This is a genomic window from Roseburia sp. AF20-18LB (genome assembly GCF_003461185.1).
GTDB classification, from domain to species: domain Bacteria; phylum Bacillota; class Clostridia; order Lachnospirales; family Lachnospiraceae; genus Roseburia_C; species Roseburia_C amylophila.
Genome location: NZ_QTWP01000001.1, coordinates 343,081 through 458,423, shown reverse-complemented (window position 1 = coordinate 458,423; position 115,343 = coordinate 343,081). Strand labels below are relative to the sequence as shown.

Below are 115,343 nucleotides of genomic sequence, written 5' to 3'. Positions count from 1 at the left end.
CAGCAAAGGAGAAAGCAATGGTTGAGCATTTGCTGGACAAATCACAGGGTAAATGCTAGAATGTGTCTAGCAGTAATAGGAATGGAAGAGATTCCGCAGGAGGAAGACGGTAGTGAAAAGCTTTTTTGATGTGCTGAAAACGATGTTTTACCGTAAAAATGCGAAGAGTTATGGGACGCCGGACCGGAGCAGAAAAGAGCCGGTGACACAACAGAAGGTACAGATAAGAAATACGGAGACCAGAAAGGCAGCCCCTTCGTTAAAAGAAAACGAACAGCATAACAGGTCAGAGAGGACAAACAGTAAGGTGGATAAAGGAATGGATAAGGAAGATTTCTTATTAAAGCAGATTGATGAATTCCGTGAGAAAGCAAAACAGCTTCAGGCTTTGCTTGTTACAAAAGAAGACAAAGTGCAGGAATTACAGAATATCGTAGATGAAAGAGAAGAAAAAGCAAAAGAACTGCAGCATGTTTTAAATGCACGTAAATCAGAAGCAGATGTTCTTCTTACCGGAGTACACGGTCAGATGGAAGAAATGATTAACCGTGTAGAAGAAAAATTGAATGCACTGTCTGAAAAGATTGCAGCAGACGTAAGTGATTCCACCGGAAGAACCGCAGAACAGACTGCACAGATGCAGGCATCTTTACAGGAAATTTCCCAGCAGTTAGACAGCATGAAACTGGAACTGGCTGAGAAAATACATACCGAAGATGTAAAGTGCTACCGCAATATGCAGGACTTAATCAAAGAGCTTACCGTTAAGTTAGAGGAAAATGATACTTTAGAGAAGAGCTTGAATACCGTAAAAGGTTATGCAAAATGCTTAACCTGGTTTTCTGTTATCAATTTTGTAGTATTGGTGGCATTTATTCTTTATTCTCTTGGAGTATTTAATTTTTAAGCAGTAGTTAAAACGAGGAATTATATGACACAGGGAAAGAGAAAGACATGGGTAATTGGACATAAGAATCCGGACACAGATTCTATTTGTGCGGCGATTGCCTATGCAGATTTAAAAAATCAAACAGAGGACGGTATTTTTATACCGAAAAGAGCAGGACATATGAACGAAGAGACGAAGTATGTCCTAAAATTTTTTGATGTACCGGAACCGGAACTGGTAACAGATGTCGGTGCACAGATTAAGGATATTGAATATCGAAGAACGGAGGGTGTCAGCAGTCACATTTCCATTAAACGGGCATGGGAGCTGATGAAGAATTTAGATGTCGTGTCATTGCCGATTACTGACAATGAGAACAATCTGCAGGGAATGGTTGTTACCAGTGATATTGCAAAATCCTATATGGATGTATTGGACAACCGGATTCTTGCAACTGCCCGGACGCAGTATAAGAATATTGTTGAAACTTTAAATGGAACTCTTGTAACAGGAAATGAGCATGGTTACTTCATAAAAGGTAAGGTTGTTGTTGCGGCTACCACACCGGATATGATGGAGCAGTATATAGAAGATGACGATATGGTTATCTTAGGAGACCGTTATGAATCACAGTTCTGTGCATTGGAAATGAATGCAAGCTGTGTAATTGTCTGTTCCGGAGCGAAGATTACAAAGACCATTGTGCAGCTTGCAGAAGAGAAAGACTGTATGCTTATCAGCACACCATATGACACATTTACCGTGGCACGTTTGATTAATCAGAGTATGCCGATTAAATATATTATGAAAAAGGAGCATCTGATTACATTTGAATTAGAGGATTATGTGGATGATGTGAAAGAGACTATGTCTAAAGTGCGTCATCGTGATTTTCCGGTACTGGATGAGAATGGAAAATATGTCGGTATGTTTTCCAGACGAAATCTTTTGAATTTACAGAAAAAACAGGTGATCCTTGTTGATCATAATGAAAAATCCCAGGCAGTAGATGGAATCGAAGATGCAGAAATCTTAGAAATTATTGACCATCACCGACTGGGCAGCCTTGAGACGATTGCTCCGGTATTTTTCCGGAACCAGCCATTGGGCTGTACTTCAACGATTATTTATCAGATGTATCAGGAAAAGGGAGCAATCATTGATAAAAAGACAGCCGGAATTCTTTTGGCAGCAATTATTTCAGATACCTTGATGTTCCGTTCACCGACCTGTACACAGATGGACCGGGCAGCAGCAGAAGCACTGGCGAAGATTGCAGAAGTAGATATTGAAGAGCTGGCCAAGAAGATGTTTGAAGCCGGCAGTGATTTTAAGAAAAAGACAACAGAAGAACTGTTTTATCAGGATTTTAAAACCTTCCATACCGATGAATTTGATTTTGGTGTAGCACAGCTTAGTGCCATGAGTGACGTGCAGCTTGGCATGGCGAAGAAGAAGCTGCAGCCATATCTGGAAATTGCATTGGGAGAGCAGAAACTGGATGCCGTATTTGTGATGCTGACGGACATTCTGGATGAGAATTCGGAAGTAATCTATGCCGGAGCACAGGCAGGCAGCCTTTTAAAGGAGTGCTTTGGAGAGCCGGATGAATCAGGCAGCTTTTACTTAAAGGGAGTAGTATCCCGTAAGAAACAGATGATTCCGACATTAATGGCAGGATTGCAGCAAGCGTAAATGCTTACGGCAGGATGACAGCAGGTTTAAATGCCCATATCAGAGACAGAAATAAGATAACAACTTATACAGGAGAATTGAAATGGCGAAAGAAACATGGAAGCCGGGTAATATGTTATATCCGGTTCCAGCAGTGATGGTAAGCTGCCAGAGACCGACAGAAAAACCGAATATTATTACGGTAGCGTGGGCAGGGACGGTATGTACGAATCCGCCAATGCTTTCCATATCTGTCCGTCCGGAACGATATTCCCATGGAATAATCGCGGAAACCGGCGAATTTGTTGTAAATCTTGTGACGAAGGATCTGGTCTGTGCCACGGATTATTGTGGCGTAAAATCCGGCCGTGACGTTGACAAGTTTGATGCCATGCATCTGACACCACTGAACCTTCCGCAGGTATCGGCACCGGGAATTGCAGAAAGTCCGGTAAACATTGCCTGCAAGGTAAGCCAGATATTACATCTTGGAAGCCATGATATGTTTCTGGCAGATGTAGTAGGCGTTACCGTTGATGATTCCTATATGAATGAAAAAGGTAAATTCGAACTGAATCAGAGCGGGCTGGTGACTTATTCCCATGGAGAATATTTTCTGCTGGGTAAGAAGCTTGGAAGCTTTGGTTACAGCGTAAAGAAGCAGAAGCCTTCAAAGAATGGCAGAAAGAAGAAAGCGAAGTAAAAGAGCAAAATAAAAAAGAATAAAATAAAAAGGACAAAATAACTGAAAATATAAGAAATTATAGAAAGCGGAACAGAGAGAAAAATCTTCTCGTTGTTCCGCTTTTTGAATAACGTTTATTTTAAAAGTAAATCCATCAGACAGGCAAATACATCATCTGCCTGATTCTGCCAGTTGGTGCAGATGGCTTCCGCCTGTTCCTTTGTCTGGACAGTTAAAGTAAAATCAAGGCGGGTACGGCCTTTTTCCCGGAGCTGGCATCGCACACCGTATTCCTGTTCCGGTGTTTTGTAATAATCGGATAGATATGCATTTTCTGTTTTAATGGCAAGCTTATTTGCCTGAAAATAAGCAGCAATATCTTCTTCAATAGAAGGGGATATTTTGTCATGGAAAAAATGCAGTGTTTCTTTTCCGGCAGGAGTAATAATATACCGTGTACTGTTGTGGGTATTTTCCGTACGGACAAGCCCGGAATCCATCAGGTCATGAATGACCTGCTGAATCGTAAAGTAGTCGGTATATTCCCTGTCTAAAAAGAAATCTGAAATCTGCGCATTGGACAATGGAAAATCAATATGTTCAAGCATATGCAGAATAATTAATTTATATAAAGTAGCTGGTTCAGCCATAAAATCACCTCTTAGTTGCTAAGCGTCCCTGATAAGTATTCCGGTCTTTTAAGCGGCGGTGAATCTGATTTAAAACAGTCCGTTTTCCGGTGCTCCACATCGGCGCAATCAGTAAATCCTTCGGACCATCGCCGGTAATCCGGTGAATCACCATTTCCGGCGGCAGAAGCTCCAGACAGTCAATAATCATTTCACAGTATTCATCCATGGAAAATACCGGAAAATGCGTCTTTTCGTAATAAGCGGCTAAATCGGTGCCGGATAATACATGAAGTAGCTGCAGTTTGATTCCCCAGACCGGGAGATTTGCAATTGCCTGAACGGATGCAGACATCATTTCTCTTGTTTCGTGGGGCAGTCCTAAAATCAGATGAACAATCACCTTGATAGAGAGGGCGTGAAGGGCGAAGAGACTCTTTTGAAAAGTCTCATAAGTAAAGCCGCTTCGTGTAAACACTCTGGTGTCATCATGGATTGTCTGTAAACCAAGTTCCACCCAGACGGTTTTCTTTTCATTGATTTCGGCAAGCAGTGAAAGAATCTCAGGCTGCAGACAGTCAGGTCTTGTGGCAATGGAAATAATAACCACATCCGGGTCATTTACTGCCTGCATATAAAGATCCCGCAGGTGTTCCACAGAACCATAAGTATTCGTGAATGCCTGAAAATATGCAATGAATTTGTTGCAGTTTCTTTTTGCTCTCAGAATCCTTTTTTCAGTTTCTAACTGCTCTGTGATAGAAAGTGTGGGAGAGGCGGCAAAATCTCCGGAACCACCGGCAGAGCAGAAAATACAGCCTCTGGTATCTAAGCGTCCGTCACGGTTGGGACAACTGAGTCCGGCATTTAATGCAATCCGGTATACCTTTTCGTGATAGGTATTTTTTAAATAGTAGTCCAGAGAGTGGTAGCGCTTCTCCCCCCACAGTGAAATCGTGTCGTTTTTCATTAGCGGATGTGTGATTTGACTGCCTGGCTTACCACTTCGGCAACACGCGGGTCAAATGCTTCCGGCATAATAAAGTCTTCATTTAATTCTTCATCAGATACTAACCCTGCAATTGCTTTTGCAGCAGCAAGCTTCATTTCTTCTGTAATCTGGGAAGCGTGTCCTTCTAAAGCACCTTTGAAGATTCCCGGAAAAGCAACGACGTTGTTTACCTGATTCGGGAAATCACTTCTTCCGGTTCCGACCACTTTAGCACCTGCAGCTTTGGCAAGGTCTGGCATGATTTCCGGAGTAGGATTTGCCATGGCAAAAAGAATGGCATCTTTATTCATGGATGCAACCATTTCCTGAGTCACGATATTCGGTGCGGAAACACCAACGAAGATATCAGCACCCTTTAATGCATCGGCAAGGGTACCCGATTCATTGGAAAGGTTGGTAACTTCGGTCATTTTCTTCTGCATCCAGTTTAAGTCAGGATAATCTTTGCCGATGATTCCCATGCGGTCACACATAATAACATTTTTAAAGCCGTAAGTCAGTAACAGTTTGGTGATGGCAACACCGGCAGAACCGGCACCATTTACAACAACGCGGCAGTTTTCTTTTTCTTTTCCGGTTACTTTTAATGCGTTGATGATTCCGGCAAGAACAACAATAGCAGTACCATGCTGGTCGTCATGGAAGACTGGAATATCAAGCATTTCCTTTAAACGCTCTTCAATTTCAAAACAACGTGGAGCGGAAATATCCTCTAAGTTGATGCCGCCGAATCCCGGAGCAATATTTTTAACAGTTTTTATAATTTCTTCGGTATCCTGTGTGTCAAGGCAGATTGGAACAGCGTTGACATTTCCGAATTCTTTAAACAGTACACATTTTCCTTCCATAACCGGCATGGCTGCGTACGGTCCGATGTTTCCAAGACCAAGAACAGCACTTCCGTCTGATACAACGGCAACGGTGTTGGCTTTCATGGTATAAGTATAAGCTTCTTCTTTATTTTCTGCGATGATACGGCAAGGTGCCGCAACACCAGGTGTGTATGCGATAGATAAATCTTCCCGGGTCTTTACCGGTGTCTTGGAGATGGTTTCTAATTTTCCATTCCATTTTTTATGCATTTCAATTGCTTTTTCGTTGGTATCCATAGTTCGTCTCCTTTTCTTAGCCATTGATTACTTCCGTCTAGTATCATATCATTAAAAAATTTTTAAAGCAAGAAAAAGGACTTCCTATTTGAAAGAAACTGTTGTATAATACGAAAAGACGAATCTTACGTTCCAATTATTTTTATTTCAAAAAGAAATCCCAATTATTTAGCAGATAATCAAATAAGCAAGAGGTAAGGAGAATAGAATGAGAGAGAAGTATGAAAGTCTTTCTGCAGCAGTGTTGCGTGAACTGGCGAAAGCAAGGGGAATGAAAGGAATTTCTACCTTAAAGAAAGCTGAATTAGTAGAAGCTATGCTGGCGGAAGATGAAAAGGAAGCAAAGAAAGAAGCAGAAGGTACAACAGAAACTACGGAGCAGGTAGCAGAAACCAGAACCTATCGCGCAGAACGTCCGCACCGGGAAAATGCAGCGAGGGGACATGAGGGCGAGATGCGTCGAAGCACAGTAAGACATACACCGGATGAGCATATTTCGGAAAAAGATGAAACGGAGCGTGTGGCAGAAGAAAACAAGGACTTAGACAGTGGTGTGAAGGCACATGGAATTCTTGAAGTTATGCCGGATGGATTCGGATTTATCCGTTGTGAAAATTATCTGCCGGGAGAGCATGATGTCTATGTTTCTCCGTCCCAGATTCGTAAGTTCAATCTGAAAACCGGAGATATTGTGACCGGAAATACCAGAATTAAGACACAGGCTGAGAAATTCTCTGCATTATTATACATTACTTCCATTAATGACCTGCATCCGTCGGAGGCTGTAAAGCGGAAGAATTTTGAAGATTTAACTCCGATTTTCCCGGATGAGAGAATCCGGCTTGAGACAAGCCATAGTGCAATGGCAATGCGAATTGTAGATTTAGTATCTCCGATTGGTAAGGGACAGCGTGGAATGATTGTTTCCCCACCAAAAGCAGGTAAGACTACATTATTAAAAGGTGTGGCACAGGCAGTAAAGCAGAATAACCCGGAGATGCATCTGATTATCTTATTAATTGATGAGCGGCCGGAGGAAGTTACCGATATTAAGGAAGCAATTGAAGGACCGAATGTAGAAGTTATTTATTCTACCTTTGACGAATTGCCGGAGCATCATAAGAGAGTATCCGAGATGGTAATTGAGAGAGCAAAACGTCTGGTAGAACATAAGAAGGATGTTATGATTCTCTTAGACAGTATTACAAGACTTGCAAGAGCATATAACCTTACAGTTCCGCCAAGTGGAAGAACCTTATCCGGTGGTCTTGATCCGGCAGCCCTCCATATGCCGAAGCGTTTCTTTGGTGCAGCCCGTAATATGCGTGAGGGCGGAAGCCTTACGATTCTTGCAACAGCACTGGTAGATACCGGAAGTAAGATGGATGATGTTGTTTACGAGGAATTTAAGGGAACCGGTAACATGGAACTGGTGCTTGACCGTAAGTTATCTGAGAAACGTGTATTCCCTGCAATTGACATTGTAAAATCCGGTACAAGAAGAGAAGACCTCTTACTGACACAGGAAGAGCAGGAGGCCGTATTTATTATGCGTAAGGCAATTAATGGCATGCGTACCGATGAAGCGGTTGAGAGCATCTTGAATATGTTTGTCCGGACGAAAAACAACCGGGAATATATCCAGACTGTAAAAAAGACAAAATTTGTTTAAAAACACTTGCATAACAGCTTTTCCTATGCTACAATGAATAAGCTGTTTATTCGGAAACTAAACAGTATCGCACTTAAATTAGACAAATGTCGTAATTGCGAAGCAATTCATATATGAGAGGTGAGAGACATGAGAGAAGGAATCCATCCAGATTATTATCAGGCAACAGTTACATGTAACTGTGGTAACACATTCGTAACTGGTTCAACCAAAGAGGATATTCACGTTGAAATTTGTTCCAAATGCCATCCATTCTATACTGGACAGCAGAAAGCTAACCAGGCTCGTGGACGTATTGAGCAGTTCAATAAGAAATACGGCATGAAATAGAAATTGCACAATGTGACTGAAAGATAAGGTTGAGGTTTCTAATCTCAACCTTTTTTTAGAAACAGGAAGAGAGGTCACACATGAAATATTCGGGAATCGGTGGACAGGCAGTTTTAGAAGGCGTAATGATGAAAAATAAGGAAAAGTACGCCGTGGCAGTCCGGAAGCCGGATGGAGAGATTACCGTTGATACCAAAGAGTATTATGGACTGATTAAAAACAAGACATTGCGGAACATTCCAATTTTACGCGGAGTGTTAAGTTTTGTGGAGTCTTTGACACTTGGAATATCAACGCTTACATATTCCGCATCTTTCTTTGAAGAGGATGAGGAAGATACCAAAGCAAAAAAGAAAGAATTATCAAAAGAGGCAGCAGCAAAAAAAGAAAAAGCAGAAATGGGTATTACTGTTGCATTTTCCTTTGTACTTGCCATTGGAATCTTTATGATTCTGCCATATTATCTTTCTTTGATTTTTCAGAAATTTATTACATCCCATGTGGCACTGGCGCTGATTGAAGGTATCATCCGAATGATGATTTTTTTGGCATATATTGCTTCAATTTCCTTAATGAAGGATATCCAGCGTGTATTCATGTATCATGGAGCAGAGCACAAATGCATTAACTGCATTGAACATGGAATGGAACTGAATGTAGAAAACGTGAGAAAGAGTTCCAGACTGCATAAGCGGTGTGGTACAAGTTTTCTCCTGTTTGTAATGATTATCAGTATTATTTTCTTTGCATTTATTGATGTAAAGAGCCGGGTTTTAAAGGTAGTGCTTCGTTTGCTGCTGATACCGGTGATTGCTGGTGTGTCATATGAGTTTATCCGGCTTGCCGGAAAAAGTGATAATCCGGTAGTGAATTTCTTAAGTAAACCGGGATTATGGCTGCAGAGGCTTACAACAAGAGAACCGGATGATTCTATGATTGAGGTTGGTATTGCTTCCGTGGAAGCAGTATTTGACTGGAAAAAATATTTGAGCGAAATGTAAAAGAAAAGGGCGTAATATATGACTTATAGAGAGGCAGTGGAATTTGGTACAAAGTGTCTTACAGATGCAGGAGTGCCGGATGCCGCACTGGATGCATGGTATCTTTTACAGATGGTATGCAGGATTGAACGCAGTTACTACTACGTTCACGGGGAAGAAGATATTACACAGGATGCTCAGAAAGAATATGAGATTGCAGTACAGAAACGAGCTGAACATATTCCGTTACAATATATTATTGGAGAACAGGAATTTATGGGGCTTCGATTCAAAGTAAATTCCAATGTTCTGATACCGCGGCAGGATACCGAGACTTTAGTGGAGCAGGTATTGAAGATTGTAAAGCCGGGGATGAAAGTATTAGACCTTTGTACAGGGTCTGGTTGTGTATTAATCAGTGTGTTGAAAAATGCACCGGAACTTACCGGTGTTGGAAGTGATATTTCGAAAACTGCATTGCTGGTAGCGAAAGAAAATGCAAAGATGCATGAAGTGGATGCGGACTGGATACGCAGTGATTTATTTGATAATATTACCGAGACTTTTGATGTAATCATGGCGAATCCGCCTTATATACCGACAGGAGAGATTCTGTCACTGATGCCGGAGGTGCGGGATTTTGAGCCGGAAAACGCATTGGATGGCGGAGCGGATGGTCTTGATTTTTATCGGAAGATTGCCGGACAGGTAAAGGATTATTTGAATCCTGGCGGATATGTTTACATGGAAATTGGTTATGACCAGGGAGAAGCAGTCTCTGAGCTGATGCGTAACTCTGGATTTACAGAAGTTGAAGTAATCAAAGACCTTGCACAAAATGACCGTGTGGTAAAAGGGAAAGGAAATTAAAATGTTTGATCGTTTAGAGGATTTATTGATTCGTTATGAAGAGTTGATGAGTGAGTTAAGTGAACCGGATGTGGCAAATAATCCGGAACGTTTTCGTAAGCTGATGAAGGAGCAGAGTGATCTGACACCTATCGTGGAAGCTTATAAAGAATATAAACAGTGCAAGCAGAATATTGAAGATTCTCTTGCAATGCTGGACGAAGAGACAGATGAAGAGATGAAAGAACTTGCCAAAGAGGAATTAAATGATTCCAAGGCAAGAGTAGAAGAATTAGAGCAGAAACTGAAAATTCTTCTTCTTCCAAAGGATCCGAATGATGATAAGAATGTCATTGTGGAAATCCGTGCCGGTGCCGGCGGAGATGAGGCAGCTTTGTTTGCAGCTGAGATTTACCGTATGTATGTCCATTATGCAGAGAGCAGACGCTGGAAAGTTGAGACGATGGAATGCGAAGAAATCGGAATCGGTGGAATGAAGAGTGTTACTTTCATGATTACTGGACAGGGCGCTTACTCTGTTATGAAATATGAATCTGGTGTACATCGTGTACAGCGTGTACCTGAGACAGAGTCCGGCGGACGTATCCATACGTCTACCATTACAGTAGCAGTAATGCCGGAGGCAGAAGAAGTTGATGTCCAGATTGATGAAAAGGATATCCGAATCGACGTTATGCGTGCATCCGGAAACGGTGGACAGTGTGTCAATACTACAGACTCTGCGGTTCGTCTGACTCATTATCCAACCGGAATTGTAATCTACAGCCAGACAGAGAAATCACAGCTTCAGAATAAAGAGAAAGCATTTGCCCTTTTGCGTGCTAAATTATACGACATAGAATGCCAGAAGGCGCATGATGCAGAAGCAGAAGCCAGAAGAAGCCAGATTGGTACTGGTGACCGTTCGGAGAAGATTCGTACTTATAACTTCCCACAGGGACGTGTAACCGACCACAGAATCAATCTTACCCTTTATAAACTGGATAAAATCATGAATGGTGACATCCAGGAAATCTTAGATGCTCTGATTGCAGCAGACCAGGCAGCAAAATTGGCGAAGATGAATGAGAATTAATATGAATTAGTAAGAATCAAGAAAAGCGGTCTTTTGGTTAGGTCAAAGGATTGCTTTTTTCTTGCTTTACAGGAAATTGCTTTCCTGTAACGTAAAAAACGCTTCGCGAGGATGCGCACTGCGGCGTATAAGGTAGATGTCGCAAGCGACCGCCGCAGGTGCGAGAATGTGCCAAGGTACATTCTTTGTTGTGGGTATTAGGATACTTTGGAGAGTCAAGTATTAGAGTCTATAAGAAAAACAAGAATGGAAGAGTAAATAGAAATCTCCCTTTTTACAAAAGTGTGTCTGATGCATACTAACTCATAATTATACGAAACACCACTCTTTTATTCATTTTTCTATTCACTTCTTACTAATGGGTATTCATTTTTACTTTAAGTTGTCGTGCAATTTATTAGAATGGAATTTTTGAAAGAGCCAGCATCTTGAATGGGCTGACTCTTTCAATGTCACCTGTAATTGACAAACTGGAAGTTATAAACATCTTTGCAAATATACCATATCTATTAACTGTACACCACACTCATAAATTGGGTGGTCATAATTGTCCGTAAAGAAATTCGGAATATTGTGAGATCGGACAAATCCGCATTTTTCATAAAACGGTACGGTCAACGGGCTGTCACCTGTTCCAACCTGCAAAATAGAATATTCATCTGAATATTTACTTACAAGGAAGTCAATCAATGCTTTCCCATAGCCCTGTCCTTGATTCTGAGGATCAACTGCAATATTTTTAATTTCAAGTATTCCATTATCTTCATCAGTAACGACACATTCAGCTTTTACATTACCATCTTCAAGTACATACATAGTACCTTTTTCAAGATAGTGATCAATCATATTTTCCTGCTCATCAGCTAATAACAATAATGCTATAAATTGCTTTTTATTCTCATTCACTTCTCGGATTTTCATATCTATTACTCCGTCAAACTAGAATTTTACGGTCTATCAGACTTTTTATTTACAGTTGTACTATCGTTTCATTTTTCGTCTTGCCTTAATCTTTCCTAAAAGTCCAGAAAGATACATTGCAAGGACTATTAACATACCACAATCTAACCCAAGACCTGCACTTGCTACTCTTTCATAGACACTTCCAGGTGTATCTAGTCCTGTAAATTCAATAATCACAAACGCAATCATTCCTATTATTGCAATAACCGTAAGTACAAATAACTTTCCTTTAATTTTTTGATTAATTGTCTCTGTATAATCAGATAATTTCAATACTGTTTCTTTTATTTCTTCATTCATATTCTCGCTTTTCCTTTCTCCACCAATGATTTCAGGTATACTAACATCATAAAAATCAGCCAATTCAGCCAACAAACTAATATCAGGCATATTAGAACCTGTTTCCCATCTAGAAACCGTTCGGCCTGAAACTTTTATCTTTTCAGCAAGCTGTTCCTGTGTAATATTCTTTTCTTTCCTAAGTTCTTTTAAGAAACGTCCAATCTTTTTCTGATCCATACTGTTTCCTCCTTTCATTGACAGAGTAATATTATTCTACTAAACATAACACGACACAAAGCGAGAAAATGCCGTATTTACGCTATTGGACAAATCTGTCTAGTATTATTTATATTGGCTTTAGCCCCAGGAACTTCAAGTTATCTTTTTCTTCCTAAATATCGGCATACTTTTGATTTGTATTGCAGGTACTCATTTCCGAATGCTTCTATCAAAAAATCTTCCTCTACATTGACTATCTGCAAATGAAAAAATACCACTGCAAAACCTGTGGCAAAGCAAAGGAACCAATTAAAGAACGAAAACAATATTCCTATATACATTAAATCAAAACCCAAAAATGCAGGATTTCTGCTAATAGAATAGATGCCCGCTGTTACCAAAATGGTCCTTTCTTCTTTTTGCACACCTGCTCTCCAATTCTCCTTCATCTGTGTAACAGAAACAATAAAAGCAAGTACACCGAACATTGTTATTACAACTCCTGTAAATTGCAACACAATATGTGCTGTTCCCGAATAAAACACAATACTGATAATCTGTATTACAGGAAGCAAATATGTGATTATTTTAAGAGCCACTTCTATAAATTTGACAAATCCCTCTTTTCCTTTTCCTAATTGATCTGTCTTTATGCCTTGCTTTTTCTGACTAATCAGCTTTGCAAAATAGCAGATGTAGAACACTGCCATCAGTGAAATTGTAACAATTTTTATTATCATCGTGTACCTCCAAACTCCGATTTGTATAACAGTAGTCTAACACACGTTGTTAAAAAATACTACAGCCAAGCCAATGTCTGTAATTTGCCCTAAAATTTCATTTTATGGAATTTGGACTACTTGATTTTCTAATTGCATACGTAATTCGTGAAATGTATAATTATACTGTTGATACATCAGACACACAAATGTAAATAGGGACATAGAAATTAAAAATTAAAAATTTCACTTTACGTGATAATTAAATTGAAAAAAGACATAATTATGGTATAATTAGACCATGAATAGGAGGTGTACATTATGCCACAAATAATTCCAATTAAAGATTTGAAGAATACATCAGAGATATCTGATATGTGTCATAAAGCAGAGGAACCAATTTATATTACGAAAAATGGATATGGAGATATGGTAATTATGAGCATGGAGACTTATGAGTCAACCATGAGACAGATTGCTATGTACAGAGATATTGAAATATCTGAAAAGCAAATAGAGGAAGGACAGGTAAAGGATGCCAGAACTGCGCTTAGAGAAATGAGGGCGAAGTATGGCATATAAAATAAATGTTACTGAACATGCGAATGAACTGCTTGATAATCTTGTGTATCATTTAATTTATTGCTTAAGGAATGAACAGGCAGCAAAGCATCTGTTGGATAGTATAGATACTATCTGTGACAGGCTAGAGGTTAATCCATTTCAGTTCGCAGAGTGCAGAGATGCATATCTTGCTAAAAGAGGATATCGTGAGGCAGTTGTGTCACAGATGAATTATATTATCGTTTTTGATGTGAGAGCGGATGTTGTAAATGTAGTTGGTATTTTTCATCAGTTAGAGAATTATCAAAGTAAATTATAAAAAATGTGTTGTATTCATCCTACAAATTAAATTTAGTATAATAGAAATACTGCAAAGTAAAATTTAGTAATGGAAGATATTGCAACTAATAAAAATGACAGGTCTGTTAGTTCCGTATAAATAAAATTCAAGTCCCTATTTACATTTGTGTGTCTGATGTATCAACAGTATAATTATACATTTCACGAATTGCGTATGCAATTAGAAAATCAAGTATTCCAAATTCAAATACAATACCATAAGGCTTTCCAGATAATCTGGGAAGCCTTTTTATATTCATAGGGTGCATTTAAGGGTATGAATTTTGTTTATGCAAGGAGGTTCATGCCATGGCACTCACCAATGAAGAACTACAGTATTTGATCGTAATGGTCCATATCTTGCTACCAAGAAGATTGGAAAAAATAATCCCAAAACTGAACAGATTGAGCAGGATAATAAACTGCGGATGGACTGGAATCGGGAGGTTGACAGAGCAATCATAAGTGATGTTCCTATGGATGAGATTTTACAGAAAAAAAGGGAACATATCACAGAACCGATAAAAAGGTCGATTGAACTGTATGGAAACAAACCACAACGATTAGCATTGATACTTAATATGGCGATTACGGAACTTGTACTACTGATATCGAAGGTGCTTGAAGCAGCCAGAACTATTCGGAATAAGATACTGCATACAGATGTTGAAAATGATATAATCATAACTTCTTTGGATTGAAATTGTAATATTTAACATAGTGCAGAGGGGCTGTAAAAAAGTCCCATTGTTACGAACATAATGCCGTATCCGGCATAACCTTAAATGCGACAGCATTTGTATAAGTCACGCATCATCATTCAGAACTTTGCCCAGTTAAAGGCACTTTTCAAAGATACCTGGGAGACAATTCCCGGCAACTGCGATACTTTCATTTATCTTGGAGGCAATGAGCAGAGTACACACAAGTATGTCTCGGAGCTTTTGTGCAAAGGGACGATTGATAAGAAGTCAAGCGGGGAGACAAAGGGCAGACAGGGAAGCTCTTCAAGAAACTATGATGTATTAGGAAGAGAACTGTTTACACCCGATGAGGTCAGAAAGCTGGATAACAAAAAGTGTATTATCTTTATCCGTGGTTTTGTTCCTATCATGGACAATAAGTTCATACCATTCAATCATCCGATGTTTAACCAGACAGCAGATGGCAAGGGAGAGCCTTATGTTCATCAGATAATGGGAGCAGATAATCTTATCGGTCCACCATTTGAGATTCTGTCAGATAAGGCAGTTAAGTATTATGAAAAACTGAAGGATAAGGGCGAGAATGTGTATATAGATTCTCTTACCTATGAGCAGTTTATGATGCTTGGTGATGCGGAATTAAGCAGAAGATTCTCAATGCAGGATGAAGCAGAGCAGAAGGCAAAGATTGACAGGGAGCAAGCAAATGAGCTTGAGTATGTCGATGAATCGCAGAAGTCTGATGCTGCAGAAAGTGCCAATGCGTCTAATGGAAGTACTGGAGCTAAGCCTGTAAGGAATCCTGAGAGGGAAAAGCCTAAGTGGGAGGATACCATCACAAACAGAATGCTACACTGGTCATATACACCGGAGCAGAAGGAAGAGGTGAAGAAAGCACTTGCTGCAGGAGTTCCGAAGGCAACGATTCTTACTTACTTTTATGCGGAGGTAACTGTGGAGAAGATGAGTTCATATCGGAATAAGCATTAAATGATATCGCATAGGCACAGGAATTATGTTATACTGTGTCTATGTAAATGAAAATGATGTTAAATTCGTTGATATTTTAGGTAAGTAAAGCGTACAACTAAATTTAAAGAATAAGTAGAATGAACACATTAATTGTTGTATAACGTTTTTATGCAATTAAGGGTTACAATTTCGATAGGAGATATTTATGAAAAAAATTATTTTTACTGTTTTTTCAATACTAATTATATTGACTACTATATTTTTTATTGCTATTGGAACAGTTCGTGATTCACGATACTATATATTGATTTTAGTTTATATTATTGTGTACAAAATTATTTTGTCATTTACAAATAGAAGCAAAAAAAGTAAACAATATTTTTCAACATTAGAATTAAATTTTTTTGTATAATAATTATTATGGTTTTTATACAGAGAAATATATGAATAACTAAATGAATATATTATGCATGATGAGAGGTGAGAACAATTTGAAAGTTTACTATTTAGCGCTATCATTATTTTTAACGTTCTTCTTCGCACATCAGATAACGCATGTAATGTGCTTTGGCAGATATAGAGATAAAAAATGCAAAAAGAAAAAATTTTATTTTATCTATGGATTTTGGGTGGTATTTTTTGGAATATTGTGTACAATGATGGGTTCGGCATCAGGGGTGGATCATACATTTGATTATGGAATGAACTCCTTAGAATTGTATTTGGGCAAAAAAAATTATTTTGAGGGTAATGTTATTTATGCGGAAGATGACTATAAGCATAATGGTGATTTTATACTAGAGTATTATGTAAAAAATACAGAAGACATAGAAATAATATCAAAACAAATTGTGGAAGAAAATGTATTTATATTTAGAGATTACAATTTAAGTGATATAAATGTTGTATGGAAATCGGTTGATGATGAGCTTTATGTTTATGGAGGTGATGAACTTTATGCAACTATAGATGTGGAAAGAAAAGGCTTGCTAGTAAAATTAAGTTTTTATTGGAATCAAGAAAAACTGAATCAAAACATGGGAGGATAAAAGTATGGCAAAAACAAAGATTGTAAAATTTATGTGTTCAATTGTGCTTGCGGTCAGTCTGGTACTTTCTCAAAGTTATACCGCAATGGCTTCAGGTTCGTCCACAATAACTGAGCAACAGTTGGGAGTTCTATTTGATGGGATGGAAAGCATAGTAGTACAGTTGGAAGAGATGGGATTGACAGAAGAGGATATAAGTGATTTATTTGGTGTACTACCAAGAGAAGACTCTTTTTACCATGGAGAAGATTGATGAATTGCATCAGGAAATTGAACAGCTTAAAACAGAAATACCGCCAGAAGATAATTCTTCCAGTAAGTTTGAGACACAGTTAGAAAGTATCATCAATATGGAATCTTTTGACAGAGAGAAAATCCAGAAGGTAATCAAAAAAGTGATTATCAATGGAGAGGACAATATAGAGATTGTATGGAATACAGATGATCCATTTTTCAGGTAAGATGGATGTTTAAAGAGTGTGGAGTGCCGAGAAAATGTGGCACTCCTTTCTTATGCAGGCATAAATATTGCTTTCAATATACTGCAATAGCAGGTATAATGGAAAGTGATATTTGAGGGTACAAAAAAATTAAATTTTTTTTGGTCTAGGGTTGACACGAGCAGGTTTATCAGTTCCAGATTCGGATATGCTGATTACATTAGCAGATGAATTGGATACTTCTGTAAGTGTATTGCTTGGAGAAACTGTAATGGAGTCAATGACAGATGACCTAAAAGCAATCTCTGAAAAATTAGAGGTAATTAATTTACAGTTGGCAAAGAGAAACATGGTCAAAGTAAAAACGATCCGTTGGATATTTATCTCGCTATGTGCGTTTATAGTGCTTGTTTTTATTGCTCTTGCGATTATGAAAAGTTCTTATCTAGGGTGGGATTATAATAACCCGGAATTTGCAGTTGCAGGAACAATATTACATGGATTTGAATTTGTCTTTGTGAGATTAGCGCCATTTGCTTTCATTGCTTCTGTTATTGGAATCGTAATTACCTATAAGAAGCGATAAATTCAAGTTTGTCAATTACAGGAGACATTGAAAGAGCCAGTCCATTCAAGGTGCTGGCTTTTTCAAAATTCAAATTTAATAAATTGCACGACAACTTAGAGTAAAAAAGAATACCCATTAGTAAGAAATGAATAGAAAATGAATAAAAGTGTGGGAAAGCGAATAAAAATGAGTTAGTATGCATCAGACACACTTTTGTAAAAAGGGAGAAATTCAATTGGAAATACTATTTGAAGAAGTAGAATATATAGATGAGGTGAGCACATATGGAACAGGAAACACAGGAGCAAACTAATAAGTTTAATAATAAAATCTATTATATTCTTCCAGAGTTTTCAGGTAAGAATGTTCCTATTATAGAAGTTGCTAAACTAATGGGAAAAGACCAGCAGTTTATTCGGCAGGGAATAATAAGGGGGATTTTGCCGATTGGAGTTGCATTTAAGAAAACAATCCCAAATGGTAGTTATGAAGGGAAAGAATCATCTCAATACGATTTTTAAGTTAGCCCAAAATTATTATGGGAATATATTGGAATAATTTATAAAGAATAATATAAAAGTAATACAGGAGAGGTTATTGTGTGCCACCACCAAAAGTTAGGTTTCAAATCTAACGATTGGTGGCTGTTTTTTGCTAAATATAACTACAGAGTATATACCACAATTATCTTTCTATTAACTCCTTGCACTTCCCCTTCATCTACGGTATAATCGTAAAGTCCGTGTGCAACCAATCGCATGCGGGGATAAGAATGAATATATTGTGTTATGGATAGAGTGAAGGAGCAGGAAATGAAGAAGAAAATATGGGCGGCAGCTTTGATTTGCATTGTCGTATTAGGAATGCTGGATGGATGCGGACCAAAGGAGAAAGATACAGACAAGGAAGCAGCAGGAAATACAGAAACAGAAGCAGTGGAAGGGCTCCATGCCACAGAGACGGAGACAGAGGCACAGGGAAATCTTAAGGAAGATACCTGGTATGTTTCATCCGGTATGTATCAGCACAAAATGGAAACCGAAGAGAATACCGCTGTGATAAAAAATGTCAATGTATACAATATGGCAGGAACCATGGATGGTGAGACCTTTGTGCAGGCATCTGATTTTACCAATCATTTAAATCAGGCGGAGTATGAGATAAGCTGGAATCGTACTGAGGCAGACGAAGAAGGAAATACAGTTTATACGGTTACTTTATCTGCAAAGATTCCGTGGAATGGCATACAGACGGATGCAGAAGCTTATATCGAATATGAAGACATCAGCCTCGTGGATGCAACTACCGGAATGGTGCTGCCGCAGCATGTAGCTGCAACAGACAGTTCCATGGCTATGATGGCAGAAGTGGCTTGTGCCGGCACAACATATCAGGTGGCAGCCACAGAAGATACAGAGACAACGTTTGGTGACTGGTCGGTGGAAGACGGCAGCGAGTATCCGATGGTTACATATTATGAAATCAAAGAAACTTATACCGTAACGGCACCGGCAGAATATAAAGGACTGCTTTTTGTATTACAGACACAACGCAGTGCAGAAGAATATGAAAATGGAATCGTAAACGGTCTTGGAACAGATGAGGCACATACATTTGATGGAACAATTAATGATGGAAGTGTGGCGATTGAACTGGACCGAGATTATGATTATGTGAATGTGGATTAGAAGATAAATAGAATAGGTAAATCCAACAGATAATAAAAGAAAACGAAACAGAATCGTCGAAAGGTGGTTCTGTTTTTCCACGTCTAAAGGAGCATACAATGGATTATAGCAGATTAGAAAAAGGAATTATGGATTTCATACAGGAGGAGCAGGTAAAACTTGGATACCGGAAAGAAAAAATCCGGTTATATTATCCTTTGAGTTCATTAAAGCATTTTCTGGGAGAAGAAGTGAGCGGAAAATCAACGGAAGAATTGGAAAAAGCATTTTATGAAGCAGCAGGAATACGGCTTGGCAGAGTAGAAATTAGCAGAAACAAGGACCGCTTTTGCTTTGTAGTACCGGAAGAAGGCGCAGAATATGTGCGTGAGCATATGGAAGAAAATGCATTTATCAAAAAGCTGGTTACACTGCTGCAGAGCCATTCCTGTACAATAGAAGCAATTTACCGGCTGTTTTTGGAGACAGGTGAAAAGATTCATTTTGAAGAGATTGAGACAGAGGATTTTGACTATCTCATTTATTTTGAAAGCGGAGAGGATTCCTATTATTATTGCTTTAAGGACGAAGGCTGCCATATCATCTATCATCGCTTTATGCCGGAGGATTACCGGGATTTGTTTTCTGAAAGTGCAGAGTAAGAACTATTTTATGATAAAAGAAAAGAGGAAGAGAAGTTGCAAAAGAAAATAAACAGAGGAATCGTATATGTGGCAGGATTACTGTTACTTGCCATGGGAATTATATTAAATACCAAGACGGGACTTGGCGTATCTCCGATTATTTCGGTGGCATACAGTGTATCGGTAATCAGTGGAATGAATTTGGGCAATATGACGCTGATTTTATATAGCATTTTTGTATTGATAGAAATGATATTACATACCATCCGGCGCAAAAAAGGAGAATATGTAAAACGCCTGTTTTTGGATATTCTGCAGATACCACTTAGTATTGTATTTACCCGGTTTATGAACCTTTTTGCAAGATTCGTTCCTGAATATGCCAAAGACTGTGCAGGTACTTTCTGGGGCAGCGTTCCGGCACGTTTGATGCTTTTGATACTGGCAATCATATTGACAGGTGTAGGAGCCGCAATGTCTTTAAATATGCGTATCATACCAAATCCGGGAGATGGAATTGTACAGGCAATTGCAGACTTTACCGGAAAGTCGGTAGGGTTTACCAAAAACTGCTTTGATGTGTGTAACGTTACGATAACCTGTATCGCTGGACTTATTATAAAGGGAGAAATTATCGGGATTGGAGCCGGTACACTATTGTCAGTACTTGGAGTGGGAAGAGTAATTGCAGTATACAATCATTTCTTTGGAAAATATCGTTACGAATCCTAAGCTTGTCCTAGCCATTCGAAGGGAAAAATGGTAAAATAGAACTAATGATGTAAGTTAAGAAAAGAAGAAAATTCACAGAAATAAAAGATAGTAAGAGGAAGAAGAATGGCAGCAAAGTTTTATGCAGTCCGAAAAGGAAAGAAACCTGGTATTTATATGAGCTGGGATATATGTAAGCAGCAGACCGATGGTTTTCCGGGAGCAGAGTTTAAAAGCTTTCCGACGAAGGAAGCAGCAGAAGAATATATCGGTCAGAAGCAGCAGACAGTAGAAAAAGAGCCGGAAAATTATGCCTTTGTGGATGGCTCTTATAATATTGCAACTAAGGTATACGGATACGGCGGCTTTCTGATGGCAGATGGGAAAAGAGAAGTGCTGCAAGGCTCAGGCTCGGAAGAAGAAATGGCATCCATGCATAATGTGGCAGGAGAAGTATTAGGAAGTATGGCTGCCATTGAGAAGGCGGTGGAGCTTGGACTGGCAGAGCTTACGATATATTATGACTATATGGGCATTGAAATGTGGGCAACAGGAGCATGGAAACGGAATAAGAAAGGAACCATTGCCTATTATGACTATATTCAGAGCATAAAGGATAAAATTACGCTTCATTTTGTAAAAGTAAAAGGGCATTCAGGGGTAGAAGGAAATGAAGAAGCAGACCGGCTGGCAAAAGAGGCAGTCGGAATTGAAATATAGTATCTGCAGATGGGTGGATACGGGGATAAAAAGGAGGAAAGAAATGGTTTCATTAAAGGACGTGGCGAAGCGTTGCGGTGTCTCAACGGCAACAGTAAGTAAAGCGTTGAATGGACATAGTGATATAGGGGAGAAGACTAAGATACGGATTAAAGAAGCAGCACAGGAGATGGGATATTTTCCGAATGCGGCAGCAAGGGCATTAAAGACGAACCGTTCTTATAACTTAGGAGTACTTTTTAAAGAGGAGGCCGGAAGAGGGCTTACCCATGAATATTTCTCTGGCATCTTAAATGGATTTAAAGAAAAGGCGGAAGAATTAGGCTATGATATCACTTTTATTAATAATGAGCATGTGAATCATAAGATGTCATATCTTGAACACTGCAAATACCGGAACTTTGACGGAGTTGGAATTGTGTGTGCCAGGTTTGAGGAACCGGAGGTACAGGAACTTTTGCAGAGTAATATTCCGATTGTTACTGTAGATTATGTATATCACAACTGCACGGTTGTTTCTTCTAATAATGTAAAAGGGATGAATGAACTGGTACGCTATATTTATTCCAAGGGACACCGGAAAATTGCATACATTTATGGGGAAAAACATTCGGCTGTTACCAGAGATCGTCTGACCAGCTTTTTCCAGACAATGGAGAGCTTTAATCTGAATGTTCCGGATGACTACTTAAAGGAAGGAGAATATTTAGATACCAGGCTTGTGGCAAAGGCAACCAGGGAACTTTTAAATCTGCCTGACCCGCCGACCTGTATTCTCTACCCGGATGATACAGCATTAATTGGTGGGATTAATGTAATTGATGAAATGGGACTAAAAGTACCGGATGATATTTCTATTGCAGGTTTTGATGGAACAAAAGTATCCCAGATGATGAGTCCAAAGATTACGACTATACGGCAGAATACCAGAAAGATTGGGGAAGAGGCCGTAAAACGTCTGGTACAGAGAATCGAGCAGCCTAAGACAACGCTGGTGGAGCGTGTGATTATCAATGGAGAACTTTTGGTAGGAGAATCAGTAGGAGGAATCTGATATGGCACTGCAATTTGTACTGGGCAGTGCTGGAAGCGGAAAGTCAGGCTATGTATTCCGCAAAACAGTCAAAGAAGCTCAGAAGAATTTAAAGAAAAATTATTATGTAGTAGTACCGGAACAGTTCACGATGCAGACGCAGCGTGAACTTGTTCGGTTACAGGAAAAAAACAGTATTATGAATATAGATGTGGTCAGCTTCCAGCGACTGGCATATCGTATTTTCGATGAATTAGGAAAGACGAATATGGCAGTTTTAGAGGAGACCGGGAAAAACCTTGTATTGCGTAAGGTTGCCGAAGAGCGGATGGATGATTTATGCGTCATGCAGGGAAATATGAAAAAGATGGGATATATCAGTGAAGTGAAGTCCCTGATATCAGAGCTGACACAGTATAATATCGATCCGGATACTTTGGAAACATTTATTGAAGAGCAGAATATGCCACCGGCATTTTCCTATAAACTGCAGGATATCCTGACCATGTACCGGGGCTTTCGAAGTGCAATTTCCGGGATGTATATTACTGCTGAAGAAGTTTTAGAAGCCTTCTGTGATATGGCAGAAGAATCAAAGCTTTTACAGGATGCCGTGCTGGTTTTCGATGGATTTACCGGATTTACACCGATTCAGAATAACGTGCTATACCGCCTGATGGGAATTGTATCAGATATATATGTGACAGTAACCATTGACCCGGCAGAGGATATTTATTCCTATCATGATATGCAGGAGCTGTTTGCCATGAGTAAGAAGACTGTAGCCAGCCTAATGAAAATGGCAGAAGAGAAGCATTTTGAAGTAACAGAGCCGGTGGTATTAAAGAATCCCAAAGCTGACCGGTTCCGGGAGGCACCGGTACTACGGTTCTTAGAGCAGAATCTGTTCCGTACCAGACATCATAGCTACGAAAAGAAGGATGAGAAAGAAATCAAAGAAGGCATAGAGATTTTATCCCTGCCAAATCCAAGAAGAGAACTGCAGTATGCAGCAGAAGAGATTGCAAGGCTGGTGCATACCGGAGCATATCGCTACCGGGATTTTGCCATTATTTCCGGTGCCATAGAAGAGTATGGAAGCTATGTGCCGCAGATTATGGAGGAGTTTGGCATTCCGTTTTTCTTAGATACAACGAAAAATATTTTACTGCATCCATTTTTGGAATTTGTCCGGTCTCTTTTGCAGGTAATCGAGGACAATTTTTCAGAGGAAGCAATGTTCCGTTATTTGCGCTGCGGATTATCACAAATCAGTGAGGATGAGATTGACCTGCTGGAAAATTATGTACTGGCAGCAGGCATCCGTGGAAAGAAAAAATGGGAGGCAAGATTTATTTATACCACCCATGAGGTTGCGGAAGAAGATTTAGAAGCTTTAAATGAACTCCGGATCCGTGTAATGGAGCCATTTTCGGAATTGACGGCTGTATTTCATAAAAAAGGTGCTACCGTACGGGAATGCACGACAGCACTCTATCAGTTTATTGTGTCCTTACAGATAGAGCAGCAGTTAAAATACCGGGAGAATCAGTATAAAGAGGCGAAGGACTTAGCCAAGGCAAAGGAATATGCACAGATTTATCGCATTGTAATGGATATTTTGGATAAGATGGCAACGCTTCTGGGTGATGAAGTCATGGACATATCCGAATATGCCAAGGTCTTAGAGGCTGGCTTTGAAGCTGCCAAAGTAGGCGTGATTCCGGGTGGCTATGACTGCGTGATGATTGGTGATATTGAAAGAACCCGTCTTGATGATATAAAAGTATTGTTTATTGTGGGAGTCAATGATGGTATTGTGCCAAAATCCGATAATCGTGGCGGCATTATTTCCCAGCTGGAAAGAGAAGAACTTGCGAAAAATCATATGGAACTGGCTCCTACAGCAAGGGAACGTGTTTTTATCCAGCGTTTTTACCTTTATCTTGCAGTGACAAAGCCATCGAAAAAACTTTATCTTACCTATGCAAGGGTAGGCAGTGATGGAAGTGCAAAGCGCCCGTCCTATTTTATTCATATGATAGAGGGACTGTTCCCGGGGTTAAAAGCAGAGCTGATAACGGGAGAACAGGTTGATGAAACACTGGTAACACCGGAGAGCAGCATGGCATTTCTGTTAGAGGGACTGTATCAGGAAGATGCCGGGTGGAATGATGAGAAGGAAGTACTCTGGCAGGCTTTGCTGCACTGGTATGAAGAGGAACCGGCATATCAGGAGCAGGTAAAAGCTATTCTTGATGCAGCAGAGCTTAAATATCATGCAGAGCCAATCAGCCGAGCTGTGGCAAAGGCTCTTTATGGAAATGAGTTAAAGAACAGTGTTACGCGGCTGGAACAGTATGCAGCCTGTGCCTGTGCCCATTTCCTGACTTATGGACTTCGTTTACAGGAACGGGAACTCTTTGAATTCCGTATGACGGATATGGGAAATATCTATCATCAGGCATTGGAAAATTATAGCCGGTATCTGAAAGAATCATCCTATAGCTGGTTTGATATTACAGAAGAAGCACAAAAACAGCTTATGGAGCGGGCGATGGAAGAAGCAATTGCTTCCAGTGGAAATGCAGCCATGGCAGATACAGCGGCAAACCGTTATCAGGTAGCAAAGATGAAAAAGATTTTTGCACGGACCATCTGGGCACTGACCAGCCAGATCCGTCAGGGAAAATTTGAACCATCGCAGTTTGAGGTGGGATTTTCCTATACGGATGATTTAAATGCAGTGAATTTTAAACTCAGTGAAGAAGAGCATATGCGGCTCCAGGGAAGAATTGACCGTATTGATACTTATGAAGACAAAGATAAGTTATATGTAAAGATTATTGATTATAAATCCGGTAATACCGGTTTTGAACTGCTATCTTTGTATCATGGACTGAAGCTTCAGCTTGTGGTTTATATGAATGCAGCAATGGAATTATTTGCAAAGCAAAATCCGGCAAAAGAGGTAGTGCCGGCAGGTATGTTCTACTATCATATTGATGATCCGATGGTGGAAGGAACCGGTAGTGAATCTGAAGAAGAGATTCGAAGAAAGATATTGGAAAATTTACGTCTGGATGGAGTGGTAAATACAGAGGATGATATTTACCGTGCCATGGATGTGGAACTTTCCGGTAAATCCAATGTCCTTCCGATTTCTGTAAATAAGGACGGAACGGTGCGAAAGAGCGATAAGGCTGTGGACAAGGAAGAATTTAGGCTGATTGCGGATTATGCCAGCTATCGGATTGCAGAAGCTGGAAATGCTATTTTAAAGGGAAATACAGAGGTGAATCCGTATCTTTTAAAGAACCGGAGCAGCTGTGATTATTGTCCATATGCTGCGGTCTGTGGATTTGATAAAAAGATTCCGGGATATGAAGTAAGGCGGTTGGAAGAATTATCTTCCGAGGAAATCTATGAACGCATGAAGGAGGTTTTTTAAAAAATGGGAATGACATGGACAAAAGAACAGCAGCAGGTCATTGATTTAAGAAACCGTAATATCTTAGTGTCTGCGGCAGCAGGTTCCGGAAAGACAGCCGTACTGGTAGAGAGAATCAAAGAGCTGGTATTGGATAAGAAGCATCCGGTAGACATTGACCATCTTCTGGTGGTAACTTTTACCAATGCGGCGGCAGCCCAGATGAAAGAGCGTGTAGCAAAAGCCTTGGAAAAGGCATTGCAGGAGAATCCTTCCGATGTGAGATTACAGCAGCAGGCTGCACTGGTGCAGAATGCGCAGATTACTACCATAGACAGTTTCTGCCTTTATGTGCTTCGGAATCATTTTCATGAAATCGGTCTGGAGCCGAATTTCAGGATTGGAGATGAAGGCGAGTTAAAGCTTCTTCGGGAAGATGTAATGACCGGATTGTTTGAACAGTGTTATGAAGAAAAACATCCGGGTTTTTTGCATCTCATTTCCTGTTATGGAACCAGCAGAAGTGATGCACCGGTGCGGGATATGATTTTTAAACTTTATTCCTATGCACAGAGTTATCCATGGCCGAAGCAGTGGCTTCGGGAAGCGTTAAGCTGTTATGAGATAAAAACAGAGCAGGAATTAGAGCAGGCGCCTTTTATTGAAATGACGGTAGAATATGGGAAGCAGATGGTAAAGGGCTATTTAGAGCAGGCAGAGCATTATCATGAACTTTGTCAGGATGTCGATGGCCCCTATATGTATGAGGAAGCCTGTGAGCAGGATGTAGAGCTGATGGAGGAATTGCTTTCCTGCAGTACTTATCAGGATTTTTATGAAGAATTAGGAAAATGTAAATTTGCAACATTAGGCAGGACAAAGGATTATATCGGAAGTCCGGAAAAGCAGGAGCAGGTAAAGGCAGAACGTAAAAAACTTAAGGATGGAATCGGAAAGTTAAAAAGTGACTGCTTTGCCCTTACTTTTCAGGAAATCTTAGAGCAGCTCGCTCTGGTACAGCCATCAGCAGAAGCGTTAGCTGAAGTGACAGAGCGTTTTATCGATGCTTTCACAGAAAGAAAGCAGGATAAAAATCTGGTGGATTTCTCAGACCTTGAGCATTTTGCATTAGAGATATTGGTAGAGGAAGAGACCGGGAAACCAACGGAGACTGCAAAGGAATTTCAAAATGCCTATGAAGAAATTATGATTGATGAGTATCAGGACAGCAACTATGTGCAGGAGACGATTCTCCGGGCAATTTCAAGAGAAGTGGTCGGACAGAATAATCTTTTTATGGTAGGAGATGTAAAACAGAGTATTTACCGTTTTCGTCTGGCGAGACCGGAGCTTTTCATGGAAAAGTTTGATACTTATGAGACAACAGATGCACCCTGCCAGCGGATTGATCTGCATAAGAACTTCCGAAGCAGAGACAGCGTGCTTACTTTTACCAATGATATTTTCTATCAGATTATGAAACGGAATCTTGGCGGTGTGGATTATACCGATGAGGCGGCATTGTATTGTGGTGCAGATTATCCGGCGGGCGGGAAAGCAGACGCTTTTGACAGTGAGATTCTTCTTACAACTACACAGGAACTGGAAGAGGGAACAAAACAGCAGATTTCAAAACAGGAACTGGAAGCAAAATTAATTGCAGACCGGATTCGGAAGATGGTAGGCAAAGAAGAGGTGGTAGACGAAGAAACCGGAGAATTCCGGAAAGTCCGCTATGGCGATATTGTAATTTTACTGCGTAGTTTAAGTGAATGGGCGGACCTTTTTGCAGAGGTTTTAAATGCCAATGGAATTCCGGCACATACGGTTTCAAGAACCGGATATTTTTCCACATTAGAAATCAGGACGGTATTAAATTATCTTAGGATATTAGATAATCCAAGACAGGATATTCCACTGGCAGCAGTATTAAAATCCCCAATGGCAGGTCTTTCCGATGAGCAGCTTGCAAGACTCCGGTTACTGGCAGAGGACAAGCCGTATCATCAGTGTGTAAAGATGTTTTTGGAAGCGGAAGAAGAACTGACAGAAAAAGAATCAACAGCGGATGAAGACATGCGGGCAAAATTAAAACGTTTTTCCGAAACATATAAAAAACTTCGTAGACAGACCATGGATATACCAATGCACGAACTGCTGCAAAAGGTATTGAAGGAAACGGGATATGCCAGATATGCATCGGCATTGCCGGCGGGCAGACAGAGACTTGCAAATCTTCATATGCTGTCAGAGAAAGCTATTGCCTATGAGAAAACCAGTTATCGCGGACTTTATCATTTTATAAGATACATTGATGAGCTGCAGAAGTATGATGTGGACTTTGGGGAAGCAGAACTTGTGGGTGAAAATGAAGATGCAGTAAATATAATGAGTATACACAAGAGTAAGGGACTGGAATTTCCGGTCTGCTTTGTCAGTGGAATGGGCAAATCCTTTAATAAGCAGGACAGCCGCAGCAAGATGATTCTGCATCCGAACCTTGGCGTTGGACTTGATATTATTGAGGAAGACAGGCGGATAAAAGTACCTGCATTTTTTAAGAAGGTAATTGCAAGGCAGACAGAATTAGAAAGTCTCGGTGAGGAGCTTCGTGTCTTATATGTGGCATTTACAAGAGCCAAAGAAAAATTGATTATAACGGGCTGCATCAAGGATGAAGAAATGCTGCAGCAGATAAGAGAAATTTATTGCGGAAGTAACCGAAAAGAACTTAATTTTAAGGAGCGGGCAGAAGCAAAGACCTTCCTGGAGTGGATCCTTCCGGCGGCAGCCGCCAGTGGCAGCTGGGACAAGGTTTCCTATGTGACACCATGGAGCATGTTAGAGGACGAGGCGGCGCATCAGATAACAGAGCATGTGTCATTGAGCCAGCGTGTGCAGCAGGCGGAGGAAGTTTCGGATACTCTGTATGAAAAGATAAAGGAACAGTTATCCTATCAGTATCCGCACCCGGATGCCATTCATCTGGTGACAAAATATTCTGTATCGGAATTAAAACACCGGGCAATGAGGGAGCTTGCAGCAAAGGAAGAAGAGGATGTTACACCGAAATTCTTAGAAGAAGTATCTACCCCATATGTCCCGGCATTTATGGAAGGAAAAGCAGAAGTAAATCAGGGAGCACTGCGTGGAACAGCAATGCATCGTCTGATGGAATGCTATGATTTTACGAAAATGCCGGATCGTTCCGATGAATTTGCAGAGAATATAAAAAAGCAGTTGACAGGACTGGTACAAATGGGTAAAGTATCTGAGGATATGCAAAAATTAATCCGTATACCATCCGTGGAATTATTCTTAAAATCGCAGCTTGCACCCCGTATGAAAGCAGCTGCAATGCGGGATGATTTGTTCCGCGAGAAGCCGTTTGTCATGGGAAATCATGAGATGGAAGAAGAGATGGTTTTAATCCAGGGAATCATAGATGTTTTCTGGGTGGAAGAAGATGGAATCGTACTGCTTGATTATAAGACAGACCGGGTAGATAGTGCCACAAGGCTGCGGGATATGTATAAAGAACAGCTGGATTTATATGCAGAAGCGTTAGAACGGATATTTCCGCTTCCGGTGAAGGAGAAGTATCTTTATTCCTTCCGGCTGAATCAGGCAATTGAAGTATAAGGTGTCATAAGTGATGAAGGAGAAAAAGTTTGTATAGGAAAGGCTTTTGTTTGAAGGCATTTGCTTGCCCATTGAAATACCGAAGTTCTAAGGCATATGTTTTCCTTTTTTCTATAAATACAGTCTTTCCAATGTTTGACAGACACATTGCACGGTTCGCTGCCTGCGGATACATGAATAGGCTTGTTAGGGGCACTTAGAATTTCGTCTGCAACCAGGCAACGCTGGTACAGGGATGTACCAGCGAGGCACAGATGAACACGGATGTGAATTTGTGCCGGTTGCCAGACGAAGTTCATATATTAGCCGAAATTCTTAGTGCCCCTTACAGGCGTATGCGGTATCCGCAGACAACGGACAGTGCGACGTGTCAGTCCAAGCAACGGAAAGACAGTTTATCATCAAGGAAAACATACGCCTAAGAACTACTGGTATTTCAATGAAAAAAGCAAATGTTCTCCAAACGAAACCTTTTCCGGTAAACTTTTTCATCCACTCACTTATAATATACTGGAACACAAGGAGAAAAAACGTGAAAATAATTTTAGCATCAGCTTCCCCACGAAGAAAAGAACTTTTAGAGCAGCTTGGACTTACCTTTCTGGTATTTCCGGCACAGGGAGAAGAAAAGCAGGTGGGAGATACGCCTTCTGAGATTGTCATGAATCTGGCGAAGCAGAAAGCGGGAGAGATTTATGAGAAGATGATAGAAGCCAAAGTAGGAGAACAGGACAGTCTGGTAATCGGAGCAGATACCGTTGTGGTAAAGGATGGCAAAGTGCTGGGTAAACCGAAGAACCGGGAGGATGCATTTACAATGTTAAAGGGACTTTCCGGCAGTACCCATGAAGTCTATACCGGAGTGTCACTTTGGATGCGGGAGAATGGAAAGAAGGTACAATACAGCTTTTATGAATGTACGAAAGTTACCATGTATCCGGTTACAGATGAAGAACTGAACCGCTATATAGATACCGGGGAACCAATGGATAAAGCAGGTGCATATGGAATTCAGGGAAAAGCAGCTGCGTTTATCGAAAAAATCGAAGGTGATTACAATAATGTAGTAGGTCTGCCGATTGCCCGGATTTATCAGGAATTGAAACAATTAGGTATTGATGTATATAAATTTTCATAAAACAGGAGGAAAGAATAAATGGAATACGATGAGGTATGTCTGAATTACTTTTTAAAACATCAGTCACAGTTATTTGATGAAAATGTGGCAGAAAGTTTAGAGGAGGCAGAAGCGTTTTTAGAGGACTGTATGGCAGTTATCTGTGACAGCATCAAAGAAGTAAAACAGTTCTTAGACGAAAGCGGTGCGGATGTATCCGGAATGAGCAATCATGAAATTGAAGAAGCAGAAGAAGTTTTTTCACTGCCGGATGGCAGATATCTGGTTGTGGAAGCATAAATGAAAGGGGATTTTATATGAATAATAACTATGATGTAATTATTATCGGTGCAGGTCCGTCCGGAATTTTCTGTGCCTATGAATTAAAGGAAAAGAGACCGGATTTAAAGGTTCTCATGATAGAAAAGGGAAGAAGCATTGAGAAACGTCAGTGTCCGAAACGTAAGACAAAGGTCTGCGTAGGATGCCAGCCATGCTCAATTACAACCGGATTTGCCGGAGCGGGAGCATTCTCAGATGGTAAATTATCATTATCACCGGATGTAGGTGGCAATCTGCCGGAAATCTTAGGATATGAAGAAGCATTATCCTTAATTAAAGAATCGGATGATATTTATCTGAAATTCGGTGCAGACACCAATGTTTATGGTGTGGATAAGGAAAAAGAAATCCGCGAGATTCGCAGAAAAGCAATCAATGCCAACTTAAAATTAATCGAGTGTCCGATTCGTCATCTTGGAACAGAAGAAGGATATAAGATTTATGCACGCCTGCAGAAGCATTTGTTAGACCTTGGTGTGGAGATTCTCTTTAATACCATGGTAGCAGATATTCTGGTAGAAGATAATGCCGTAACCGGTGTTGTAACAGAAAAGGGAGATACATATTATGCGAAAGAAATCATTTCTGCAGTAGGACGTGAAGGCGCAGACTGGTTCTCACATATCTGTAAGGAAAAAGAGATTGAAACCAAGGTAGGTACGGTTGATATCGGTGTCCGTGTGGAAGTGCGTGATGAGGTTATGGATTTCTTAAATACAAACCTTTATGAAGCAAAACTGGTTTATCATACACCAACCTTTGACGATAAAGTGCGTACTTTCTGTACCAATCCATCCGGGGAAGTAGCAACCGAATATTATGATGACGGACTTGCGGTTGTAAATGGACATGCTTACAAGTCGAAAGATATGAAAACAAATAATACCAACTTTGCATTGCTGGTATCCAAGAACTTTACCAAGCCATTTAAGACTCCGATTGAGTATGGTAAACAGATTGCACAGCTTTCCAATATGCTTTGTGATGGCAAAATTTTAGTACAGACATTTGGTGACTTTAAGCGGGGCAGAAGAACTACAGAGGAACGCCTGGCGAGAAACAATCTGATTCCAACCTTAAAGGATGCAGTGCCGGGAGATTTATCACTGGTATTTCCACATCGTATTATGGTAGATATCGAAGAAATGTTAGAGGCACTGGATAAGGTTACACCTGGTATTGCCAGTGATGAAACATTACTTTATGGTGTAGAAGTAAAATTCTATTCCAATAAAGTTGTTGTCAGCAAAGATTTTGAAACCAGCATTAAAGGTCTGCGTGCCATCGGTGATGGTGCAAGCGTAACCAGAGGATTACAGCAGGCATCTGCAAACGGAATCAGCGTGGCAAGAAGTATATTAAAGAGTCTTGAAGCATAAAAACATACCAAAGAATTGGTTTTCGAATAAGAAAAGGAAGAAAATTCATGGGACGAAAGAGTAAAATTGCCGCAGTGGTCTTAAGCATTTCCGTATTTCTTGGTGGATGCAGTCTTGGAAAAACTGACATTGTATTTACAACAGGCTTATCTGCTAATGAAGTTTTTAAGATAGAGCATGAAAAGGTATCTTTGGCAGAAGCCAAGGTATATCTTTGTAACTACCAGAATCTATATGGAAATGTCTATGGAATCGATTTGTGGGAACAGCAGTATCAGACCGATGATTTAGAGCAGTATGTGAAGGACGTTACATTATCGGAAATGACCCGGGTAATCTGCATGGACCAGCTGGCAGAGCAGAAGGAAATTACTTTAAGTAAAGAGGAAAAGATCAATCTGAAGCTGGCTGCAAAAGAATATTATGAGTCATTGAATGAAGAGGAAAAAAGTTATATGGATGTCAGTGAGGCAACCATAGAGAAACTCTATGAGAATTATGCACTGGCAAGCAAGGTGTATACATCTTTAACAACCGGTGTCAATGAGGAAGTCAGTGATGATGAAGCAAGGGTCATGGAAGCACAGCAGATTTATGTAAAGGATCAGAACCGTGCAGGAGAGGTGGCATCCAGACTGGCAAATGGAGAGGATTTCCGGACAGTAGCAGCAGATTATAATGAGGCTGCCCAGATTGATATTACCTTTGGAAGAGATGAGATGCCAAAGGAAGTAGAGGATATTGCATTTAACTTAAATGATGATGAAATATCAGAAAGCATTGCGACAGAGGATGGTTATTATTTTATCAAGTGCATCAATAAATTCAATCAGGAGCTGACGGATGCAAATAAGGATAAGATTGTTAAAAAGCGTGAGAAAGAAGCATTTAATGACGAATATGACGCTTTTGTGGCAGATTTATCTTCAAGCCTCAATGAAAAAGTCTGGGAAGAACTGGAACTTAAAACAGACGGAACCATAACCACCAACAGTTTTTTTGAAGTGCTGGATAAGTATTATCAGTTAGAAGAGTAGAACAATAGTAGAAAAAATCTACAGAATCTGCCGGCGGCAACTTTAAAAGGGAATCTGATGAAAATCAGATTCCCTTTTGGGTAGTTCTTCTTGAACTTTTATTTTGCCAGCAGCATCATGATATCGTTGCTACGCTGGATGAATTTTGTCATAGCATCTACGGATAATGGCTGGTTGCTTAAAACAGCTAAATCGTAAAGCTGCTGACAGAACATTGGTACATGCTCGGAATCTTTGTGATTTAAGATGTACTGGACCAGAGGATGACTGGTATTTAAGGTCAGTGTCTGGTCTGCCGCAAACATGGAAGTATCCATACCGCCCATGCCATTCATGGCATACATTTTCATCATATCCTGCATACGTCTGCCTTCCTCGGAGAGAGTAATAACAGAAGCAATGTCGGGATTTTTCAGTTTGGCAGCTTTAATCGTAAGCTTATCATTCTTTAAAGTATCCTTGAATACTTTGGACAGTGTTTCTTCAGTCTCTTTAGTCTCTTCAGCATTTTCTTCTTTCAGGGAATCGGTAAGGTCTGCATCGATTCGCATGAATTTGAATTTCTCATTACGCTGCTCTAACTGGCTGATGAAGGAGGTATCGATATTGTGATTTAAGATAACTGCATCCATGCCCTGTTCCTTGAACATCTTGATATACTGTCCCTGCTGAACCGGATCGGTAACATAGTAAATCGGTTTTCTTTCATCCTTTTCTTCTGAGTCAGAAGCAGTATCAGCGGTATTATCAGCATCAGACGCATTGTCTGAAGCGGTATCTTCAGCCTTTGTATCTTCGGTATTTCCTTCCGTATTTTCTTCTGCTTTTTCGTCTTCTTTCAGAAGCTCCGGAAGAGTAAGGTACTTATCGTCTAAGTTCTTAAAGAGAATGTAATCATTCATCTTGTCACAGAACTTGGTATCTTTTAAGCAGCCGAATTTGATAAATGGGCTGATGTCATCCCAGTATTTTTCGTAGCTTTCTTTTTCGGTCTTGCACATACCGATTAATTTATCTGCAACTTTTTTGCTGATGTAATCGGAAATCTTCTTTACAAAGCCATCGTTCTGCAGAGCACTACGGGAAACATTAAGCGGAAGGTCAGGACAGTCAATCACGCCCTTTAAGAGCATTAAGAATTCCGGAATCACTTCCTTAATATTATCTGCGATAAATACCTGATTATTATATAATTTAATAGTTCCTTCGATGGAATCGTATTCCGTATTAATCTTCGGGAAGTACAGAATACCTTTTAAGTTAAATGGATAGTCCATATTCAGGTGAATCCAGAATAAAGGCTCTTTATAATCCATAAATACTTTACGGTAGAAAGCTTTGTATTCTTCATCGGTACATTCGCTCGGAGTCTTAGTCCACAGTGGGTTCGTATCATTCAATGGAACCGGACGTTTTAAAATCTTAAGCTTTTCGGTTCTTGGAGATACTTCTACGACTTCTTTTTCGCCATTTTCATTTTCTTTTTCTTCAGTTTTTGCTTCTTCAACGATTGTTTCAATGACAGTATCGGTATCTAATTTATCTTCAGGTTTGATGGTCTCATACTGTGGCTCAGCATTTGCTTTGGTCAGATAGATTGGTACCGGCATGAAAGAGCAGTACTTCTCAATGACTTCTCTTGCACGATATTCGTTGGCAAATTCCAAAGCATCTTCGTTTAAGAAAAGAGTAATTTTGGTGCCGACTTCGGTACGGTCACTGTCTTTCATATCAAATTCTGTGCCGCCATCGCATTCCCAGTGAACAGCAGTAGCACCATCTTTATAAGAAAGGGTATCAATGTGAACCTCATCTGCAACCATGAAAGCGGAATAGAAGCCCAGTCCGAAATGACCGATAATCTGGTCTTCGTTGGCTTTATCTTTGTATTTCTCCAGAAAATCAGTAGCACCGGAGAAGGCAATCTGGTTGATATATTCTTCTACCTCATCAGCGGTCATTCCGAGACCGTTATCGATGAAGGTAAGGGTTTTGTCGTCCGGGTTGACAATAACGTGGATTTCAGGCTTATAATCGGCTGGAAGGGTATATTCGCCCATCATTTCCAGCTTCTTTAATTTGGTAATGGCATCACAGCCATTGGAAATCAGTTCACGATAGAAAATATCATGATCGGAATACATCCATTTCTTTATAATCGGAAAAATGTTATCGCTGCTAATTGATAAATTTCCATGTTTATTACTCATTTAAAACACTCCTTTTCTTTCTCTATATAATTTCTTGTTCTATTTTGTAGTGTCAGACTACAAATCCTAATAGAAATATTATACTTTGCAAATTTAAAAGTCAATAGAAAATTAGCACTCTTTAAAAAAGAGTGCTAACAAAAATCCGCAACACCAGTATTTATGGGACGCTGCAGATTTCTTAAAAGTTTATAAACTTTCTGTTTAATCATTTTTTTCATTCAGATTTAACAGCTTTATCCAGGCTTAAATTGCTTTCCTTGCAGATATAAATAGGCCGTTTTTTGACCTCCATATAAGTGCGGGAAAGGTAGGAACCTAAGATTCCGATGCACAGAAGCTGGATACCTCCGATAAAGATAACGATACATGCCATGGACGGCCAGCCGAAAGCGGAGCCACCGAATAAAAGCTGCCTTACAATAATAAAGATAATGGCAAGGAAGGAAATGATACACATAAACATTCCGGTAAAGGATGCAAGCTTCAACGGAGCTGTAGAGAAGGATATCATTCCGTCTAAGGAGTAGCGGACCAGCTGGAAGAAAGACCATTTGGTTTCTCCGGCAATCCGCTCTGTATTTTCAAATTCAATCCATTTGGTACGGAAACCGACCCAGCCAAATAACCCCTTGGAAAAGCGGTTGTATTCATTTAATTCTAACAACGCATCCACAAAAGGACGGTTCATCAACCGGAAATCTCTGGCACCATCTACGATATCTGTATCGGACATTTTGCGGATAAGCTTATAGAACATCCGGGCAAAGAAAGAGCGGACAGGCGGTTCTCCTTTGCGGTTTACCCGTCGTGTGGCAACCGAATCATAGCCTTCTTCCCGGATGGCGTGAAGCATCGAAGGAAGCAGGGAAGGCGGATCCTGTAAATCTGCATCCATAATGGCAGTATAATCACTGGTTGAATTTTTCAGACCGGCATAAATAGCCGCTTCTTTTCCAAAATTACGGGAAAAGGAAATATAATATACACTGTTATCGGAAGAAGCAAGCTTTTTTAGGATGGCAAGGGTATTGTCCGTTGAGCCATCATTGATAAACAGCAGCTTAAGAGAAATCTCTGTAAGCTGTTGTCTGATTTTTGAGATCTCTTCGTAAAAATACGGAAGTGCTTCTTCTTCGTTATAGCAGGGTACAATAATCGTCATTGTTTGCATAAAAGAATCAATCCTTTGCAAGGTTCTTGTTGGCAGTAGAGAGCATCAGTTTGATACGGTTCAACTGGTTTACTTCACTGGCACCCGGGTCATAGTCGATAGCCACAATGTTAGAAAGAGGGTACTGGTGACGCAGTTTCTTGATAACACCTTTACCAACCACATGGTTTGGCAGACAGGCAAATGGCTGTGTACATACGATATTATTGGTCCCGGTATGAATCAGCTCTAACATTTCGCCGGTTAAGAACCAGCCTTCACCGGTCTGGTTACCCTGGGATACAATCTCAGAAGCATATTTTGCCAGTGTTTCAATGTGGGCAGGCGGATCAAAGTGTTCACTCTTTTCAAATTCGTCACGGGCAGCGGAACGGAGCCATTCGAAGAATTTGATACCGAGGTTTGAGACTCTTGCGGATTTCCTGCTCATGCCAAGGTGTTCTGCTTTAAAGTTCTGGTTATAGAAGCAGTAGAGCAGGAAGTCGGTAAGGTCAGGAACAACAGCCTCAGCACCTTCTGCCTCTAGTAAGTCTACCAGATAATTATTTGCGGCTGGAAGGAATTTAACCAGAATCTCACCAACGACACCAACTTTAGGTTTCTTAATGTCCTTCATCGGAAGGCGGTCAAAGTCACGGATGATTTCACGGCACATCTTTTTGTATTTCCGGTGGGAGACAAAGCCCTTCCTGGAAATAAATGCAATGACGCGTTCTTTCCATTTCTCATGAAGTGCATTGGCAGAACCAGGTACTTCCTCATAAGGTCTGGTGCGGTAGAGACAGCGCATGAAAATATCGCCAAACTCTAAGGCATAAAGACCATGCTGGATAAGCTGTGGTGTGAACTTAAAGCCAGGGTTTTTCTCTAAGCCGCTTAAGTTGATGGAAATAACCGGAACGTCTTTATAACCGGCTTTTTCCAAGGCACGGCGGATAAATCCGATATAGTTGCTGGCACGACATCCACCACCGGTCTGTGAGATTAAAATTGCAGTCTTTGTCATGTCATATTTTCCGGACATAACAGCACTCATAATCTGACCGACAACCATAAGGGAAGGGTAGCAGGCATCATTATTTACATATTTTAATCCTACATCTACAGAGTCACGGTTATCATTGTCAAGTACAACCAGATGATATCCGGCAGCCTGGAAAGCAGGCTCTAAGAGTTCGAAATGAATCGGTGACATCTGCGGACAGAGAATTGTGTAACTGTCACGCATCTCTTCGGTAAATACTACACGGTTAAAGTTAGCGGGAACGATGGTACGTTTTTCCTGACGTTTTTCTTTGACACGGATAGCAGCAAGAAGAGAACGGATACGGATTCTTGCGGCACCTAAGTTATTTACCTCATCGATTTTCAGGCAGGTATAAATCTTGCCTGATTTGCTTAGAATGTCATTGACGCAGTCTGTTGTAACGGCATCTAATCCACAACCGAAGGAATTCAACTGGATTAAATCAAGATTATCCTGTGTCTTTACAAAGTTTGCTGCAGCATACAGTCTGGAGTGGTACATCCACTGGTCCATAACAATAAGCGGACGCTCTACTTCATGGAGATGTGCTACGGAATCCTCTGTAAGTACAGCTAGACCATAGGAATTAATCAGTTCCGGAATACCATGGTTGATTTCCGGATCTACATGATATGGACGGCCGGCAAGTACAATACCACGTTTTCCAGTCTCTTTTAAATATGCTAAAGTTTCTTCTCCTTTGTGCTTGATATCCTCTCTGGCATTGGAAAGCTCCTGCCATGCAGTTTTCGCGGCAGCTTTGATTTCTTCTGCCGGAATGGAGAACTCTTCGGTAAAGGTATGTACTAACTGCTCGGTCAGAACGTCAAGGTTGGTAAATGCCATAAACGGATTTAAGAAACGAACCTGACCTGAAGTAATTTCATCTACATTATTCTTGATATTTTCGGCATAGGATGTAACAATCGGGCAGTTGTAGTGATTGTTAGAATCCGGGAATTCATTTCTTTCATAAGGAATACATGGGTAGAAAATGAAATCTACCTGATGCTGAATCAGCCAGGATACATGACCGTGGGCAAGCTTGGCCGGATAACATTCGGACTCGCTTGGAATGGAATCAATACCCAGCTCGTAAATCTTTCTGGTTGACTGTGGAGAGAGCACTACTTCAAATTTTAAAGCTGCAAAGAAGGTTGCCCAGAATGGGTAATTCTCATACATATTTAATACTCTCGGAAGTCCTACGGTTCCGCGGGCGGCTTCTTCTTTCTTCAGTGGAGGATAAGCAAAAAGCCGTTCATTCTTATATTCAAAAAGGTTTGGAATATTTTCTTTATTCTTTTCTTTGCCAAGTCCACGTTCACAACGGTTACCGGTAATGTAGGAACGGTTGCCGGAGAAACGGTTGATGGTTAAAAGACAGTGGTTGGTACATCCCTGACAGCGGGTCAGCTTGGTATCAAAGGTCAGTGCATTGATTTCATCAATGGAAAGCATGGAAGTCTGGTAACCTTCCTCATGACGCTCCCTTGCAATTAAAGCAGCACCAAAAGCACCCATGATTCCTGCAATATCAGGTCTTACTGCTTCACAGCCGGAAATTTTTTCAAAGCTCCGGAGTACCGCATCATTGTAGAAGGTTCCACCCTGAACTACGATATGCTCACCTAAATCCTTTGCATCGGAAAGCTTGATAACCTTGAAAAGAGCATTCTTGATAACGGAATAAGCAAGACCGGCGGAAATATCAGCAACACTTGCACCTTCCTTCTGAGCCTGTTTTACCTTGGAATTCATAAATACGGTACAACGGGTTCCAAGGTCAATTGGGTTTTCAGCAAATAAAGCTTCTTTGGCAAAATCCTGCACACTGTAATTTAATGATTTTGCAAAAGTCTCGATAAAGGAACCGCATCCGGAAGAGCAGGCTTCATTTAACTGAACACTGTCAACGGTCTGGTTCTTAATCTTGATGCATTTCATATCCTGACCACCGATGTCTAAGATACAGTCTACATCCGGGTCAAAGAATGCCGCTGCATAGTAGTGGGCAACGGTTTCTACCTCACCATCATCCAACATAAGGGCAGCTTTTAATAAAGCCTCTCCATAACCGGTGGAGCAGGAGTGTACAATATGTGCATCCGCCGGTAATAAGGAATAGATTTCCTTGATGGATTTGATTGCAGTAGCCAGAGGACTTCCGTTGTTGCTGCTATAGAAAGAATAGAGAAGAGAACCGTCTTCTCCTGCCAGTGCAATTTTGGTTGTGGTGGAACCGGCATCAATTCCAAGATAGCAGTTTCCTTTGTAAGTAGAAAGGTCCGCTGTCTTTACATTGTGTCCGTTATGACGGGCAGTAAAGGCGTCATAGTCAGCCTGGGTTGCAAAAAGAGGCTCCATACGGGCTACTTCAAATTCCATTTTAATATCAGAAGACAATTTGTCTAAAATATCGGATAAATCGTAAGTGACATCTTCTTTATAATTTAATGCAGAACCAATGGCTGCAAACAGATGGGAATTTTCCGGTGCAATAATGTGTTCATCATCCAGTTTTAAGGTACGGATGAAAGCTTCCTTTAATTCAGAAAGGAAGTGTAGTGGTCCACCTAAGAAAGCAACGTGACCACGGATTGGTTTTCCACAGGCAAGACCACTGATGGTCTGGTTTACGACTGCCTGGAAAATAGAAGCAGATAAGTCCTCTCTGGTAGCACCTTCATTAATCAATGGCTGGATATCGGTTTTTGCAAATACACCGCATCGTGCAGCAATCGGATAGATGGCATCATAATTTTTGGCATACTCATTCAGACCGGATGCATCTGTCTGGATCAAAGATGCCATCTGGTCAATAAAGGAACCGGTACCACCGGCACAGATACCATTCATACGCTGCTCCACATTACCACCTTCAAAATAAATAATTTTGGCATCCTCACCACCAAGCTCAATGGCAACGTCAGTCTGTGGCGCATAGTCCTGTAAGGCAGTAGATACGGAAATAACCTCCTGCACAAACGGAATGCCAAGATGTTTGGCAAGGGTAAGTCCGCCGGAACCGGTAATCATCGGTGCCAGCTTTAAATTCCCAAGCCTATCAAATGCCTTTTTTAATAAATCCGTTAAGGTTTCACGGATATTGGCAAAATGTCTTTCATAGTCTGCAAACAGCAGCTCGTTATTTTTTCCAAGAACAGCAATTTTAACGGTTGTGGAACCGATGTCTATTCCCAGTTTGTTAAGATTTTTGTTTTCCATAATAATCACCCTGTATTAGTCTGTTACTTCATATTAATAATGTGTTTCATAAATTCCAAAACAAAGTCCATTATACGACAGTATTTTTCAAAAAACAATTCCTAATAAAAGAATTTATGGATTGTTTAGAAATAGTGGTGAATCTGAAATTTTTATGAAGAAGTCCTAGTGTCGTTGACAAATCTTTGGGGATACTTCTATAATAGTAGACAGATTGCAATAAACTAATTTATGAAATATGAGGTGTAATATGAATTTTTTGAATAAAATGGAGCGCAAAATTGGAAAATACGCCATCCCGAATCTGATGATTTATCTGATTGCAGCATATTGCATCGGATTTGTGATTTATACGGTAAATCCGAACTTTATGTTGATGCTGACCTTAAGCCCTTATCACATTCTGCATGGACAGGTGTGGAGACTGATTACCTGGATTCTGATGCCGACAGACACCAGAGTATTCTCACTGCTGATTATGGCGCTTCTTTATTATCAGCTTGGTTCTGCACTGGAACGGAGCTGGGGCACATTCCGTTTTAATGTTTATATTTTCGGCGGAATGTTATTTACCGTAATCGGAGCGTTTATTTTATATGGAATATATGCAGCAGCCGGAACAGGAAGCTTAGAAACAATTTCATTGATTTCAAGCCTTACTTTCACTACGAATTATATCAATCTGACCATATTCCTTGCCTTTGCGGTCATGTATCCGGAAATGCAGATTTTACTGTTCTTTATTATTCCGGTAAAAATGAAGTGGATGGCAGTGGTATATGCAGTACTGATTGCGATTAATCTGATTTTAACCAGCTGGGGCGGAAGAATTGCTATCATTATGTCTATTTTAAATTTCCTGATTTTCTTCCTGTCTACCAGAAATTACAGAAGGGTATCCCCGAAGGAAATTCACCGGAAGCAGGTATTTAAGGCTCAGATGCGGGAGCCGAGGAGAGGCGGCATGGTGACAAAGCATAAATGTGCAGTCTGCGGAAGGACTGAACTGGATGATCCAAACCTGGAATTCCGTTTCTGCTCCAAGTGCGATGGTAATTACGAATATTGTCAGGATCATCTGTTTACCCATCAGCATATTAAGCACAGCTAGACAACATTTTGACGGAACTCCAAAAATCGTTATTGATTTAGCAGACGTTTGACTTTATAATAGATATATTAGTGAAGAAACGAACCCAGGAGGAAGACAAAATGGAAAACGAAGCTGTCTCCAAGAATTTTATTGAGCAGATTATCGACAAAGATTTAGCAGAAGGACATTGCAAAACGGTGCATACCAGATTTCCACCGGAGCCAAATGGCTATTTGCATATCGGACATGCCAAATCTATTCTTTTAAATTATGGACTTGCACAGGAATATAACGGCTTATTTAATATGCGTTTTGACGATACCAATCCGACCAAAGAGCGAAGCGAATTCGTAGAGTCAATCAAAGAGGATATTAAATGGCTGGGTGCGGATTGGGGCGACAGATTGTTTTTTGCATCCAATTATTTTGATCAGATGTATGAAGCAGCTGTAAAACTGATTAAGAAAGGGAAAGCATATGTTTCTGACTTAAGCGCAGAAGAGATGCGCGAGTACCGCGGAACCTTAAAGGAGCCGGGAAAAGAAGATCCGTCAGCCGGTAGAAGTGTAGAAGAGAACTTAGAACTGTTTGAAGCAATGAAAGATGGCAGGTATGCAGACGGTGAGAAGGTATTGCGTGCCAGAATTGATATGGCTTCTCCAAATATGAATATGCGTGACCCGGTTATTTACCGTGTGGCACATATGACCCATCAGAATACAGGAGATAAGTGGTGCATTTATCCGATGTATGATTTTGCACATCCAATCGAGGATGCCATTGAAGGAATCACACATTCTATCTGTACGCTGGAATTCGAAGACCATAGACCTTTATATGACTGGGTTGTCCGTGAGTTAGAGTATGAGAATCCACCAAAGCAGATTGAGTTTGCAAAATTATATCTTACCAATGTGGTAACCGGTAAGCGTTACATTAAGAAGCTGGTAGAGGAACATATTGTAGATGGATGGGATGACCCGCGTCTGGTATCCATTGCCGCTTTGAGAAGAAGAGGCTTTACACCGGAGTCTATTAAAATGTTCGTAGAGCTGTGCGGCGTTTCCAAGGCAAACAGTTCGGTAGATTATGCAATGTTAGAATATTGTATCCGTGAGGATTTGAAATTAAAACGTTCCCGCGTGATGGCAGTATTAGATCCAATTAAGGTTATTATTGACAATTATCCGGAAGATCAGATAGAATACTTTGATGTGGTCAATAATATGGAAAATGAAACTCTAGGCAGCCGTAAGGTTCCGTTTGCAAGAGAACTTTACATTGACAGAGAAGATTTTATGGAAGAACCGCCGAGAAAATATTTCCGTATGTTCCCGGGTAACGAAGTGCGTCTGATGCATGCATATTTTGTGAAATGCAACAGCTTTGTAAAAGACGAGAACGGAAAAGTGACAGAGATTCACTGTACCTATGACCCGGAATCCAGAGGCGGAAACAGCCCGGATGGAAGAAAGGTAAAAGGAACCATTCACTGGGTAGCAGCACCAACCGCAGTGAAAGCAGAGGTAAGATTATACGAAAATATTGTGGACGAAGAGTTGGGCGTATATAACGAAGACGGAAGCCTGAACTTAAATCCGAATTCTCTTATCGTATTAAAAGGGTGCTATGTAGAGCCAGGTCTTGCAGATGCAAAAGGATATGACAGCTTCCAGTTTGTACGACAGGGATATTTCTGCGTAGACGCGAAAGATTCAAAAGAAGATGCACTGGTATTTAACCGCATCGTTTCACTAAAGAGTTCTTATAAACTGCCAGCTCAGCAGTAGAGCGGAGGAATAGATATGAATTTATTTGCTGGATTGGAAAAATTCGGAATAAAGGCAACTGACAGTACAGACCTTTATGCCGATGAGAAAGCAACAGAAAAGAAAACAAAAGAAAAAGTAGAAACAGCCGTAGCACAGCCAAAGGAAGAGGATTTCCTTTTAGATAAGACCGTGCGCTGCCCGGTATGTGATAAAGAATTTAAGACGAAAATGGTAAAAGCCGGTAAGGTGAAGCGATTGGAGCCGGATGCAGATTTGAGACCGAGACAGCAGTATGTGGATTCTTTGAAATATGATGTGGCATCCTGCCCGAATTGCGGATATACTTCTCTGAATCGTTATTTTGAACATATTACCATGGGTCAGATTAAATTGATTAAGGAACAGATTAGCCGGAATTTTCATCCGCAGGCACCATCTGACGATGCAACATGGGATTATGATAAGGCAATTGAAATGCATAAGTTATCCCTGTTTAATTCGATGGTAAAGAAAGCGAGAACCAGTGAAAAAGCATATAACTGTCTGATTCTTGCATGGTTGCTTCGCACCAAAGCAGAGGAATTAGAGACTGCCGGTAAAAAAGAAGAGGCAGCAGCCTGCAGACAGGAAGAGGAATCTTTCTATAAAGAGGCCTATGATGGCATGATGAAGGCAGTAAGTACAGAGATGTTCCCGATTTGTGGAATGGATCAGAGTACGATGGATTATCTTCTTGCAAATATGGCATTCCATTATAAGCAGTATGATGTAACATCAAAATGCTTAAGCCGTGTTTTGAGTTCCGCAAGTGCAAATCGTAAGATTAAGGATAAATCCTTGGAATTAAAAGAAATTATTTTAAAAGAGCTTAAGAAAAATCGATAGGTGGATAACGGGATGAAGGAATTATGGATTGATTTACAGCCGGATTCTCCACGCGCACTTTATGAGCAGATTTACGAATACATTCGTAAGGATATAGCAGACGGTAAGATTTCCCCGGGGGAAAAATTACCGTCTACTCGTTTTATGGCCAAAAATCTGCAAATCAGCAGGAGTACCGTGGAACTGGCATATGAACAGCTTACAGCAGAGGGTTATATTGAACCAAAACCCTGTGCAGGCTATTTTGTATGCGATATCAGCATGCTGTATCAGCTGAGCCGTGGACAGGAAAAGCCAGAAGAGGGAAGACTCATGGAGCGGCAGAAAAAGCAGTATGAAATCAGTTTTTCTCCTTATGAGATTGACCGGAAGCATTTTCCCTATGGAATATGGTATCGGATGCATAAGAGTGTAGTGCCGGAGGATAACCCGGATTTATTGCTTTCGGGAAATCCAAAGGGAGAACTGAATCTTAGAATGGCAATCAGCCGCTATCTCTATCAGGCGAGAGGGGTAGTCTGCGATGAAAAACAGATTCTTATTGGTGCCGGTAATGAGTATCTTCTGTTATTGTTAGCTCAGATTATGGGGCGGGATAAGAAAGTGGCAATGGAGAATTATACTTATTTGCAGGCATATTATACTTTCTGTAATATGGGATATCGGGTGCTGGCAGAAGAAATTGATGAAGATGGAATTTGTATGGAGGCTATCCGGAAAGAAAATCCGGATATGGTTTATGTCATGCCATCCCATCAGTTCCCGTTGGGAAATGTCATGCCGCTGCGAAGAAGGCTGGAACTTTTACAGTGGGCGTCTGAAGGAGAAGAACGTTATATCATAGAAGATGACCACGATAGTGAGTTCCGTTATAAAGGAAAGCCGATTCCGGCTTTGTGGGGAAATGATACCGGAGAGCATGTGATTTATATAGGAACTTTTTCAAAAAGTATTGCACCTTCTCTTCGAATCAGTTTTATGGTATTGCCCCATTCCCTGATGGAGCGGTACCACAGTTCCTGTGGTTTCTATGCCTGTACGGTGCCGCGGAACAGTCAGGAAGTATTGTGCCATTTTATGGAAGAAGGGCATTTTGAACGGCATCTGAACCGTATGCGTAATAACTATAAGAATAAGCATGATACTTTTATGCGTCTTTTAAAGCAGGAAGACTGGGTCTGCCGCATTTACGGTGATATTGCCGGCCTGCATGTATTGGTAGAACTGGATGTGAAGTGGAAGGAAGAAGAAGTGGTAGAGCAGGCGAGAGAGCAGCATATTGAAATTCATGGACTGGGTGAATATGTGATTCAAAAGCCAAAGGAAAAGAAAGTTCCGACACTGGTGCTTGGATATGGTAATCTGACAGAAGATGAAATGGAACAGGGTCTTGCTGTATTAAGAGAGATTCTGGATAAATAAAAAAGACATTACATATCGGCGGCTGTCGAATGTAATGCCTTTTTTACATTCTATATTGCGTTAGAAAATTCTATTTCTGGTTATTTTTTTCTAATTCCTGCATTTTCATAGCACGAACTTTTAATGGAAGACCAAACAGTGTGATGAATCCATCTGCATCATGGTGATCATAAAGGTCTCCGGTTGTAAAGCTTGCCAGTGACTCACTGTAGAGAGAGTATGGAGAAGTTGTTCCGGCTTTGATGATGTTTCCTTTGTAGAGCTTGAATTTTACTTCACCGGTTACATATTCCTGGGTAGACTCAACGAATGCCTGAACTGCTTCACGTAAAGGTGTGAACCATTTTCCTTCGTAAACAATCTGAGCCATACGATTGCCCATATCTTTTTTTACATCCATAGTAGCACGGTCTAATACGAGTTCCTCTAACTGACGATGTGCTTCCATCAGGATAGTTCCGCCAGGAGTTTCATATACACCACGGGATTTCATACCAACAACACGGTTTTCTACGATATCGATGATACCAATTCCATGTTTGCCGCCTAAACGGTTTAATTCACGGATGATATCGGAAACTTTCATTTTCTTTCCATTAACAGCAGTAGGAACACCTTTTTCAAAGGTCATGGTTACGTATTCGCCCTCATCCGGAGCTTTTTCCGGAGAAACACCAAGAACTAAAAGGTGGTCATAGTTTGGCTCATTTGCAGGATCCTCTAACTCAAGACCTTCGTGGCTGATGTGCCATAAGTTACGGTCACGGCTGTAGCTCTGGTCAGTAGAGAATGGAAGATGAATGCCATGTGCTTTGCAGTATTCAATTTCGGATTCACGGGAATCCATTTTCCATTTGTCATCACGCCAAGGAGCAATAATTTTAATATCAGGAGCAAGTGCTTTGATAGAAAGCTCGAAACGAATCTGGTCATTTCCCTTACCGGTTGCACCGTGGCAGATAGCAACAGCATTTTCTTTTCGTGCAATTTCAACTAATTTCTTGGCAATACCAGGACGAGCCATAGAAGTTCCTAAGAGATATTTGTTCTCATATACGGCATCTGCCTGAACACATGGAACAATATAGTCATCACAGAATTCATCTGTAATATCTTCAATATATAATTTGGTTGCACCGGATAATTTTGCTCTTTCATCAAGACCATCCAGCTCTTCACCCTGTCCGCAGTCAACGCAGCAGCAGATTACTTCATAATCATAATTTTCTTTTAACCATGGGATGATAGCGGTTGTATCAAGTCCACCAGAGTACGCTAAAACAACTTTTTCTTTCATAATAATAGGTATCCTTTCTTCAGATGTTTTTTAACTAGGACTAATATACAACAAAAAAATTAAATACGCAAGCGAAAAAATATACATAATATACTTATAAAAATGCATAATTATATACAAAGGGTACATATTTATGTATAAAAAACGGATAATATATTAATAAAAGAAGACTTATAGAATCACAAATTAACTGAAAAAGCGTGAAAACAGAAAATAATACTTGCATAATGTATAAAACGAATGTATAATTATGCACTGTAAATGGCATGCAGATTTCGTGTGTGCCATAATCTTAAGAAGAAAGAAGATGTAAAAATGATTAAAGCAGGAATTATCGGAGCAACCGGATACGCAGGAGGAGAACTGGTAAGAATTCTTATGGGACATCCTTCCGTAGAGATTAAGTGGTATGGCTCCAGAAGTTATATAGATAAGAAGTATGCAGATGTTTACCGTAATATGTTTGAAATCGTAGAGGATACCTGCCTTGATGATAATATAGAAGAGCTGGCAAAGCAGGTGGATGTTATCTTTACAGCAACACCGCAGGGTTTCCTTGGCTCTGTATTGAATGAGAAGATTTTATCCGAGACAAAGGTAATTGATTTGAGCGCAGATTACCGTATTAAAGATGTGGCTACTTATGAAAAATGGTATAAAATTGAGCATAAGAGTCCACAGTTTATTGAAGAAGCCGTTTACGGACTTTGCGAAATCAATCGTGAAAAGGTGAAAAATGCAAGACTGGTAGCCAACCCGGGATGCTATACCACCTGTTCTATTTTAACCGCATATCCGTTGGTAAAAGAGGGACTGATTGATGCCAATACATTGATTGTGGATGCAAAGAGCGGTACTTCCGGTGCAGGACGTGGAGCAAAGGTCAATAATCTGTTCTGTGAAGTAAATGAAAATATGAAGGCATATGGCGTGGCAACCCACAGACACACACCGGAAATTGAAGAACAGTTAGGTTATGCAGCCGGAAAAGAGATTACCATCAGCTTTACACCACATCTTGTTCCGATGAACCGTGGTATCTTAGCAACAGAGTACGCATCACTGGTAAAGAAAGCAGACGGAAGCTATCCAACCAAAGAAGAGATTCGTGCAGCTTATGAAAAATATTATAAGAACGAGAAATTCGTCAGGGTATTAGAGAATGGTGTGTGCCCGGAAACCAAATGGGTAGAAGGAAGCAACTATGTAGATGTGAACTTTGTAGTAGATGAGCGTACCGGAAGAGTGATTATGATGGGTGCGCTGGATAATCTAGTAAAAGGAGCAGCCGGTCAGGCGGTTCAGAATATGAATTTATTATTTGGATTAAAGGAATCGGAAGGTCTCGAACTGGTACCGATGTTCCCGTAAGCAGGAGAGAATATGGCAGAAGCTACATATATATTAAGAACAATGAAAGAAGACGATTTTAATGAAGTCCATGCACTCTGGATGAGTATTCACGGATTTGGCATCCGGAGCATTGATGATTCGGAAGAAAATGTGAAACGTTTTATCCGAAGAAATCCGGACACCAGTATCGTGGCATGTATGGATGGAAAAATCGTAGGAGCTATTCTTTGCGGACAGGATGGAAGAAGAGGATGCTTTTATCATGTATGCGTCCATGAGGATTACCGGAAACATGGTATTGGAAAAGCAATGGCAATGATGGCAATGGAAGCATTGAAAAAAGAAGGCATCAACAAAGTAAATCTGGTGGCATTTACCAGTAATGAGCTGGGCAATGGATTCTGGAAGAATATGGGCTGGACATTCCGGAAGGATATGAATTATTATGAATTTGATTTGAATCCGGAAAATGTAACTGTATTTAATCCATAAATAAATTTGGAAAGCAGACAGCTTAAGATAAAAGACAGAGGAAAGCAGGACAGGAGGCATATTATGAAAAAAGTAGAAGGCGGCGTTACCGCAGCAGAAGGTTTTCAGGCTGCATCCACAGCAGCAGGTATTAAGTATAAAGACAGAACAGATATGGCAATGATTTATTCCACAGAGCCATGTGCAGTTGCCGGAACATTTACCACGAATGTCGTAAAGGCAGCACCGGTAAAATGGGATAAGGACATTGTAAAGAACAGTGCATTTGCACAGGCAGTTGTAGTAAATGCCGGAATTGCCAATGCATGTACCGGAACAGAAGGATTAGGATATTGCAAAGATACCGCAAAGAAAACTTCAGAGTTAATGGATATTCCGGAGGATGCAGTTCTTGTGGCATCCACAGGAGTAATTGGAAAACAGCTTCCGATTGACCGTATCTGTGCCGGTGTGGAACAGATGAGTAAAAAATTAAGTGGTGATTTAACTAGTGGACATAATGCAGCACTTGCTATTATGACAACAGATACCCATGAGAAAGAGGCTGCAGTGGAGGTAGAGCTTTCCGGTAAGAAGGTTACCATCGGTGGAATGTGTAAAGGCTCTGGCATGATTCATCCGAATATGTGTACCATGTTAAGCTTTATCACAACAGATGCGGCAATTTCAAAAGAAATGTTGCAGGAAGCACTGAGCAGTACCGTAACAGATACTTATAACATGATTTCCGTAGATGGAGATACTTCCACCAACGACACCTGCCTGGTACTGGCAAATGGCCTTGCAGGCAATGAAAAAATCAAAGAGAAGAATGAAGATTACGAAACATTCTGTGAGGCACTTTATTATGTCAATGAAGCACTGGCTAAGATGATGGCAGGAGATGGCGAGGGCGCAACTGCTTTATTTGAAGTAAAAGTAGTGCATGCGGCATCCAAAGAAGATGCGGTTATCTTAAGCAAATCCGTAGTAACATCAAGCCTTACCAAGGCTGCAATCTTTGGACATGATGCTAACTGGGGAAGAATCCTATGTGCATTGGGCTATTCCGGCGTGGAATTTGATCCGGAGCAGGTTGACCTTTACTTTGAAAGTGCAGCCGGCAAGCTGATGATTATCAAAGATGGTGTTGCCGTAGATTATTCCGAGGAAGAGGCAACTAAGATTTTATCTGAAAAAGAAGTAACTGCCATTGCAGATATGAAGATGGGTGAAGCCTGTGCAACAGCATGGGGCTGTGATTTGACCTATGATTATATTAAAATAAATGCAGATTATCGTTCTTAAAAAAGATTTGATTGAAAAAATATACGAAAAAAGATTTTTTAAGAAAAGGAAAGAGGATTGGACAGATGGAAGAAAACAGTATGCAGGAAATATTGAAAAAAGCTGAGGTATTAATTGAGGCATTGCCATATATCCAGCGTTTCAACCGTAAAATTATCGTAGTAAAATACGGCGGAAGTGCAATGGTAGATGAAGAGTTAAAGCAGAGCGTTATCCAGGATGTAACTCTTTTAAAACTGGTTGGTTTCAAACCGATTATCGTTCATGGTGGCGGTAAGGAAATCAGCAAATGGGTTGCAAAAGCCGGAATGGAGCCGGAATTTATCAATGGACTTCGTAAAACCGATGCACCTACCATGGAAATTGCAGAAATGGTTCTTGGAAAAGTCAATAAATCACTGGTTCAGATGGTAGAAAAGCTTGGCGTGAACGCAGTAGGTATCAGCGGTAAAGATGGTGGACTGCTGAAGGTAAATAAGAAATTATCCAATGGACAGGATATCGGGTATGTGGGTGAAGTTAAGGAAGTAAATCCAAAGATTTTATATGATCTTCTCGAAAAAGATTTCCTGCCGATTATCTGCCCGGTAGGTCTTGATGATAATTATGATACTTACAATATCAATGCGGACGATGCAGCGTGTGCAATTGCCCGTGCCGTACAGGCGGAAAAACTTGCATTCCTTACAGATATTGAAGGTGTATACAAAGACCCGGATGATAAATCTACACTGATTTCCGAACTTAAGATTTCAGATGCACACAAGCTGATTGAAGATGGCTATATTGGCGGCGGAATGCTTCCAAAATTAAATAACTGTATCGATGCCATTGAAAATGGTGTGTCCAGAGTACATATCTTAGATGGTAGAATTGCACATTGTCTGTTACTGGAAATCTTTACAAACCGAGGAATCGGAACAGCAATTTTAGGAGATGCGGAGGAAAAGTTTTATCATGAATAAACAGGAATATATGGATTGTGAAGATAAAGCATTATTACATACTTATAATCGTTTCCCTCTGGTATTAGATCATGGTGAGGGCGTATATCTTTATGATACCGATGGAAAGAAGTATCTTGATTTTGCGGCAGGTATTGCGGTAGAAGCGTTAGGATACAGCAATGAAGCATATAAGCAGGCATTGAAGGATCAGATTGATAAAATTACACATACTTCAAATCTTTATTATAATGTCCCGATTATGGAAGCTGCAGAGAAATTCTTAAAAGTTTCCAAAATGGACAGGGTTTTCTTCACCAACAGTGGAGCAGAAGCCATTGAGGGAGCAATTAAGGCAGCAAAAAAATATGCCTATACCAGAGATGGTCATGCAGACCATGAGATTATATCCATGAACCATTCCTTCCATGGAAGAACCTTGGGAGCATTATCAGTAACCGGAAATGCCCATTACAGAGAACCGTTTGAGCCACTCTGCGGTGGTGTGAAATTTGCTGATTTTAATGATATTGAAAGTGTAAAAGCACAGGTAACAGAAAAAACATGTGCCATTATCTTTGAAACCGTGCAGGGAGAGGGTGGAATTTATCCGGCAGAGGAATCCTTTATGAAAGAGATTTCAGCACTCTGCAAAGAGAAAGATATTCTTCTTATTTTAGATGAAATCCAGTGTGGAATGGGAAGAACCGGAGAAATGTTTGCGTGGCAGCATTATGGAATCAAACCGGATATTATGACCAGTGCCAAGGCATTGGGCTGTGGAGTGCCGGTAGGAGCTTTTGCCATGACAGAACGTGTGGCAGAGAAATCCTTGGCACCGGGTGACCATGGAACCACATATGGAGGTAATCCGTTTGTCGGAGCAGCGGTCAGTAAGGTAATGGACTTATTTGAAGAATTAAAGCTTACAGACCATGTAAAAGAAATCGCAGTTTATCTGGAAAGCAAACTGGATAAGCTGGTAGAAGAATATGATTTTATTACAGCCCGCCGTGGTATGGGACTGATGCAGGGGCTTGTAAGCACAAAACCAGTTGGAACCATCGCGGCAGAAGCATTAAAAGAAGGTTTAATTATTATAACAGCCGGCGCAGATGTAATCCGTATGGTGCCGCCACTTGTGATTGAAAAAGAGCATGTGGATGAAATGATAACGAAACTGAAAAACGTACTGGATCGTATGTAGGCAGGGTATATGAAAAAGAAAACAAAGGAAATCATAGAAACAACAACGCTGGCAGTGGGAGTTATCCTGCTGTCAGCGGCTGCTTTTTACAGCAGCAAAGAAACAGGGAAAACAGAGTTAAAAACAGACAGAAAAGAGCAGATAACATCTGAGCAGGAAACGAAAGAAGCATATGAAGCAGCACAAAAGGAGCTATCCTTTTGGTACAGCGATGCAGACTGCAGGAATTATTTTGAACAGTGTGCAGTGGATTATTATGCCAAAACCGGTATCGCAGTGGGGATCCGTTATGTAGATGAGGAATCTTACCTTGAACAGATTTATGATGCAACGATGACGGAAGAAGACTATCCGGATTTGTATCTTGCCTGGAATGATGCAAAAGACAAGGCGTATTTATATGGTGTTGCAACGGAAGAAGAATACCCATTGTTTTTTGATACACTGGTGATGGTATATCAGAAAGAGAATTTCCTGGAAGCACCGGAGAGTATTTCGGAAATTTTAGACTATGGACAGAATAACCTTTTAGGAGAAGGTGTAGGAAATCTGCTGGAATGGAATGTGGCAGATGGATTTTATGATTATCCATTTGTGGGGACTGAAGTGGAATGGAATGAGACGGACTATACCCTTTTGACGACATATGGAGAAAAATATAATGATGAATTAACTTTCTTTAAAAACCTTTCAGAAACTGTGGGGATTGATACGGATGAAATTGACAGAAATCAGGTGGTGGAGAATTTTAATCAGGGAGCATCTTTGTGTGCAATCATTGATTCTGATGATTTAAATAAGATGACAGCAGAAAATTATGGCGTTTGCGGGCTGCCGATGTTAGACGATACCACACCGATGCAGGGGGTTGCCAGAACGGGGATCCTTTTGGTAAATGAATTTTCGGGGGAAAAAGATATGGCGTCTGATTTTGCTGCTTTTATAGAAAAAGAAGAAGTGGATACCCTGCATGCAATGACTGGTCATATTTCTACAGATGAAGGTGCCAGCCGGGATGAAGCAGAACAGGCAGCTTTTATGCAGTATCAGAACAGCCAGCTGGTACCGGATGCTGCAAATGCAGGTGAGTTCTGGTCAGAATTTACAAGGCAGATGAAGGTATTGTGGAATGGTGGAAGCCTGCCACAGGAATAATTTGAAAATACTACTTGTATAAAGGGCAAATTTTCGTTAAAATAGAAAACAGTAAGCATTAGGGGACTTTCTTGCATAACAGAATTTATGTAAGGGAGTGATACAGATGAAAAAAGTCGGGTTATTAGCTCTGGCTTTATATTGTGGGATTATATATACGGCATGTGGAAAAGAAGATACCGTATATTTTGAGCCGGATACGCAAATGGAGAGTGAAGAGGTTACAGAAGCTGTCTTATGCCCGCCGGCTTCTTGTTATGTATATGTCTGTGGTGAGGTAGTGCACCCGGGAGTATATGAAGTGGAAGATGGAGCCAGAATCTGCGATGTATTGGAGCTGGCAGGAGGTTTTAACGAGGCTGCAGCAAAAGAGGCACTCAATCAGGCAGAACCGGTTGTTGACGGACAGATGATAAAGGTGCCGGATCAGGAAACTTACCTTTTGCAGCAGACAGGGAGTGCTGATTCGGCAGCAGAGCCGGAGGATGGCAGAATCAATCTGAATACTGCATCAAAGGAACAGCTTATGACACTTTCCGGAATTGGAGAATCAAAAGCTGAGACAATTATTTCTTACCGGGAAAAAAATGGCGCATTTCAGACTATTGAAGATTTAATGAATATTCCCGGAATTAAAAATGGCGTTTTTGAAAAAATAAAAGATAATATAAGGGTTAACTGAGGTGTAAAATGGCAAAAAAAGTTCTGGTTGTGGACGACGAAAAATTAATAGTGAAAGGAATCCGTTTTTCATTGGAACAGGATGGAATGGAAGTAACCTGTGCGTATGATGGTGAAGAGGCACTGCATCTGGCACAGGAGAATAAGTTTGATATGATTTTACTGGATATCATGCTTCCGAAGATGGATGGATTTGAAGTGTGTCAGGCAATCCGGGAGTTTTCTAATATGCCAATCGTCATGCTGACAGCAAAAGGCGATGATATGGATAAAATCTTAGGACTGGAATATGGTGCAGATGATTATATCACCAAGCCGTTTAATATTCTTGAGGTGAAAGCCAGAATCAAAGCAATTATGCGAAGAACTGCTGCCAGTGAACCGAAGGAAGAAAATTCCAAAGTGATAGAGAGCGGCGATTTAAAATTAGACTGTGAGAGCCGCAGACTGTTTGTCCAGGGAAGAGAGATTAATCTGACAGCCAAGGAATTTGACTTGTTAGAGCTTCTTGTTATGAATCCGAATAAGGTATACAGCCGTGAGAATCTGTTGAATCTGGTATGGGGTTATGAATATCCGGGCGATGTCAGAACGGTGGATGTTCATGTGCGTAGACTGCGTGAGAAGATTGAACCGAATCCGAGTGAGCCAAAATATGTGCATACGAAATGGGGTGTAGGTTATTTCTATCAGAAATAACAGCGATAAGCAGAGGATGAAGGTACAGACTTATGAATAGAAAAAAAGGTATTCGTAATTTTTTGAAAAGCATGAAATTCCGGCTGATTTGTCTTTTTATGCTGATCGGTATTTTGACCGGAATTTTAATCCGGACCGGGATTTTAACTGCTTATGAGAAACATGCAGTTTCTAACCGGAGTGTAGATGTAATTGGTCAGGCAAAGATTCTTGCAAACCAGATGGTATCCACAGATTATATCAATGGAGCGGAGTCGGAAAGCATCACTTCACAGTTGCAGCAGATGTCACGTATTTATGATGGAAGAATTCTTCTGATAGATTCTTCTTTTCATATTATAAAAGATACTTATGATCTGGATACCGATAAAACAATTATTTCAGAAGAAGTCATAAAGTCATTCCGCGGTGAGGATTCTATGAATTATGATGTGGATAATCATTATGTGGAAATGACGATTCCGCTGACTACAGATAACGTAGAGTCAGGGGAGAAGAGTATTATCGGAGTGCTTCTTATCAGTGTTTCGACAGATAGTATTCTTGCCAATCTGGAATATATGAGAAATGCTGCATTAGTGCTTCAGATTTTCGGGGCAGTTTTACTGTTTGCAGTCAGCGTATTTTTATCCGTTCGTCTGACAAACCCGTTGAAGAATATGGCATCCTCTATTGCTGAGATTCAGAATGGATATGGAACCAGTGATGGGGAGCTGATGATTAAGGATTATTCTGAAACAGTTCAGATTTCGGAAAAATTTAATAAACTTTATAGCAGAATGAAGATGCTGGATGACTCCAGACAGGAATTTGTGTCCAATGTGTCCCATGAGCTGAAAACACCGCTTACTTCTATGAAGGTACTGGCAGACTCACTGAATGGACAGGAAGATGTTCCGGTAGAACTGTATCGTGAATTTATGTTAGACATTGGAAATGAAATTGAACGTGAAAATAAAATTATTAATGATTTGCTCTCGCTGGTTAAGATGGACAAGTCTGCATCAGATTTGAATATCACGTCAGTTAACATCAATGAGATGCTGGATTTAATTTTAAAGAGATTAAAACCGATTGCAGAAAAACAGCATGTAGATCTGGTGTTGGAAAGCTTCCGGCCTGTTACAGCGGAAATTGATGAGGTAAAGCTGACGCTTGCCATTACCAATCTGGTGGAAAATGCAATCAAATACAATAAGGAAGACGGTTGGGTACATGTGTCCCTGAATGCAGATTATCAGTATTTCTATCTTAAGGTAGAGGATTCCGGCATCGGTATTCCGGAGGATTCCTTAGAGCATATTTATGAAAGATTCTACCGCGTAGACAAGTCCCATTCCAGAGAAATAGGTGGAACCGGACTTGGACTTGCCATTACAAGAAATGCAATATTAATGCACCGTGGTGCAATTAAGGTATTTAGTACAGAGGGTGAGGGAACGCTCTTTACTGTGCGGATTCCGCTGAATTACATTGCCTAGGAGGTCTGGCATGAAGAAAATTGCAGGATGGCTGAGTTTTATCCTTCTGGTATCGCTGTTCACAGGGTGTGGCAGACAGGAGACAGATGACTCGGCGTATCATATTTATTATCTGAATAAAGAAAAAACAAAAGTGGTAGAGCAGCCATATGATTTAAAAGAGGGCAAGACAGAGGACATGATAGCCACTCTTTTAGATGCGTTGTGCACCAATACGGATAGTGTGGAGTATCAGAAACCGGTTCCTGGTGATGTTACAATTACAGACTGGTCACTGGAAAGCAATCAGCTGTTCCTTTACTTTAATGATAATTATTCCAAAATGCAGTCTACGGATGAGGTGTTGTGCCGGGCAGCAGTGGTAAAGACACTGGTACAGCTTCCGGATGTAAAATATGTATCTTTTTATGTGGGAGATGCACCGTTGGCAGACAGCCGGGATAATGTAATCGGACTGATGACAGAAGAAAGCTTTGTTGAGAATCCGGGAAAACAGATTAATTCCATTCAGACAACAACATTACATTTATATTATGCAAATGCTGATGGAAACGGACTGGTAGAATGCGAAAAAGAAGTACAGTATAGCAGTAACATTTCCTTGGAAAAACTGATTATGGAGAATCTTTTAAAGGGACCGGATGATAAGAATTTGAAAGCACCACTTCCGGAAGGAACAAATCTTGTCAATGTTACGACAACCAATGGAACCTGCTATGTTACATTAGATGAGGCGTTCCTGAATCAGAATTATGAAATACAGGAGCCAATTGTCATTTATTCTATTGTAGACTCTTTATCGGAGATTTCAACCATCAGTAAGGTGCAGATTTCTGTAAATGGAAAGACCAGCGGTGTTTACCGGGATAGTTTTGCATTAGACCAGCTTTATGAACGGAACCTTGACTATGTGGTAAGTGCAGATGAGAACGAGACGGTATCTACAGAAGCACAAACAGAAGAGACACCTTAGGAGAAGGTCTTAAGAAGAAGTATCTTATAAGTAACATATTAAGAAGAAATATCTTAGAAAAATATTTAGGAGGGGTTATATCGAAATTATAAAACGCCCCTTATGCTATGGAACGATATTGTTCCTGTGTGGTATTATTGTCTGCCTGTCTGTTCCGACGGTCATAAAAGTTATCTTTATCAGCTTTGTGGCAGGGTGTCAGATGTATCTGCTGTATGCCCTGCGGCAAAGAAAACGGAGGGTATACCGGTTTACAGCAGTACTTGGAATAGGATTTTTTCTGCTGGGAATTGCAAGAATCTGGTATATGCAGCAGCAAAGCTATACCATTGAGACGATTTTAAAAGAGCAGGAGACCAGCCTTTCTGTAGAAACAGATGCTTCCAGAGGCTGGCAGACGGAAAATGAAAAGACAATTTTACAGGGGAAGATAGAGAAAAAAGAACGAAAAAACAATCAGACAAGATTATATCTTAATCATGTTTTCTTACGGATTGGAGATAAAACCTATAAAACCAATTCTGTCCTGGTTCGACTGAAGCAAGAACCATCTGACCAATCGTGTCGTATTGGAACAACCATTGTATTAGAAGGAAATATCCGACAACTGAATCGCGCTGCCAATGATGGTAATTATGATGAATTTCAATATTATCACAGTCTGAATATGGATTATCATTTTGATGCCGAAAGGATTTGTGGCGAATATGGAAGAGAAGATGTACTGGCAGAGAAATTATTCATGATAAAAGAAAAATTAAAAGAAGATTATATAAATAATTTATCGGAAAGAAATGCTGGGATTCTTGGAACAATGCTTTTAGGAGATAAAGAACTTTTGGAAAAGGAGGTTTCAACAGTCTTTCAACAGGCAGGAGCCAGCCATGTGCTGGTAATCAGTGGAATGCATATTTCCTGCATTGGACTGTTCTGTTATGGACTTCTTAGAAAAAAAGGAAATTTTCTTTGTGCCTGTACGGCAGCGGTTGTATTTTTGTTCTGTTATGTGAAAATGACCGGGATGGGAATATCTGCTATCCGGGCATGGATTATGTTTGCACTTCTTATGGCAGCCAAGCTGTCTGGGCGAAGCTATGATAGCAGAACCGCTCTTTCTGTGGCAGCGCTGGTGCTTTTATGGAAAAACCCGTATCTGGTTGAAAATGCAGGACTCCAGTTTTCGGTAGCTGCAATTCTTGGTGTGGTAGTAGTGGCAAAATGTATTGGACAGTTGTTTCCAAGGGAGCAAAAACAGCAAACACAGGAACGGAAAACAGGCGATAAGGCGGCAAATAAAATACGGAAAATATGGAAACGACAAATCCGGCAGAACTTTTTAGTTTCGCTTTCCGTTCAACTTACAACACTTCCACTGGTGGCATACTATTATTATGAAGTGCCGGTCTATGCTTTGCTTCTGAATCTACTGATAGTTTCTTTGTTAAGTGTAGTTTTAATAAATGGAATAACTGCAACATTGCTCATGTGTATGGGAAAAATTGTTGTAGGAAGGCTGTTTGCGGGACCGGTAATCATGATGTTGGAATTATTGCTGGACGGAATTTATGTTGGAGTCAGCTGGTGTAGCCGGCTCCCGGGAGCTACGAAGATAGTAGGACAGTGGCCGATACAGCGCATCATATTCTATTATCTGATGCTTGCAGCCACCTGCTTGCTGATAAAAAAACGGACAAAGAAAAGCGGAAACAGAGATGGGAATAGAAATACAAATATACTCCTTAGAAAGTTTCCGATTGTTTTGATTGGAAGCGTGGTGTTACTTCTGGTTCTTCGTCCGGTAAAGAGTAATCATCTTATGGCAGTTCTTGATGTGGGGCAGGGAGATGGCATCTATGTACGACTGGGGGAAGATACCAATCTTTTTCTGGATGGCGGAAGCACTGATGTGTCTAAGGTGGGAACGTATCGGATTTTGCCATTTCTAAAAAGTAATGGAATCACGAAGATAGATTATTGGTTTATAAGCCATTATGACGAAGACCATGTGAACGGATTGTTAGAAGTTCTTGAGACGGAGTATTCTGTTGAAAATATTATATTGCCTGGAAAACAGCCGGATATAAAGAATTATCAGAGCATATGTGCACTGGCAGAGCGGAGAAACATTCCCATCGTATATATGAAAGAAGGAGATTGCATAAGAAGTGGCGAGGACACCATAAGCTGCCTCCTTCCGGACGGAGAGTATCAGGCAGAGGATGAGAATGGAAAATCCATGATATTGCTCTATCAGACGAAATATATTTCCGGGATATTTACCGGAGATGCCGGAGAAGCAGAAGAAAATTGGCTCTTAGAAAAGCAGCGGTTGTGGAAAGTGGATTTTCTTAAAGTAGGACATCATGGCTCAAAGTATTCCTCGACAGAAAAATTTTTAAAAGCACTTTCGCCGGAACTGGCATTGATTTCCTGTGGGGAAAACAACCGATATGGACACCCTCATCAGGAGACCATAAATCGATTAAAAGAAGCTTCGGCAGAAATTTTTGATACGATGGAAGGCGGTCAGATTTCGCTGGAAGAGGAAAAGGGAAGGATCACAATTCAAAGCTTTCGGTAAGTATGCTTTGATAAAGAAGTAAAAATATAGTATAATATCCTTTATGAAAACAATAGATAATGACATTAAAATGGGACAATTAAAAAACGTATATCTTTTATATGGAACGGAAGACTATCTGAAACGGCAGTATCGTGATAAGCTAAAACATGCACTGGTAGAGCCGGATGATACGATGAATTTTTCGGCATATGAGGGAAAGGATATTAATCCAAAGGAACTGATTGATTTATCGGAGACACTGCCATTCTTTAAAGAAAAGCGTATGATTCTGGTGGAAAACAGTGGCTTCTTTAAAAACAGCTGTGATGACCTGGCAGAATATATGAGCCAGGTGCCGGAATCCACCTGCTTTGTTTTTGTGGAAGAAGAAGTGGATAAGCGTTCCAAATTATTTAAAGCGGCATCCAGGGCTGGAAGTGCCGTAGAATTTGAGACCCCGAAGGAAGATATGCTGATTCGCTGGATACTGGGCAGAATCCAGCGGGAAGGGAAGAAAATTACCCAGTCCGTGATGCAGCTTTTCCTGTCAAAGACCGGTTCCGATATGGAAAATATTGATAAGGAATTAGAAAAGCTTATCTGTTATACATTGGATAAGACAGAGATTTCTGCGGCAGATGTAGAGGCAATCTGTACCGGACAGACGGAAAATAAAATCTTTGAAATGATTGATGCCATCTCTGCCAGGAATCAGAAGAAGGCTTTGGACTTATATTACGATTTACTGGCATTAAAGGAAGCACCCATGCGGATTTTATTCCTGATTGCAAGACAGTTCCAGAATCTGCTTTTGATAAAAAGCATGTCAGCAAAAGGATATCCTGCTGTCAGTATTGCAAAGACTGCAGGGATGCCAAGCTTTGCAGTGCAGAAGAATCTTCGGCAGGCAGGAGCTTTTAAAATAAATCAGTTAAAGGAAGCAATTGAAGACTGCGGACAGGCAGAAGAGGATGTCAAGACGGGAAGAATGGCAGATCAGTTAGCCGTAGAACTTCTGATTGTAAAATACAGTGCATAAAAAAAGAACGTTTCGAATGACGGTACGAAACGTTCTTTTTTATAATCGTTTATAATCTATGCTCTTCCGGCAATTATGCCATTTTGTTCACAGCTTTGTTTAAGCGTGAAATCTTTCTAGAAGAAGTGTTCTTGTGATAAACACCCTTAGTAGCAGCTTTGTTGATTTCAGATGTTGCAGCAACTAATGCAGCAGCAGCAGCCTCTTTATCGTTTGCAGCGATTGCAGCGTCTACTTTCTTAATAGATGTTTTAACTTTTGATCTAATAGCTTTGTTTCTATCAGCTTTGGTCTGATTTACAAGAATTCTTTTCTTAGCAGATTTAATGTTAGCCAACCTGTACACCTCCAATATGATTGTTTTATTGTTTTTGGTTGTTTCATTAAAGCCGGACACGGACGTTCTAATGTAAACATACCATATTAGTTTATCCCACATATTTGCATCTGTCAATACATATTTGGAGAAAAAATGTAAAAAATAATAAAGAAAATTTATTTGGAAAAATTGTTTACAGGAAGTGAAGCTATGTTTCAGATAAGAACAGACCTCGCATTAGAGACGAGAGAAAAATTTGATGAAGATCATATTGAAGTAAAGGGAGTACGGGTAGATGAGGAGAGAATTTCACCGGAAATCATGATTACAAGAGTGTTCATTGACACAGAAAACGGAGCAAAGGCAATGAAAAAACCGAAGGGAACCTATATTACCATTGAGGCTTCGGACATGATGGAAGAAGATGAGGATTATCACAGAGAAGTGTCCGGGCAGCTGGCAAAAGTGATTGAAACCATGCTGCCGGGGAAAAAAGAAGAACTCAAGATATTGGTAGTGGGTCTTGGTAACCGGGAAGTGACACCGGATGCATTAGGACCTTATGTAGTAGATAATATGATGATTACCAGGCACATTATCAAGGAATATGGACAATATGCCTTTGGAAATAAGGTGAGGAGCCAGATAAGCGGAATTGTGCCGGGCGTAATGGCACAGACCGGCATGGAATCAGGAGAGATTGTCCGGGGAGTCATTGAAGAGACGAAACCGGATATTGTAATTGTGGTGGATGCACTGGCGGCCCGCAGCGTGAAGCGTCTGAACCGTACCATCCAGATTACGGATACCGGAATCAATCCCGGTTCCGGTGTGGGCAATCACAGGCACGCCATTAATAAAGAAAGCATGGGAATTCCGGTAATTGCCATAGGAATTCCTACCGTAGTAGATGCCGCAACGATAGTTTCAGATACCATGAGTGACTTAATCGGAGCCATGCGGGAGTCAGCGCAGCTAAAAAGTGTGGGAAATGGGCTGGCAGGTCTGGATGAAATTGAAAAGCATGAGCTGGCAAGAGAACTTTTATCTCCACATTTGAATGCAATGTTTGTAACCCCAAAAGATATTGATGAAGCGGTAAAAAGGCTGAGCTATACCATATCAGAGGGACTGAATCTGGCATTCTCCCGGTTCTAAAGGGACAGAAGCTGCATAGAATATAGTGTTTGCTATGGCAGAACAGGAGGTGCTGGCAGCATGAGAGTCTATGGGCAAAGATATCAGGGAAAAACGGAACTGGTCAGGAAACGAAAAAAATGGTACAGGCAGTCTGCTATTGCACTTTTTCTGTTGTATGCATTTTTTCTTATGGTGAAAGCGGGAACCGGAAGGGAAACACTGGCAAAACGTTTTTTTTCTTATATACAAAATGAGATATCCATGTCCATGACCAGACAGTATATTCCGACTGTTGCCTATATGGCAGAGGGCAGGCAGGAACAGACACTGAGTGATTTTTTGCTGGAAAAAGTGACAGACCAGATACCACTTATCGGATATGCAGATACCATAAGGACTTATGATACGACAATTGAGAGCAGCCTTTCAGAAGAAGAGATTGTTGCACTGGAAGGAAAGGATGAAGCGGAAGTAGAGGCTAAGCAGATGGCGGAGGCAGCCAGCAGAGAGAATCAGGACTGCATAGTGGCAGAAATGGAGCAGGAAAATGCGCAGGCAGGAGCAGATGCGGCAGCAGAAGCGGCAGAGCAGCCGGCAGCCCCGGATAATACAGCAGTCAGCTCTCAGCCGTTGGTGGAGATTCCAAGAGAAAAATTAAATGATTTTGATTATCTGATTCAGAATTTTTATCAGGTGGACAATACAACAACCATCAATAGCAGTCAGTTAAATGCAGAAGAATTGTTAAATATGGATTTAACCATAAAAACGCCGGCAGACCAGCCACAGATTCTGATTTACCATACCCATTCCCAGGAAATGTTTGCAGATTCCGACCCAAATGATGTAATGACGGGCGTTATGGGAACAGGGGAATATCTTACCAGCCTGTTACAGGAAAAGTATGGATTTCAGGTCATGCATCATATGGGACAGTATGATGTGGGAGACAGAGATCACGCCTATGCCAATGCGGAGGGGCCCATTGAGCAGCTGTTAGCAGAGAATCCGAGCATAGAAGTGGTAATAGATTTACATCGTGATGCAGTGGATAAGCATATGGTGCGGGAGGTAAACGGGGTGCAGATGGCACCGATTATGTTCTTTAACGGACTGAGCCGGACAAAAGCGCTGGGAGATATTTCTTATCTCAATAATCCAAACCTTACCGGGAATCTTGCTTTTTCCCTGCAGATGCAGATTGCAGCGGCAGAGTATTATCCGAATCTTACCCGCCCGATTTATTTAAAAGGATACCGGTATAATATGCATTTTAAAGAGAAATATCTTTTGATCGAAATGGGTTCCTATACCAACACGCAGGAGGAGGCACGCAATGCCATGGTTCCACTGGCAGACCTTTTGAACAGAGTGTTGCATGGAGAAAATTAGAAAAATATTTCGTAATGAAAATGTAATAACTTTTTCGGAAAAACACATTGAAATCACTTGCATTTCTTATATAATAAAAGAGATGCGTAAAATAAAACGAAAGATATGGAGTTATCATGGAATTTTCAAGCTTAGAATTTTTATTTCGGTTTTTGCCGATTTTTCTTATTATATATTATCTGGTACCGGTAAAGTATAAAAATCCGGTACTTTTCTTTGGCAGTCTGGTATTCTATGCCATGGGAAACTGGAAGGATGCACTTCTTTTACTGTTTTCCATGAGTTTGAACTACATTCTGGTATTACTGATGGATTATATAAGTAGGAAGAGCAGCAGAAATACCATGCTTGTGATTTTGCTTTGCTATAATATCGGATTATTATGTATATTTAAGTATACAAGATTGTCGCTTCCACTTGGAATCAGCTTTTATACTTTTACCATGCTTTCCTATGTGTTGGATGTCTATAAGAAGAAAACTGCAGCGTTGAGGGATTATCTGGAGTATGGAACTTATATCCTTTTGTTCCCAAAGTTGATATCCGGACCGATTGCCCAGTTTGCCAATATGGCAGGGCAGTTAAAGAAACATCCAATCCGTCTGGAGAAAATCGAACATGGTCTGACTCTTTTTATCATAGGATTGGGATATAAAGTAATTATTGCAAATCATCTGGCAATTCTCTGGCGTGATATTCAGGGCATTGGCTTTGAGAGTATTTCCACACCGTTAGCGTGGATGGGAGCATTCGGTTATTCTGCACAGTTATTCTTTGATTTCCAGGGATATTCCCTGATGGCAATCGGAATCGGAGAGATGCTTGGATTTGATTTGCCGAAGAACTTTGATCATCCGTATCGTTCCAGGACAGTGTCTGAGTTTTACCGCCGGTGGCACATTACACTGGGAAGATGGTTCCGTGATTATTTATATATTCCGTTGGGAGGCAACCGGAAGGGAAATGCGTGGACATTTTTCAATCTGCTGATTGTCTGGGTTGTAACCGGAATGTGGCATGGTTCTACCATTAATTTTCCATTATGGGGCTTGATTTTATTTGTATTTATTGCGTTGGAACGATTTGTAATCAGAAATTTTTTAGAGAAACATGGATGGCTGGCGCACCTTTACATCTGGTTTGTAATCCCTCTGACCTGGGTCGTGTTTGCAATTACGAAGTTATCTGATTTGAAAGTATATTTTGCAAGACTGTTCCCGTTCTTTGGAACCGGAATCGCAGTCAATGCAGGCGATTATCTGAAATACGGCAGAACCTATGGAGTGTTTTTCCTATTGGCATTTGTGGTATCACTTCCTTTTATGGATAAGATATTAAAAAAATGCTGGAAGAAGTGGTGGATGAAAGCAATTTTGTTTGTTGTATTATGGATTTGTATTTATCAGATTGCAAATGGACTGAACAATCCGTTTATGTATTTTAGTTTTTAATGGGAGGCTGTCATGAAGAAATGGAAGAAATGTCCGCTTCTTATTGTTACGGCAATCAGTATGCTGCTGGTAAGCGGTGTTGCCTTAGCCGGAACAAAGGGCGCATATAAAGAATATAATAAGGACTGGCCGAAGGTTCCGGCGGTGGCTGGCATGATGCAGGCATCCAAAGAGGGCGTTCTGCCATGGGATAAGGCAGAACCGGAGGAGGATTTGGAAAGCGTATATGCTGACAAAGAGGAGCCGGCAACGGAAGAAGCAACAGAAGCAGTTGCAGATACGGAGGCAGAAGAGGATAAGACTTATACTTTTACCGATGTAACCCAGGATTATTTTGATGATGCGGTATTTATCGGAGATTCCAGAACCGTTGGATTAAGGGATTATGGCGGCTGGGATAATGCAACTTATTATGCCAGTATCGGACTTACGGTCTATGATATGTTTGATACGCCGATTGTCGAGGAAAACGGCGCGAAGATTACCGTTGAAGAAGCATTAAGCGAGCATCAGTTTGGTAAAGTCTATCTGATGATTGGAATCAACGAAATGGGAACCGGTACAGTAGACAGCTTTATGAAAAAATATGAAGAAGCTGTCAATCATATCCGGGAATTACAGCCGGATGCACTGATTTTCTTACAGGGCATTATGTATGTAAAACAGGAAAAGTCAGAGACTGACCCGATTTTTAACAATCCGGCAATCAAAGAACGGAATGACAGAATTGCAATGCTTGCAAATAATCACGATATATTTTATATTGATGTAAATGAAGTAGTGACTGACGAAACAGGAAATCTGAATCCGGAATATACTTATGATGAGATTCACCTGCTGGGAAAATATTATTCCCTGTGGACGGATTTCCTTTTGAAACATGGAATAAAGAAGGAGTAAATATATGTCAATCGACCAGAGTAAGATTCGTAATTTTTGTATCATTGCCCATATTGACCACGGTAAATCAACCCTTGCAGACCGTATTATCGAAATGACAGGGCTTCTGACCAGCCGCGAAATGCAGGCGCAGGTTTTAGATAATATGGATTTGGAGCGGGAACGTGGAATTACCATTAAGTCCCAGGCAGTCCGTATTATATATCATGCCAAAGATGGAGAAGAATATATTTTCAATCTGATTGATACACCTGGACATGTGGACTTTACCTATGAAGTATCAAGAAGTCTTGCTGCCTGTGACGGTGCAGTGCTGGTAGTAGATGCGGCACAGGGGATTGAGGCACAGACCCTTGCCAATGTATATCTGGCATTAGACCATGATCTGGAAGTGATTCCAGTCATTAATAAAATTGATCTGCCGAGTGCAAGGCCGGAAGAAGTAGTAGAAGAAATTGAAGATGTGATTGGAATTGAGGCACAGGATGCACCACGGATTTCTGCCAAAACAGGGTTGAATGTGGAAGAAGTATTAGAGCAGATTGTGCATAAATTACCGGCACCAAAAGGGGACGCCAAAGCGCCTCTTCAGGCGTTGATTTTTGATTCTGTGTATGATGCTTATAAAGGTGTTATTGTATTCTGCAGAATCCGGGAAGGTTCCGTAAAACCGGGGACAACCATCCGCATGATGGCAACCGGAGCAGAAGCAGATGTAGTAGAAGTAGGATATTTCGGAGCCGGACAGTTCATTCCATGTGATGAGTTAGAAGCCGGAATGGTAGGTTATATTACTGCCAGCCTTAAGAATGTGAAAGAAACCCGTGTGGGTGATACCATAACAGAGGCAAAGCGTCCTTGTGATGCACCATTGCCGGGATATAAGAAAGTTAATCCGATGGTATACTGTGGATTATATCCAACAGATGGAGCCAAATATCCGGATCTTCGTGACGCTTTGGAAAAATTACAGTTAAATGATGCAGCCTTACAGTTTGAACCGGAGACTTCCATTGCATTGGGCTTTGGTTTCCGCTGTGGTTTCTTGGGACTGCTTCATTTGGAGGTAATTCAGGAGCGGTTAGAGAGAGAATTTAATCTTGATTTAGTAACGACAGCACCAGGCGTTGTATACCGGGTACATAAGACGGATGGTACCATGATAGAATTGACAAACCCATCCAATCTTCCGGATCCATCCGAAATCGAATATATGGAAGAGCCGATGGTTGCAGCAGAAATTATGGTGACATCCGAATATGTAGGTGCCATTATGGATTTGTGCCAGGAACGCCGTGGTATCTATAAGAGTATGGAATATATTGAGCAGACCCGTGCAGTTATTAAATATGACCTTCCGTTAAATGAAATTATTTATGATTTCTTTGACGCATTGAAATCCCGTTCCAAAGGATATGCGTCCTTTGATTATGAGATGAAGGGTTATGAGCAGTCAGAGCTTGTGAAGCTGGATATTCTTATTAATAAAGAAGAAGTGGATGCTCTTTCCTTTATTGTATTTAAGGATACCGCCTATGAGCGTGGAAGAAAGATGTGTGAGAAGTTAAAGGAAGAGATTCCGAGACATTTATTTGAAATCCCGATTCAGGCAGCCGTTGGAAGCAAGGTAATTGCCCGTGAGACAGTAAAAGCAATGCGAAAAGATGTGCTGGCAAAATGTTACGGCGGTGACATCAGCCGTAAGCGTAAACTGTTAGAGAAACAGAAGGAAGGTAAGAAACGTATGCGTCAGGTGGGAAATGTAGAGATTCCACAGGAAGCATTTATGAGTGTACTGAAGTTAGATGAGAAATAGATGACAGGAGAACATAGATGGAACTTTATGTGCATATTCCTTTTTGTGTAAGAAAATGTGAATATTGTGATTTCTTATCAGCACCTGCGGACGAGCGGCTACAAAACCGCTACGTGGGTGCTCTTTTGCATGAAATCAGATATTACGGACAGATAATGGGACGTCCGGCTCTTTCTACTATATATATAGGGGGCGGAACACCGTCTCTTTTAGCACCGGAATATATCGCACTTCTTTTAAAACAGATTCAGGTAAGCTTTGAGGTGGAAACAGATGCAGAGATTACCATAGAATGTAATCCCGGAACTTTAAATGAGGAAAAACTTCTTACTTATAAAGAAGCAGGCATTAACCGTCTCAGCATAGGGTTACAGTCTGCCTTTGATGATGAATTAAAGATATTAGGAAGAATCCATACTTACCGGCAGTTCTTGGAGAATTATGAATGTGCCAGAAGATGTGGATTTGAAAATATCAATGTTGATTTGATGAGTGCCCTGCCTTATCAGAGTACGGAGAAATTTGTTACCAGCTTAAAGCGTGTCATAGCATTAAAACCGGAGCATATTTCAGCCTATTCCCTGATTATCGAAAAGGGAACACCATTTTATGAAAAATACAAATTCGAGGCAGTGCTCCGGGAAGCCGGAAAGCCGACAGAGCATCTGCCATCTGAAGAGACAGAGTATGAGATTTATAAAAAGACTCAGGAGATTCTTGCAGAGGCAGGTTATGAGCATTATGAAGTATCCAATTATGCAAAGCCGGGGAAAGAGGCAAGGCATAATATCGGATACTGGAAGCGGGTGCCGTATCTTGGGGTAGGACTTGGGGCAGCGTCCCTGATTGGAGAAGTACGCTACAGTAATATAAGAGAGATTGAAGCGTATATCAAAGCATGTGGTAATATTTCGGCGAAGGAAATAGATGGAGTACCGGCATTGAATCTCCATGAGAGTGCAGATGCAATCAGCCGCCATGCCCAGATGGAAGAATTCATGTTTTTAGGCCTGCGTATGTTAAAGGGAGTTACAAGAACAGAATTCAAAGAGACTTTTGGCGTGGAAATAGAAGCAGTATATGGCGAAGTCTTAAACCAGCTTCAGGAAGAGGACTTAATCGAGAAAAAAGCCGGTGTAATAAAGCTCAGCGACCATGGCATGGACATCAGCAACTATGTACTCGCCCAGTTTTTACTGGATTAAGTAGTGCGGTGTTGAACCGCATTGAATCAGAACAAATCTAAAGAAAATATAAAATTATAAAATGCTGTTGACAAAAAAAACGAATGGTGCTATCTTAAGTACATAGAAATTAGCACTCTTTCAAGTTGAGTGCTAACAACTAAGAAAAAGCAGTACAAAAAGCTTTTTCAAATACCTATAAAAGTTTCATTTTCAGGAGAACGTGAATGAACGAGAACGAATTAGATGAAAGAAAAACAAAAATCTTAAATGCAATCATTCGCAACTATCTGGAAACAGGTGAGCCGGTTGGTTCAAGAACCATTTCCAAGTATACGGATTTGAACTTAAGTTCCGCAACAATCCGGAATGAGATGTCGGACTTGGAAGAGATGGGATATATTTTGCAGCCACATACATCGGCAGGAAGAATTCCATCCGATAAGGGATATCGCTTCTATGTAGATAATCTGATTGCAGAGAAGGACAAAGAAGTATCCGATATGAAAGAGTTCGTAATTGAACATACGGAGAAGATGGAACAGGTATTGCAGCAGGTGGCAAAGCTGTTGGCGAACAATACGAATTACACCACCATGATAACAGCACCGCAGTATCACCACAACAGCCTGAAGTTCATCCAGTTATCCAATGTGGATGATGAACATATTCTGGCAGTTGTCGTATTGGAAGGCAATCTTGTGAAAAATAAGATGATTCCGATAGAAGAGCCGATAGATAATGAGCATATGTTAAAACTTAACATGCTTTTGAATACACATTTAAATGGATTGTCATTAGATCAGATTAATCTGGGCACCATAGCAGTGTTGAAAGAGAAAGCCGGTATCCATTCCAAAGTCATCAGTGATGTATTGGATGCAGTAGCAGAAGCAATCAGCGAAGACGAGGATTTGGAGATATATACCAGCGGTGCAACGAATATCTTAAAATATCCGGAGTTATCGGATTCGCAGAAAGCAGGAGAGCTTTTAGATGCGTTAGAAGAGAAGAAACAGTTAGTAAGTCTGGTGACGGATAACCTCAGCAATGAGGAGAACGGCATACAGGTTTATATAGGAGATGAATCTCCAATTCAGACCATGAAGGACTGCAGTGTGGTAACAGCTACCTATGAACTTGGTAAAGGCGTGAAGGGAACGATAGGAATTATCGGACCAAAGCGTATGGATTATGAGAACGTCATGGATAATCTGAAAAATTTGAAATCACAACTAGAAGGCATATTTGATAAGCCGAAGAAAGAATAGCATAGAAAGGTGGTAAGGAAGTGGCAGAAGAAAAGAAAGAAGAAGTGCTTGAGGAAGTATTAGAAGACTTAGAAGCAGAGGATGCAAAAAAGCAGGAAGAAGCACAGAATACCGCCTCAGAAGAAAAAGAAGTTGAGGCAGAAGAAAAAACGGAAGATACCGAATCTGAACCGGAAGAAATAGAGAAAGAAGATGAGGAGAAAAAGAAAGGTATCTTTAAAAAGAAAGACAAGAAAGATAAGAAGGACGAACAGATTGAAGATTTAACCGACCGGCTGAAACGTCAGATGGCAGAATTTGAAAACTTCCGTAAGAGAACGGAAAAGGAAAAGAGCCAGATGTATGACATGGGAGCCAGCGCAATCTTAGAGAAAATCCTTCCAGTTATCGACAATTTTGAAAGAGGGCTTGCAGCTGTACCGGAAGAAGACAAAAACAATGGCTTCGTAGAAGGTATGGATAAGATTTATAAGCAGATGATGACAGTGCTGACAGAGGTTGGTGTAACACCGATTGAAGCAGCCGGTCAGGAGTTTGACCCGAATCTCCATAATGCAGTAATGCATGTGGAAGATGAAGAACTCGGTGAGAATGTAGTAGCCGAGGAGTTACAGAAAGGTTACAAGTACAAAGAAAATGTAATCAGACATAGCATGGTAAAAGTAGCGAATTAAGCATAGGAGGATAAGAACATGAGTAAAATTATTGGTATTGATTTAGGAACAACAAACAGTTGTGTGGCAGTTATGGAAGGTGGAAAACCTACCGTTATAGCAAACCAGGAAGGTGCAAGAACAACACCATCTATCGTAGCATTTACAAAAACAGGTGAGCGTCTGATTGGTGAACCAGCAAAACGTCAGGCAGTAACCAACGCAGAGAAAACAATCTCTTCCATTAAGAGACATATGGGAACCGATTACAAAGTAAGCATTGATGACAAACAGTATTCTCCACAGCAGATTTCTGCAATGATTTTACAGAAATTAAAAGCTGATGCAGAAGGATATTTAGGAGAAAAAGTATCAGAAGCAGTTATTACTGTACCGGCATACTTCAATGATGCACAGCGTCAGGCAACCAAGGATGCAGGTAAGATTGCAGGACTTGATGTAAAACGTATCATCAACGAGCCGACAGCAGCAGCACTTGCTTATGGACTGGACAACGAAAAAGAACAGAAAATTATGGTATACGACTTAGGTGGTGGTACATTTGATGTATCTATCATCGAAATCGGTGACGGAGTCATCGAAGTATTATCTACAAATGGTGATACCAGATTAGGTGGAGATGATTTCGATAACAAGATTACACAGTGGATGATTGACGAATTCAAGAAAGCAGAAGGCGTTGATTTATCTACTGATAAGATGGCTCTTCAGAGATTAAAAGAAGCTGCAGAGAAAGCTAAGAAAGAGTTGTCTTCAGCAACAACAACCAATATCAACCTGCCTTTCATTACTGCAACAGCAGAAGGACCAAAGCACTTTGATATGAACTTGACAAGAGCAAAATTCGATGAGTTGACACATGACTTAGTAGAAAAAACAGCAATCCCGGTACAGAACGCTATGAAAGATGCAGGCGTAACCAATGCAGACTTAGGCCAGGTATTATTGGTTGGTGGTTCTACACGTATCCCGGCTGTTCAGGATAAAGTAAGACAGTTAACAGGCAAAGAGCCAAGTAAATCCTTAAACCCGGATGAGTGTGTAGCACTTGGTGCTTGTATCCAGGGTGGTAAATTAGCAGGAGATGCCGGCGCAGGTGATATCCTTCTTCTGGATGTTACTCCATTGTCACTGTCTATCGAGACCATGGGTGGAGTTGCAACAAGGCTGATTGAGAGAAATACAACAATTCCTACAAGAAAGAGCCAGATTTTCTCAACAGCAGCAGATAATCAGACAGCAGTAGATATCAACGTAGTACAGGGTGAGCGTCAGTTCGCAAGAGATAACAAATCCCTTGGACAGTTCCGTCTGGATGGTATCCCACCAGCACGTCGTGGAGTTCCTCAGATTGAAGTTACTTTCGATATCGATGCAAACGGTATTGTAAATGTATCTGCAAAAGACTTAGGAACCGGAAAAGAACAGCATATTACAATTACTGCCGGATCTAACATGTCTGATGCAGATATTGATAAAGCAGTAAAAGAAGCAGCTGAATTTGAAGCACAGGACAAGAAGAGAAAAGAAGCAATTGACACCAGAAATGATGCAGATGCTTTCGTATTCCAGACACAGCAGGCATTAGACCAGGTTGGAAATAACCTTGATGCGGCAGATAAATCTGCAGTAGAGGCTGACTTAAATGCACTGAAAGCTTTAGTAGATGCAAATCCACAGGCTGAAAACATGACAGATGATCAGGTTGCTGAGATGAAAGCAGCAAAAGAGAAACTGATGGAAAGTGCACAGAAAGTATTTGCTAAGATGTATGAGAACGCTCAGGCAGCTCAGGGAGCCGCTGGTGCAGGTCCTGATATGGGAGCAGGTGCAGCCGGTGGAGCAGCTGCAGGTTCCGCAGATGATGATGTGGTAGATGCTGATTACAAAGAAGTATAATTCTACAGATAAAAAGCAGTAGAAAGGGTTGGCAGTTTTACTGTCAACCCTTACAAACGGTAAAGAGGGAATAGATTATGGCAGAACAGAAAAGAGACTATTACGAGGTCTTAGGCGTTGATAAAAACGCAGATGACGCAGCAATAAAAAAAGCATATCGTGTCCTTGCCAAAAAATATCATCCGGATATGAACCCGGGGGATAAAGAAGCAGAAAAGAAATTCAAGGAAGCATCTGAAGCATATGCAGTACTGAGCGACCCGGAGAAGAGAAAACAGTATGACCAGTTTGGTCATGCGGCCTTTGATGGAGGTGCCGGCGGAGCAGGCGGATTTGATTTCTCAGGTATGGATATGGGAGACATTTTTGGAAGCTTTGGAGACATTTTCGGAGATTTCTTTGGCGGCGGAAGACGCAGCAGCAGCAGCGGACCGATGAAGGGAGCCAATGTACGTGCCAGTGTCAGAATTACATTTGAAGAGGCAGCATTTGGCTGTGAGAAAGAAATTGATTTAGTATTAAAGGATGAATGTAAGACCTGTCATGGTACAGGAGCGAAGCCGGGAACCAGTCCGGAGACCTGTAGCAAATGTCAGGGAAAAGGAAAAGTGGTATATACCCAGCAGTCCTTATTTGGTATGGTACAGAATGTACAGACCTGTCCGGAATGTAACGGAAGCGGTAAAATTGTTCGTGACAAATGTCCGGACTGTCGTGGAACCGGCTACATTGCCAGCAAGAAGAAGATTAAGGTCAGCATTCCTGCCGGAATTGATAACGGCCAGAGTGTAAGAATCCGTGAAAAAGGTGAGCCGGGGGTAAATGGCGGACCAAGAGGAGATCTTCTGGTAGAAGTAGTAGTATCCCGCCATCCAATCCTTCAGAGACAGGGCATGGATGTATATTCAACAGCACCAATCAGTTTTGCACAGGCAGCATTGGGCGGAGAAGTAAGAATTACAACCATCGACGGCGATGTGGTCTACGAAGTAAAACCTGGTACACAGACCGACACCAGAATCCGTCTGAAAGGAAAAGGAATCCCATCCCTGCGTAACAAGGCAGTCCGTGGTGACCAGTATGTTACACTTGTGGTTCAGGTCCCGACCGGATTAAATGAAGCTGCAAAAGAGGCACTGCGCCAGTTTGATGCAGAGACCGGTAATTCATTAAAGACACAGAATGGTGCGGCAGGCACGAAAAAGAAAAAGGGATTTATGGGAAAAATTAAAGAGTCCTTCGATGATTTATAAAAATGATAAAGCTGTTTCCTGAAAAATGGAGGCAGCTTTTTTTACGCGAGTAGCGAGAAAAATCGCATGCTTGCATGCAGATTTGGCGAGCACCGCGATAACTCGAGAAACTCGCAAAGCGTGTTTCTCGTAGTTGAGTATTGTGATAACTCGGGAAAACTGCAAAAGTGAGTTTCTCGTTGTTGCATTTTGTGACAACATATTGTATACTGTTTCTGATTCATAAGTTTTTTGTAACCATATGTTGATTTAGGCAACCGTTTATGAGACAAGGAGAGAGATTTATGAAGCAGCATAACAGCGCTGTGATTAAGAAGGATGCAGCACAGTTTGATAAATGGTGTTTTCAGCAGACTGTGGAACTGGAACATACAAGGAGAGAACTGGAAAATTCCAAACGCGAGATGGAACACCATCAGAGGGAGTTAGAACGTCAGAAGCGGAAATTCGAGATGGAGAAGAATCTTGAACAGGAGCGGATGAAGCGGGAACAGCATCTTTTTGACATGAAGTGGAAAATATTAGAAAGTGAACTTCAGAAACTTGCTGCCGAAAAGCAGAAAATGGAGCGTCAGAGAGACTTTTACAGCAGAGTACATGAATTTGAACAGGAGAATAAAAACCAATCATCCAATGTGGTGAAGGGAGAAATGTTCTTTATGGGCGTGGGCAATGAAAAATCATTGCGGAAGCGTTATAAGGATTTGATTAAAATATATCATCCGGATAATCTCAATGGAGACACCGGTACCATTCAGGAAATTAACCGGGAATATCAGGTGCTGATGCAGAAACTGGAAGTAAAATATCAGTAATAAGATTGCAATAATAGCACAGCAATGACATAGCAATAAACAGGAAAATCAGCGGGCAGAAGAAATATGTTCCGCTGTTTTTGTGTTACCAGACATGCATAGGCGTCGCTATGTATCTAAAGAAGCTGTCTGCTGGTTGCCGTTGATTCCCTTACAGTTGCGAAAAATAAAAAGCTATGTTAAAATTAAAATGTTTGCTTTTTATAATAGAAGGTTAAGATAAGAACAGGAGCAGAAACTATGAAATGGGATAAATATACAATAGATACAACAACAGAAGCTGAGGATTTTATCAGCATGATGTTATCAGAAAATGGCATTGAAGGAATTGAAATCGAAGATAATGTACCATTGACGAAAGAAGAAACAGGAGAAATGTTTATTGATTTTCCGCCGGAGCTTCCACCAGACGAAGGAAAAAGCAAAGTCAGCTTTTATTTAGAGGCAGGCGAAGACCATACCGAGACTTTAAAGGCAGTCCGCATTGGTTTAGAGCAGTTAAGAAGCATGGTAGAAATCGGAAGCGGAGATATTACCTCCAGCCAGACCGAGGATATTGACTGGATTAATAACTGGAAACAGTTTTTTCAGTCTTTTTATATCGATGATATTTTAATCAAACCAACCTGGGAACCATTAAAGGAAGAGGATAAAAATAAATTCTTAATCGAGATTGACCCGGGTATTTCCTTTGGAACTGGAAAGCATGAGACAACACAGCTTTGTATCCGCCAGATTCGTAAATATTTAAAAGAGGGCGAGCGTGTTCTGGATGTAGGATGCGGCAGTGGAATCTTATCCATTGCAGCATTAAAGCTTGGTGCAGGCAGCGTAGTGGGCACGGATGTGGATGGAGATTGTATCACATCAACTCATGAAAATATGACAGTCAATCATCTGGCAGAAAATTCAGGTGAATTTTATGTTGGAAACCTGATTGACGATAAAGCATTTCAGGAAAAGATTGGCACAGGTTATGATCTGGTCGTAGCGAATATTTTAGCGGATATTATTATTCCGATGGCACCGGCACTTTATCAGTGTGCGAAAGAGCAGGGAGTGCTTATTACTTCCGGAATTATTGATTTTAAAGAAAACGAAGTAAAAGAAGCTTTAGAGCAGGCAGGCTTTGAAATCTTAGAAGTCAACCATCAGGGCGAATGGGTCAATGTAACTGCACGGAAAAATCAGAGGTAAAATAGATGCATCAGTTTTTTGTTGAAAAAAGCCAGGTGGGCAAAGAATATGTTACCATAACCGGAAGCGATGTAAATCATATCCGGAATGTACTGCGTATGAAAATCGGAGAGACGATTCGCATCAGTGACCGGGAAGGTGGCAATTATTTTTGTAAGATTGCAGAAACCGGAGAAAATTTCGTGCAGGCAGACATAGTATCTGTGGACGAAGAAGGAACCGAGCTTCCGTCTAAAATCTATTTATTTCAGGCACTGCCGAAGGGAGATCGGATGGAAACGGTGATTGAAAAGGCAGTAGAACTTGGTGTCTATGAAATCATTCCGGTAGCCATGAAATACTGTGTGGTAAAGCTGGAAGGAAAAAAGGCAGCACAACGGGTACAAAAATGGCAGGCGCAGGCAGAGACTGCAGCAAAACAGTCAAAGCGCAGTATCATTCCAAAGATTCATGAAGTAGTATCTTTCAAGGAAGCCTTAAAGCTGGCAGAAAACTGTGATATCCGCTTAGTGCCGTATGAAAATGAAAATGGCATGGAAGGAACCAGGACAGTATTAGAGCAAATCGAACCGGGGAAGAGTATCAGCATTATGATAGGACCGGAAGGCGGATTTGCAGAGGAAGAGATTGCAAAGGCAAGAGAGACCATGCAGTCCATTTCCTTAGGAAGAAGAATACTTCGGACAGATACAGCAGGTATCTGCATGATGTCCATGCTGATGCTGCAATTAGAGAGCCGTATATAACGAAAAAACAGTAAGAAAGTGTAGAAAAGTATGGAAGCATATCTGGATAATTCTGCGACCACCCGCTGCAGTGACCGGGCGTGTCAGTTAATGGTAGACCTTCTGACGAAGGATTATGGCAATCCATCTTCCCTTCATATGAAAGGAATTGAGGCAGAACGATTTGTTGAGACTGCAAAGAAGAAAATAGCAAAAACATTAAGAGTATCAGAAAAAGAAATCATCTTTACATCCGGTGGAACGGAGTCAAATAACCTTGCGATTATCGGTGCTGCAATGGCAAACCGCAGAGCGGGAAATCATATTATAACCACATCCATTGAACATGCATCCGTAGAGAATCCAATGGAATTCTTAAAGGAGCAGGGCTTTGACATTACTTATCTTTCTGTGGATGAGAATGGAATTATTTCACTGGAAGAATTAGAAGAAGCAGTAACGGAACAGACTATTCTTGTTTCCATGATGCAGGTAAATAATGAAATCGGAGCCATCGAGCCGGTTGCAGAAGCTGCAGAGCTTATTAAGAAAAAGAATCCGGCTACACTGATTCATGTAGATGCAATCCAGTCTTATGGAAAAATGTATATCTATCCAAAGAAGCTTGGCATAGACATGCTTTCCGTCAGCGGACATAAGATTCATGGTCCAAAGGGAAGCGGATTCCTCTGGGTGAAGGAAAAGACGAAATTAAAGCCGCTGATATTAGGCGGTGGACAGCAGAAGGGAATGCGTTCCGGAACGGAAAATGTACCGGCAATTGCAGGTCTTGGAGAAGCAGCAGAAGAAATCTATGAGAATCTCGATGAAAAGAGAGCGCATCTTTACGGATTAAAGCAGCGTTTTATCGACGGAATCGAAAAGCTGGAAGGAACCCATGTAAATGGAAAGACCGGAGAGGATTCTGCACCACATATCGTCAGCGTCAGCTTTGAAGGAATCCGAAGTGAAGTATTATTACATTCACTGGAAGACAGGGGGATTTATGTATCTTCCGGTTCTGCCTGTTCTTCAAATAATCATGCAGGCAAACAGAAGGGAAGCAAGACCCTTAGAAACATTCATTTAAAGGAAAACCTTCTGGATTCCACACTGCGTTTTTCCTTCAGTGTGCATACAACGGAAGAAGAGATTGATTACGCATTAGAAGTACTGGGAGAGCTGCTTCCGGTATTGAAGAAATATACAAGACATTAAAAGAGAAAGGAAATCATATGTATAAATCATTTCTGGTAAAATATGGAGAAATCGGAGTAAAGGGAAAGAACCGCTACATTTTTGAAAATATGTTAATGGAGCAGATCCGCCATGCGTTAAAGACAGCAGAGGGCGAGTTTGAAGTAACCAAAGAGCAGGGAAGAATCTATGTCAATGTAGTATCCGATGACTATGATTATGACGAGACCGTAGAAGCATTAAGCCGTGTATTTGGTATTGTAGGATTCTGTCCATTACTTCAGGTAGAGGATGAAGGCTTCGATAAATTAGCGGAGACAGTGGTAGATTATCTAGGTAAAGAATATCCGGAAAAGAACTTTACCTTTAAAGTAAATGCAAGGAGAGCAAGAAAGAATTATCCTCTTGATTCCATGGAAATCAATGCTGAACTGGGTGGAAAAATCTTAGATGCGTTCCCGGAGAGCAAGGTAGATGTGCATAACCCGGAGGTTATGGTCTGCATTGAAATCAGAAGCCTTATCAATATTTATTCCAAGGAAATTCCGGGACCGGGTGGAATGCCGGTAGGTTCTAACGGAAAAGCAATGTTATTATTATCCGGCGGAATCGACAGTCCGGTAGCAGGTTATATGATTGCAAAACGTGGAGTAGCGTTGGACGCAACTTATTTTCATGCACCGCCATATACTTCAGAACGTGCAAAACAGAAGGTAGTGGATCTGGCAAAACTGGTAGCAAGATACAGCGGACCTATCAATCTTCATGTAGTGAATTTTACCGATATCCAGCTTTATATTTATGAGAAATGTCCACATGAGGAGCTTACTATTATCATGCGCCGCTATATGATGAAACTGGCAGAGCATTTTGCGAAAGAAAACCGCTGTTTAGGACTGATTACCGGAGAGAGTATCGGACAGGTTGCAAGCCAGACCATGCAGTCATTAGCGGCAACCAACGAAGTATGTACCATGCCGGTATACCGCCCATTGATTGGATTTGACAAGCAGGAAATCGTAGAAGTGTCAGAAAAAATTGATACCTATGAGACATCTATCCAGCCGTTTGAAGACTGCTGTACCATTTTTGTGGCAAAGCATCCGGTTACCAAACCGAACATTGAATACATCAAGAAATCTGAAACAAAGTTAGAAGAGAAGATTGATGAACTGATGCAGACTGCAATTGATACGGTAGAAGTGATTCATGTAGAAGCAGAGTAGTGTGAATAGAAATAGAATGCTGTTTAGAAGCAGAATATTACGTAGAAACAGATAATATATAAAAGCAGAGCAATATATAGAAACGGAATTAAATAAGGGACTCGCACAGCGTAGCGGGTTCCTGCACAAATAAAAAAAGGGATTGCTTTCGCAATCCCCCCAATTCATTTACATCAATTCAATTATACAAGATAAGGTTTTAATGCTTCCATAATCTCATCCAGATTAGACTCTGCATGGATTGCTAAGTCGATTGGTTTGGATAAATCTAAGCTGAAGATACCCATGATAGATTTAGCATCGATAACGTATCTTCCAGAGATTAAGTCGAAATCAAATTCGAACTGTGTGATTGCGTTTACGAAGGATTTCACCTTATCGATTGAGTTTAATGAAATTTGAACTGTTTTCATAGTAAGACCTCCTTGGTTGCTATAAATACTTTTTCTTAATAGTAACTTCTTTGGAGGTAAAAGTCAACTAGAAGTGAGGAAAAAATCGAATGAAAAAAGCAGCATTGCACAATTTGGGATGCAAGGTGAACGCATATGAGACGGAGGCTATGCAGCAGTTATTAGAACAGGCAGGTTATGAGATTGTTCCTTTTACGGAACAGGCGGATGTCTATGTAATTAACACCTGTTCGGTAACCAACATGGCAGACCGGAAATCCCGCCAGATGCTTCATAAAGCAAAAAAAGAAAATCCGGACAGTATCGTTGTCGCTGCCGGCTGTTATGTCCAGACTTCATCGGAAGAAGCAGCAAGGGATTTATCCGTGGATATCATTATCGGAAATGACAAGAAACATGAACTGGTGGAGCTTATTGAAAACTGTATGAACCAGAAGAAAAATGCAAACGAAGAAACTGAAGGAGTGGATGACTGGAAGGAAAATATCTGCGATATTAATGAGAAAGGCAGAGCATATGAAGCGCTGTCTATCAGCCGGACAGAAGAACATACCAGAGCTTTCTTAAAGGTGCAGGATGGCTGCAACCAGTTCTGCACATATTGTATTATTCCATATGCGAGAGGTAGAATCAGAAGCCGTAAGGCAGAAGAGGTCGTGCGTGAAGTGGAGACACTTGCAACAAATGGCTGTAAGGAAGTGGTACTGACCGGAATCCATTTAAGTTCCTATGGATTAGACCATGGAGATAATCTTTTACATCTGATTCAGGAAGTGCATAAAGTAGAAGGTATCCGCCGGATTCGTCTGGGTTCCTTGGAGCCTGGAATCATCGATGAGAATTTTGTGAAAGAGCTGGCAAAATTAGAAAAAATCTGTCCGCATTTTCACCTGTCCCTGCAGAGCGGATGTGATGCAACCTTAAAGCGGATGAACCGGAAATATGATACAGCCACTTATGAAGCAGGCTGTAAGCTGATTCGGAAATATTTTACCCATCCGGCAATTACCACAGATGTTATCGTAGGATTCCCGGGAGAAACAGAGGAAGAATTTGAGGCAACGAAGGAATTCTTAGAGCGGATTCATTTTTATGAGATGCATATTTTCAAGTATTCCAAGCGCAAAGGTACGAAGGCAGCAGTGATGCCGGATCAGGTGCCAGAACAGGTGAAGACAGAACGCAGTAAGGTGCTTTTGGCACTGGCACAGGAAATGTCAGAAGAATTCCGGGAGTATTATGTTGGCAGACCGGAAGAAATATTATTAGAAGAAACCGATGAAATCGCAGGAAATGTATATTTTACCGGATATACCAAAGAATATGTAAAGATAGCAGTGCCGGAGGCAGAAGGGGAAGAAAATATTTTGGTGAAAGGTGTAGTGACCGGACGGATTTCAGCGGATGTATACCGGATGGAAAATATTGAAAAAGCAGAGTAGAATTATCGGGAAAAGATAAGTGTATGAGAAGTGTATTTTGAATAATGGTTGAATTTTGCAGTACTTTATATTAGAATAGATTTAGCGATGCTTTTTCATTAGGAAGAACAAAAGAGCAAAATAAGGGCGTGAAAAAATGCAGAACATGAATAACACACAATATTTTAGAGTTGAAAAAGAACCGGAAATCAGGGTACATGATGTACTTAAGATTGTATACGAGGCATTATCCGAGAAAGGGTACAATCCGGTCAATCAGATTGTTGGATATATTATGTCTGGTGATCCGACTTATATTACCAGTCACAATAATGCAAGAAGTCTGATTATGAAAGTAGAACGTGACGAACTTGTAGAAGAGATATTAAAGGAATATATCCATACAAATTCATGGAAGTAGGAGGCAGTTGATGCGGATAATCGGTCTTGACTTCGGTTCTAAAACCGTTGGAGTTGCCGTTAGCGATGAACTGCTTATTACTGCACAGGGAATTGAGATTGTGCGCAGAAAATCAGAAAATAAGCTGCGTCAGACATTGGCACGTATTGAAGAATTAATCAAAGAATATAACGTGGAGAAAATTGTTCTCGGCTTTCCGAAAAATATGAATAATAGTGAAGGCGAGCGTTGTGAAAAAACCTTAGAATTTAAAGAAATGTTAGAAAGGCGTACCGGACTTACAGTAGAGCTGTGGGACGAACGCCTTACTACTGTTGCGGCGGATAATCTTATGATGGAAGCCGGAATCCGAAGAGAGAATCGCAAAGAATATGTGGATCAGATAGCGGCATCCTTTATTTTACAGGGATACCTTGACTATCTGCAGAATGAAAAGAATCAGGAGTAAATATGGAAAAAGTAAATTTTACAGACCCGGATACCAATGAGTCAGCAGAATTTTATGTATTAGAGCAGACAACCATACGGGGAATCAATTACCTTCTTGTCACAGTAGACGAAGAGGGTGATTCGGATGCATTTATTTTAAAAGAAACACAGAATGAAGATGATCACAATACCATCTATGAAATGGTGGAAGATGATAAAGAGTTAGAAGCACTTGCAAAAATTTTCGCAGAATTAATGGAAGATGTAGACATTGAATTCTAGGAGAACTTATGTAATTGCGGACAAATGCAATGAGCGCGAAAAGAAAGAATTTATGGAGGTAATATTTTGAAAAAAGAAGCAAACTCAAAATTGAAAATCATTCCATTAGGCGGATTAGAGCAGATTGGAATGAACATAACTGCCTTTGAATACGAAGACAGTATTATTGTTGTGGACTGCGGTCTGTCATTCCCGGAGGATGACATGTTTGGTGTAGACCTTGTTATCCCGGATGTGACTTATTTAAAAGATAATATTGACAAGGTAAAGGGATTTTTTATTACCCATGGTCACGAAGACCATATCGGAGCAATCCCTTATATTTTAAAAGAAGTCAATGTGCCGATTTATGCAACCAAGCTTACGATTGCAATTATCGAACACAAGTTAGAAGAGCATAATATGCTCAAGAAAGTAAAACGTAAGGTAGTAAAATACGGACAGCATATTAACTTAGGCTGCTTCCGCGTGGAATTTATCCGTACCAACCATAGTATTCAGGATGCGGCAGCTCTTGCCATTTATTCACCGGCAGGAACAGTTGTCCACACCGGAGACTTTAAAGTGGATTATACACCGGTATATGGTGATGCTATCGATTTACAGCGTTTTGGTGAGATTGGTAAGAAGGGTGTACTGGCATTGATGTGTGACTCCACCAATGCAGAGCGTCCTGGCTTTACCATGTCGGAGCGTACCGTAGGAAAGACCTTTGATAATATTTTTGCTGACCATAAGAACACACGAATCATTATTGCAACTTTTGCATCCAATGTAGACCGTGTACAGCAGATTATGAACTCTGCCAATAAGTATGGCAGAAAAGTAGTGATTGAAGGACGAAGCATGGTAAATATCATTACGATTGCGTCTGAGCTGGGATACCTTACCATCCCGGAGCAGACCCTGATTGATATTGAACAGCTGAAGAATTATCCGGATGAGCAGACGGTTATCATTACAACAGGAAGCCAGGGAGAATCCATGGCGGCATTATCCCGTATGGCATCCGGCATGCATCGTAAGATAACAATTAAACCAAAGGATACCATTATTTTTAGTTCTAACCCGATTCCGGGTAATGAAAAAGCAGTGTCCGGTGTCATTAATGAACTGACCATGAAAGGTGCAGAGGTTATTTTCCAGGATGTTCATGTTTCTGGTCATGCCTGTCAGGAGGATATCAAACTGATTTACTCACTGGTAAAACCGAAATATGCAATTCCGGTTCATGGAGAATACCGTCATTTGGTTGCCCAGGCTAAGATTGCAGAAGAACTTGGCATTGATAAAGAAAATATTTTCCTCTTGTCTTCCGGTGATGTATTAGAACTGGATGAGGAAAGCGCAGCAGTTACCGGACATGTACAGGTAGGCGATGTCATGGTAGACGGACTTGGTGTTGGTGACGTAGGAAATATTGTATTGCGTGACAGACAGCATCTGGCAGAAGAAGGAATCATTATTGTTGTAATGACATTGGAAAGTGGCTCCGGAATGGTGCTGGCAGGACCGGACATCGTATCCAGAGGATTTGTCTATGTACGTGGGGCAGAAAGCCTGATGGAGGAAGCTCGTCATGTATTAGAGGGAACCATGGAACACTGCATGGATAAGAATATTACAGACTGGAGCAAGATTAAGACAGAAATCAAAGATGCTTTAGGTGATTTTGTCTGGAAAGAGACAAAGCGCAGACCGATGATTATTCCAATTATTATGGAAGTTTAATGTGGGTGGATGAACATGAGCGTAGTAGAAGATAAGGTAACAGAACTTGTAAATGCAATTCAGGATACCAATGAATATAAGCGTTATCAGGAAGCAAAGAATAAGCTGCATGCGAATCCGGAATTAGAGCAGATTGTATTTGCATTCCGCCAGAAGAATTACCAGATCCAGAACAGTAAAAATGTGGATCTGTTCTGGGAAGTAGACCAGCTGGAGCGGGAAAATATAGATATCCGCAAGAATCCGGTTGCAGAAGAATTTATGACAGCAGAGCTTGCATTCTGCCGTCTGCTGCAGAAAATTAATTTCAGACTGGTTGGCGGCCTGAATTTTGAAGTAGGTTTTGTAAACGAAAGATAATGGAGAGGTTGTGCGATGAGTGCCAGTAAGATTGTGATGAAAATTGTCCGAATCAGTTTTTCTGTTCTTGTTGTTGTACTGGTGATTTTTGTACTTTTTAAGGCAGGAAGCTATGCATATGATTTCGGATATCGCGTGTATACAGAGCAGCCGGTGTCATCCGGTGATGGCAAGGATATTGTGGTTCAGATAGAGGCTGGAATGTCCGGTAGTGATATTGGAAGTATGTTAGAGGAGAAAGGACTTATCCGTGATGCCAGGCTTTTTGCAGTGCAGTTAAAGCTTTCTGCGTATTCTAAAAAAATCAAACCGGGAATATATACGCTGAATACTTCCATGACAGCGAAAGAAATGATGGAAGCCATGTCACCGGTTTCGGAAAAAGATACAGAGGGTACAACGTGATAGTAGAGGAACGATTAGTAACGTATATCAATTCCTTAGACAGTGGAAATACACCGCTTTTAGAGGAAATTGAGGCAGAGGCAAAGAAGAATTATGTGCCGGTTATCCGTAAGGAAATGCAGAGCTTTTTAAAATCCATGCTGGCATTAAAGCGGCCGGAGCGGATTTTGGAAGTGGGAACTGCAGTAGGATTTTCTGCACTTCTGATGGAAGAATATAATCCGGTGCCATGCCGGATTACAACCATAGAAAATTACGAGAAAAGAATTCCTATTGCACAGGCAAATTTCAAACGTGCCGGAAAAGAGAAAGAAATCACACTGATTCCGGGAGATGCCACAGAGGTGTTAAAGACGTTAGAAGATTCTTATGATTTTCTTTTTATGGATGCGGCAAAGGGACAGTATATCAATTTCCTGCCGGATATTCTTCGGCTGATGAAGCCTGGTGCATTACTGGTATCTGACAATGTGCTGCAGGAGGGAGATATTATCGAATCCCATTATGCAGTAACCAGAAGAAACCGGACCATTCATAAGAGAATGCGGGAATATCTTTATGAACTGACACACAATGACAGTCTTACCACATCGGTGCTTCCGATTGGAGACGGTGTTACCATTAGCATTAAGAAATAGATGATACAGATTGAAATATTAGGAGAAATAAATCAATGAGACCGGTAGAATTACTGATTCCAGCCAGCAGTCTGGAAGTATTAAAAATTGCAGTCATTTATGGAGCGGATGCCGTATATATCGGCGGAGAAGTATTTGGACTTCGTGCGAAGGCAAAAAACTTTTCCATGGAGGATATGGCAGAGGGCATCCAGTTTGCCCATGAGCATGGTGTAAAAGTTTATGTAACAGCAAATATACTGGCTCACAATGGGGATTTGGAAGGTGTAAGAGAGTACTTTACCCAGTTAAAGGAAATCAAGCCGGATGCCCTGATTATTTCTGACCCGGGTATTTATACCATTGCAAAAGAAATCTGCCCGGAAATCGAGCGTCATATCAGTACCCAGGCCAATAATACCAACTATGGAACGTATCAGTTCTGGTGGAACCAGGGCGCAAAGCGTGTGGTAACAGCAAGAGAGCTTTCTTTAAATGAGATTGCTGAGATTCGCAAAAATATTCCGGATGAAATGGAAATCGAGACATTTGTGCATGGAGCAATGTGTATTTCCTATTCCGGAAGATGTCTTTTAAGTAATTATTTTACCGGAAGAGATGCCAACCAGGGAGCCTGCACTCATCCGTGCCGCTGGAAATATGCAGTGGTAGAGGAAAAACGTCCGGGAGAGTATCTGCCGGTTTATGAAAATGAACGTGGTACCTATATTTTTAACTCCAAGGATTTGTGCATGATTGAGCACATCCCGGAACTGATTGAGGCAGGTATTGATTCCTTTAAGATAGAAGGACGTATGAAGACAGCACTTTATGTTGCTACTGTAGCACGTACTTACCGGAAAGCCATTGATGATTATCTTACCTCACCGGAGAAATATAAAGAAAATATGGACTGGTATTTAGAACAGATTTCTAACTGTACTTATCGCCAGTTTACCACCGGCTTTTTCTTTGGAAAGCCTTCGGAAGAGAGCCAGATTTACGATAATAACACTTATATCAAAGAGTATACCTACCTTGGAATTGTAGGAGAACGCAACGAAGAGGGATTATATCAGATTGAACAGAGAAATAAATTCTCCGTAGGGGAACAGATTGAAGTCATGAAACCGGATGGAAGAAATATTCCGGTTACCGTAAAACGGATTGTGGACGAAGATGGAAATGAAATGGAATCAGCACCACATCCAAAACAGGTGCTTTACATTGATTTAGGACAGGAACTGGAGATGTATGATATTTTACGCAGACAGGAGGAATGACCTATGGAAGAAAAGTATGTTGTTTATGTCGGAACGTATACCCATGAGAACAGTATCGGAATCCATTTATATGATTTGGATGCAAAAAGCGGAGAAATGAAGGAACGGAAAGTGGTTCCCATCAATAATCCTTCCGATTTGCTGGTATCGAAGGATGGCAGATTCTTATATTCCATTGCAGATGAAGGCGTGGAAGCATTTCACATTCTGCCGGATGGAGACCTTGAGCCAATGAACAAGCAGTGGATTGGCGGTATGCGTGGCTGTTATGTGGAAGTGGACAGTAAGAACCGTTATCTTTTCGTAGGCGGTCATCATGATGGCAGAGTGACCATGATGAAGTTAGAGGAAGACGGCAGCATCGGAGAAATCGCAGACGGTATTTTTCATAAGGGAATAGGACGGACCATTGCAGAGCGAAGCTCCAAGCCACATGTAGACTGCGTGAAGCTGACACCGGACGAGAAGTTCTTGTGTGCAGTGGATAATGGATTAGATCATGTAAAGATTTACCGGATTGACTATGAGAATGGCAGGATGAAGCTTGCAGATATCATCCGTTGTCCGTTGGAATCTGCACCGCATATGATTCGCTTCAGCCGTGATGGAAGATTTGCTTATATTCTCTATGAGCTGTTGAATCAGATAGAGGTATTTTCCTATACGTTAGAAAATGACCAGCCGCATTTCGAGAAGGTTCAGACCATTACAACGACCACACCGAAGGAAGCTGATGTCTGTGCTGCATCCGGTCTGGAAGTGACAATGGATGGTGAATATTTATTCTGCAGTAATGCAGGTGCAAACTCCGTATCGATTTATGAAATTGATAAAGAGAGTGGATGTCTTACCATGATGTGTAATTCGAAAATCAGTGGTGATTATCCGAAAATGATTGGTATCTGTCCGGACAGAATGCATTTCATGAGCCTTAATAATGAGACCAATGAGATTACCATGTTTAAGGTAGATTATGAGAAGAAATACATTCTGATGGAAGAGAAGCCGATTCCGGTAGACAAGCCGAATTGCATTTATATTCATAAACTAAGTTAAAAGCGAACTGCAGGAAACATGCTTTAATCAGGCATTTTTCGGTATTCATGTAAAAAGAGTAAAAAAGATGTCGTTTGTTAAAAAAATAACAGACGACATCTTTCTTTTTTGGAAAAACTATGATAGAATAACACGGTTGAAGCCTACCGGTCCGGAGGCTATCAATGGAAGTGCTTGGCCGCAAAGCCTTAAAATGCGGAGAAAAAAGAAAATAGAAAAAGAAAATTTAAGAAAAGAGGAAGAGACTATGAGTGAAAAAAACGTAGCTTTTACCAGGGACAGAAGTATCCCAAAATCTTATGAGCTGGTTCTGACAGCTTTATTTACCGCCATTATTGTCGTAATGGCATTTACCCCGTTAGGATTTATTCCTTTAGTAGTTATTAATGCAACGATTATCCATATACCGGTTATTTTAGGTGCAATTTTCTGCGGACCGAAAAAAGGTGCCTTTTTGGGATTTGTATTTGGATTAACCAGTTTTATTAAAAATACATTGATGCCAACTTCTATGTCAGCATTTGTATTTTCACCGATACTGGCAAGCAGCATCGATGGCGCAGCAGGAGTGGTAAAGAGTACCATTATCTGTTTTGCACCACGAATTTTAGTAGGTATCATCCCATATTTCGTATATCGTGGAATTGTAAAATTAACCACATCCAGCCATGCAAAGGCTGCAAAGGTAATCAGTAATCTTGTAATCAGCGTACTTTTACTGGTTGGTATCCATGCGTTCTTTGCTAAAATGCTGACAACAGATTCGAAGGAAATGATTGGCTGGATATCAGGTGCAGCTGCAGCAGTTATTTATTTTATTGTAGTGGAACTGACCGGAAGAAAAAAAGATGGCAGATTCTTAGGTTATGTCTATGCCGGCGTAACCGGAGCATTGACCAATACACTGCTTGTAATGCCGATGATTTATATTTTCTATAAAGAGGCATATGCCAACGCATTGAGCATTGAGCCGGGCGCAGTTATGGGTGTAATCCTTGGCGTTATCAGCTTTAATGGAATTATAGAAGCGATTGTAGCAGCCGTTCTGGTAGCCGCAATTGGAATGGTATTGAATAAAGTACACAGGAGGTAATTCATATGTTAAAGGGCAGGAATATATTACTGGCAGTGACAGGCAGTATTGCAGCATATAAAGCGGCTTCGCTTGCCAGTATGCTGGTAAAACAGCACGCGGATGTGCATGTGATTATGACGAAAAATGCAGAGCAGTTTATATCACCGGTTACCTTTGAAACACTGACCGGAAATAAGGTAATTGACGATACCTTTGACCGCAACAGCGGATATCATGTGGCACATATTGCCATGGCACAGGAAGCAGATGTGGTGATGATTGCTCCGGCTTCTGCAAATGTCATTGCAAAGCTGGCACACGGAATTGCAGATGATATGCTCACTTCTACCATGTTAGCCTGTGAGGCTCCGATATATCTTGCCCCGGCAATGAATACACATATGTTTGACAATCCGGTAACACAGGATAATCTTAAGAAGCTAAGAGAATATGGTTATCACATCATTGAGCCGTCCTCAGGCTATCTTGCCTGTGGTGATACCGGAAGGGGAAAACTTCCGGAACCGGAAGAACTGTTAGAATATATTCTGCAGGAAGCTGCCTGTGAGAAAGACCTGACAGGAAAGAAGGTTCTCATCACAGCAGGAGCCACCCAGGAGGCAATTGACCCGGTACGTTATGTGACCAACCATTCCACTGGAAAAATGGGTTATGCACTGGCAAAGAATGCGGCAAGAAGAGGGGCAGAGGTAACACTGGTCACCGGACCGACCAGCCTTGAAAAGCCTTTTTTTATAAATACAATTCCGGTGGTTACGGCAGAAGAGATGTATCAGGCTGTTACAGATGCATTTGCAGAACAGGATATTGTAGTCATGGCTGCAGCAGTAGCAGACTACCGTCCAAAGACCGTTGCGGATGAAAAAATCAAAAAGACCGATGGCGGACTGACGTTGGAAATGGAACGCACGAAAGATATTTTAGGAACAGTTTCTGCCCGGAAGGAAAACCAGTTCCTGTGTGGATTTTCCATGGAGACACAGCATCTGAAAGAAAATTCCAAAGCCAAGTTAGAAAAGAAGAAGCTTGATATGATTGTTGCCAATAATCTTAAGACAGCGGGAGCCGGATTTGGTACCGATACCAATGTGGTAACTTTGATTACAGAATCAGAAGAAAAAGAGCTTCCGATTATGTCGAAGGATGAAGTGGCTTCAGCTATCTTTGATGAGATTCTAAGCAAAATGCAGGCGTAGAAAATAATAATAATCCCTGTCAGCGGAAGGTCACCTGAGTTTGTGACTTGTAGCATGTAGCAGACAGGGATTTTGCTATTTCTGATAGAAGCCTTTATTTCTTGTAGAAATCTTTGATTCCATCCATCCGGGCACTCATGTTAGAAAGCATGGCATCGAAAATAGTAATGGCAGCCATGGATTCGACAACCACAACAGCTCTTGGAACGATAATCGGATCGTGACGTCCCTTGATATTGATTTCGATTTCCTCGCCGTTTTTATTTATGGTCTTCTGGGTGGAGGCAACGGAAGGAGTCGGCTTGATGGCAGCACGGAATACAATCGGCGAGCCATCACTCATGCCGCCTAAGATACCGCCGGCGTGGTTGGTTTCTTTTGTGACAGAACCGTTTTCATCCGTTACAAAGGCATCGTTGTTGGTAAGTCCGGTAGCAGCAGCAACGGCAAATCCATCACCGATTTCAAAGCCTTTTACAGCACCAATGGAGAAAATTGCTTTGGCTAAATTTGCATCGATTTTTTCGAATACCGGGTCACCGATTCCGGCAGGAACACCGGTAATAACACATTCGATAATACCGCCGGCAGAGTTCTGCATGGCTTTGCATTCTTCCAGATAGGAAGCAGCTTTTGCAGCAGCATCTGCATCCGGCATATAGAGTGGATTCTTCGTAATTTCTGCAGTGTCAAATCTGGTTTCGTCAATGGTGATGGGACCGATGCTCTTACTGTAGGTGAGAATCTCAATGCCAAGTTCCTTTAAAATCTTTGCGGCAACCGCACCGGCAGCCACACGTCCGATAGTCTCACGACCGGAAGAACGTCCGCCACCACGGTAATCCCGGAAACCGTATTTGGCATCAAAGGTAAAGTCAGCATGTCCCGGACGATAGTAGGAAGCAATCTCACGGTAGTCTTTGGAATGCTGGTTTTCATTTACCACAATCAGTGAGATTGGAGTTCCGGTGGTTCTGCCTTCAAAGACACCGGAAAGAATATGTACTGCATCATCCTCTTTCCGCGGGGTAGAGAAAGCAGATTGTCCCGGTTTACGCCGGTTTAAATAGGTCTGTATATCTTCTTCACAAAGGGAAAGTCCGGCAGGACAGCCGTCAATTACGACACCGATTCCTGATCCGTGTGATTCTCCCCAGGTTGTAATTTTAAAGTTAGTTCCAATAGTTGAGCCTGCCATAGCATCCTCCTGATTTGTTTTTGTAAAAAAGTCAGACTCTATTATAGAAGATTTTTCAGATACTGGCAATCCCACAGTTGCAAAAAGTGCGAAAACAAGGTATGCTAGGATAGTATTTGTAAAAAGAACAGAAACAGGAGATTATATGTACGAATTATTAAAACAGGATGGAAGAGCAAAGAGGGGCATTTTTCATACCGTACATGGTGATATACAGACCCCGGTGTTTATGAATGTAGGAACGGTCGCTGCCATAAAGGGAGCTGTTTCTACCGAAGACTTAGAGCAGATTAAGACACAGGTGGAATTATCCAATACCTATCATCTACATGTACGTCCGGGAGATAAATTAATCAAAGAGCTGGGCGGACTGCACAAGTTCATGGTGTGGGACAAACCAATCCTTACCGATTCCGGTGGATTCCAGGTATTTTCACTGGCAGGACTCCGTAAAATCAAAGAAGAGGGAGTCTATTTCCATTCTCACATTGATGGAGCAAAAATTTTCATGGGACCGGAAGAAAGTATGCAGATACAGTCTAATCTGGCATCCACCATTGCCATGGCATTTGATGAATGTGCACCGGCACTGGCTGACCGTGGATATGTAGAGGCATCCGTAGCCAGAACAACCCGCTGGCTGGCACGCTGTAAGGCGGAAATGACAAGACTGAATGGGTTGGAAGATACCATTAATAAAAATCAGATGCTGTTTGGAATTAACCAGGGAGCCATTTATCCGGATATCCGGGTTGACCATGCAAAGCGAATCAGTGAATTGGATTTAGATGGCTATGCAGTAGGTGGACTTGCAGTAGGCGAGACCCACGAAGAGATGTATGATATCTTAGACCAGACCGTTCCATATCTGCCACTTGAGAAACCAACCTATCTTATGGGTGTCGGAACTCCGGCAAATATTTTAGAGGCAGTAGACCGTGGTGTGGATTTCTTTGACTGTGTATATCCGACCCGTAATGGCCGCCACGGACATCTTTATACCAATCAGGGAAAGATTAACCTTTTCAATAAGAAATATGAAAAGGATATGCGCCCAATCGAGGAAGGCTGTCAGTGTCCGACCTGCCGCCGCTACAGTAGAGCCTATGTCCGCCATTTATTAAAGGCAAAGGAAATGCTTGGTATGCGTCTTTGCGTATTGCACAATCTGTATTTCTACAATACCATGATGGAAGAAATCAGAGACGCCATTGATGCCGGCAGCTACAAGTCATACAAAGAGGAAAAACTCTATGGTATGAACCAGATAAACAGGGAAAAAGAGGCACAAATCTAAAAAAAGAATGAAATATCGGGAAAATACTTGTGAAACGCAGTCTTTTTGTGTACAATGTTTTTCATGAACTTAAGTTGTAATTCAGGAGGAAAAGAAATGTCTATTTTAGCATCACAGCAGGCACAGGCCTGGGGAAGCATTATTATGTGGGTAGTAATTATGGTTGTATTTGTATACTTCTTTATGATTCGTCCACAGAAGAAAGAAGCAAAGAAAAAAGAGCAGATGATGTCGGAGTTAGCAGTAGGTGATACCGTACTGACAACCAGCGGTTTCTACGGAATCGTAATTGATGTATCTGAAGATGATACTGTTATCGTTGAGTTTGGCAGCAACAGAAACTGCCGTATCCCAATGCAGAAAGCAGCAATTGCCGCAATCGAAAAACCGGAAGAAGCAGTAGAAGCAAAAGAAACCAAAGAGAAGAAATAAGATAAGACCTTAGAAAATCCGTGGAGTGTGCGAGATGTACAAGCCACGGATTTTTTTGAAAAGAGGGAGTAAGGTTATATGAGAATATTCAAGAAAAAATCCACGCCATTGCCCTATGATAAAATGAACAAGAAGCCTATTATAAAAGCCAGCATTTGCAATGGAGAACAGGTGGCGGGTTTTAAAGATATCCATACAGGAAAAATAGAGGAAATAATGCTGATAAAAAATGAGGCTGACCTTGATACGTTCCGGAAAATGTATGGAATTGAAGGGAAAATAGAAAAAGAATATTAAGCTCAAAAACAGAAATTCAAGAATCGAGAGAAAAGGAGCATAACCATGCAGACAGACATTAATGCAGCATATTTTAAAAGCATCATTGACCAGGACCGTTGTTCTGTTGTGATATGTAATTTAAAGCACGAAATCATTTATATGAATCCGACTGCAGTAAAAAGCTATGAGAAATGGGGCGGTGAAAGCCTTGTTGGAAGAAGTCTTTTAAACTGCCATAATGAAGAATCGCAAAAACGCATCCAGCAGGTAATCGACTGGTTCTCTGCAGATGAAAGCCACAATCTCATCTATACCTCCCATAACGTGAAGCAGAATAAAGATGTGTATATGGTTGCTTTAAGGGATGCTGAGGAAAAGCTGATTGGCTACTATGAGAAGCACGAATTCAGAAATGCGGAAACCATGGAAAAATATGATTTGTGGTAAAATGGAATATAGGAAAATGAGATAGTTTCATATCATAAATAGAGCGGTACATCGACAAAGGTGTATCGCTCTATTTAAATTCAATAATATCATTTGGAGTACAGCCTATAATGGTGCAGAGCTTTTCTAAGGTGAGTACAGTAATATTTTTGTTGTGTTTTAATCCATCCAGAGTTTTATTATCAATGCCCATCTTTAGAAGCTGGTATTGGGATATCTTTTTGGACTTCATAGTATTCCACAAATTAGCAGACAGCAAATTATCAAAGAATTTAGAAGGGGAAGCAGGTTTCCCTGATTTTGTTGTGCTGGAAAGGAAGAAAAGTCGAGATGCAGCTAAATATGGGTGCATAGAAGCAAAACGACCGTATGATAATATGGAGATAACAGAGCAGATAGAAGGACACCTTAGTTCTTATGGAAAAGTGATTTATACAAATGGACTCGTATGGAAGTTTTATAAAGAGAAAAAAGAAAACGAAAAAGTTTATATTGTAGGAAGCATCAAGTCAAAGAATAAGCAGGCTATAATCTGGGAACCGGTAGATAACTGGTATAAACTGATGAGCTTTTTAGAGGACTGGGATTGGAAATCATAAGATAGGGTTGCCATAGAAAAAAGGCAAAAAGCCAGGCATATCACACAACGTATAGCTATTAGTGTGATATGCCTTTTCTAGTCCCCTAGAAATTACTGTCATTCCATCCCCAGTCCTCAGTCGGAAAGTAAGCAACATAGATTCGCTTCTTCGGAATACCAAGCTCATTTTCTAAGAGCGTGCAGACCTTCCTTGTCATAAGATTCATCTGTGGCTTGGTCGGATAGCCGTAGCATTTCACTTCTACATAAGCAATATCTTTGGTGCTTCCTAAAAAGCAAAGAGAAGCATTCCCCTCGAACCCGGTCATCACCCAGTTTTCACCTTTGCCGAGACAGTCTCTGGTGATGATGCAGAGCTCCTTGGACAGGGCATCTTTTTTGGCAATATCTAAAGTAGCAGTCGTTTTCATGTTAATAAATGGCATTTGAAAATCCTCCTTGCAAATTGATAAGTTAATTGGCTCGTTATATAGGTGAGAGTGAAAAAGCTATGATTCATCAGAATATGGATGCTTGAAGCAAACGGTTAGAGGCACCTGGCATTTCGTACAATATCAGGCAGCACCGGCACATGGATGTGACGGTGAGGTGCAGCTTGAACATGGATGTGAATCTGCACCGGTTGCCGTACGGTATTAGTATTGCGGTAGAAATGCCTGATGCCTCTTAACGGTTTGCCTCGCATCCATATCTGATGAATCATAGAACCTTTCTCAACTCCTATAAAATACCTACCTCAAGTCTACTGTACCAATCCCATTCTGACAAGAAAAAGATTTTGTATAATAACAAGAAATCATACCAAAAGAATAGAATATAACCACAGTTTATAAATACTATGAGAAACTATAATGGTAAAATTTATTGAATTCTTCGGATAAATAAGCTATGATATAGGATAATGAGCATTACCATAATCAGTAGTTATGAAATTGGGATGCATGCAATAGGAAAAGAAAGAAGGATTTACCCATGAATTATAATGTTGGAGTAATTGCCGGTGACGGAATCGGACCGGAGATTGTAAGCGAAGCAAGAAAGGTGTTAGATGCCATTGGAGCAAAATTCGGACACACCTTTACATATGACGAGATACTGATGGGCGGTTGTTCTATCGATGCAACCGGTGTACCGCTGACCGATGATGCCATTGCACATGCAAAAGCGGCAGATGCAGTTCTGATGGGTTCCATCGGAGGAAATACAGCAACATCCCCTTGGTACAAATTAGAGCCATCCCTTCGCCCGGAGGCAGGCCTTTTGAAATTGAGAAAAGCATTGAACCTTTTTGCTAACTTAAGACCAGCATACCTTTATGAAGAATTAAAGGAAGCATGTCCACTGCGTGACGATATTATCGGAGACGGATTTGACATGATGATTATGCGTGAGCTGACCGGCGGACTTTATTTCGGAGAGAGAAAGACAGAAGAAGTTGACGGTGTGATGACGGCAACCGATACTTTGACATATAACGAAAATGAAATCCGCAGAATTGCAAAACGTGGATTTGACATTGCCATGAAACGCCGCAGGAAAGTAACCAGCGTGGATAAGGCAAACGTACTGGATTCCTCCAGACTCTGGAGAAAGATTGTAGAAGAAGTAGCAAAGGACTATCCGGAAGTAACATATGAGCATATGCTGGTAGATAACTGTGCCATGCAGTTGGTAAAAGACCCGAAGCAGTTCGATGTAATTTTAACTGAGAATATGTTTGGAGATATTTTATCGGATGAAGCAAGTATGGTAACCGGTTCCATCGGAATGTTATCCTCTGCAAGCTTAAATGATACGAAATTCGGTCTTTATGAGCCAAGCGGCGGTTCTGCACCGGACATCGCAGGAAAAGGAATTGCAAACCCGATTGCAACCATTTTAAGTGCAGCGATGATGTTAAGATATTCCTTTGATCTCGATAAAGAAGCAGATGCCATTGAAAATGCCGTAAAGAAGGTATTAAAAGCAGGCTATCGTACCATTGACATTATGCCACAGGAAGAAACAAAGAAAGCAACCGTAACCCAGGTGGGAACAGCCGGAATGGGTGACTTAATCGTAGAGAATCTGTAAGAGATAAGAAATTTTCAGACAGAACAATAAAAAAGAGAGGAAGAACGAAGATGAAGAGTGATAATGTAAAAGCCGGAATGCAGCAGGCTCCGCACAGAAGTCTTTTTAACGCTTTGGGATTTACCGAAGAAGAAATGAAGAAACCAATGGTTGGTATCGTAAGTTCTTATAATGAAATCGTACCGGGCCATATGAATCTGGATAAAATTGTAAACGCTGTAAAATTAGGTGTTGCAGAAGCAGGTGGAGTACCGGTTGTATTCCCTGCTATCGCAGTTTGTGATGGAATTGCCATGGGACATATCGGAATGAAATATTCCCTGGTAACAAGAGACTTAATTGCAGATTCCACAGAGTGTATGGCATTAGCCCATCAGTTTGATGCACTGGTTATGGTGCCAAACTGTGATAAGAACGTACCGGGACTTCTGATGGCAGCAGCAAGAATTAATGTCCCTACCGTATTTGTTTCCGGTGGTCCGATGTTAGCAGGTCATGTAAAGGGACGTAAGAGAAGTTTATCTTCCATGTTTGAGGCAGTAGGTTCCTATGCAGCAGGTACAATGACAGAGGAAGAAGTAAGAGAGTACGAAGAGAAAGTATGTCCGACCTGTGGTTCCTGTTCCGGTATGTATACCGCAAACTCCATGAACTGTCTGACCGAGGCACTTGGCATGGGCTTACGTGGAAACGGAACTATTCCTGCCGTATATTCCGAGCGTATCAAATTAGCAAAACATGCCGGAATGGCAGTTATGGATATGTATCGGAAAGATATCCGTCCAAGAGATATTATGACAAAGGATGCGATTTTAAATGCACTGACCGTAGATATGGCGTTAGGCTGCTCTACCAACAGTATGCTTCACCTGCCTGCAATCGCACATGAAGTAGGATTTGACTTTGATATTTCCTTTGCAAATCCAATCAGTGAGAAGACTCCGAACCTCTGCCACTTGGCACCGGCAGGCCCGACCTATATGGAAGACTTAAATGAAGCAGGCGGTGTCTATGCAGTCATGAAAGAATTAGCAGATGCAGGACTTTTACATACAGACTGTATGACCGTAACCGGTAAGACCGTAGGCGAGAATATCAAAGATGCAGTCAATAAGAATCCGGAAGTTATCCGTCCACTGGATAATCCGTACAGTAAGACCGGTGGTCTTGCCGTATTAAAAGGAAATCTTGCTCCGGACGGCGGTGTTGTAAAACGTTCCGCAGTCGTAGAAGAGATGATGGTTCATGAAGGACCGGCAAGAGTATTTGACTGTGAGGAAGATGCCATTGCAGCAATCAAGGGTGGCAGAATTGTTGCCGGTGATGTAGTCGTGATCCGTTATGAAGGACCAAAAGGCGGCCCTGGTATGCGTGAGATGTTAAATCCGACTTCTGCAATCGCAGGAATGGGACTTGGTTCTTCCGTAGCATTGATTACAGACGGACGTTTCTCCGGCGCAAGCCGTGGAGCTTCCATCGGTCATGTTTCACCGGAAGCAGCCGTAGGCGGACCAATTGCGTTGGTAGAAGAAGGCGATATCATCAGGATTAACATTCCGGAAATGAAGTTAGAGCTTGCAGTATCCGATGAAGAACTGGCAGCCCGTAAAGCAAAATGGCAGCCAAGAGAACCGAAGGTAACAACCGGATATCTGGCACGTTATGCTTCCATGGTTACTTCAGGAAACCGCGGTGCAATTTTACAGATTCCAGGTACCGGGGAAGAAAAATAAGAACCGGTAATCTGTAAATATACAGCAGAAAGATAAGTTGGAAAGAGAGGAAATTTCAATGCTCTTAACAGGTGCTGAAATCGTAATAGAATGTTTGAAAGAGCAGGGCGTGGATACGGTATTTGGTTATCCGGGCGGTGCAATTTTAAATGTATATGATGAGTTATATAAACATAGTAATGAAATAAAACATATTTTAACTTCCCATGAGCAGGGAGCTTCCCATGCGGCAGACGGATATGCAAGAAGCACCGGAAAAGTTGGTGTGTGCTTTGCCACCAGCGGACCGGGTGCAACTAATCTGGTAACCGGAATCGCAACCGCATATATGGATTCTGTTCCAATGGTAGCAATTACCTGTAATGTCAATGTGCCGCTTCTTGGCAAAGACAGTTTCCAGGAAATTGATATCGCAGGAATTACCATGCCGATTACCAAGCACAACTTTATTGTAAAAGATGTCAATGATCTGGCAGATACCATCCGCCGGGCATTCCGCATTGCAAAAAAAGGAAGACCGGGTCCTGTTCTTGTGGATATTCCAAAGGATGTCACTGCAAATAAGGCAGAATATAAAGCACAGCGTATTGAACCGGTACTGCGTGTGACAGAAACCATCCGGGAGGAAGATTTAGAAGAAGCAGCAGCTTTGATTCAGAAAGCGAAAAAACCATATATCTTTGTGGGCGGCGGTGCCGTGATTTCCGACTGTTCGGATGAATTGAGAGAATTTGTGGATAAGGTGGATGCACCGGTTTGTGATACCCTGATGGGAAAAGGTGCATTTAACGGAACGGATGAACGTTATACCGGAATGCTTGGAATGCATGGAACCAAGACTTCCAATCTTGGAGTCAGCGAGTGCGATCTTCTGATTGCAGTAGGTGTCCGTTTCTCAGACCGTGTGCTTGGAAATGCTAAGAAATTTGCCCATCATGCAAAAATCTTACAGTTTGATGTGGATGCGGCAGAGATTAATAAAAATATCATGGTAACAAACAGCGTGATTGGTGATTTAAAGAAGATTCTTGCAAGAATCAATCCGATGTTATCTCCGATGGAGCATAAAGAGTGGATGGAGCACATCATGGAATACAAGAAAGAATATCCATTGAGCTACCATCCGGAAGGATTAAGCGGTCCGTTCGTAATCGAAGAAATCTATCGTCAGACCAACGGAGATGCTATCATGGTAACGGAGGTCGGACAGCATCAGATGTGGGCAGCACAGTATTATAAATACAAACAGCCGCGAACACTTCTGACATCCGGTGGACTTGGAACCATGGGTTATGGACTGGGGGCAGCAATCGGTGCGCAGATAGCAAATCCGGATAAACAGGTTATCAATATTGCCGGTGACGGATGTTTCCGTATGAATATGAATGAGATTGCAACAGCAGTCCGTCAGAAGCTTCCGTTAATCGAAGTTATCATCAATAACCATGTGCTTGGAATGGTAAGACAGTGGCAGACACTTTTCTATGAGAAGCATTATTCTGCAACTGTTTTAGACGATGGAGTAGATTTTGTAAAACTGGCAGAAGCCATGGGAGCAACGGGATATCGTGCAGCCAGTCAGGCAGAATTTGTCGATATTTTGAAAAAAGCACTTGCAAGTAGTACACCAGTTGTTATAGACTGTATAATTGATAGTGATGATAAGGTGTGGCCAATGGTAGCACCGGGGGCAGCTATATCTGAGGTGTTTACCGAGGAAGATTTAAAATAATAAGCCATTACATATAGAAAGATATGTGTAAGAAGTGAGGAGGAATTAGAAAATGAGCAGAGTATATAATTTTTCTGCAGGTCCGGCAGTATTACCGGAAGAAGTTTTACAGGAAGCAGCAGATGAGATGTTAGACTACAGAGGATGTGGAATGTCCGTAATGGAGATGAGTCATCGTTCCAAAGTATATGACAACATCATCAAAGAGGCAGAAGCTGATTTAAGAGACTTAATGAATATCCCGGATAATTACAAGGTATTATTCTTACAGGGTGGAGCTTCCCAGCAGTTTGCTGCAATTCCAATGAACCTGATGAAAAATAAGAAAGCTGCATACATTGTAACTGGACAGTGGGCTAAGAAAGCTTACCAGGAAGCAAAAATGTATGGGGATGCAGTAGAAGTAGCATCTTCAGCAGATAAGACCTTCTCTTATATTCCGGATTGTTCAGATCTGGATATTCCGGAAGATGCAGATTATGTATATATCTGTGAAAACAATACGATTTATGGAACCAAGTTCAAAGAACTTCCAAATACCAAAGGACATACACTTGTTGCAGACGTATCTTCCTGCTTCTTATCAGAACCGGTTGATGTAACCAAATACGGAGTAATCTACGGCGGCGTTCAGAAGAACGTTGGACCTGCAGGTGTTGTAATCGTAATCATTCGTGAAGACTTAATTACAGATGATGTTCTTCCGGGAACACCTACCATGTTAAAATACAAGACTCAGGCAGACGCAGATTCTCTTTACAATACACCACCATGCTACGGCATATATATCTGTGGTAAAGTATTCAAATGGTTAAAGAAGATGGGCGGACTCGAAGTTATGAAACAGCGTAACGAAGAGAAAGCTAAGATTCTTTATGATTTCTTAGATCAGAGCAAGTTATTCAAGGGAACTGTAGTTCCAAAAGACCGTTCTCTTATGAACGTACCATTCGTTACCGGTGATGCTGACTTAGATGCAAAATTCGTCAAAGAAGCAACCGAAGCTGGTTTTGTAAACTTAAAAGGACACAGAACCGTTGGCGGTATGCGTGCCAGCATTTATAATGCAATGCCAAAAGAGGGTGTTGAGAAGCTGGTGGCATTTATGAAGAAGTTTGAGGAGGAGAACGCATAATGTTTAACTATACATGTTTAAATCCAATCGCTGGTGTAGGCTTAGACCTTTTGTCAGATGAATATAACAAAGTAGATGATATCAAAGATGCACAGGCAGTCTTAGTAAGAAGTGCAGCAATGCATGATATGGAACTTCCAAAGACTTTGGAAGTTGTTGCAAGAGCAGGTGCAGGTGTAAATAATATCCCATTGGATAAATGTGCAGAAGCAGGTATCGTAGTATTCAATACACCGGGTGCAAACGCAAATGGTGTAAAGGAACTGGTATTTGCAGGAATGTTATTGGCAGCCCGTGACGTAGTCGGTGGAATCGAATGGGTGAAAGGCGAGGAAGGCAATGCAGATGTTGCAAAACTTGCTGAGAAACAGAAGAAGAACTTTGCCGGAAGCGAAATTGCAGGAAAGAAGCTTGGCGTTATCGGACTTGGTGCCATCGGTGTTAAAGTAGCAAATGCTGCAACACATCTTGGAATGGAAGTATACGGATATGACCCATACATTTCTGTAAATGCTGCATGGAGCTTATCACGCAATGTAAATCATGTAAATGCTGTAGAAGAAATTTACAAGAACTGTGATTATATCACAATTCATGTTCCACTTTTAGATTCTACCAAGAAAATGATTAATGCAGAAGCAATTGCAATGATGAAACCTACCACTGTAGTATTGAACTTTGCAAGAGACTTACTGGTTGATGAAGAGGCAATGGTAGCAGCATTAGAGGAAGGAAAGATTGCAAAATATGTCAGCGACTTCCCAAATCCAACCACAGTTGGAAAGAAAGGCTGTATCGTAACTCCTCATATTGGAGCTTCTACCGAAGAATCCGAAGATAACTGTGCAGTAATGGCAGTAAAAGAGATTCGTGATTTCTTAGAGAATGGAAATATTACACATTCTGTAAACTATCCGGACTGCAATATGGGCGAGTGCAAGAGTGCAGGAAGACTGTTACTGTTACACCGTAACGTAAAGGGAATGATCAGTAGCTATACTTCTATTTTAGGAGATGCAAATATCAACATTTCTGATATGACTAATAAGAGCCGTGGCGATTATGCATGTACACTGCTTGATGTAGATGCACCTGTTACCAAAGAAGTAGAAGAGAAACTTCAGACCTTAGATGGTGTATTAAAGGTTCGTATTGTAAAATAATAAATGCAGGTGAGAAAAAGATAATATATGGACTGCCCGGTTACGCCGCGACAGTCCATTTCTCTTACGCAGGAAACTCACAAAGCGTGTTTTTCGCAATTACGCAGGAAGGAGAAAACAATGGCAGATATCAGACCATTTTTATGTATCAGACCAAGAGAGGATGAGGCGGCAGAGATTGCAGCACTTCCGTATGATGTATATAACAGAGAAGAAGCAAAGAAAGCGGTAGAAGGACATGACAAAAGCTTTCTTCGCATTGACCGTGCCGAGACACAGTTTGATGATTCCGTAGACACTTATGCACCGGAGGTATATAAGAAAGCCCATGACATGCTCTGGGATATGGTAGCAGAAGGTGATTTCGTAAAAGAAGAGAAACCGTGCTATTATATTTACGAACTGACCATGGACGGAAGGGTGCAGACCGGTATTACAGCCTGTGCTTCGATTGATGATTATCAGAATCAGGTCATTAAAAAACATGAGAATACCAGAGCAGATAAAGAGCAGGACAGAATCAATCATGTAAATATCTGTGATGCACAGACCGGACCGATTTTCTTAGCATACCGTTCCAATGATGTCATCAATGCAGTGGTAGAGAAGGTAAAGAAGACAGCACCTCTTTATGATTTTGTGGCAGAGGATGGAATCGGACATCGTGTATACAGAATTGCAGAGGCAGAAGATATTGCGGCTATCGAGGAAGCATTTGCAAAGATAAAAGAAATTTATATCGCAGACGGTCATCATCGTGCAGCATCCGCAGTAAAGGTAGGACTGATGCGGAGAGCAGAGCATCCGGATTATGACGGAACTGAGGAATTTAACTATTTCTTATCCGTATTATTCCCGGATGACCAGCTTATGATTATGGATTATAACCGTGTGGTAAAAGACTTAAATGGAATGACAGAAGAGGAATTCCTTGGAAAGATGAACGACCTGTTTGAAGTGGGCACGCCACAGAAGAAAGCGGTTCATCCGGCTGAAAAAGGAAGTTTCAGCATGTACCTTGGGGATAACTGGTATGCCTGCCGGATGAAAGAAGCGGATTTAAGCAGTGACCCGGTAGATGGGCTGGACGTATCAATTTTACAGAATGTGTTACTGCATCCGGTACTTGGCATTGAAGACCCGAAGACCGATAAGCGGATTGATTTCGTAGGTGGAATTCGTGGACTGGAGGAATTGGAGCGCAGAGTACATAGTGACTGTAAAGTGGCATTTGCCATGTATCCGACCAGCATCGGAGAGTTGTTTGCAGTAGCAGATGCCGGAAGACTGATGCCGCCGAAATCCACCTGGTTTGAGCCAAAACTTCGCAGTGGATTATTTATTCATGCACTTTCATAATAACTTTCATAAATAACTGGAGGATATTAAAATGGGATTTTATCTGACCGCATTAGAGGCCAGCACAGAGGGCATTACAGCGGAAGAAGTCAGCGATGCTATTGAACAGATGAAGAAACCGGGCGTGGTACGTACTTACCTGGAGGGGCTGGTGCCGGATTTACTGGCGTTTCTCTTTCAGGTGGTGATTGCCTGCGTGGTATATGCCATTGGCGTAAAGTTAATCAAGCTTTTCCGGAAACTCGTCCGGAAATGGCTGGATAAAAAGGATGCTGACAAGGGTGTAAAACAGTTTATGGATGCACTGGTCAAGTGCATTGGATATTTTTTCTTGATTGTAATCATTCTTTCGCTTTTTGGAATTGCAACCACATCTGTAATGGCAATTGCAGGTTCTGCAGGACTGACGGTAGGCCTGGCACTGCAGGGAAGCTTATCCAACTTTGCCGGCGGCGTATTAATACTGATGTTAAAACCGTTTAAAGTGGGGGATTATATTGTAGAAGACAGCCATGGCAACGAAGGAACGGTAACAGAGATTTCGATTTTCTACACCAAGTTAAAGAGTGTTGACAATAAGATTATCGTAATTCCAAATGGAATCTTAGCCAACAGCAGCCTTACCAATGTAACCTACAGTGAGAAACGCAGGATTGACCTGGAAGTAGGGGTGTCCTATTCGGCGGATTTAAAGAAGACGAAGGCTGTGATAGAGCAGTTGCTTCTTTCCGAAGAACGCCGGCTTAAGGACGAGGCGGTGCAGGTCTTTGTATCGGAATTGGGAGACAGCAGTGTTACCATTGGTGCAAGAGTGTGGGTGCCGACTGATTTATACTGGGATATCCGCTGGTCACTGACTGAGGAGATGAAAAATGCCCTGGATGAAAATGGAATCGAAATTCCATTCCCGCAGCTTGATGTCAACGTAAAGAATCCGGTATAAAATCGGACAAAAAAGTGAAAAAGTTTGACAAATATTGGAAAATATGCTACTGTTAGCCATGTAGTCGTGCACAATTTTGTGCAACTTTTTAGATTTATTGTGTATTAGGAGGAAAAAGAAATGCAGGGAACTGTAAAATGGTTTAACGCAAAGAAGGGTTATGGATTTATCTCAGATGCAGAAGGAAATGATGTATTCGTTCATTTCTCCGCATTAAATATGGATGGATTCAAAGAGCTTAAAGATGGAGAAGCAGTTGAATTTGAGGTAGTAGAAGGAGAAAAAGGACCTCAGGCAGCTAACGTAGTTCGCTTAGGTTAATTCGTATAGAGTTGAATATGAAATAAGCGCAGAGCAGGAAGATGGATATCCGTCTTCCTGTTTTTAGGTTTATCAGGTGTAAATGTAAAAAAAATGTGTTATACTGATAAAGACTGTGAGTCAGATTATGAGAACATGGAGGATAAAACATTTGAATTTAGCAGCGTTAACAGCATATGAATTAATCAAAGAAGAAAATCTGACAGACATCCATGCAAAGGGATATCTGCTTCGACATAAAAAGAGTGGAGCTAAAATCAGCCTTATTTCCAATGATGATGAAAATAAGGTCTTTTATATTGGATTCCGTACTCCGGTAGAGGACAGCACCGGCGTACCACATATCATTGAGCATACGGTATTGTGCGGTTCAGACAAGTTCCCGGTGAAGGACCCGTTTGTGGAACTGGTGAAGGGTTCTTTAAATACATTCTTAAATGCCATGACTTACCCGGACAAGACCGTTTATCCGGTGGCAAGCTGCAATGATAAAGATTTTGCTAATCTGATGGATGTATACTTAGATGCTGTGTTCCATCCGAATATCTATAAGAAAGAAGAAATCTTCAAACAGGAAGGCTGGCACTATGAATTAGAGGATAAAGATGCACCGGTTACCATCAATGGAGTGGTATACAATGAGATGAAGGGCGCATTTTCTTCTCCGGAGGGTGTCTTAGACCGTGTAGTATTAAATTCCCTGTTCCCGGATACCACATACAGCAATGAGTCCGGCGGTGACCCGGAAGTAATTCCGGAGCTTACTTATGAGCAGTACCTTGATTTCCACCGGAAATTCTATCATCCATGTAATTCTTATATTTACCTTTATGGAAATATGGATATGGACGAAAAACTGGAATTTCTCGATAAAGAATATTTGAGCCATTATGATAAAATCGAAGTAGATTCCGCAATTCAGCTGCAGGCTCCTTTTGAAAAGCCGGTAACCATCAGCAAGCCATATTCCATTGCATCTTCCGAAAACTTAGAGGATAATGCATATCTTTCCTATAATGTGGCAATCGGAACGAATCTTGAGAGTGAACTGACTCTGGCATTTGATGTCTTGGATTATGCACTATTAAGTGCACCGGGAGCACCGTTGAAGCAGGCACTTATTGATGCAGGAATCGGAAAAGATATCATGGGCGGATTTGATAACAGCACCTTACAGCCAATTTTTTCTGTGGTGGCAAAGAATGCCAATAAAGAAGACGAAGAGAAGTTTGTAGGAATTATCGAGGATACTTTAAAGAAAATCGTCAAAGACGGTCTCAATAGAAAATCCCTGTTAGCAGGAATCAACAGTGAAGAATTCAAATTCCGTGAAGCAGATTACGGTAATTTCCCGAAGGGATTAATTTATGGATTATCCTGTATGGACAGCTGGCTTTATGATGATGACGAACCATTCTTATATCTTAAAATATTAGACGTATTTGCAACATTAAAGGAAAAGATTGAAACAGGATATTTTGAAGAACTGATTCAGAAATATCTTTTGGATAACAGCCATAAATCCTATGTATCCATTGAACCGGAAAAAGGCTTAAATGCCAGGCTGGAAAAAGAATTAGAAGAGAAACTGGCAGCTTATAAGAAGGACTTATCAGAAGAAGAGATTGATAAGTTAGTAGCGGATACAAAGCATTTAAAACAGTATCAGGAAGAGCCGTCACCAAAGGAAGACCTGATGAAGATCCCGATGTTAAAACGGCAGGACATGAAGCGTGAAGCACAGCCGCTGGTATATGAAAAGGTAAGCTGCAATGGCATCGAAACCATTCATACTAACATTTATTCCAATGGCATTCATTATCTGAATCTGATGTTTGATATCAGTGATATTACAGAAGAAGAACTGCCATACCTTGGGGTGTTAAAAGCTGTACTTGGTTATATGGATACAGAGCATTATAATTATGCAGACTTAGCAAATGAGATTAATCTTATGACCGGCGGTATCTCTTCCCAGATTAATATTTATGCGGATACTAAGAAAAAAGACAGTTTCCATGCAAAATACGAAGTACGTTCCAAGATTCTTTATCAGAATTTAGAAGAGGGGCTTAGACTTCTTTCTGAGATTCTGATGGGCACACAGATTACAGATGAAAAACGTCTCTATGAGATTTTAGCGCGTATCAAATCGAGACTGCAGATGTCCTTAAGCTCTGCCGGACATTCCGTATCTGCCATGCGGGCAATGTCTTATTTCTCACCGGTAGCCCGATTCAATGACCTGGTTGGCGGAATTGCACTGTACCGGACGATTGCAGAATTAGAAGAACACTTTGACGAGAAGAAGCAGTTCTTAATGGATAAATTAAGAAGCCTTACAGAGAAAATATTTGTAAAGAACAGATTGTTGATTTCCCTGACGGCAGACGCAGAAGGATATCAGCTGTTAGAAGAAAAATTCCCGCAGTTCTTAACTGTTTTACCGGATGGAGAGAAAGAGGGAGAAGCAGTTACCTTCCATTGTGAGAAAAAGAATGAAGGCTTCTTAGATGCATCCAAAGTACAGTATGTATCCAGAGCCGGAAATTATTTATCGAAAGGATATTCTTATACCGGGGCACTTCGTATCTTAAAAGTAATTTTAAGCTATGATTACCTTTGGATTAATGTCCGGGTAAAGGGTGGTGCATATGGCTGCATGAGCGGATTTATGCGGAACGGAGATGCATATTTCACTTCTTACCGTGACCCGAACCTTAAGAGCACCAATGAGATTTACGAAGGTATCCCGGCATATTTAAGAGCTTTTGATGCAGATGAACGTGATATGACAAAATATATCATCGGAACAGTAAGTGATATGGATACCCCGTTGAATCCGGCTGCCAAGGGCATGCGTTCCGTAAGTGCTTATCTTACCAATATTTCTTATGAGGAATTACAGCGTGAGAGAAATGAAGTTTTAGATGCACAGCCGGAAAACATCAAAAATCTCGCAGGACTTATTGAAGCGGTACTCGCACAGGATGCCTTGTGTGTCATCGGTGCAGAGGAAAATGTAAAAGCAGAAAAAGATATGTTCTTAGAAGTAAAGAATCTTTATTAAAAGCTGTGGGTAATAGTCCCACAGCATACATAAGAAGGAGTAAGTATGACGGAAAATTTTAAATCAGGCTTTGTAACACTGATTGGACGGCCGAATGTAGGAAAGTCCACTTTGATGAATCATCTGATTGGACAGAAGATTGCAATTACATCCAATAAACCGCAGACTACCAGAAACCGTATCCAGACTATTTATACGGATGAAAACAGAGGACAGATTATTTTTGTGGATACACCTGGTATCCATAAGGCAAAGAATAAGCTGGGCGAATTTATGGTAAATGTGGCAGAACACACATTGAATGAAGTGGATGTCATTTTATGGCTGGTGGAACCGAGTGATTTTATCGGCGCAGGAGAGCAGCATATTATTGAAAAGTTAAAAACTGTAAAGACACCGGTTATTCTGGTTATCAATAAATTAGATACCTTGGATAACAAGGATAAAATGCTGGAGTACATTGACACTTATCGTAAAGTTTATGACTTTGCGGAAATCGTACCGGCATCTGCACTGCGGGGAGAAAATACGGATGTTATCATTGATTTGATTTTTAAATATCTGCCGTATGGTCCGATGTTCTATGATGAGGATACCATTACCGACCAGCCGGAGCGTCAGATTGTGGCAGAGCTGATTCGTGAAAAAGCCTTACATGCTTTAAATGAAGAAATTCCTCATGGAATTGCCGTTTCTATTGACCAGATGAAGAAACGCAAAGGCAGGAAAATGTTTGATATTGATGCCACGATTATCTGTGAACGGGATTCCCACAAGGGAATTATTATCGGCAAGCAGGGAGCCATGTTAAAGAAGATTGGTACCAATGCCAGATATGAAATTGAACACCTCTTAGATGCCAAGGTTAATTTGAAACTTTGGGTAAAAGTGAAAAAAGACTGGCGTGACAGCGATTATATGATTAAGAACTTCGGATACCGGGAAGAGGAATTCTAAATATTGACAGTATTATCTTAAGTGCTTCTGGAAAACCTAATTTCATACAAGTATGAAGAAAGGGCAGGAAGGAAGCATATGGTAAGAGCAAGCTGGAATCATTTTACTTTGACCGGAAGTGTAGATGATTATCTTAAGTTTAAGGAACAGGAAAAAGAAGAACAGGATGGATTGGGCAGCCTGAAAGAGAAAGTAAGAGGTGAACAGGACCGTGGGCACAAACGTGATGGTTACGGGTATGGTGCTTACCGCAATGCCAATCAGTGAATATGACAAACGAATTACGATACTGACCCTGGAGAGGGGAAAGATTACGGCGTTTGCCAGAGGTGCAAGAAGACCGAACAGTACACTGCTGGCAGCCTGCAATCCCTTTTCCTTCGGACAGTTTGAAGTCTATGAGGGCCGTACCTCCTACAATGTGGTGCGGGCAGAAATTAAAAATTATTTTACCGAACTCACCACAGACTTGAATGATACATACTATGGATTTTATTTTCTTGAGATGGCAGAATATTATGCCCAGGAAAACAGTGATGACCGGGAAATGCTAAAGCTTCTTTACCAGTCCTTAAAGGCACTTGGAAAGAAGAATTTTGATAACCGGCTGGTCCGTGTGATTTATGAATTGAAAATGCTGGTGCTAAACGGAGTATATCCGAATCTTTTTTCCTGCCAGAAATGTGGAAGAAAGGAACCGATGCAGTTTTTCAGTGTGCAGCGTGCCGGACTTCTTTGCGATTCCTGCAGCGAAACCGAGCATGGCAGACGGTTAGATGCATCTACCATTTATACGATGCAGTATATTATTACCACGGAATCAGCAAAGCTTTTTCATTTTGCAGTATCAGAAAAAGTGTTGTTTGAACTGATTCGGACGGTGAAGGAATTTCGGGAAAAATATGCACCCCATACATTTAAATCAGAGCAATTTTTAGAAGGGCTTTTCTGATTTATGGGAGAAGCCGGGCATTTTGCCTGAGGTAACGCTTGAAATACCAAACTGAAAATAGTATAATTGTTGAGATTATGAGATACAGGGATTTGGAGGTTCGTATGAAGAAGAAGATAAGTGCACTCCTTGTAATGCTGTTAGTCTGTGGAATATTTGGCGGCTGCGGTGCTACAAAAGATGCAGATACCACGACACTCTTTCCGGAGAAAAAGGGTGGAATCACAGAAGTTGCAGTAGGCGACTTTGACAAAGATAATTATGATGAGAATGAGTTAGAACAGTATGTAAAGGATTCCATCAAAGAATATGAAGACAGTGATGGAGCCGGGACAGTAAAATTAAAAAATCTTTCCGTAAAAGACGGAGTTGCAAAGCTTGGTATGCATTACAGTGACAGCACAGCATATTCTGCATTTGTGGGAGATACCGTATTTACCGGAACAGTAGTACAGGCAATTGCTGCCGGATATGATTTTAATACAGATTTCGTAGCGGTAACAGATGGAGCTGCCGGAGATGCAGCGGACAGCAAAGATGTCATGAAAAATGATGACTATCATGTTATCGTATTGAGCAAGGGCGTAGATGTTACGGTTGATGGAACACTGCAGTATGTTTCTTCCGGAGTAACCGTCAAGGATAAGAACACTGCAACCGTGGATGAAATTCCTGCTGGTGAGACAGCAGAAGCAAGATATATTATTTATAAATAGAATGCGAGGAAGAATTTTATGGAAAAATCAATGGAAAAAATTGTAGCTTTAGCAAAGGCAAGAGGTTTTGTATATCCGGGTTCCGAGATTTACGGTGGACTGGCAAATACATGGGATTACGGTAACCTTGGTGTAGAATTAAAGAATAATGTGAAACGTGCCTGGTGGCAGAAATTCGTACAGGAAAATCCATACAACGTTGGTGTAGACTGTGCCATTCTTATGAACCCGCAGACATGGGTAGCTTCCGGACATTTAGGCGGATTTTCAGACCCTCTTATGGATTGTAAAGAGTGTCATGAACGTTTCCGTGCAGATAAGATTATTGAAGATTATGCAGAAGAGCATGGCATTACATTAGAGACTTCTGTAGATGGCTGGAGTCAGGAAGAAATGATGAACTTCATCAAAGATAACAGTGTTCCATGTCCATCCTGCGGAAAACATAACTTTACAGATATCCGTCAGTTCAACCTGATGTTCAAGACCTTCCAGGGTGTAACTGAAGATGCAAAGAATACGGTATACTTAAGACCGGAAACAGCACAGGGTATTTTCGTTAACTTCAAAAACGTGCAGAGAACATCCCGTAAGAAAGTGCCTTTCGGCATTGCACAGATTGGAAAATCTTTCCGTAACGAGATCACTCCTGGTAACTTTACTTTCCGTACCAGAGAGTTTGAACAGATGGAGCTGGAGTTCTTCTGTGAGCCGGGTACCGACCTTGAGTGGTTCCAGTACTGGAGAACCTTCTGCCATAACTGGCTGTTAAGCCTTGGCATGAAAGATGAAGAATTACGTCTTCGTGACCATGATCCTGCAGAGCTTGCATTTTACAGTAAAGCGACTACCGACTTTGAATTCTTATTCCCGTTCGGATGGGGCGAACTGTGGGGAATTGCAGACCGTACCGACTATGACCTGACACAGCATCAGAATACATCCGGTCAGGATATGTCTTACTTTGATGATACCAAGAATGAAAAATACATTCCATACGTTATTGAGCCATCTCTTGGAGCAGACCGTGTGGTACTTGCATTCCTTTGTGCAGCATATGACGAAGAGAACATCGGAACAGAAGAGAAACCGGATATGAGAACCGTTCTTCATTTCCATCCGGCACTTGCACCGGTTAAGATTGGTGTGCTTCCACTTTCCAAGAAATTAAATGAGGGCGCAGAAAAAGTATTTACACAGCTTTCCAAGAAATACAACTGTGAATTTGATGACAGAGGAAATATCGGTAAGCGCTATCGTCGTCAGGATGAAATCGGAACTCCATTCTGTGTAACTTACGATTTTGAATCCGAGACAGACGGAGCAGTTACGGTACGTGACCGTGATACCATGGAGCAGGAGCGTATCAAAATCGAAGATTTAGATACATATTTTGCAGAAAAATTCACTTTCTAAATCAAACACTTTATTTTTTACATGACTGAATGGTCTGATTTCGAAAAAATGGTTGCGAAACTATAAAATTATGATAAAATAAATATGTGCGCTTGTGGACAAGTGGCACGCGTAATGGGTGACATTGTGGATATCAATTGTTGTTGATAACAGACGATGTTCGCATATCAATAAACCAAAGTAAATTTATTAGGAGGAATTCAAAATGGCAAACAAATGGGTTTACATGTTCAGTGAAGGAAACATGTCCATGCGTAATCTCCTTGGTGGAAAAGGTGCTAACCTTGCCGAGATGACTGATATCGGTCTTCCAGTACCACAGGGATTCACAATCACAACAGAGGCTTGTACTCAGTATTATGAGGATGGCCGCAAGATTAACGACGAAATCATGGCACAGGCTATGGAAGGCGTTAAGAAAATGGAAGAGATCAACGGAAAGAAATTCGGAGACCTCAAGAATCCATTACTTGTTTCTGTTCGTTCCGGTGCTAGAGCATCTATGCCAGGTATGATGGACACCATCTTAAACCTTGGACTGAATGACGAAGTAGTTGCAGCAATGATCGCTGGAAACCCAGATCCTAAATTCGAGCGTTTCGTATATGACTCTTACAGACGTTTTATCCAGATGTTCTCTGACGTTGTTATGGAAGTTGGTAAGAAATATTTCGAGCAGCTCATCGATAAGATGAAAGCAGACAGAGGAGTTAAGTTCGACGTTGAACTTACAGCCGCTGACTTAAAAGAATTAGCAGAGCAGTTCAAAGCTGAGTACAAGAACCAGTTAGGAACCGATTTCCCATCTGATCCTGTAGAGCAGTTAAAATTAGCTATCGAAGCTGTATTCCGTTCATGGGATAACCCACGTGCAAACGTATATCGTCGTGATAACGATATCCCATATTCATGGGGAACAGCTGTTAACGTAATGCCTATGGTATTCGGTAACTTAAATGATGAGTCTGGTACAGGTGTTGCATTTACCCGTGATCCTGCTACAGGCGAGAAGAAATTAATGGGTGAGTTCTTAATCAATGCTCAGGGTGAGGACGTAGTTGCTGGTGTTCGTACACCTATGCCAATCGCTCAGATGGAGCAGGAATTCCCAGAAGCATATGCTGAGTTCATCAAGGTTTGTGAGACTCTTGAGAATCACTACCATGACATGCAGGATATGGAGTTTACAGTAGAGAACAAGAAGTTGTACATGCTTCAGTGCCGTAATGGTAAGAGAACTGCTCCTGCAGCTCTTAAGATTGCATGTGACCTTGTTGATGAAGGACATAAGACAGAAGAAGAAGCAGTAGCTATGATTGATCCTCGTAACTTAGATACACTTCTTCATCCACAGTTTGATGCAGCAGCATTAAAAGCAGCTACACCAATCGGAAAAGGTTTAGGAGCTTCTCCTGGAGCAGCTTGTGGTAAGATCGTCTTCACAGCAGAAGATGCAGAAGCTTGGAACGCTCGCGGAGAGAAAGTTGTACTTGTTCGTCTTGAGACATCTCCAGAAGACATCACAGGTATGAAAGCTTCCCAGGGTATCTTAACTGTTCGTGGTGGTATGACATCTCACGCAGCTGTAGTTGCCCGTGGTATGGGTACATGCTGTGTATCCGGATGTGGTGATATCGCTATGGACGAAGAGAATAAGAAATTCACTCTTGCTGGAAAAGAATTCCATGAGGGAGATTTCATCTCTATCGATGGTACAACAGGTAACATCTACGATGGCGAAATCAAGACAGTTGACGCTACCATCGCTGGTGAGTTCGGCCGTGTTATGGCTTGGGCTGACAAATATAGAAAACTTAAAGTTCGTACAAATGCAGATACTCCTGCAGATGCTAAGAAAGCTCGTGAGCTTGGAGCAGAAGGTATCGGACTTTGCCGTACAGAGCATATGTTCTTCGAAGAAGACAGAATTGCAGCATTCCGTGAGATGATCTGTTCTGACACTGTAGAAGAAAGAGAAGCAGCTCTTGAGAAGATTCTTCCATATCAGCAGGGAGACTTCAAAGCTCTTTATGAAGCACTGGAAGGATGCCCGGTTACTATTCGTTTCCTGGATCCACCTCTTCATGAGTTCGTTCCTACAGAGGAAGCTGACATTAAGAAATTAGCAGATGCTCAGGGCAAAACTGTTGAGCAGATTAAGACAATCATCGATGGACTTCATGAGTTCAACCCAATGATGGGTCACAGAGGATGCCGTCTTGCTGTAACATATCCTGAAATTGCTAAGATGCAGACAAAAGCTGTTATCCGTGCAGCAATCGAAGTTCAGAAAGAGCATGCAGATTGGAATGTGAAACCTGAAATCATGATTCCATTAGTATGTGAAGTTGAAGAGCTTAAATACGTTAAGAAAGTAGTTGTTGAGACAGCAGACGCTGAGATCGCAGCTGCAGGCGTTAAATTAGAGTACGAAGTTGGTACTATGATCGAGATTCCTAGAGCTGCTCTTACAGCTGATGAAATCGCTAAAGAAGCTGACTTCTTCTGCTTCGGTACTAACGACTTAACTCAGATGACATTTGGATTCTCCCGTGACGATGCTGGTAAGTTCTTAGATGCTTACTATGACAAGAAGATCTTCGAGAACGATCCATTTGCTAAGTTAGACCAGACTGGTGTTGGTAAACTTATGGATATGGCACTGAAACTTGGTAAGCCAGTTAATCCGAACCTTCACGTTGGTATCTGTGGAGAGCACGGTGGAGATCCTTCATCTGTTGAATTCTGCCACAAGATTGGTCTTGACTATGTATCATGTTCACCATTCCGTGTACCAATCGCTAGATTAGCAGCAGCTCAGGCAGCAATCGCTAACAAATAATTATTGGACAGGAACAATATAATATACAGCATATCTCATATATCGTGGGAATGCTGTATA

107 protein-coding genes and 1 pseudogene (1 of these 108 running past the window's edge) are annotated in these 115,343 nt (G+C 41.1%); 93 read left to right on the top strand and 15 right to left on the bottom strand.

Translation table 11 applies throughout. The features are described from left to right. The 4 genes from trmD to DWX65_RS02225 form a co-directional block, all read left to right on the top strand. Positions 1–59, top strand: partial view of a tRNA (guanosine(37)-N1)-methyltransferase TrmD gene (gene trmD / locus DWX65_RS02240; RefSeq protein WP_118056818.1) — the end only. 688 nt of this gene lie to the left of the window's left edge; 59 of the gene's 747 nt are visible here — the last part of the coding sequence; its start codon lies off the left edge, out of view; the stop codon is at positions 57–59. A 53-nt stretch (positions 60–112) separates the two neighbouring features. Continuing rightward, a complete protein-coding gene (locus DWX65_RS02235; protein ID WP_022243136.1) occupies positions 113–907 on the top strand; it encodes a hypothetical protein in 795 nt (264 codons plus the stop codon). Between the two features lie 24 nt (positions 908–931). Further along, complete coding sequence (locus tag DWX65_RS02230) at positions 932–2,584, top strand: putative manganese-dependent inorganic diphosphatase (protein ID WP_117840900.1); 1,653 nt, start codon at positions 932–934, stop codon at positions 2,582–2,584. Positions 2,585–2,666: 82 nt separating this feature from the next. Then, the gene (locus DWX65_RS02225; protein ID WP_117699012.1) at positions 2,667–3,266 is read left to right on the top strand and encodes a flavin reductase family protein; all 600 of its coding nucleotides are present in this window, start codon (positions 2,667–2,669) and stop codon (positions 3,264–3,266) included. 116 nt (positions 3,267–3,382) lie between these two features. On the opposite strand, the gene DWX65_RS02220 is transcribed toward DWX65_RS02225, so the two are convergent. The 3 genes from DWX65_RS02220 to DWX65_RS02210 are packed head-to-tail and all read right to left on the bottom strand — an operon-like array spanning position 3,383 to position 5,998. Beyond that, positions 3,383–3,898, bottom strand: coding sequence for a DUF4364 family protein (locus DWX65_RS02220; protein WP_022243133.1), 516 nt, complete (start codon positions 3,896–3,898; stop codon positions 3,383–3,385). A 4-nt stretch (positions 3,899–3,902) separates the two neighbouring features. Further along, positions 3,903–4,847 carry a TIGR01212 family radical SAM protein gene (locus DWX65_RS02215; RefSeq protein ID WP_118172692.1) on the bottom strand — a complete coding sequence of 315 codons (945 nt, stop codon included), beginning with the start codon at positions 4,845–4,847 and terminating at the stop codon, positions 3,903–3,905. Further along, positions 4,847–5,998, bottom strand: a complete 1,152-nt coding sequence (locus DWX65_RS02210) for an NAD(P)-dependent malic enzyme (protein ID WP_022243131.1) — start codon at positions 5,996–5,998, stop codon at positions 4,847–4,849. The genes DWX65_RS02215 and DWX65_RS02210 overlap by 1 nt, the downstream gene beginning before the upstream one ends. 208 nt (positions 5,999–6,206) lie before the next feature. Between DWX65_RS02210 and rho the strand changes: the two genes are divergently transcribed. The 5 genes from rho to prfA all read left to right on the top strand — a co-directional run bounded on the left by rho (position 6,207) and on the right by prfA (position 10,925). Then, positions 6,207–7,670 (top strand): transcription termination factor Rho, encoded by a 1,464-nt coding sequence (gene rho / locus DWX65_RS02205; protein ID WP_118172691.1) that lies wholly within the window; start codon positions 6,207–6,209, stop codon positions 7,668–7,670. Between the two features lie 129 nt (positions 7,671–7,799). Next, complete coding sequence (gene rpmE / locus DWX65_RS02200) at positions 7,800–8,000, top strand: 50S ribosomal protein L31 (RefSeq protein WP_022243129.1); 201 nt, start codon at positions 7,800–7,802, stop codon at positions 7,998–8,000. Between the two features lie 80 nt (positions 8,001–8,080). Beyond that, a complete protein-coding gene (locus DWX65_RS02195) occupies positions 8,081–9,001 on the top strand; it encodes a DUF1385 domain-containing protein (RefSeq protein WP_118172690.1) in 921 nt (306 codons plus the stop codon). 18 nt (positions 9,002–9,019) lie between these two features. Beyond that, positions 9,020–9,850, top strand: a complete 831-nt coding sequence (prmC, locus tag DWX65_RS02190; RefSeq protein ID WP_118172689.1) for a peptide chain release factor N(5)-glutamine methyltransferase — start codon at positions 9,020–9,022, stop codon at positions 9,848–9,850. Between the two features lies 1 nt (position 9,851). After that, entirely contained in the window at positions 9,852–10,925 is a 1,074-nt protein-coding gene (gene prfA, locus DWX65_RS02185; RefSeq protein WP_022243126.1) for a peptide chain release factor 1, read from the top strand. 477 nt (positions 10,926–11,402) lie between these two features. Here the strand turns inward: prfA and DWX65_RS02180 are convergent, their stop codons facing one another. The 3 genes from DWX65_RS02180 to DWX65_RS02170 form a co-directional block, all read right to left on the bottom strand. Next, positions 11,403–11,846, bottom strand: coding sequence for a GNAT family N-acetyltransferase (locus DWX65_RS02180; RefSeq protein WP_117840906.1), 444 nt, complete (start codon positions 11,844–11,846; stop codon positions 11,403–11,405). Between the two features lie 60 nt (positions 11,847–11,906). Next, complete coding sequence (locus DWX65_RS02175) at positions 11,907–12,407, bottom strand: helix-turn-helix domain-containing protein (RefSeq protein WP_197420879.1); 501 nt, start codon at positions 12,405–12,407, stop codon at positions 11,907–11,909. Between the two features lie 140 nt (positions 12,408–12,547). Then, entirely contained in the window at positions 12,548–13,129 is a 582-nt protein-coding gene (locus DWX65_RS02170) for a methyltransferase family protein (protein WP_117840908.1), read from the bottom strand. A gap of 300 nt (positions 13,130–13,429) precedes the next feature. On the opposite strand from DWX65_RS02170, the gene DWX65_RS02165 reads away from it, so the two are divergent. The 20 genes and pseudogenes from DWX65_RS02165 to DWX65_RS02065 all read left to right on the top strand — a co-directional run bounded on the left by DWX65_RS02165 (position 13,430) and on the right by DWX65_RS02065 (position 33,466). Beyond that, a complete protein-coding gene (locus DWX65_RS02165) occupies positions 13,430–13,690 on the top strand; it encodes a type II toxin-antitoxin system Phd/YefM family antitoxin (RefSeq protein ID WP_117699361.1) in 261 nt (86 codons plus the stop codon). Further along, positions 13,680–13,991, top strand: coding sequence for a type II toxin-antitoxin system RelE/ParE family toxin (locus DWX65_RS02160; protein WP_117699360.1), 312 nt, complete (start codon positions 13,680–13,682; stop codon positions 13,989–13,991). Before DWX65_RS02165 ends, DWX65_RS02160 begins: the two co-directional genes overlap by 11 nt. 448 nt (positions 13,992–14,439) lie before the next feature. Further along, positions 14,440–14,712 carry a hypothetical protein gene (locus DWX65_RS02155; RefSeq protein WP_242986327.1) on the top strand — a complete coding sequence of 91 codons (273 nt, stop codon included), beginning with the start codon at positions 14,440–14,442 and terminating at the stop codon, positions 14,710–14,712. A gap of 105 nt (positions 14,713–14,817) precedes the next feature. Continuing rightward, positions 14,818–15,705: pseudogene (locus tag DWX65_RS02150) on the top strand (type IV secretory system conjugative DNA transfer family protein); the annotation flags it as partial. 452 nt (positions 15,706–16,157) lie between these two features. Further along, a complete protein-coding gene (locus DWX65_RS02140; RefSeq protein ID WP_242997783.1) occupies positions 16,158–16,736 on the top strand; it encodes a hypothetical protein in 579 nt (192 codons plus the stop codon). Positions 16,737–16,740: 4 nt separating this feature from the next. Then, a complete protein-coding gene (locus tag DWX65_RS02135; RefSeq protein ID WP_117840915.1) occupies positions 16,741–16,989 on the top strand; it encodes a hypothetical protein in 249 nt (82 codons plus the stop codon). Further along, positions 16,976–17,197 (top strand): hypothetical protein, encoded by a 222-nt coding sequence (locus tag DWX65_RS02130; protein WP_242986320.1) that lies wholly within the window; start codon positions 16,976–16,978, stop codon positions 17,195–17,197. The genes DWX65_RS02135 and DWX65_RS02130 overlap by 14 nt, the downstream gene beginning before the upstream one ends. Positions 17,198–17,384: 187 nt before the next feature. Further along, positions 17,385–17,762, top strand: a complete 378-nt coding sequence (locus DWX65_RS02125; RefSeq protein ID WP_117699319.1) for a transcriptional regulator — start codon at positions 17,385–17,387, stop codon at positions 17,760–17,762. A 266-nt stretch (positions 17,763–18,028) separates the two neighbouring features. Continuing rightward, the gene (locus tag DWX65_RS02120) at positions 18,029–18,265 is read left to right on the top strand and encodes a hypothetical protein (protein WP_117699318.1); all 237 of its coding nucleotides are present in this window, start codon (positions 18,029–18,031) and stop codon (positions 18,263–18,265) included. A gap of 267 nt (positions 18,266–18,532) precedes the next feature. Beyond that, positions 18,533–19,432 carry a hypothetical protein gene (locus DWX65_RS02115; RefSeq protein WP_147339117.1) on the top strand — a complete coding sequence of 300 codons (900 nt, stop codon included), beginning with the start codon at positions 18,533–18,535 and terminating at the stop codon, positions 19,430–19,432. Between the two features lie 98 nt (positions 19,433–19,530). Further along, positions 19,531–20,073: a DUF3877 family protein gene (locus tag DWX65_RS02110; protein ID WP_118087359.1), complete on the top strand. Its 543-nt coding sequence runs from the start codon at positions 19,531–19,533 to the stop codon at positions 20,071–20,073. Positions 20,074–20,109: 36 nt separating this feature from the next. Further along, positions 20,110–20,787 carry a DUF6198 family protein gene (locus DWX65_RS02105; RefSeq protein WP_255415045.1) on the top strand — a complete coding sequence of 226 codons (678 nt, stop codon included), beginning with the start codon at positions 20,110–20,112 and terminating at the stop codon, positions 20,785–20,787. Between the two features lie 105 nt (positions 20,788–20,892). Further along, on the top strand, positions 20,893–21,486 hold the full coding sequence (locus DWX65_RS02100; protein WP_118172688.1) for a ribonuclease H1 domain-containing protein: 594 nt from the start codon (positions 20,893–20,895) through the stop codon (positions 21,484–21,486). A gap of 43 nt (positions 21,487–21,529) precedes the next feature. Beyond that, positions 21,530–22,540: a LacI family DNA-binding transcriptional regulator gene (locus tag DWX65_RS02095; protein ID WP_118172687.1), complete on the top strand. Its 1,011-nt coding sequence runs from the start codon at positions 21,530–21,532 to the stop codon at positions 22,538–22,540. Between the two features lies 1 nt (position 22,541). Further along, on the top strand, positions 22,542–25,970 hold the full coding sequence (gene addB / locus DWX65_RS02090; RefSeq protein ID WP_118172686.1) for a helicase-exonuclease AddAB subunit AddB: 3,429 nt from the start codon (positions 22,542–22,544) through the stop codon (positions 25,968–25,970). Positions 25,971–25,973: 3 nt separating this feature from the next. After that, positions 25,974–29,591, top strand: a complete 3,618-nt coding sequence (gene addA / locus DWX65_RS02085) for a helicase-exonuclease AddAB subunit AddA (protein ID WP_118172685.1) — start codon at positions 25,974–25,976, stop codon at positions 29,589–29,591. 532 nt (positions 29,592–30,123) lie between these two features. Beyond that, entirely contained in the window at positions 30,124–30,729 is a 606-nt protein-coding gene (locus tag DWX65_RS02080; RefSeq protein WP_242986262.1) for a Maf family protein, read from the top strand. An 18-nt stretch (positions 30,730–30,747) separates the two neighbouring features. Continuing rightward, positions 30,748–31,008 (top strand): glyoxalase, encoded by a 261-nt coding sequence (locus tag DWX65_RS02075; RefSeq protein WP_117947628.1) that lies wholly within the window; start codon positions 30,748–30,750, stop codon positions 31,006–31,008. A gap of 17 nt (positions 31,009–31,025) precedes the next feature. After that, positions 31,026–32,429 (top strand): NAD(P)/FAD-dependent oxidoreductase, encoded by a 1,404-nt coding sequence (locus DWX65_RS02070; RefSeq protein ID WP_118172683.1) that lies wholly within the window; start codon positions 31,026–31,028, stop codon positions 32,427–32,429. A 47-nt stretch (positions 32,430–32,476) separates the two neighbouring features. After that, positions 32,477–33,466: a peptidylprolyl isomerase gene (locus DWX65_RS02065; RefSeq protein WP_118172682.1), complete on the top strand. Its 990-nt coding sequence runs from the start codon at positions 32,477–32,479 to the stop codon at positions 33,464–33,466. 98 nt (positions 33,467–33,564) lie between these two features. Here the strand turns inward: DWX65_RS02065 and htpG are convergent, their stop codons facing one another. The 3 genes from htpG to DWX65_RS02050 all read right to left on the bottom strand — a co-directional run bounded on the left by htpG (position 33,565) and on the right by DWX65_RS02050 (position 41,105). After that, entirely contained in the window at positions 33,565–35,676 is a 2,112-nt protein-coding gene (gene htpG / locus DWX65_RS02060; protein WP_118172681.1) for a molecular chaperone HtpG, read from the bottom strand. Positions 35,677–35,893: 217 nt separating this feature from the next. Further along, the gene (locus DWX65_RS02055; RefSeq protein ID WP_118172680.1) at positions 35,894–36,850 is read right to left on the bottom strand and encodes a glycosyltransferase family 2 protein; all 957 of its coding nucleotides are present in this window, start codon (positions 36,848–36,850) and stop codon (positions 35,894–35,896) included. 7 nt (positions 36,851–36,857) lie between these two features. Further along, positions 36,858–41,105, bottom strand: a complete 4,248-nt coding sequence (locus tag DWX65_RS02050; protein ID WP_118172679.1) for a 2-hydroxyacyl-CoA dehydratase — start codon at positions 41,103–41,105, stop codon at positions 36,858–36,860. 250 nt (positions 41,106–41,355) lie between these two features. Here DWX65_RS02050 and DWX65_RS02045 point away from each other — a divergent pair, with 250 nt between their 5' ends. The 4 genes from DWX65_RS02045 (at position 41,356) to pdxR (ending at position 46,277) form a co-directional block, all read left to right on the top strand. Continuing rightward, positions 41,356–42,216, top strand: coding sequence for a hypothetical protein (locus DWX65_RS02045; RefSeq protein ID WP_117840928.1), 861 nt, complete (start codon positions 41,356–41,358; stop codon positions 42,214–42,216). Positions 42,217–42,317: 101 nt separating this feature from the next. After that, complete coding sequence (locus DWX65_RS02040) at positions 42,318–43,988, top strand: glutamine--tRNA ligase/YqeY domain fusion protein (protein WP_118172678.1); 1,671 nt, start codon at positions 42,318–42,320, stop codon at positions 43,986–43,988. A gap of 15 nt (positions 43,989–44,003) precedes the next feature. Then, a complete protein-coding gene (locus DWX65_RS02035) occupies positions 44,004–44,855 on the top strand; it encodes a DUF2225 domain-containing protein (protein ID WP_118172677.1) in 852 nt (283 codons plus the stop codon). 12 nt (positions 44,856–44,867) lie between these two features. After that, the gene (gene pdxR / locus DWX65_RS02030; RefSeq protein ID WP_118172676.1) at positions 44,868–46,277 is read left to right on the top strand and encodes a MocR-like pyridoxine biosynthesis transcription factor PdxR; all 1,410 of its coding nucleotides are present in this window, start codon (positions 44,868–44,870) and stop codon (positions 46,275–46,277) included. A 70-nt stretch (positions 46,278–46,347) separates the two neighbouring features. Here the strand turns inward: pdxR and DWX65_RS02025 are convergent, their stop codons facing one another. Then, positions 46,348–47,574 carry an argininosuccinate synthase gene (locus tag DWX65_RS02025; protein WP_022243105.1) on the bottom strand — a complete coding sequence of 409 codons (1,227 nt, stop codon included), beginning with the start codon at positions 47,572–47,574 and terminating at the stop codon, positions 46,348–46,350. A 315-nt stretch (positions 47,575–47,889) separates the two neighbouring features. Between DWX65_RS02025 and argC the strand changes: the two genes are divergently transcribed. From argC to holA, 12 genes are all read left to right on the top strand, one after another. Continuing rightward, positions 47,890–48,945 (top strand): N-acetyl-gamma-glutamyl-phosphate reductase, encoded by a 1,056-nt coding sequence (argC, locus tag DWX65_RS02020; RefSeq protein WP_118172904.1) that lies wholly within the window; start codon positions 47,890–47,892, stop codon positions 48,943–48,945. Between the two features lie 12 nt (positions 48,946–48,957). Continuing rightward, positions 48,958–49,419, top strand: a complete 462-nt coding sequence (locus tag DWX65_RS02015) for a GNAT family N-acetyltransferase (RefSeq protein ID WP_117696967.1) — start codon at positions 48,958–48,960, stop codon at positions 49,417–49,419. Between the two features lie 63 nt (positions 49,420–49,482). Further along, the gene (gene argJ, locus DWX65_RS02010) at positions 49,483–50,706 is read left to right on the top strand and encodes a bifunctional glutamate N-acetyltransferase/amino-acid acetyltransferase ArgJ (RefSeq protein WP_022243102.1); all 1,224 of its coding nucleotides are present in this window, start codon (positions 49,483–49,485) and stop codon (positions 50,704–50,706) included. Between the two features lie 65 nt (positions 50,707–50,771). Further along, on the top strand, positions 50,772–51,671 hold the full coding sequence (argB, locus tag DWX65_RS02005) for an acetylglutamate kinase (protein WP_022243101.1): 900 nt from the start codon (positions 50,772–50,774) through the stop codon (positions 51,669–51,671). Beyond that, the gene (locus tag DWX65_RS02000) at positions 51,664–52,857 is read left to right on the top strand and encodes an aspartate aminotransferase family protein (RefSeq protein ID WP_118172675.1); all 1,194 of its coding nucleotides are present in this window, start codon (positions 51,664–51,666) and stop codon (positions 52,855–52,857) included. The genes argB and DWX65_RS02000 overlap by 8 nt, the downstream gene beginning before the upstream one ends. 9 nt (positions 52,858–52,866) lie before the next feature. Next, positions 52,867–54,012, top strand: coding sequence for a hypothetical protein (locus DWX65_RS01995; protein WP_118172674.1), 1,146 nt, complete (start codon positions 52,867–52,869; stop codon positions 54,010–54,012). Positions 54,013–54,118: 106 nt separating this feature from the next. Next, complete coding sequence (locus tag DWX65_RS01990) at positions 54,119–54,694, top strand: helix-hairpin-helix domain-containing protein (protein WP_117696976.1); 576 nt, start codon at positions 54,119–54,121, stop codon at positions 54,692–54,694. An 8-nt stretch (positions 54,695–54,702) separates the two neighbouring features. Beyond that, positions 54,703–55,392, top strand: coding sequence for a response regulator transcription factor (locus DWX65_RS01985; protein WP_022243097.1), 690 nt, complete (start codon positions 54,703–54,705; stop codon positions 55,390–55,392). 32 nt (positions 55,393–55,424) lie between these two features. Beyond that, positions 55,425–56,873 carry a sensor histidine kinase gene (locus tag DWX65_RS01980; protein ID WP_022243096.1) on the top strand — a complete coding sequence of 483 codons (1,449 nt, stop codon included), beginning with the start codon at positions 55,425–55,427 and terminating at the stop codon, positions 56,871–56,873. 10 nt (positions 56,874–56,883) lie between these two features. Further along, complete coding sequence (locus DWX65_RS01975) at positions 56,884–57,846, top strand: GerMN domain-containing protein (RefSeq protein WP_117840934.1); 963 nt, start codon at positions 56,884–56,886, stop codon at positions 57,844–57,846. Between the two features lie 187 nt (positions 57,847–58,033). Continuing rightward, positions 58,034–60,427: a DNA internalization-related competence protein ComEC/Rec2 gene (locus DWX65_RS01970; protein WP_278336292.1), complete on the top strand. Its 2,394-nt coding sequence runs from the start codon at positions 58,034–58,036 to the stop codon at positions 60,425–60,427. Positions 60,428–60,470: 43 nt separating this feature from the next. After that, on the top strand, positions 60,471–61,448 hold the full coding sequence (gene holA, locus DWX65_RS01965; protein ID WP_118172672.1) for a DNA polymerase III subunit delta: 978 nt from the start codon (positions 60,471–60,473) through the stop codon (positions 61,446–61,448). A gap of 73 nt (positions 61,449–61,521) precedes the next feature. Here the strand turns inward: holA and rpsT are convergent, their stop codons facing one another. Next, entirely contained in the window at positions 61,522–61,785 is a 264-nt protein-coding gene (rpsT, locus tag DWX65_RS01960) for a 30S ribosomal protein S20 (protein ID WP_022243092.1), read from the bottom strand. Positions 61,786–61,977: 192 nt separating this feature from the next. Between rpsT and gpr the strand changes: the two genes are divergently transcribed. From gpr to thiI, 15 genes are all read left to right on the top strand, one after another. Then, on the top strand, positions 61,978–62,925 hold the full coding sequence (gene gpr, locus DWX65_RS01955; protein ID WP_117840937.1) for a GPR endopeptidase: 948 nt from the start codon (positions 61,978–61,980) through the stop codon (positions 62,923–62,925). A gap of 60 nt (positions 62,926–62,985) precedes the next feature. Further along, positions 62,986–64,299 carry a stage II sporulation protein P gene (locus DWX65_RS01950; RefSeq protein ID WP_242988716.1) on the top strand — a complete coding sequence of 438 codons (1,314 nt, stop codon included), beginning with the start codon at positions 62,986–62,988 and terminating at the stop codon, positions 64,297–64,299. A gap of 116 nt (positions 64,300–64,415) precedes the next feature. Then, positions 64,416–65,750: an MBOAT family O-acyltransferase gene (locus tag DWX65_RS01945; RefSeq protein ID WP_118172671.1), complete on the top strand. Its 1,335-nt coding sequence runs from the start codon at positions 64,416–64,418 to the stop codon at positions 65,748–65,750. 12 nt (positions 65,751–65,762) lie between these two features. Continuing rightward, positions 65,763–66,650: a GDSL-type esterase/lipase family protein gene (locus DWX65_RS01940; RefSeq protein WP_118172670.1), complete on the top strand. Its 888-nt coding sequence runs from the start codon at positions 65,763–65,765 to the stop codon at positions 66,648–66,650. Between the two features lie 4 nt (positions 66,651–66,654). After that, positions 66,655–68,466: a translation elongation factor 4 gene (gene lepA / locus DWX65_RS01935; protein WP_022243087.1), complete on the top strand. Its 1,812-nt coding sequence runs from the start codon at positions 66,655–66,657 to the stop codon at positions 68,464–68,466. Positions 68,467–68,483: 17 nt separating this feature from the next. Further along, a complete protein-coding gene (gene hemW / locus DWX65_RS01930; RefSeq protein WP_118172669.1) occupies positions 68,484–69,671 on the top strand; it encodes a radical SAM family heme chaperone HemW in 1,188 nt (395 codons plus the stop codon). 206 nt (positions 69,672–69,877) lie between these two features. Continuing rightward, positions 69,878–70,921, top strand: coding sequence for a heat-inducible transcriptional repressor HrcA (hrcA, locus tag DWX65_RS01925; RefSeq protein WP_022243085.1), 1,044 nt, complete (start codon positions 69,878–69,880; stop codon positions 70,919–70,921). 20 nt (positions 70,922–70,941) lie between these two features. Next, a complete protein-coding gene (gene grpE / locus DWX65_RS01920; protein WP_022243084.1) occupies positions 70,942–71,595 on the top strand; it encodes a nucleotide exchange factor GrpE in 654 nt (217 codons plus the stop codon). A gap of 18 nt (positions 71,596–71,613) precedes the next feature. After that, positions 71,614–73,494 (top strand): molecular chaperone DnaK, encoded by a 1,881-nt coding sequence (gene dnaK, locus DWX65_RS01915; RefSeq protein ID WP_117840941.1) that lies wholly within the window; start codon positions 71,614–71,616, stop codon positions 73,492–73,494. Positions 73,495–73,571: 77 nt separating this feature from the next. Next, a complete protein-coding gene (gene dnaJ, locus DWX65_RS01910; protein ID WP_118172668.1) occupies positions 73,572–74,747 on the top strand; it encodes a molecular chaperone DnaJ in 1,176 nt (391 codons plus the stop codon). A gap of 284 nt (positions 74,748–75,031) precedes the next feature. Then, on the top strand, positions 75,032–75,562 hold the full coding sequence (locus DWX65_RS01905; protein WP_242997782.1) for a molecular chaperone DnaJ: 531 nt from the start codon (positions 75,032–75,034) through the stop codon (positions 75,560–75,562). A 240-nt stretch (positions 75,563–75,802) separates the two neighbouring features. Beyond that, the gene (prmA, locus tag DWX65_RS01900; protein WP_117840942.1) at positions 75,803–76,759 is read left to right on the top strand and encodes a 50S ribosomal protein L11 methyltransferase; all 957 of its coding nucleotides are present in this window, start codon (positions 75,803–75,805) and stop codon (positions 76,757–76,759) included. Between the two features lie 5 nt (positions 76,760–76,764). Then, positions 76,765–77,505: a 16S rRNA (uracil(1498)-N(3))-methyltransferase gene (locus DWX65_RS01895; protein ID WP_022243079.1), complete on the top strand. Its 741-nt coding sequence runs from the start codon at positions 76,765–76,767 to the stop codon at positions 77,503–77,505. A gap of 30 nt (positions 77,506–77,535) precedes the next feature. Then, positions 77,536–78,702 (top strand): cysteine desulfurase family protein, encoded by a 1,167-nt coding sequence (locus tag DWX65_RS01890; protein ID WP_118087374.1) that lies wholly within the window; start codon positions 77,536–77,538, stop codon positions 78,700–78,702. A 17-nt stretch (positions 78,703–78,719) separates the two neighbouring features. Beyond that, complete coding sequence (gene thiI, locus DWX65_RS01885; RefSeq protein WP_117697007.1) at positions 78,720–79,907, top strand: tRNA uracil 4-sulfurtransferase ThiI; 1,188 nt, start codon at positions 78,720–78,722, stop codon at positions 79,905–79,907. 182 nt (positions 79,908–80,089) lie between these two features. On the opposite strand, the gene DWX65_RS01880 is transcribed toward thiI, so the two are convergent. After that, a complete protein-coding gene (locus DWX65_RS01880) occupies positions 80,090–80,320 on the bottom strand; it encodes an HPr family phosphocarrier protein (protein WP_022243076.1) in 231 nt (76 codons plus the stop codon). Positions 80,321–80,409: 89 nt separating this feature from the next. Between DWX65_RS01880 and mtaB the strand changes: the two genes are divergently transcribed. From mtaB to coaBC, 12 genes are all read left to right on the top strand, one after another. After that, positions 80,410–81,762: a tRNA (N(6)-L-threonylcarbamoyladenosine(37)-C(2))-methylthiotransferase MtaB gene (gene mtaB / locus DWX65_RS01875; RefSeq protein WP_118172667.1), complete on the top strand. Its 1,353-nt coding sequence runs from the start codon at positions 80,410–80,412 to the stop codon at positions 81,760–81,762. 136 nt (positions 81,763–81,898) lie between these two features. Continuing rightward, positions 81,899–82,162, top strand: coding sequence for an IreB family regulatory phosphoprotein (locus DWX65_RS01870; protein ID WP_022243074.1), 264 nt, complete (start codon positions 81,899–81,901; stop codon positions 82,160–82,162). Positions 82,163–82,172: 10 nt separating this feature from the next. Then, positions 82,173–82,610: a Holliday junction resolvase RuvX gene (gene ruvX / locus DWX65_RS01865; protein WP_022243073.1), complete on the top strand. Its 438-nt coding sequence runs from the start codon at positions 82,173–82,175 to the stop codon at positions 82,608–82,610. Positions 82,611–82,612: 2 nt separating this feature from the next. After that, the gene (locus tag DWX65_RS01860; protein ID WP_022243072.1) at positions 82,613–82,873 is read left to right on the top strand and encodes a DUF1292 domain-containing protein; all 261 of its coding nucleotides are present in this window, start codon (positions 82,613–82,615) and stop codon (positions 82,871–82,873) included. A 66-nt stretch (positions 82,874–82,939) separates the two neighbouring features. Continuing rightward, positions 82,940–84,604: a ribonuclease J gene (locus DWX65_RS01855; protein WP_022243071.1), complete on the top strand. Its 1,665-nt coding sequence runs from the start codon at positions 82,940–82,942 to the stop codon at positions 84,602–84,604. Between the two features lie 15 nt (positions 84,605–84,619). Beyond that, positions 84,620–84,964: a YlbF family regulator gene (locus DWX65_RS01850; protein WP_022243070.1), complete on the top strand. Its 345-nt coding sequence runs from the start codon at positions 84,620–84,622 to the stop codon at positions 84,962–84,964. Positions 84,965–84,979: 15 nt separating this feature from the next. Continuing rightward, on the top strand, positions 84,980–85,369 hold the full coding sequence (locus tag DWX65_RS01845; RefSeq protein ID WP_022243069.1) for an endolytic transglycosylase MltG: 390 nt from the start codon (positions 84,980–84,982) through the stop codon (positions 85,367–85,369). After that, positions 85,366–86,007 carry an O-methyltransferase gene (locus tag DWX65_RS01840; protein WP_118172666.1) on the top strand — a complete coding sequence of 214 codons (642 nt, stop codon included), beginning with the start codon at positions 85,366–85,368 and terminating at the stop codon, positions 86,005–86,007. Before DWX65_RS01845 ends, DWX65_RS01840 begins: the two co-directional genes overlap by 4 nt. Before the next feature lie 35 nt (positions 86,008–86,042). Further along, positions 86,043–87,269 carry a peptidase U32 family protein gene (locus DWX65_RS01835; RefSeq protein ID WP_022243067.1) on the top strand — a complete coding sequence of 409 codons (1,227 nt, stop codon included), beginning with the start codon at positions 86,043–86,045 and terminating at the stop codon, positions 87,267–87,269. Between the two features lie 3 nt (positions 87,270–87,272). Continuing rightward, positions 87,273–88,325, top strand: a complete 1,053-nt coding sequence (locus DWX65_RS01830; protein WP_118172665.1) for a lactonase family protein — start codon at positions 87,273–87,275, stop codon at positions 88,323–88,325. Between the two features lie 247 nt (positions 88,326–88,572). Further along, positions 88,573–89,418 (top strand): ECF transporter S component, encoded by an 846-nt coding sequence (locus DWX65_RS01825; protein WP_117947662.1) that lies wholly within the window; start codon positions 88,573–88,575, stop codon positions 89,416–89,418. A 5-nt stretch (positions 89,419–89,423) separates the two neighbouring features. Then, a complete protein-coding gene (gene coaBC / locus DWX65_RS01820) occupies positions 89,424–90,617 on the top strand; it encodes a bifunctional phosphopantothenoylcysteine decarboxylase/phosphopantothenate--cysteine ligase CoaBC (protein WP_118172664.1) in 1,194 nt (397 codons plus the stop codon). Positions 90,618–90,711: 94 nt separating this feature from the next. Here the strand turns inward: coaBC and aroC are convergent, their stop codons facing one another. Next, positions 90,712–91,815 (bottom strand): chorismate synthase, encoded by a 1,104-nt coding sequence (gene aroC, locus DWX65_RS01815; protein WP_118172663.1) that lies wholly within the window; start codon positions 91,813–91,815, stop codon positions 90,712–90,714. Between the two features lie 145 nt (positions 91,816–91,960). Here aroC and tgt point away from each other — a divergent pair, with 145 nt between their 5' ends. From tgt to DWX65_RS01795, 4 genes are all read left to right on the top strand, one after another. Next, positions 91,961–93,112: a tRNA guanosine(34) transglycosylase Tgt gene (tgt, locus tag DWX65_RS01810; protein ID WP_117840953.1), complete on the top strand. Its 1,152-nt coding sequence runs from the start codon at positions 91,961–91,963 to the stop codon at positions 93,110–93,112. 96 nt (positions 93,113–93,208) lie between these two features. Then, complete coding sequence (yajC, locus tag DWX65_RS01805; protein WP_022243061.1) at positions 93,209–93,544, top strand: preprotein translocase subunit YajC; 336 nt, start codon at positions 93,209–93,211, stop codon at positions 93,542–93,544. A 78-nt stretch (positions 93,545–93,622) separates the two neighbouring features. Next, the gene (locus tag DWX65_RS01800; RefSeq protein ID WP_118172662.1) at positions 93,623–93,841 is read left to right on the top strand and encodes an aspartate dehydrogenase; all 219 of its coding nucleotides are present in this window, start codon (positions 93,623–93,625) and stop codon (positions 93,839–93,841) included. A gap of 45 nt (positions 93,842–93,886) precedes the next feature. After that, complete coding sequence (locus tag DWX65_RS01795; protein WP_118172661.1) at positions 93,887–94,270, top strand: PAS domain-containing protein; 384 nt, start codon at positions 93,887–93,889, stop codon at positions 94,268–94,270. Positions 94,271–94,340: 70 nt separating this feature from the next. On the opposite strand, the gene DWX65_RS15660 is transcribed toward DWX65_RS01795, so the two are convergent. Continuing rightward, positions 94,341–94,463: a helix-turn-helix domain-containing protein gene (locus DWX65_RS15660; RefSeq protein ID WP_334294266.1), complete on the bottom strand. Its 123-nt coding sequence runs from the start codon at positions 94,461–94,463 to the stop codon at positions 94,341–94,343. Between DWX65_RS15660 and DWX65_RS15290 the strand changes: the two genes are divergently transcribed. Beyond that, entirely contained in the window at positions 94,456–94,869 is a 414-nt protein-coding gene (locus DWX65_RS15290; protein WP_242997808.1) for a hypothetical protein, read from the top strand. The two genes, DWX65_RS15660 and DWX65_RS15290, sit on opposite strands and share 8 nt — an antisense overlap. 85 nt (positions 94,870–94,954) lie before the next feature. On the opposite strand, the gene DWX65_RS01780 is transcribed toward DWX65_RS15290, so the two are convergent. After that, on the bottom strand, positions 94,955–95,296 hold the full coding sequence (locus tag DWX65_RS01780; protein ID WP_022243052.1) for a phenylpyruvate tautomerase MIF-related protein: 342 nt from the start codon (positions 95,294–95,296) through the stop codon (positions 94,955–94,957). 88 nt (positions 95,297–95,384) lie between these two features. On the opposite strand from DWX65_RS01780, the gene DWX65_RS15465 reads away from it, so the two are divergent. The 16 genes from DWX65_RS15465 to ppdK all read left to right on the top strand — a co-directional run bounded on the left by DWX65_RS15465 (position 95,385) and on the right by ppdK (position 115,283). Further along, positions 95,385–95,510, top strand: coding sequence for a hypothetical protein (locus DWX65_RS15465; RefSeq protein WP_262623428.1), 126 nt, complete (start codon positions 95,385–95,387; stop codon positions 95,508–95,510). Positions 95,511–95,843: 333 nt separating this feature from the next. Continuing rightward, positions 95,844–96,944: a 3-isopropylmalate dehydrogenase gene (gene leuB, locus DWX65_RS01775; RefSeq protein WP_118172659.1), complete on the top strand. Its 1,101-nt coding sequence runs from the start codon at positions 95,844–95,846 to the stop codon at positions 96,942–96,944. A 50-nt stretch (positions 96,945–96,994) separates the two neighbouring features. Continuing rightward, on the top strand, positions 96,995–98,677 hold the full coding sequence (gene ilvD / locus DWX65_RS01770) for a dihydroxy-acid dehydratase (protein ID WP_118172658.1): 1,683 nt from the start codon (positions 96,995–96,997) through the stop codon (positions 98,675–98,677). Positions 98,678–98,735: 58 nt separating this feature from the next. Next, a complete protein-coding gene (ilvB, locus tag DWX65_RS01765) occupies positions 98,736–100,409 on the top strand; it encodes a biosynthetic-type acetolactate synthase large subunit (protein WP_118172657.1) in 1,674 nt (557 codons plus the stop codon). A gap of 52 nt (positions 100,410–100,461) precedes the next feature. Continuing rightward, positions 100,462–101,544 carry a 3-phosphoserine/phosphohydroxythreonine transaminase gene (gene serC / locus DWX65_RS01760; RefSeq protein ID WP_022243048.1) on the top strand — a complete coding sequence of 361 codons (1,083 nt, stop codon included), beginning with the start codon at positions 100,462–100,464 and terminating at the stop codon, positions 101,542–101,544. Next, positions 101,544–102,707 (top strand): phosphoglycerate dehydrogenase, encoded by a 1,164-nt coding sequence (locus DWX65_RS01755; RefSeq protein ID WP_022243047.1) that lies wholly within the window; start codon positions 101,544–101,546, stop codon positions 102,705–102,707. Before serC ends, DWX65_RS01755 begins: the two co-directional genes overlap by 1 nt. Before the next feature lie 120 nt (positions 102,708–102,827). Beyond that, entirely contained in the window at positions 102,828–104,066 is a 1,239-nt protein-coding gene (locus DWX65_RS01750; RefSeq protein ID WP_118172656.1) for a DUF1015 domain-containing protein, read from the top strand. A 31-nt stretch (positions 104,067–104,097) separates the two neighbouring features. Then, positions 104,098–105,009, top strand: coding sequence for a mechanosensitive ion channel family protein (locus DWX65_RS01745; RefSeq protein ID WP_118172655.1), 912 nt, complete (start codon positions 104,098–104,100; stop codon positions 105,007–105,009). Between the two features lie 120 nt (positions 105,010–105,129). Continuing rightward, on the top strand, positions 105,130–105,330 hold the full coding sequence (locus DWX65_RS01740) for a cold shock domain-containing protein (protein WP_022243044.1): 201 nt from the start codon (positions 105,130–105,132) through the stop codon (positions 105,328–105,330). Positions 105,331–105,481: 151 nt separating this feature from the next. Continuing rightward, complete coding sequence (locus tag DWX65_RS01735) at positions 105,482–108,400, top strand: insulinase family protein (RefSeq protein WP_330414721.1); 2,919 nt, start codon at positions 105,482–105,484, stop codon at positions 108,398–108,400. A gap of 45 nt (positions 108,401–108,445) precedes the next feature. Next, the gene (era, locus tag DWX65_RS01730; RefSeq protein ID WP_022243042.1) at positions 108,446–109,357 is read left to right on the top strand and encodes a GTPase Era; all 912 of its coding nucleotides are present in this window, start codon (positions 108,446–108,448) and stop codon (positions 109,355–109,357) included. Positions 109,358–109,435: 78 nt separating this feature from the next. Beyond that, on the top strand, positions 109,436–109,624 hold the full coding sequence (locus DWX65_RS01725; protein ID WP_117697057.1) for a YqzL family protein: 189 nt from the start codon (positions 109,436–109,438) through the stop codon (positions 109,622–109,624). Continuing rightward, entirely contained in the window at positions 109,569–110,309 is a 741-nt protein-coding gene (recO, locus tag DWX65_RS01720; protein WP_118172653.1) for a DNA repair protein RecO, read from the top strand. The genes DWX65_RS01725 and recO overlap by 56 nt, the downstream gene beginning before the upstream one ends. 104 nt (positions 110,310–110,413) lie before the next feature. Beyond that, a complete protein-coding gene (locus DWX65_RS01715) occupies positions 110,414–111,025 on the top strand; it encodes a hypothetical protein (protein ID WP_118172652.1) in 612 nt (203 codons plus the stop codon). Positions 111,026–111,043: 18 nt separating this feature from the next. Beyond that, positions 111,044–112,441: a glycine--tRNA ligase gene (locus DWX65_RS01710; protein WP_022243038.1), complete on the top strand. Its 1,398-nt coding sequence runs from the start codon at positions 111,044–111,046 to the stop codon at positions 112,439–112,441. Positions 112,442–112,646: 205 nt separating this feature from the next. Beyond that, complete coding sequence (gene ppdK, locus DWX65_RS01705; RefSeq protein WP_117840960.1) at positions 112,647–115,283, top strand: pyruvate, phosphate dikinase; 2,637 nt, start codon at positions 112,647–112,649, stop codon at positions 115,281–115,283. Positions 115,284–115,343 lie beyond the last annotated feature (60 nt).

What these genes read in the sequence shown, in the direction of transcription:
- DWX65_RS02230 (WP_117840900.1), top strand. Translation starts at nt 932, where the DNA reads ATGACACAGGGAAAGAGAAAGACATGGGTAATTGGACATAAGAATCCG.
- DWX65_RS02225 (WP_117699012.1), top strand. Translation starts at nt 2,667, where the DNA reads ATGGCGAAAGAAACATGGAAGCCGGGTAATATGTTATATCCGGTTCCA.
- DWX65_RS02220 (WP_022243133.1), bottom strand. Translation starts at nt 3,898, where the DNA reads ATGGCTGAACCAGCTACTTTATATAAATTAATTATTCTGCATATGCTT.
- DWX65_RS02215 (WP_118172692.1), bottom strand. Translation starts at nt 4,847, where the DNA reads ATGAAAAACGACACGATTTCACTGTGGGGGGAGAAGCGCTACCACTCT.
- DWX65_RS02210 (WP_022243131.1), bottom strand. Translation starts at nt 5,998, where the DNA reads ATGGATACCAACGAAAAAGCAATTGAAATGCATAAAAAATGGAATGGA.
- rho (WP_118172691.1), top strand. Translation starts at nt 6,207, where the DNA reads ATGAGAGAGAAGTATGAAAGTCTTTCTGCAGCAGTGTTGCGTGAACTG.
- rpmE (WP_022243129.1), top strand. Translation starts at nt 7,800, where the DNA reads ATGAGAGAAGGAATCCATCCAGATTATTATCAGGCAACAGTTACATGT.
- DWX65_RS02195 (WP_118172690.1), top strand. Translation starts at nt 8,081, where the DNA reads ATGAAATATTCGGGAATCGGTGGACAGGCAGTTTTAGAAGGCGTAATG.
- prmC (WP_118172689.1), top strand. Translation starts at nt 9,020, where the DNA reads ATGACTTATAGAGAGGCAGTGGAATTTGGTACAAAGTGTCTTACAGAT.
- prfA (WP_022243126.1), top strand. Translation starts at nt 9,852, where the DNA reads ATGTTTGATCGTTTAGAGGATTTATTGATTCGTTATGAAGAGTTGATG.
- DWX65_RS02180 (WP_117840906.1), bottom strand. Translation starts at nt 11,846, where the DNA reads ATGAAAATCCGAGAAGTGAATGAGAATAAAAAGCAATTTATAGCATTA.
- DWX65_RS02175 (WP_197420879.1), bottom strand. Translation starts at nt 12,407, where the DNA reads ATGGATCAGAAAAAGATTGGACGTTTCTTAAAAGAACTTAGGAAAGAA.
- DWX65_RS02170 (WP_117840908.1), bottom strand. Translation starts at nt 13,129, where the DNA reads ATGATAATAAAAATTGTTACAATTTCACTGATGGCAGTGTTCTACATC.
- DWX65_RS02165 (WP_117699361.1), top strand. Translation starts at nt 13,430, where the DNA reads ATGCCACAAATAATTCCAATTAAAGATTTGAAGAATACATCAGAGATA.
- DWX65_RS02160 (WP_117699360.1), top strand. Translation starts at nt 13,680, where the DNA reads ATGGCATATAAAATAAATGTTACTGAACATGCGAATGAACTGCTTGAT.
- DWX65_RS02155 (WP_242986327.1), top strand. Translation starts at nt 14,440, where the DNA reads ATGGACTGGAATCGGGAGGTTGACAGAGCAATCATAAGTGATGTTCCT.
- DWX65_RS02140 (WP_242997783.1), top strand. Translation starts at nt 16,158, where the DNA reads ATGATGAGAGGTGAGAACAATTTGAAAGTTTACTATTTAGCGCTATCA.
- DWX65_RS02135 (WP_117840915.1), top strand. Translation starts at nt 16,741, where the DNA reads ATGGCAAAAACAAAGATTGTAAAATTTATGTGTTCAATTGTGCTTGCG.
- DWX65_RS02130 (WP_242986320.1), top strand. Translation starts at nt 16,976, where the DNA reads ATGGAGAAGATTGATGAATTGCATCAGGAAATTGAACAGCTTAAAACA.
- DWX65_RS02125 (WP_117699319.1), top strand. Translation starts at nt 17,385, where the DNA reads ATGCTGATTACATTAGCAGATGAATTGGATACTTCTGTAAGTGTATTG.
- DWX65_RS02120 (WP_117699318.1), top strand. Translation starts at nt 18,029, where the DNA reads ATGGAACAGGAAACACAGGAGCAAACTAATAAGTTTAATAATAAAATC.
- DWX65_RS02115 (WP_147339117.1), top strand. Translation starts at nt 18,533, where the DNA reads ATGGATAGAGTGAAGGAGCAGGAAATGAAGAAGAAAATATGGGCGGCA.
- DWX65_RS02110 (WP_118087359.1), top strand. Translation starts at nt 19,531, where the DNA reads ATGGATTATAGCAGATTAGAAAAAGGAATTATGGATTTCATACAGGAG.
- DWX65_RS02100 (WP_118172688.1), top strand. Translation starts at nt 20,893, where the DNA reads ATGGCAGCAAAGTTTTATGCAGTCCGAAAAGGAAAGAAACCTGGTATT.
- DWX65_RS02095 (WP_118172687.1), top strand. Translation starts at nt 21,530, where the DNA reads ATGGTTTCATTAAAGGACGTGGCGAAGCGTTGCGGTGTCTCAACGGCA.
- addB (WP_118172686.1), top strand. Translation starts at nt 22,542, where the DNA reads ATGGCACTGCAATTTGTACTGGGCAGTGCTGGAAGCGGAAAGTCAGGC.
- addA (WP_118172685.1), top strand. Translation starts at nt 25,974, where the DNA reads ATGGGAATGACATGGACAAAAGAACAGCAGCAGGTCATTGATTTAAGA.
- DWX65_RS02075 (WP_117947628.1), top strand. Translation starts at nt 30,748, where the DNA reads ATGGAATACGATGAGGTATGTCTGAATTACTTTTTAAAACATCAGTCA.
- DWX65_RS02070 (WP_118172683.1), top strand. Translation starts at nt 31,026, where the DNA reads ATGAATAATAACTATGATGTAATTATTATCGGTGCAGGTCCGTCCGGA.
- DWX65_RS02065 (WP_118172682.1), top strand. Translation starts at nt 32,477, where the DNA reads ATGGGACGAAAGAGTAAAATTGCCGCAGTGGTCTTAAGCATTTCCGTA.
- htpG (WP_118172681.1), bottom strand. Translation starts at nt 35,676, where the DNA reads ATGAGTAATAAACATGGAAATTTATCAATTAGCAGCGATAACATTTTT.
- DWX65_RS02055 (WP_118172680.1), bottom strand. Translation starts at nt 36,850, where the DNA reads ATGCAAACAATGACGATTATTGTACCCTGCTATAACGAAGAAGAAGCA.
- DWX65_RS02050 (WP_118172679.1), bottom strand. Translation starts at nt 41,105, where the DNA reads ATGGAAAACAAAAATCTTAACAAACTGGGAATAGACATCGGTTCCACA.
- DWX65_RS02045 (WP_117840928.1), top strand. Translation starts at nt 41,356, where the DNA reads ATGAATTTTTTGAATAAAATGGAGCGCAAAATTGGAAAATACGCCATC.
- DWX65_RS02040 (WP_118172678.1), top strand. Translation starts at nt 42,318, where the DNA reads ATGGAAAACGAAGCTGTCTCCAAGAATTTTATTGAGCAGATTATCGAC.
- DWX65_RS02035 (WP_118172677.1), top strand. Translation starts at nt 44,004, where the DNA reads ATGAATTTATTTGCTGGATTGGAAAAATTCGGAATAAAGGCAACTGAC.
- pdxR (WP_118172676.1), top strand. Translation starts at nt 44,868, where the DNA reads ATGAAGGAATTATGGATTGATTTACAGCCGGATTCTCCACGCGCACTT.
- DWX65_RS02025 (WP_022243105.1), bottom strand. Translation starts at nt 47,574, where the DNA reads ATGAAAGAAAAAGTTGTTTTAGCGTACTCTGGTGGACTTGATACAACC.
- argC (WP_118172904.1), top strand. Translation starts at nt 47,890, where the DNA reads ATGATTAAAGCAGGAATTATCGGAGCAACCGGATACGCAGGAGGAGAA.
- DWX65_RS02015 (WP_117696967.1), top strand. Translation starts at nt 48,958, where the DNA reads ATGGCAGAAGCTACATATATATTAAGAACAATGAAAGAAGACGATTTT.
- argJ (WP_022243102.1), top strand. Translation starts at nt 49,483, where the DNA reads ATGAAAAAAGTAGAAGGCGGCGTTACCGCAGCAGAAGGTTTTCAGGCT.
- argB (WP_022243101.1), top strand. Translation starts at nt 50,772, where the DNA reads ATGGAAGAAAACAGTATGCAGGAAATATTGAAAAAAGCTGAGGTATTA.
- DWX65_RS02000 (WP_118172675.1), top strand. Translation starts at nt 51,664, where the DNA reads ATGAATAAACAGGAATATATGGATTGTGAAGATAAAGCATTATTACAT.
- DWX65_RS01995 (WP_118172674.1), top strand. Translation starts at nt 52,867, where the DNA reads ATGAAAAAGAAAACAAAGGAAATCATAGAAACAACAACGCTGGCAGTG.
- DWX65_RS01990 (WP_117696976.1), top strand. Translation starts at nt 54,119, where the DNA reads ATGAAAAAAGTCGGGTTATTAGCTCTGGCTTTATATTGTGGGATTATA.
- DWX65_RS01985 (WP_022243097.1), top strand. Translation starts at nt 54,703, where the DNA reads ATGGCAAAAAAAGTTCTGGTTGTGGACGACGAAAAATTAATAGTGAAA.
- DWX65_RS01980 (WP_022243096.1), top strand. Translation starts at nt 55,425, where the DNA reads ATGAATAGAAAAAAAGGTATTCGTAATTTTTTGAAAAGCATGAAATTC.
- DWX65_RS01975 (WP_117840934.1), top strand. Translation starts at nt 56,884, where the DNA reads ATGAAGAAAATTGCAGGATGGCTGAGTTTTATCCTTCTGGTATCGCTG.
- holA (WP_118172672.1), top strand. Translation starts at nt 60,471, where the DNA reads ATGAAAACAATAGATAATGACATTAAAATGGGACAATTAAAAAACGTA.
- gpr (WP_117840937.1), top strand. Translation starts at nt 61,978, where the DNA reads ATGTTTCAGATAAGAACAGACCTCGCATTAGAGACGAGAGAAAAATTT.
- DWX65_RS01950 (WP_242988716.1), top strand. Translation starts at nt 62,986, where the DNA reads ATGAGAGTCTATGGGCAAAGATATCAGGGAAAAACGGAACTGGTCAGG.
- DWX65_RS01945 (WP_118172671.1), top strand. Translation starts at nt 64,416, where the DNA reads ATGGAATTTTCAAGCTTAGAATTTTTATTTCGGTTTTTGCCGATTTTT.
- DWX65_RS01940 (WP_118172670.1), top strand. Translation starts at nt 65,763, where the DNA reads ATGAAGAAATGGAAGAAATGTCCGCTTCTTATTGTTACGGCAATCAGT.
- lepA (WP_022243087.1), top strand. Translation starts at nt 66,655, where the DNA reads ATGTCAATCGACCAGAGTAAGATTCGTAATTTTTGTATCATTGCCCAT.
- hemW (WP_118172669.1), top strand. Translation starts at nt 68,484, where the DNA reads ATGGAACTTTATGTGCATATTCCTTTTTGTGTAAGAAAATGTGAATAT.
- hrcA (WP_022243085.1), top strand. Translation starts at nt 69,878, where the DNA reads ATGAACGAGAACGAATTAGATGAAAGAAAAACAAAAATCTTAAATGCA.
- dnaK (WP_117840941.1), top strand. Translation starts at nt 71,614, where the DNA reads ATGAGTAAAATTATTGGTATTGATTTAGGAACAACAAACAGTTGTGTG.
- dnaJ (WP_118172668.1), top strand. Translation starts at nt 73,572, where the DNA reads ATGGCAGAACAGAAAAGAGACTATTACGAGGTCTTAGGCGTTGATAAA.
- DWX65_RS01905 (WP_242997782.1), top strand. Translation starts at nt 75,032, where the DNA reads ATGAAGCAGCATAACAGCGCTGTGATTAAGAAGGATGCAGCACAGTTT.
- prmA (WP_117840942.1), top strand. Translation starts at nt 75,803, where the DNA reads ATGAAATGGGATAAATATACAATAGATACAACAACAGAAGCTGAGGAT.
- DWX65_RS01895 (WP_022243079.1), top strand. Translation starts at nt 76,765, where the DNA reads ATGCATCAGTTTTTTGTTGAAAAAAGCCAGGTGGGCAAAGAATATGTT.
- DWX65_RS01890 (WP_118087374.1), top strand. Translation starts at nt 77,536, where the DNA reads ATGGAAGCATATCTGGATAATTCTGCGACCACCCGCTGCAGTGACCGG.
- thiI (WP_117697007.1), top strand. Translation starts at nt 78,720, where the DNA reads ATGTATAAATCATTTCTGGTAAAATATGGAGAAATCGGAGTAAAGGGA.
- DWX65_RS01880 (WP_022243076.1), bottom strand. Translation starts at nt 80,320, where the DNA reads ATGAAAACAGTTCAAATTTCATTAAACTCAATCGATAAGGTGAAATCC.
- mtaB (WP_118172667.1), top strand. Translation starts at nt 80,410, where the DNA reads ATGAAAAAAGCAGCATTGCACAATTTGGGATGCAAGGTGAACGCATAT.
- DWX65_RS01870 (WP_022243074.1), top strand. Translation starts at nt 81,899, where the DNA reads ATGCAGAACATGAATAACACACAATATTTTAGAGTTGAAAAAGAACCG.
- ruvX (WP_022243073.1), top strand. Translation starts at nt 82,173, where the DNA reads ATGCGGATAATCGGTCTTGACTTCGGTTCTAAAACCGTTGGAGTTGCC.
- DWX65_RS01860 (WP_022243072.1), top strand. Translation starts at nt 82,613, where the DNA reads ATGGAAAAAGTAAATTTTACAGACCCGGATACCAATGAGTCAGCAGAA.
- DWX65_RS01850 (WP_022243070.1), top strand. Translation starts at nt 84,620, where the DNA reads ATGAGCGTAGTAGAAGATAAGGTAACAGAACTTGTAAATGCAATTCAG.
- DWX65_RS01845 (WP_022243069.1), top strand. Translation starts at nt 84,980, where the DNA reads ATGAGTGCCAGTAAGATTGTGATGAAAATTGTCCGAATCAGTTTTTCT.
- DWX65_RS01835 (WP_022243067.1), top strand. Translation starts at nt 86,043, where the DNA reads ATGAGACCGGTAGAATTACTGATTCCAGCCAGCAGTCTGGAAGTATTA.
- DWX65_RS01830 (WP_118172665.1), top strand. Translation starts at nt 87,273, where the DNA reads ATGGAAGAAAAGTATGTTGTTTATGTCGGAACGTATACCCATGAGAAC.
- DWX65_RS01825 (WP_117947662.1), top strand. Translation starts at nt 88,573, where the DNA reads ATGAGTGAAAAAAACGTAGCTTTTACCAGGGACAGAAGTATCCCAAAA.
- coaBC (WP_118172664.1), top strand. Translation starts at nt 89,424, where the DNA reads ATGTTAAAGGGCAGGAATATATTACTGGCAGTGACAGGCAGTATTGCA.
- aroC (WP_118172663.1), bottom strand. Translation starts at nt 91,815, where the DNA reads ATGGCAGGCTCAACTATTGGAACTAACTTTAAAATTACAACCTGGGGA.
- tgt (WP_117840953.1), top strand. Translation starts at nt 91,961, where the DNA reads ATGTACGAATTATTAAAACAGGATGGAAGAGCAAAGAGGGGCATTTTT.
- yajC (WP_022243061.1), top strand. Translation starts at nt 93,209, where the DNA reads ATGTCTATTTTAGCATCACAGCAGGCACAGGCCTGGGGAAGCATTATT.
- DWX65_RS01800 (WP_118172662.1), top strand. Translation starts at nt 93,623, where the DNA reads ATGAGAATATTCAAGAAAAAATCCACGCCATTGCCCTATGATAAAATG.
- DWX65_RS01795 (WP_118172661.1), top strand. Translation starts at nt 93,887, where the DNA reads ATGCAGACAGACATTAATGCAGCATATTTTAAAAGCATCATTGACCAG.
- DWX65_RS15290 (WP_242997808.1), top strand. Translation starts at nt 94,456, where the DNA reads ATGCCCATCTTTAGAAGCTGGTATTGGGATATCTTTTTGGACTTCATA.
- DWX65_RS15660 (WP_334294266.1), bottom strand. Translation starts at nt 94,463, where the DNA reads ATGGGCATTGATAATAAAACTCTGGATGGATTAAAACACAACAAAAAT.
- DWX65_RS01780 (WP_022243052.1), bottom strand. Translation starts at nt 95,296, where the DNA reads ATGCCATTTATTAACATGAAAACGACTGCTACTTTAGATATTGCCAAA.
- leuB (WP_118172659.1), top strand. Translation starts at nt 95,844, where the DNA reads ATGAATTATAATGTTGGAGTAATTGCCGGTGACGGAATCGGACCGGAG.
- ilvD (WP_118172658.1), top strand. Translation starts at nt 96,995, where the DNA reads ATGAAGAGTGATAATGTAAAAGCCGGAATGCAGCAGGCTCCGCACAGA.
- ilvB (WP_118172657.1), top strand. Translation starts at nt 98,736, where the DNA reads ATGCTCTTAACAGGTGCTGAAATCGTAATAGAATGTTTGAAAGAGCAG.
- serC (WP_022243048.1), top strand. Translation starts at nt 100,462, where the DNA reads ATGAGCAGAGTATATAATTTTTCTGCAGGTCCGGCAGTATTACCGGAA.
- DWX65_RS01755 (WP_022243047.1), top strand. Translation starts at nt 101,544, where the DNA reads ATGTTTAACTATACATGTTTAAATCCAATCGCTGGTGTAGGCTTAGAC.
- DWX65_RS01750 (WP_118172656.1), top strand. Translation starts at nt 102,828, where the DNA reads ATGGCAGATATCAGACCATTTTTATGTATCAGACCAAGAGAGGATGAG.
- DWX65_RS01745 (WP_118172655.1), top strand. Translation starts at nt 104,098, where the DNA reads ATGGGATTTTATCTGACCGCATTAGAGGCCAGCACAGAGGGCATTACA.
- DWX65_RS01740 (WP_022243044.1), top strand. Translation starts at nt 105,130, where the DNA reads ATGCAGGGAACTGTAAAATGGTTTAACGCAAAGAAGGGTTATGGATTT.
- era (WP_022243042.1), top strand. Translation starts at nt 108,446, where the DNA reads ATGACGGAAAATTTTAAATCAGGCTTTGTAACACTGATTGGACGGCCG.
- DWX65_RS01725 (WP_117697057.1), top strand. Translation starts at nt 109,436, where the DNA reads ATGGTAAGAGCAAGCTGGAATCATTTTACTTTGACCGGAAGTGTAGAT.
- DWX65_RS01715 (WP_118172652.1), top strand. Translation starts at nt 110,414, where the DNA reads ATGAAGAAGAAGATAAGTGCACTCCTTGTAATGCTGTTAGTCTGTGGA.
- DWX65_RS01710 (WP_022243038.1), top strand. Translation starts at nt 111,044, where the DNA reads ATGGAAAAATCAATGGAAAAAATTGTAGCTTTAGCAAAGGCAAGAGGT.
- ppdK (WP_117840960.1), top strand. Translation starts at nt 112,647, where the DNA reads ATGGCAAACAAATGGGTTTACATGTTCAGTGAAGGAAACATGTCCATG.